The 115,343-nt window shown below is 39.6% G+C and carries 105 protein-coding genes, 1 pseudogene and 1 riboswitch (1 of these 107 only partly in view); of the genes and pseudogenes, 30 read left to right on the top strand and 76 right to left on the bottom strand.

Features of this window, described 5'->3' with window-relative positions:
* Nucleotides 1–11: 11 nt before the first annotated feature.
* Genes LRQ06_RS00940 through LRQ06_RS00925 form a run of 4 tightly spaced genes read right to left on the bottom strand, consistent with a single transcriptional unit; the run spans nucleotide 12 to nucleotide 4,592 of the window.
* Nucleotides 12–1,535: an apiosidase-like domain-containing protein gene (locus LRQ06_RS00940; protein WP_232764569.1), complete on the bottom strand. Its 1,524-nt coding sequence runs from the start codon at nucleotides 1,533–1,535 to the stop codon at nucleotides 12–14.
* Nucleotides 1,536–1,541: 6 nt separating this feature from the next.
* Complete coding sequence (locus tag LRQ06_RS00935) at nucleotides 1,542–2,411, bottom strand: carbohydrate ABC transporter permease (RefSeq protein ID WP_232764568.1); 870 nt, start codon at nucleotides 2,409–2,411, stop codon at nucleotides 1,542–1,544.
* Nucleotides 2,411–3,310 carry a carbohydrate ABC transporter permease gene (locus tag LRQ06_RS00930; protein WP_232764567.1) on the bottom strand — a complete coding sequence of 300 codons (900 nt, stop codon included), beginning with the start codon at nucleotides 3,308–3,310 and terminating at the stop codon, nucleotides 2,411–2,413. Before LRQ06_RS00930 ends, LRQ06_RS00935 begins: the two co-directional genes overlap by 1 nt.
* A 34-nt stretch (nucleotides 3,311–3,344) precedes the next feature.
* Nucleotides 3,345–4,592 (bottom strand): ABC transporter substrate-binding protein, encoded by a 1,248-nt coding sequence (locus LRQ06_RS00925; protein ID WP_232764566.1) that lies wholly within the window; start codon nucleotides 4,590–4,592, stop codon nucleotides 3,345–3,347.
* Nucleotides 4,593–5,034: 442 nt separating this feature from the next.
* On the opposite strand from LRQ06_RS00925, the gene LRQ06_RS00920 reads away from it, so the two are divergent.
* On the top strand, nucleotides 5,035–6,903 hold the full coding sequence (locus LRQ06_RS00920) for a methyl-accepting chemotaxis protein (protein ID WP_232764565.1): 1,869 nt from the start codon (nucleotides 5,035–5,037) through the stop codon (nucleotides 6,901–6,903).
* A gap of 225 nt (nucleotides 6,904–7,128) precedes the next feature.
* Here the strand turns inward: LRQ06_RS00920 and LRQ06_RS00915 are convergent, their stop codons facing one another.
* From LRQ06_RS00915 to LRQ06_RS00905, 3 genes are all read right to left on the bottom strand, one after another.
* On the bottom strand, nucleotides 7,129–8,862 hold the full coding sequence (locus LRQ06_RS00915) for a response regulator (protein WP_232764564.1): 1,734 nt from the start codon (nucleotides 8,860–8,862) through the stop codon (nucleotides 7,129–7,131).
* Between the two features lie 5 nt (nucleotides 8,863–8,867).
* Nucleotides 8,868–10,064 carry an FIST signal transduction protein gene (locus tag LRQ06_RS00910; RefSeq protein ID WP_232764563.1) on the bottom strand — a complete coding sequence of 399 codons (1,197 nt, stop codon included), beginning with the start codon at nucleotides 10,062–10,064 and terminating at the stop codon, nucleotides 8,868–8,870.
* An 85-nt stretch (nucleotides 10,065–10,149) separates the two neighbouring features.
* On the bottom strand, nucleotides 10,150–10,524 hold the full coding sequence (locus tag LRQ06_RS00905; protein WP_232764562.1) for a hypothetical protein: 375 nt from the start codon (nucleotides 10,522–10,524) through the stop codon (nucleotides 10,150–10,152).
* Nucleotides 10,525–10,775: 251 nt separating this feature from the next.
* Here LRQ06_RS00905 and fnr point away from each other — a divergent pair, with 251 nt between their 5' ends.
* Nucleotides 10,776–11,519, top strand: coding sequence for a fumarate/nitrate reduction transcriptional regulator Fnr (gene fnr / locus LRQ06_RS00900; RefSeq protein WP_232764561.1), 744 nt, complete (start codon nucleotides 10,776–10,778; stop codon nucleotides 11,517–11,519).
* 137 nt (nucleotides 11,520–11,656) lie between these two features.
* Nucleotides 11,657–12,604, top strand: coding sequence for a universal stress protein UspE (gene uspE / locus LRQ06_RS00895; protein WP_232764560.1), 948 nt, complete (start codon nucleotides 11,657–11,659; stop codon nucleotides 12,602–12,604).
* 70 nt (nucleotides 12,605–12,674) lie between these two features.
* On the opposite strand, the gene ttcA is transcribed toward uspE, so the two are convergent.
* From ttcA to LRQ06_RS00880, 3 genes are all read right to left on the bottom strand, one after another.
* Complete coding sequence (ttcA, locus tag LRQ06_RS00890; RefSeq protein ID WP_232764559.1) at nucleotides 12,675–13,571, bottom strand: tRNA 2-thiocytidine(32) synthetase TtcA; 897 nt, start codon at nucleotides 13,569–13,571, stop codon at nucleotides 12,675–12,677.
* A gap of 72 nt (nucleotides 13,572–13,643) precedes the next feature.
* On the bottom strand, nucleotides 13,644–14,456 hold the full coding sequence (locus tag LRQ06_RS00885) for a glucosaminidase domain-containing protein (protein ID WP_232764558.1): 813 nt from the start codon (nucleotides 14,454–14,456) through the stop codon (nucleotides 13,644–13,646).
* Nucleotides 14,449–15,234, bottom strand: coding sequence for a hypothetical protein (locus LRQ06_RS00880; protein ID WP_232764557.1), 786 nt, complete (start codon nucleotides 15,232–15,234; stop codon nucleotides 14,449–14,451). Before LRQ06_RS00880 ends, LRQ06_RS00885 begins: the two co-directional genes overlap by 8 nt.
* Before the next feature lie 310 nt (nucleotides 15,235–15,544).
* Here LRQ06_RS00880 and potA point away from each other — a divergent pair, with 310 nt between their 5' ends.
* The 4 genes from potA to LRQ06_RS00860 all read left to right on the top strand — a co-directional run bounded on the left by potA (nucleotide 15,545) and on the right by LRQ06_RS00860 (nucleotide 19,532).
* A complete protein-coding gene (gene potA / locus LRQ06_RS00875) occupies nucleotides 15,545–16,627 on the top strand; it encodes a spermidine/putrescine ABC transporter ATP-binding protein PotA (RefSeq protein WP_232764556.1) in 1,083 nt (360 codons plus the stop codon).
* The gene (gene potB / locus LRQ06_RS00870; protein ID WP_232764555.1) at nucleotides 16,614–17,480 is read left to right on the top strand and encodes a spermidine/putrescine ABC transporter permease PotB; all 867 of its coding nucleotides are present in this window, start codon (nucleotides 16,614–16,616) and stop codon (nucleotides 17,478–17,480) included. Before potA ends, potB begins: the two co-directional genes overlap by 14 nt.
* Nucleotides 17,480–18,250 (top strand): spermidine/putrescine ABC transporter permease PotC, encoded by a 771-nt coding sequence (gene potC / locus LRQ06_RS00865; RefSeq protein WP_232764554.1) that lies wholly within the window; start codon nucleotides 17,480–17,482, stop codon nucleotides 18,248–18,250. The genes potB and potC overlap by 1 nt, the downstream gene beginning before the upstream one ends.
* Nucleotides 18,251–18,491: 241 nt before the next feature.
* A complete protein-coding gene (locus LRQ06_RS00860; protein WP_232764553.1) occupies nucleotides 18,492–19,532 on the top strand; it encodes an extracellular solute-binding protein in 1,041 nt (346 codons plus the stop codon).
* Between the two features lie 47 nt (nucleotides 19,533–19,579).
* On the opposite strand, the gene cobB is transcribed toward LRQ06_RS00860, so the two are convergent.
* The 5 genes from cobB to LRQ06_RS00835 all read right to left on the bottom strand — a co-directional run bounded on the left by cobB (nucleotide 19,580) and on the right by LRQ06_RS00835 (nucleotide 25,934).
* Nucleotides 19,580–20,299 (bottom strand): Sir2 family NAD+-dependent deacetylase, encoded by a 720-nt coding sequence (gene cobB, locus LRQ06_RS00855; protein WP_232764552.1) that lies wholly within the window; start codon nucleotides 20,297–20,299, stop codon nucleotides 19,580–19,582.
* A 119-nt stretch (nucleotides 20,300–20,418) separates the two neighbouring features.
* Complete coding sequence (locus LRQ06_RS00850) at nucleotides 20,419–21,642, bottom strand: ammonium transporter (RefSeq protein ID WP_232764551.1); 1,224 nt, start codon at nucleotides 21,640–21,642, stop codon at nucleotides 20,419–20,421.
* A 331-nt stretch (nucleotides 21,643–21,973) separates the two neighbouring features.
* Complete coding sequence (locus LRQ06_RS00845; protein ID WP_232764550.1) at nucleotides 21,974–22,369, bottom strand: DUF3305 domain-containing protein; 396 nt, start codon at nucleotides 22,367–22,369, stop codon at nucleotides 21,974–21,976.
* Between the two features lie 141 nt (nucleotides 22,370–22,510).
* On the bottom strand, nucleotides 22,511–24,607 hold the full coding sequence (locus tag LRQ06_RS00840) for a sensor histidine kinase (RefSeq protein ID WP_232764549.1): 2,097 nt from the start codon (nucleotides 24,605–24,607) through the stop codon (nucleotides 22,511–22,513).
* Nucleotides 24,510–25,934 (bottom strand): sigma-54-dependent transcriptional regulator, encoded by a 1,425-nt coding sequence (locus LRQ06_RS00835; protein ID WP_232764548.1) that lies wholly within the window; start codon nucleotides 25,932–25,934, stop codon nucleotides 24,510–24,512. Before LRQ06_RS00835 ends, LRQ06_RS00840 begins: the two co-directional genes overlap by 98 nt.
* A 225-nt stretch (nucleotides 25,935–26,159) precedes the next feature.
* Between LRQ06_RS00835 and LRQ06_RS00830 the strand changes: the two genes are divergently transcribed.
* Entirely contained in the window at nucleotides 26,160–26,417 is a 258-nt protein-coding gene (locus LRQ06_RS00830) for a DUF2960 family protein (protein ID WP_232764547.1), read from the top strand.
* Nucleotides 26,418–26,460: 43 nt separating this feature from the next.
* On the opposite strand, the gene nagK is transcribed toward LRQ06_RS00830, so the two are convergent.
* The 4 genes from nagK to LRQ06_RS00810 form a co-directional block, all read right to left on the bottom strand.
* Nucleotides 26,461–27,369 carry an N-acetylglucosamine kinase gene (nagK, locus tag LRQ06_RS00825; RefSeq protein WP_232764546.1) on the bottom strand — a complete coding sequence of 303 codons (909 nt, stop codon included), beginning with the start codon at nucleotides 27,367–27,369 and terminating at the stop codon, nucleotides 26,461–26,463.
* 89 nt (nucleotides 27,370–27,458) lie between these two features.
* A complete protein-coding gene (locus LRQ06_RS00820; RefSeq protein ID WP_232764545.1) occupies nucleotides 27,459–28,196 on the bottom strand; it encodes a tRNA-uridine aminocarboxypropyltransferase in 738 nt (245 codons plus the stop codon).
* Between the two features lie 152 nt (nucleotides 28,197–28,348).
* On the bottom strand, nucleotides 28,349–30,388 hold the full coding sequence (locus tag LRQ06_RS00815) for a methyl-accepting chemotaxis protein (protein WP_232764544.1): 2,040 nt from the start codon (nucleotides 30,386–30,388) through the stop codon (nucleotides 28,349–28,351).
* A gap of 96 nt (nucleotides 30,389–30,484) precedes the next feature.
* The gene (locus LRQ06_RS00810; RefSeq protein WP_232764543.1) at nucleotides 30,485–30,826 is read right to left on the bottom strand and encodes a DUF3802 family protein; all 342 of its coding nucleotides are present in this window, start codon (nucleotides 30,824–30,826) and stop codon (nucleotides 30,485–30,487) included.
* A gap of 268 nt (nucleotides 30,827–31,094) precedes the next feature.
* Between LRQ06_RS00810 and LRQ06_RS00805 the strand changes: the two genes are divergently transcribed.
* Nucleotides 31,095–31,955: a fructosamine kinase family protein gene (locus tag LRQ06_RS00805; protein WP_232764542.1), complete on the top strand. Its 861-nt coding sequence runs from the start codon at nucleotides 31,095–31,097 to the stop codon at nucleotides 31,953–31,955.
* Here LRQ06_RS00805 and LRQ06_RS00800 read toward each other — a convergent pair whose 3' ends face one another.
* A complete protein-coding gene (locus tag LRQ06_RS00800) occupies nucleotides 31,956–32,570 on the bottom strand; it encodes a riboflavin synthase subunit alpha (protein WP_232764541.1) in 615 nt (204 codons plus the stop codon).
* Between the two features lie 106 nt (nucleotides 32,571–32,676).
* Here LRQ06_RS00800 and LRQ06_RS00795 point away from each other — a divergent pair, with 106 nt between their 5' ends.
* Nucleotides 32,677–34,047: an MATE family efflux transporter gene (locus tag LRQ06_RS00795; RefSeq protein ID WP_232764540.1), complete on the top strand. Its 1,371-nt coding sequence runs from the start codon at nucleotides 32,677–32,679 to the stop codon at nucleotides 34,045–34,047.
* A 69-nt stretch (nucleotides 34,048–34,116) separates the two neighbouring features.
* Here LRQ06_RS00795 and LRQ06_RS00790 read toward each other — a convergent pair whose 3' ends face one another.
* The 9 genes from LRQ06_RS00790 to LRQ06_RS00750 all read right to left on the bottom strand — a co-directional run bounded on the left by LRQ06_RS00790 (nucleotide 34,117) and on the right by LRQ06_RS00750 (nucleotide 41,103).
* The gene (locus tag LRQ06_RS00790) at nucleotides 34,117–35,334 is read right to left on the bottom strand and encodes a tetratricopeptide repeat protein (protein ID WP_232764539.1); all 1,218 of its coding nucleotides are present in this window, start codon (nucleotides 35,332–35,334) and stop codon (nucleotides 34,117–34,119) included.
* Nucleotides 35,331–35,957, bottom strand: a complete 627-nt coding sequence (locus tag LRQ06_RS00785; RefSeq protein ID WP_232764538.1) for an energy transducer TonB — start codon at nucleotides 35,955–35,957, stop codon at nucleotides 35,331–35,333. The genes LRQ06_RS00790 and LRQ06_RS00785 overlap by 4 nt, the downstream gene beginning before the upstream one ends.
* Nucleotides 35,957–36,361 (bottom strand): ExbD/TolR family protein, encoded by a 405-nt coding sequence (locus LRQ06_RS00780; protein ID WP_232764537.1) that lies wholly within the window; start codon nucleotides 36,359–36,361, stop codon nucleotides 35,957–35,959. The genes LRQ06_RS00785 and LRQ06_RS00780 overlap by 1 nt, the downstream gene beginning before the upstream one ends.
* On the bottom strand, nucleotides 36,358–36,894 hold the full coding sequence (locus tag LRQ06_RS00775) for a MotA/TolQ/ExbB proton channel family protein (RefSeq protein ID WP_232764536.1): 537 nt from the start codon (nucleotides 36,892–36,894) through the stop codon (nucleotides 36,358–36,360). The genes LRQ06_RS00780 and LRQ06_RS00775 overlap by 4 nt, the downstream gene beginning before the upstream one ends.
* Nucleotides 36,894–38,243, bottom strand: a complete 1,350-nt coding sequence (locus LRQ06_RS00770) for a MotA/TolQ/ExbB proton channel family protein (RefSeq protein ID WP_232764535.1) — start codon at nucleotides 38,241–38,243, stop codon at nucleotides 36,894–36,896. Before LRQ06_RS00770 ends, LRQ06_RS00775 begins: the two co-directional genes overlap by 1 nt.
* Nucleotides 38,243–39,007 (bottom strand): DUF3450 domain-containing protein, encoded by a 765-nt coding sequence (locus LRQ06_RS00765; protein WP_232764534.1) that lies wholly within the window; start codon nucleotides 39,005–39,007, stop codon nucleotides 38,243–38,245. The genes LRQ06_RS00770 and LRQ06_RS00765 overlap by 1 nt, the downstream gene beginning before the upstream one ends.
* A gap of 176 nt (nucleotides 39,008–39,183) precedes the next feature.
* The gene (locus tag LRQ06_RS00760) at nucleotides 39,184–40,137 is read right to left on the bottom strand and encodes a lactate/malate family dehydrogenase (RefSeq protein ID WP_232764533.1); all 954 of its coding nucleotides are present in this window, start codon (nucleotides 40,135–40,137) and stop codon (nucleotides 39,184–39,186) included.
* Between the two features lie 36 nt (nucleotides 40,138–40,173).
* Nucleotides 40,174–40,929 (bottom strand): chromosome partitioning protein ParA, encoded by a 756-nt coding sequence (locus LRQ06_RS00755; RefSeq protein WP_232764532.1) that lies wholly within the window; start codon nucleotides 40,927–40,929, stop codon nucleotides 40,174–40,176.
* Between the two features lie 15 nt (nucleotides 40,930–40,944).
* On the bottom strand, nucleotides 40,945–41,103 hold the full coding sequence (locus LRQ06_RS00750; RefSeq protein WP_232764531.1) for a hypothetical protein: 159 nt from the start codon (nucleotides 41,101–41,103) through the stop codon (nucleotides 40,945–40,947).
* 272 nt (nucleotides 41,104–41,375) lie between these two features.
* Nucleotides 41,376–41,470, top strand: a riboswitch (glycine riboswitch).
* A gap of 114 nt (nucleotides 41,471–41,584) precedes the next feature.
* On the opposite strand from LRQ06_RS00750, the gene LRQ06_RS00745 reads away from it, so the two are divergent.
* On the top strand, nucleotides 41,585–42,955 hold the full coding sequence (locus tag LRQ06_RS00745; protein ID WP_232764530.1) for an alanine/glycine:cation symporter family protein: 1,371 nt from the start codon (nucleotides 41,585–41,587) through the stop codon (nucleotides 42,953–42,955).
* 72 nt (nucleotides 42,956–43,027) lie between these two features.
* On the opposite strand, the gene LRQ06_RS00740 is transcribed toward LRQ06_RS00745, so the two are convergent.
* From LRQ06_RS00740 to LRQ06_RS00725, 4 genes are all read right to left on the bottom strand, one after another.
* Nucleotides 43,028–44,173, bottom strand: coding sequence for an iron-containing alcohol dehydrogenase (locus tag LRQ06_RS00740; RefSeq protein ID WP_232764529.1), 1,146 nt, complete (start codon nucleotides 44,171–44,173; stop codon nucleotides 43,028–43,030).
* A 168-nt stretch (nucleotides 44,174–44,341) separates the two neighbouring features.
* The gene (locus LRQ06_RS00735) at nucleotides 44,342–44,971 is read right to left on the bottom strand and encodes a LysE family translocator (RefSeq protein ID WP_232764528.1); all 630 of its coding nucleotides are present in this window, start codon (nucleotides 44,969–44,971) and stop codon (nucleotides 44,342–44,344) included.
* A gap of 44 nt (nucleotides 44,972–45,015) precedes the next feature.
* A complete protein-coding gene (locus LRQ06_RS00730; RefSeq protein WP_232764527.1) occupies nucleotides 45,016–45,969 on the bottom strand; it encodes a zinc dependent phospholipase C family protein in 954 nt (317 codons plus the stop codon).
* A 119-nt stretch (nucleotides 45,970–46,088) separates the two neighbouring features.
* Nucleotides 46,089–46,514, bottom strand: a complete 426-nt coding sequence (locus tag LRQ06_RS00725; protein ID WP_232764526.1) for an HIT family protein — start codon at nucleotides 46,512–46,514, stop codon at nucleotides 46,089–46,091.
* Between the two features lie 242 nt (nucleotides 46,515–46,756).
* On the opposite strand from LRQ06_RS00725, the gene LRQ06_RS00720 reads away from it, so the two are divergent.
* A complete protein-coding gene (locus LRQ06_RS00720) occupies nucleotides 46,757–48,544 on the top strand; it encodes a cation:proton antiporter (RefSeq protein WP_232764525.1) in 1,788 nt (595 codons plus the stop codon).
* Here the strand turns inward: LRQ06_RS00720 and LRQ06_RS00715 are convergent.
* The 4 genes from LRQ06_RS00715 to LRQ06_RS00700 all read right to left on the bottom strand — a co-directional run bounded on the left by LRQ06_RS00715 (nucleotide 48,541) and on the right by LRQ06_RS00700 (nucleotide 51,196).
* Complete coding sequence (locus tag LRQ06_RS00715; protein ID WP_232764524.1) at nucleotides 48,541–49,083, bottom strand: OmpW family outer membrane protein; 543 nt, start codon at nucleotides 49,081–49,083, stop codon at nucleotides 48,541–48,543. The two genes, LRQ06_RS00720 and LRQ06_RS00715, sit on opposite strands and share 4 nt — an antisense overlap.
* Before the next feature lie 119 nt (nucleotides 49,084–49,202).
* A complete protein-coding gene (locus LRQ06_RS00710; RefSeq protein ID WP_232764523.1) occupies nucleotides 49,203–49,370 on the bottom strand; it encodes an entericidin EcnAB in 168 nt (55 codons plus the stop codon).
* A gap of 136 nt (nucleotides 49,371–49,506) precedes the next feature.
* Nucleotides 49,507–50,910: an ATP-dependent RNA helicase DbpA gene (dbpA, locus tag LRQ06_RS00705; RefSeq protein WP_373054800.1), complete on the bottom strand. Its 1,404-nt coding sequence runs from the start codon at nucleotides 50,908–50,910 to the stop codon at nucleotides 49,507–49,509.
* Between the two features lie 67 nt (nucleotides 50,911–50,977).
* Nucleotides 50,978–51,196 (bottom strand): VF530 family protein, encoded by a 219-nt coding sequence (locus tag LRQ06_RS00700; RefSeq protein ID WP_232764521.1) that lies wholly within the window; start codon nucleotides 51,194–51,196, stop codon nucleotides 50,978–50,980.
* A 172-nt stretch (nucleotides 51,197–51,368) separates the two neighbouring features.
* Between LRQ06_RS00700 and LRQ06_RS00695 the strand changes: the two genes are divergently transcribed.
* Nucleotides 51,369–52,262: an HD-GYP domain-containing protein gene (locus tag LRQ06_RS00695; protein ID WP_232764520.1), complete on the top strand. Its 894-nt coding sequence runs from the start codon at nucleotides 51,369–51,371 to the stop codon at nucleotides 52,260–52,262.
* A gap of 112 nt (nucleotides 52,263–52,374) precedes the next feature.
* Here the strand turns inward: LRQ06_RS00695 and LRQ06_RS00690 are convergent, their stop codons facing one another.
* The gene (locus LRQ06_RS00690; RefSeq protein WP_232764519.1) at nucleotides 52,375–54,081 is read right to left on the bottom strand and encodes a purine-cytosine permease family protein; all 1,707 of its coding nucleotides are present in this window, start codon (nucleotides 54,079–54,081) and stop codon (nucleotides 52,375–52,377) included.
* A 607-nt stretch (nucleotides 54,082–54,688) separates the two neighbouring features.
* On the opposite strand from LRQ06_RS00690, the gene LRQ06_RS00685 reads away from it, so the two are divergent.
* Nucleotides 54,689–55,081: a hypothetical protein gene (locus LRQ06_RS00685; protein WP_232764518.1), complete on the top strand. Its 393-nt coding sequence runs from the start codon at nucleotides 54,689–54,691 to the stop codon at nucleotides 55,079–55,081.
* A gap of 121 nt (nucleotides 55,082–55,202) precedes the next feature.
* Here LRQ06_RS00685 and LRQ06_RS00680 read toward each other — a convergent pair whose 3' ends face one another.
* The 6 genes from LRQ06_RS00680 to LRQ06_RS00655 form a co-directional block, all read right to left on the bottom strand.
* Entirely contained in the window at nucleotides 55,203–55,661 is a 459-nt protein-coding gene (locus LRQ06_RS00680; RefSeq protein ID WP_232764517.1) for a hypothetical protein, read from the bottom strand.
* 90 nt (nucleotides 55,662–55,751) lie between these two features.
* On the bottom strand, nucleotides 55,752–56,522 hold the full coding sequence (locus tag LRQ06_RS00675; protein WP_232764516.1) for a DUF2931 family protein: 771 nt from the start codon (nucleotides 56,520–56,522) through the stop codon (nucleotides 55,752–55,754).
* Nucleotides 56,506–58,611, bottom strand: a complete 2,106-nt coding sequence (locus tag LRQ06_RS00670; protein WP_232764515.1) for a phospholipase effector Tle1 domain-containing protein — start codon at nucleotides 58,609–58,611, stop codon at nucleotides 56,506–56,508. Before LRQ06_RS00670 ends, LRQ06_RS00675 begins: the two co-directional genes overlap by 17 nt.
* A gap of 1 nt (nucleotide 58,612) precedes the next feature.
* Nucleotides 58,613–59,401, bottom strand: a complete 789-nt coding sequence (locus LRQ06_RS00665; RefSeq protein WP_232764514.1) for a DUF4123 domain-containing protein — start codon at nucleotides 59,399–59,401, stop codon at nucleotides 58,613–58,615.
* Nucleotides 59,401–61,452: a type VI secretion system Vgr family protein gene (locus LRQ06_RS00660; RefSeq protein ID WP_232764513.1), complete on the bottom strand. Its 2,052-nt coding sequence runs from the start codon at nucleotides 61,450–61,452 to the stop codon at nucleotides 59,401–59,403. Before LRQ06_RS00660 ends, LRQ06_RS00665 begins: the two co-directional genes overlap by 1 nt.
* Before the next feature lie 135 nt (nucleotides 61,453–61,587).
* Entirely contained in the window at nucleotides 61,588–62,106 is a 519-nt protein-coding gene (locus tag LRQ06_RS00655; RefSeq protein WP_232764512.1) for an Hcp family type VI secretion system effector, read from the bottom strand.
* A 261-nt stretch (nucleotides 62,107–62,367) separates the two neighbouring features.
* Here LRQ06_RS00655 and LRQ06_RS00650 point away from each other — a divergent pair, with 261 nt between their 5' ends.
* From LRQ06_RS00650 to LRQ06_RS00640, 3 genes are all read left to right on the top strand, one after another.
* On the top strand, nucleotides 62,368–63,849 hold the full coding sequence (locus tag LRQ06_RS00650; RefSeq protein WP_232764511.1) for a carboxypeptidase M32: 1,482 nt from the start codon (nucleotides 62,368–62,370) through the stop codon (nucleotides 63,847–63,849).
* A gap of 144 nt (nucleotides 63,850–63,993) precedes the next feature.
* Nucleotides 63,994–64,788, top strand: a complete 795-nt coding sequence (locus LRQ06_RS00645; protein WP_232764510.1) for a substrate-binding periplasmic protein — start codon at nucleotides 63,994–63,996, stop codon at nucleotides 64,786–64,788.
* A gap of 158 nt (nucleotides 64,789–64,946) precedes the next feature.
* On the top strand, nucleotides 64,947–66,119 hold the full coding sequence (locus LRQ06_RS00640; protein ID WP_232764509.1) for a cation:proton antiporter: 1,173 nt from the start codon (nucleotides 64,947–64,949) through the stop codon (nucleotides 66,117–66,119).
* 73 nt (nucleotides 66,120–66,192) lie between these two features.
* Here LRQ06_RS00640 and LRQ06_RS00635 read toward each other — a convergent pair whose 3' ends face one another.
* The 3 genes from LRQ06_RS00635 to hrpA form a co-directional block, all read right to left on the bottom strand.
* Nucleotides 66,193–67,707, bottom strand: a complete 1,515-nt coding sequence (locus tag LRQ06_RS00635) for a CoA-acylating methylmalonate-semialdehyde dehydrogenase (protein WP_232764508.1) — start codon at nucleotides 67,705–67,707, stop codon at nucleotides 66,193–66,195.
* A gap of 550 nt (nucleotides 67,708–68,257) precedes the next feature.
* Nucleotides 68,258–68,740 carry a porin family protein gene (locus LRQ06_RS00630; RefSeq protein ID WP_232764507.1) on the bottom strand — a complete coding sequence of 161 codons (483 nt, stop codon included), beginning with the start codon at nucleotides 68,738–68,740 and terminating at the stop codon, nucleotides 68,258–68,260.
* Between the two features lie 111 nt (nucleotides 68,741–68,851).
* Nucleotides 68,852–72,754, bottom strand: a complete 3,903-nt coding sequence (gene hrpA / locus LRQ06_RS00625; RefSeq protein WP_232765444.1) for an ATP-dependent RNA helicase HrpA — start codon at nucleotides 72,752–72,754, stop codon at nucleotides 68,852–68,854.
* A gap of 219 nt (nucleotides 72,755–72,973) precedes the next feature.
* Between hrpA and LRQ06_RS00620 the strand changes: the two genes are divergently transcribed.
* From LRQ06_RS00620 to LRQ06_RS00610, 3 genes are all read left to right on the top strand, one after another.
* The gene (locus tag LRQ06_RS00620) at nucleotides 72,974–73,558 is read left to right on the top strand and encodes an FMN-dependent NADH-azoreductase (protein ID WP_232764506.1); all 585 of its coding nucleotides are present in this window, start codon (nucleotides 72,974–72,976) and stop codon (nucleotides 73,556–73,558) included.
* A 229-nt stretch (nucleotides 73,559–73,787) separates the two neighbouring features.
* Complete coding sequence (locus tag LRQ06_RS00615) at nucleotides 73,788–74,159, top strand: VC1380 family protein (protein ID WP_232764505.1); 372 nt, start codon at nucleotides 73,788–73,790, stop codon at nucleotides 74,157–74,159.
* A gap of 57 nt (nucleotides 74,160–74,216) precedes the next feature.
* Nucleotides 74,217–74,666 carry a tellurite resistance TerB family protein gene (locus LRQ06_RS00610; protein ID WP_232764504.1) on the top strand — a complete coding sequence of 150 codons (450 nt, stop codon included), beginning with the start codon at nucleotides 74,217–74,219 and terminating at the stop codon, nucleotides 74,664–74,666.
* Between the two features lie 64 nt (nucleotides 74,667–74,730).
* Here LRQ06_RS00610 and LRQ06_RS00605 read toward each other — a convergent pair whose 3' ends face one another.
* Nucleotides 74,731–75,261 carry a 3'-5' exonuclease gene (locus LRQ06_RS00605; protein ID WP_232764503.1) on the bottom strand — a complete coding sequence of 177 codons (531 nt, stop codon included), beginning with the start codon at nucleotides 75,259–75,261 and terminating at the stop codon, nucleotides 74,731–74,733.
* A 366-nt stretch (nucleotides 75,262–75,627) separates the two neighbouring features.
* On the opposite strand from LRQ06_RS00605, the gene LRQ06_RS00600 reads away from it, so the two are divergent.
* The 4 genes from LRQ06_RS00600 (at nucleotide 75,628) to LRQ06_RS00585 (ending at nucleotide 83,022) form a co-directional block, all read left to right on the top strand.
* Nucleotides 75,628–76,260: a DUF2760 domain-containing protein gene (locus LRQ06_RS00600; protein ID WP_232764502.1), complete on the top strand. Its 633-nt coding sequence runs from the start codon at nucleotides 75,628–75,630 to the stop codon at nucleotides 76,258–76,260.
* Entirely contained in the window at nucleotides 76,260–78,125 is a 1,866-nt protein-coding gene (locus LRQ06_RS00595; RefSeq protein ID WP_232764501.1) for an Hsp70 family protein, read from the top strand. Before LRQ06_RS00600 ends, LRQ06_RS00595 begins: the two co-directional genes overlap by 1 nt.
* 72 nt (nucleotides 78,126–78,197) lie before the next feature.
* Complete coding sequence (locus tag LRQ06_RS00590; RefSeq protein ID WP_232764500.1) at nucleotides 78,198–80,996, top strand: Hsp70 family protein; 2,799 nt, start codon at nucleotides 78,198–78,200, stop codon at nucleotides 80,994–80,996.
* 28 nt (nucleotides 80,997–81,024) lie between these two features.
* Nucleotides 81,025–83,022 (top strand): peptidase U32 family protein, encoded by a 1,998-nt coding sequence (locus tag LRQ06_RS00585; RefSeq protein WP_232764499.1) that lies wholly within the window; start codon nucleotides 81,025–81,027, stop codon nucleotides 83,020–83,022.
* 77 nt (nucleotides 83,023–83,099) lie between these two features.
* Here LRQ06_RS00585 and LRQ06_RS00580 read toward each other — a convergent pair whose 3' ends face one another.
* The 4 genes from LRQ06_RS00580 to queE form a co-directional block, all read right to left on the bottom strand.
* The gene (locus LRQ06_RS00580; RefSeq protein ID WP_232764498.1) at nucleotides 83,100–84,791 is read right to left on the bottom strand and encodes an FAD-dependent oxidoreductase; all 1,692 of its coding nucleotides are present in this window, start codon (nucleotides 84,789–84,791) and stop codon (nucleotides 83,100–83,102) included.
* 247 nt (nucleotides 84,792–85,038) lie between these two features.
* The gene (locus LRQ06_RS00575; RefSeq protein WP_232764497.1) at nucleotides 85,039–86,232 is read right to left on the bottom strand and encodes a sensor domain-containing diguanylate cyclase; all 1,194 of its coding nucleotides are present in this window, start codon (nucleotides 86,230–86,232) and stop codon (nucleotides 85,039–85,041) included.
* A gap of 109 nt (nucleotides 86,233–86,341) precedes the next feature.
* Nucleotides 86,342–87,028 (bottom strand): 7-cyano-7-deazaguanine synthase QueC, encoded by a 687-nt coding sequence (gene queC, locus LRQ06_RS00570; protein ID WP_232764496.1) that lies wholly within the window; start codon nucleotides 87,026–87,028, stop codon nucleotides 86,342–86,344.
* 9 nt (nucleotides 87,029–87,037) lie between these two features.
* Nucleotides 87,038–87,688 (bottom strand): 7-carboxy-7-deazaguanine synthase QueE, encoded by a 651-nt coding sequence (queE, locus tag LRQ06_RS00565; RefSeq protein WP_232765443.1) that lies wholly within the window; start codon nucleotides 87,686–87,688, stop codon nucleotides 87,038–87,040.
* Nucleotides 87,689–87,870: 182 nt separating this feature from the next.
* Here queE and LRQ06_RS00560 point away from each other — a divergent pair, with 182 nt between their 5' ends.
* Nucleotides 87,871–88,677, top strand: a complete 807-nt coding sequence (locus LRQ06_RS00560; protein WP_232764495.1) for a Cof-type HAD-IIB family hydrolase — start codon at nucleotides 87,871–87,873, stop codon at nucleotides 88,675–88,677.
* A 118-nt stretch (nucleotides 88,678–88,795) separates the two neighbouring features.
* Here LRQ06_RS00560 and LRQ06_RS00555 read toward each other — a convergent pair whose 3' ends face one another.
* Nucleotides 88,796–89,917, bottom strand: coding sequence for a Gfo/Idh/MocA family protein (locus LRQ06_RS00555; protein ID WP_232764494.1), 1,122 nt, complete (start codon nucleotides 89,915–89,917; stop codon nucleotides 88,796–88,798).
* A 123-nt stretch (nucleotides 89,918–90,040) separates the two neighbouring features.
* On the opposite strand from LRQ06_RS00555, the gene LRQ06_RS00550 reads away from it, so the two are divergent.
* Nucleotides 90,041–90,853 carry an AraC family transcriptional regulator gene (locus tag LRQ06_RS00550; protein ID WP_232764493.1) on the top strand — a complete coding sequence of 271 codons (813 nt, stop codon included), beginning with the start codon at nucleotides 90,041–90,043 and terminating at the stop codon, nucleotides 90,851–90,853.
* Between the two features lie 87 nt (nucleotides 90,854–90,940).
* On the opposite strand, the gene LRQ06_RS00545 is transcribed toward LRQ06_RS00550, so the two are convergent.
* Nucleotides 90,941–91,414, bottom strand: coding sequence for a GNAT family N-acetyltransferase (locus tag LRQ06_RS00545; RefSeq protein WP_232764491.1), 474 nt, complete (start codon nucleotides 91,412–91,414; stop codon nucleotides 90,941–90,943).
* A gap of 221 nt (nucleotides 91,415–91,635) precedes the next feature.
* Here LRQ06_RS00545 and nqrM point away from each other — a divergent pair, with 221 nt between their 5' ends.
* The gene (nqrM, locus tag LRQ06_RS00540) at nucleotides 91,636–91,851 is read left to right on the top strand and encodes a (Na+)-NQR maturation NqrM (protein ID WP_232765442.1); all 216 of its coding nucleotides are present in this window, start codon (nucleotides 91,636–91,638) and stop codon (nucleotides 91,849–91,851) included.
* Between the two features lie 43 nt (nucleotides 91,852–91,894).
* Here the strand turns inward: nqrM and LRQ06_RS00535 are convergent, their stop codons facing one another.
* The 14 genes from LRQ06_RS00535 to LRQ06_RS00470 all read right to left on the bottom strand — a co-directional run bounded on the left by LRQ06_RS00535 (nucleotide 91,895) and on the right by LRQ06_RS00470 (nucleotide 102,990).
* Entirely contained in the window at nucleotides 91,895–92,368 is a 474-nt protein-coding gene (locus LRQ06_RS00535; protein ID WP_232764489.1) for a DUF2947 domain-containing protein, read from the bottom strand.
* 10 nt (nucleotides 92,369–92,378) lie between these two features.
* Nucleotides 92,379–92,966 carry an HD domain-containing protein gene (locus LRQ06_RS00530; protein WP_232764487.1) on the bottom strand — a complete coding sequence of 196 codons (588 nt, stop codon included), beginning with the start codon at nucleotides 92,964–92,966 and terminating at the stop codon, nucleotides 92,379–92,381.
* Entirely contained in the window at nucleotides 92,959–93,558 is a 600-nt protein-coding gene (rimJ, locus tag LRQ06_RS00525; RefSeq protein WP_232764486.1) for a ribosomal protein S5-alanine N-acetyltransferase, read from the bottom strand. The genes LRQ06_RS00530 and rimJ overlap by 8 nt, the downstream gene beginning before the upstream one ends.
* Entirely contained in the window at nucleotides 93,539–95,083 is a 1,545-nt protein-coding gene (gene tyrR / locus LRQ06_RS00520; RefSeq protein ID WP_232764485.1) for a transcriptional regulator TyrR, read from the bottom strand. Before tyrR ends, rimJ begins: the two co-directional genes overlap by 20 nt.
* Before the next feature lie 204 nt (nucleotides 95,084–95,287).
* Nucleotides 95,288–95,806, bottom strand: coding sequence for a GNAT family N-acetyltransferase (locus LRQ06_RS00515; RefSeq protein WP_232764484.1), 519 nt, complete (start codon nucleotides 95,804–95,806; stop codon nucleotides 95,288–95,290).
* 41 nt (nucleotides 95,807–95,847) lie between these two features.
* On the bottom strand, nucleotides 95,848–96,273 hold the full coding sequence (locus tag LRQ06_RS00510) for an N-acetyltransferase (RefSeq protein WP_232764483.1): 426 nt from the start codon (nucleotides 96,271–96,273) through the stop codon (nucleotides 95,848–95,850).
* 8 nt (nucleotides 96,274–96,281) lie between these two features.
* A complete protein-coding gene (locus LRQ06_RS00505; protein WP_232764482.1) occupies nucleotides 96,282–96,680 on the bottom strand; it encodes a MerR family transcriptional regulator in 399 nt (132 codons plus the stop codon).
* Nucleotides 96,681–96,751: 71 nt separating this feature from the next.
* Complete coding sequence (locus LRQ06_RS00500; RefSeq protein ID WP_232764481.1) at nucleotides 96,752–97,486, bottom strand: helix-turn-helix domain-containing protein; 735 nt, start codon at nucleotides 97,484–97,486, stop codon at nucleotides 96,752–96,754.
* Between the two features lie 28 nt (nucleotides 97,487–97,514).
* A complete protein-coding gene (locus LRQ06_RS00495) occupies nucleotides 97,515–97,973 on the bottom strand; it encodes a carboxymuconolactone decarboxylase family protein (RefSeq protein WP_232764480.1) in 459 nt (152 codons plus the stop codon).
* Between the two features lie 87 nt (nucleotides 97,974–98,060).
* Nucleotides 98,061–98,708 carry an alanine--tRNA ligase-related protein gene (locus tag LRQ06_RS00490; protein WP_232764479.1) on the bottom strand — a complete coding sequence of 216 codons (648 nt, stop codon included), beginning with the start codon at nucleotides 98,706–98,708 and terminating at the stop codon, nucleotides 98,061–98,063.
* Between the two features lie 39 nt (nucleotides 98,709–98,747).
* Nucleotides 98,748–99,788 (bottom strand): YcjF family protein, encoded by a 1,041-nt coding sequence (locus LRQ06_RS00485; RefSeq protein WP_232764478.1) that lies wholly within the window; start codon nucleotides 99,786–99,788, stop codon nucleotides 98,748–98,750.
* Nucleotides 99,785–101,158 carry a YcjX family GTP-binding protein gene (locus LRQ06_RS00480; RefSeq protein WP_232764477.1) on the bottom strand — a complete coding sequence of 458 codons (1,374 nt, stop codon included), beginning with the start codon at nucleotides 101,156–101,158 and terminating at the stop codon, nucleotides 99,785–99,787. The genes LRQ06_RS00485 and LRQ06_RS00480 overlap by 4 nt, the downstream gene beginning before the upstream one ends.
* A 23-nt stretch (nucleotides 101,159–101,181) precedes the next feature.
* Complete coding sequence (locus LRQ06_RS00475; protein WP_232764476.1) at nucleotides 101,182–101,367, bottom strand: hypothetical protein; 186 nt, start codon at nucleotides 101,365–101,367, stop codon at nucleotides 101,182–101,184.
* A 102-nt stretch (nucleotides 101,368–101,469) separates the two neighbouring features.
* Nucleotides 101,470–102,990 carry a fumarate hydratase gene (locus LRQ06_RS00470; protein WP_232764475.1) on the bottom strand — a complete coding sequence of 507 codons (1,521 nt, stop codon included), beginning with the start codon at nucleotides 102,988–102,990 and terminating at the stop codon, nucleotides 101,470–101,472.
* A gap of 185 nt (nucleotides 102,991–103,175) precedes the next feature.
* Between LRQ06_RS00470 and pabB the strand changes: the two genes are divergently transcribed.
* Nucleotides 103,176–104,561: an aminodeoxychorismate synthase component I gene (pabB, locus tag LRQ06_RS00465; RefSeq protein WP_232764474.1), complete on the top strand. Its 1,386-nt coding sequence runs from the start codon at nucleotides 103,176–103,178 to the stop codon at nucleotides 104,559–104,561.
* Nucleotides 104,562–104,572: 11 nt separating this feature from the next.
* A complete protein-coding gene (locus LRQ06_RS00460) occupies nucleotides 104,573–105,196 on the top strand; it encodes a CoA pyrophosphatase (protein ID WP_232765441.1) in 624 nt (207 codons plus the stop codon).
* On the opposite strand, the gene LRQ06_RS00455 is transcribed toward LRQ06_RS00460, so the two are convergent.
* The 8 genes and pseudogenes from LRQ06_RS00455 to LRQ06_RS21175 all read right to left on the bottom strand — a co-directional run.
* Nucleotides 105,193–106,245: a protein-glutamate methylesterase/protein-glutamine glutaminase gene (locus tag LRQ06_RS00455; protein WP_232764473.1), complete on the bottom strand. Its 1,053-nt coding sequence runs from the start codon at nucleotides 106,243–106,245 to the stop codon at nucleotides 105,193–105,195. The two genes, LRQ06_RS00460 and LRQ06_RS00455, sit on opposite strands and share 4 nt — an antisense overlap.
* Nucleotides 106,246–106,312: 67 nt before the next feature.
* Nucleotides 106,313–107,188, bottom strand: a complete 876-nt coding sequence (locus tag LRQ06_RS00450) for a CheR family methyltransferase (protein ID WP_232764471.1) — start codon at nucleotides 107,186–107,188, stop codon at nucleotides 106,313–106,315.
* A gap of 73 nt (nucleotides 107,189–107,261) precedes the next feature.
* Nucleotides 107,262–109,205, bottom strand: coding sequence for a methyl-accepting chemotaxis protein (locus LRQ06_RS00445; protein ID WP_232764469.1), 1,944 nt, complete (start codon nucleotides 109,203–109,205; stop codon nucleotides 107,262–107,264).
* A 76-nt stretch (nucleotides 109,206–109,281) separates the two neighbouring features.
* Nucleotides 109,282–109,848, bottom strand: coding sequence for a chemotaxis protein CheW (locus LRQ06_RS00440; RefSeq protein WP_232764468.1), 567 nt, complete (start codon nucleotides 109,846–109,848; stop codon nucleotides 109,282–109,284).
* An 18-nt stretch (nucleotides 109,849–109,866) separates the two neighbouring features.
* Nucleotides 109,867–112,077: a chemotaxis protein CheA gene (locus LRQ06_RS00435; RefSeq protein WP_232764467.1), complete on the bottom strand. Its 2,211-nt coding sequence runs from the start codon at nucleotides 112,075–112,077 to the stop codon at nucleotides 109,867–109,869.
* A gap of 14 nt (nucleotides 112,078–112,091) precedes the next feature.
* Nucleotides 112,092–112,412: an STAS domain-containing protein gene (locus tag LRQ06_RS00430; RefSeq protein WP_232764466.1), complete on the bottom strand. Its 321-nt coding sequence runs from the start codon at nucleotides 112,410–112,412 to the stop codon at nucleotides 112,092–112,094.
* Between the two features lie 18 nt (nucleotides 112,413–112,430).
* Nucleotides 112,431–112,799 (bottom strand): response regulator, encoded by a 369-nt coding sequence (locus LRQ06_RS00425; RefSeq protein ID WP_232764465.1) that lies wholly within the window; start codon nucleotides 112,797–112,799, stop codon nucleotides 112,431–112,433.
* Between the two features lie 372 nt (nucleotides 112,800–113,171).
* Nucleotides 113,172–113,459, bottom strand: a pseudogene (locus LRQ06_RS21175) (methyl-accepting chemotaxis protein); the annotation flags it as partial.
* Nucleotides 113,460–114,632: 1,173 nt separating this feature from the next.
* On the opposite strand from LRQ06_RS21175, the gene LRQ06_RS00415 reads away from it, so the two are divergent.
* Nucleotides 114,633–115,343: the 5' portion of an L-serine ammonia-lyase gene (locus LRQ06_RS00415; RefSeq protein ID WP_232764462.1), read on the top strand. 645 nt of this gene lie beyond the right edge of the window; 711 of the gene's 1,356 nt are visible here — the first part of the coding sequence; the start codon lies at nucleotides 114,633–114,635; its stop codon lies off the right edge, out of view.

Below are 115,343 nucleotides of genomic sequence, written 5' to 3'. Positions count from 1 at the left end.
GTGGAACCTCCTTAGTTCTCTTTATTGACAGGACGAATTCTGAGGGCCATGTAGGGTTTACCAGGCATTTTTACGGCAAAAGCCGCTTCGGCTTTGCCGCCACGGGTAATCTTACCGTGGCGAATGGGATGCGGTACAAAAGAGGCTATTTTCTGTGCTGGTGTTATGGTCATTTCCCAGGTATCAATCAAATCAACGTCATAGTTGTCATTGTCAATTGGTAAACCAGTCATCCACTGCGTTGGCTGGTGCTCGCCAAAATAGATAAAGCGAACTTTTTCATCAAGGTCTATAGCGCCAGAGATCCTGTCCCATGGGAACGTGAATTCCGGGTTGATTGGTTTTAATCCCTGAATTCCTTCTTGTTTGAGAAGGTTATGTAAGAATCCAATCCGTGGCCAACTATCACCATGTAACTTGCCCCCTTTCGCCCACCAGATCTGATCGTCAGGATCGGTATAAGTTTCACCGTGTCCTCCGTATCCTCCGCGTAAAACTGTGATCCAAAAACGGTGCACGTGTTCCTGCCCTGTTATATTGCCCCAACATGGCCAGATATTACCCTCATATTCCATTTCATCATTGATGACGGGTTTACCGTACAGGTTAAGCCATTCCTGCGTACGTTTGACATCCCAGTTCTGAATGCACACATGACTGATCCATGGTTTACGGTGATCAAAATTCATACTTTGTTCACCATTATGGATCGAGCGTAAGTGCTGATTTGGGTCATTTTCTTCGAGAAGATGACAAAATTGATCCCAAGTTCGCATAGGTATGGTATCTAGCATAAAGTCATACTCATTAGCCAGTGCCCACCAGACGTTATGAAATGCCGAAAAACGAGCTGCTACATAGGTGACGTAGGCAAGGTTCTGTTCTTCTGTCATTGTGGCATAGCCCCAACGATCATAAGGATGAAATAGAATCAAATCAGCTTGGATACCTAGTTCTCCGAGTCGTATAATCTGTTTTTCCAGGTGGCGGAAAGCCTCTGAATTTGGCCGGTTAAAATCCATGCTACCATCTGTCTTTGGCATAAACATCGGGAAAAGAGCTTCATTGGTATTAAACGGATAGTCTTTGGGGAAAATAGACATACGGATTTTATTGAAGTCAGTTTTTGCCAATGTTTCCAGAGTTTGTTCTTGGATTTCTTCTGGTTGGTGAGCCCAGGCATAACAGGTGGTACCGAAAGGATAGTAGGGGGTTCCGTCATCGTGTGCAAAATGAAAACGTTGATTCACTCTTACCGGACCATGAATACCATCACGAGCGTTTATTACGTCAAATTCTCCCTGATGACCATCCAGTTGATTGTTATTAGACATAGTGATATAGGACCATTGACCAATAGAGGGAGCCATAAAGCGGATCACATACTCGTCGGCACCATCGTAAAATCCGGTTATGCGGCGGGTTTGGTTGCCCAGTCTAAATATTGCGTGAAGCGTCACATCTCTATAGGGATTACCTGATTGAGGTCCCTGTAAACGCAGTTCGAATACGTCGTAGCAGTGAATAGTTGTCATGATGAATTATTCCTTTACCGCTCCAGAGGTCATTCCGGAGACAAAATAGCGTTGAAACATGAGAAATACGATGATGGCAGGTAGTACTGTCATAATAATTGCGGCGTTGAGCTGTCCGTAGTCACTTTGGAATTGTCCCTGAAAATTCATTAGTCCTAGTGGTAAGGTCCACATTTTCGGGTCTTGAAGAATTACCAATCCCATCGCAAATTCGTTCCAGGTTGCGACAAAATCGATAATCAGCAGAGCAGAAAGAACCGGAACAGAAGTAGGGAGAAAGATGCGCCAAAAGATAGTGAAATGCGATGCTCCGTCAATTCTTGCTGCTTCCGATAATTCTTTCGGAATAGCAGAAAAGAAACCGTACAGAATGAAAACCTGATAAGGAACTCCAAATGCCAGATAGGGGAGAATAATACCAGGATAGGTATTGATTAGACCGAACGCATTAACCTGCTGGAAGATCGGAGCCAGCATGACCTGAAAAGGTAGCATAGTTCCGAAGAGGATTAACAAATAGAAAAATTTTTCGAATTTCATATGGATACGAGATAGAGCATAGGCTGCCATGGCAGAAATAAATAGTCCCAGAGGTACTTTAATGATAGTAATCAGGGCGCTATTAAAAGCGGTTGTGGCAAAGTTTCCCCGTTCCCATGCATTGGTGAAATTACTAATTTCCAGTGGGTAGGGTAATGAGAAAGCACTTGAACCCATGACAATGCTGTTCGATTTCAGTGAAGTGAAGACAATGAATACAAAAGGGGCGATCCAGACTATGGCGAAAACAACAAGGAACAGCCAGAGAATGATCAGTAATGGATCTGCTTTAGCAGAGCCAATAGGGCGAAAAGCCTGTTGAAGTGTGTTAATCATTATTTTACCTCCCTGGAGTTTTTTGCCATCCACTTCATGTAGGGAACAATGATAGCAATGGTAAAAATCAGCAAAATTACAGAGATCGCGGCACCCCGTCCAAAGTTACCTAATTGCATTGATTGCGTATAAGCCCACATTGCGAGCATTTGAGTTGACTGAGCCGGGCCTCCTCCTGTCATGCCGTATACGATATCGAAAGCCCGTAATGAATTGATCAGCGATAATATAAAGACGATGGTTATAGATGGTTTCAGTGCCGGAAGTGTCACATAGCGGAATAGGGCCCAGCGTCCGGCTCCGTCAATCCGTCCTGCTTCCAGTAGGGTTTTTGAGACATTTTGCAGTCCGGCAAGGAACAATACCATCGAAAAGCCTATTTGTTCCCATGAATAAGCTGTGAACACTGACCAAAGTGCAATGTTTTGGTCACCAAGCCAGTCGACGATCCAGTTTTGTCGTCCTAAGTTTGTTAGTATTTGGTTAAATAGACCAAAAAAAGGGTCATACATCCATTTCCAAATAGTGGCAACAGCGATGGGAGCAATAATATACGGTAGATAATATAACGCTCGTATGACTGACCGGCCCGGAATAAGCTGATTAAGCCCTAAAGCCAGGACGAAGCTAAACAGGTTGGGGATCGTTACGGCAAAGAGTGTCCACCAGATGGTATTAAAAAATGCAGTCCAGAATACAGGATCTGAGCTGAATATCGCCCGGTAATTTTCTAGTCCAACGAATGTACTATGTGCTTCAAGACCGTCCCAGGATGAAAATGACATATGTACGACATCGACCATCGGATAGACTGCAAACAAAAGGTACGCGATCATGGCTGGGGCTATCATAAGATAGCCCTGTTTTGACGGGCTTAAAGAGAGTTTAAGTTTGGACATAATCTTTCCAGCCTTGTTAGTTATAAACGTGTTGTCACTGGATCTCGTTGATGAATTTCTGCATTTCTTCAGCTGCAGATTTAGGCGTTAGGTTTTTTGCTGCAACCTGATTGATCACTCTCCAGTACTCCGTGGTGACATCTAAAGGAAGAGCCTGATCACCATTGAGATACATCTGCTGATATTGCTCAAAGGTGGCCATCCATTTTTTCGTAAGTGGCCCTGGATTGTTGTATTTAACATGACGGTTAACCGAGGTTGTATTGAAAATCCCAAGGTTTTCCTGCTGTACTTTGGTGGATATTAAGTAGTTGAGGAACTTTGCTGCCGCATCCTGGTGTTTGCTCTTAGATGAAATATAGAAATACTCCGCAAAACCGTAGAGCCGGTTCGTATCGGTTGGAAATAGAAATGTATCAAAATTCTTTTCACGTTTAGTACTATTTAACTGTCCGACCAGCCAGTCACCTTCTAACATCATGGCTGCACGGTTTGCAAGAAACAGATTGAAGCTTTGGGCTTGATCAATACCCATAAAGGGGGAAAGAATGTAATTTTGTGCCCAGTCAGACAGCTCTGCAAAACTTTGGGTGACACATGGTGTTGCTGCCCAGCTTATTTTCAGATTAGTTAGTGAGTCGTGTGTTTTAGCTCCACATTGGGTTTCTAAAATGACATCCATTAGTCGCATTAAGTGCCAGTTTACAGAGCCACCAAAGGTGAACGCGGGAATACCAGCTTGCTTGAGTTTTTCAGCATCAGCTTTTAATTCAGTATAAGTGCTAGGTGGGGTGGTAATACCTGCTTTTTTAAATAAGGCTTTATTAAAATAAAGTCCTTCAGCATGGAACGTGTAAGGAATCCCATATCTGTGATTTTTATAGATCTTAGAAAAGGCGGTTGCTGCACTTAATAGCTCTTGATCCCAGTGGTATTGCTCGTAATATTTGTCCATTGGCAGTGCAAGTCCTGCGTGGATAAACTCCCCTCCGAGCCCTGGACCAGCCCACATGAAATAGATGTCCGGTCCCTGTGAGGATTTAGCCGCAATCCTCAATGCCGCTTTATGCTGGTCTATAGAACGGCTTTCAAGAGAGATAGTAGTCCCTGGGTTTTCTGCTTCGTAATCTTTAATCAGTTTTTTCCACGCAACATTGATGTCATTGTTGTCGAATGTCAGTGTCCATATCTTTAATGTAGCCGAATTTGCAGTGGTAGTGACACTGCTAAGAAGGATTAGCAGCGACCACATAGTAGCCTTTAGCATATGTTCCCATTTCATAGTCGTCTCCAAACATTTTTAGGTAGCTTGTGTCCCAACGAGTTGGCATAAATGACTTATTTTTTGGTTATATCTATGAATATATATTCGATAATAACTTTTTATTCAAAATACTCGTAATAAGCTTGATGCTCTACTTAGTTGTTCACCAAATGTGATTAATTTCGCATCGTATTTTCGAGTTTACTATATAGATCACATTTTATTAACAAACTGCTTATTAATAGAACCACATTTATTTGTTGAATAAAATCAAAGACAGATTCAGAAAAATTAAGTCTTTAGAGAGATGCATAACTGTATATTTCGTATATGTAATATTATTAAACTATTTAAGTTGATTATATGTAAAAACAAAGTAATCAAAAATATTATATAATGCCTATATTCAAATAATAAATTTAGAAAATATGTGCTCTTAATCTCCATATGAGGATATGACATGAAGTTTAAGCAAAAAGTAGTTGCTGCATCATCCTTAATTCTGGTTTTGTCACTTTCGAGCCTTTCTTTTCATCAACTTGGTGTGACGGAGGAGAATATTGAATCATTTGTCAACAAAACTATCAAAGAATCAGTCAGTAGCGTGAACAAAATGGTTCATAACGAACTATCAGCCAAAGAGAGTATGGCTAAAATGTTCGCCGAAACTATCAGTTTGAACCCACTGAACAAAGATTACGTTTATGCAGTTGCCAGTCAGCCTGAACTAAAATCGAAGTTTATCGGAAGCGGAATCGGCTATCAAAGAGATGGAAGTATTGTCAAAAACGGAACGAACAAACTGCCAAAAGGGTATGATCCCCGTAAGCGTCCTTGGTATAAGCAAGCCGTTCAGGAAAAAAAACTCATTGTAACTAAGCCGTTTGCTAGTGCCGCAACCAAAGAGATGATCATTTCAATTGCAGTGCCCATCTACCAATCCGGGCAACTTGTCGGAAGTACTTTCTTTAATCTGAGCCTGTCAGACTTATCAACACTCGTCAATTCAGTCAATTTATTTGATGCGGGCCATCTATTTCTTGTGAGTAATACAGGGATCACAATTACCTATCCAGATAAGGCTTATGTAGGTAGACCGTTAACAGATTTTCTGCCAAACGTCCAACTAAAAGCTGGCATGCAGAATTTTGAATTAGATGGTAAAAATTTTCTCATTAATTTCACCAGACTTCCAGGAAAAGATTGGTATGTCGGTGCAATTGTTAATAAAGACATTGCCTTCAAGGCTCTGACAAAATTAAGGAATGATGCCGTTATTTATACCTTACTGGGTGTCATCGTAAGCATTATTATTTTAACCATTCTAATGAACTATCTGATGAGGCCACTGAGCACATTGAACATTGCCATTCAGGATATTGCATCTGGAAGAGGTGACTTAACTCGGCGCCTGAATACAAATTTAGATCAGGAGTTTTCGGAGCTTTCATTTGGATTTAATCAATTTACCAGCACACTACAGCAGCAGATTCAACAATCTAAAGCCATTAGCCAGGATATTCTGAGCGGTATTACTAATATTGTGAAAAGTACGGATCAATCATCAGATGATATGCACTCTCAAATGCAGGAAGTTGACCAATTAGCTACCGCAATGAATGAAATGGCCGCTACTGCTTCTGATGTTTCCAATAATGCCCAGGGAGCGGCAAGTGCTGCCAAAGAAGCTGATGAGGCTTCGGTTGAAGGAACTGAGGTTGTCACATATACGACCACTTCAATTTATGAATTATCTGAACGTATTAGTGACGCCGTCGAGAAAGTAAGAATCCTCGAAAACGCATCAAACAATATTGAAACCATTTTGAAAGTTATCAATGATATTGCTGACCAAACTAACTTGTTGGCCTTGAATGCTGCTATTGAAGCGGCAAGGGCGGGTGATTCTGGTCGCGGCTTTGCTGTTGTCGCTGATGAAGTCAGGACATTAGCTCAACGTACTCAGAAATCGACCACCGAAATCAGAACCATGATCGAACAGCTTCAGTCAGGTACCGCTTCTGTTTCCCGTTCAATGGAAGAAAGTATGAACAAAGCTACTGAATCAGTTGAGCAATCTCAAGTAGCACAGACTGCGTTGGGGAAAATCCGGACCAGTATTCAACACATTAACGACATGAATGTACAGATTGCATCTGCCGCAGAAGAACAAAGTTTGGTTGCTGAAGAGATTAACGCCAATATGCTCAAAATCAAAGAGATTAGTGAAAACGTGCTTAAATCAGCTGATGATGTGAAAGTCGCGACACAATCTCAGGCTGACAAGACCAATAAACAGGAGGAAATTCTCGGTCAATTCATTGTCTGAGAGATGCCTAAACAATAGGCCGGAGTTCAACTGGACATTACTAAATGGTTCTAACACCATTAGTACGTATTATCTATCTTATGTTAAATGGAATGTTTGATGTGAATTGTGTCTGTTCCTTATCTGTTACCTACTATCTCGTATATGGCACTCATTAAACATAACCATATTTACCATAAAATAGCTAATAATCATCTGTATAATCATAGATTTACGTTCAGATTATTAGCTCTGCTTTTCCAGGAAATGAGATATGATTGCGCCCAGTTTCTTTTTCCTTGTTGGTTTCATTATGACATCATCAAAACCCGAAGATAAATATTTAACTTTTTCATTTGTGATGCTGTGTGCTGTCAGCGCAATAATTGGGGTTTTTATTTCCAGTTCCCGGATTCTTTTTGTTGTTTCGAAACCGTCCATCTTCGGCATCGATATATCCATAAGTATGAGATCAAAACACCGGCTTTCCAATATCTGTAAGGCTTCTATTCCATTGGATGCCAGTGCGACATCAAAACCAAGTTGATTTAATAACAACTTAATTACCATCTGATTCGTTTTCGTATCCTCTACAACCAGGATGGTCGATGTGTTCTCTGTAATTTTATTGTTTTCTGAAAGACTGTTGTTTGTTTTTTCAGCCAACATTTCTTTTTTGCATTTTTTGCTGACTAAAGGAATTGAAACTTCGAACTCAGTCCCGACTCCTGGATTAGAGTTAATACTGATTTTTCCGTACATCAAATCAATGAGTTTTTTTGTAATTGTTAATCCTAACCCAGTTCCGCCAAACTGGCGTCTTTTCCCATTTTCAACCTGATAAAACGGATTAAATAGATTTGAGATTCTGGTTTTACTAATTCCGATGCCGGTATCTTTAACTTTGACCAGCAATTGATCTGAAGATGAATAGACGCAGAGCGTGACGGATCCATTCTCAGTAAATTTAACTGCATTGCCAACCAGATTAGAAATTATCTGAACAATTCTGACAGGATCAACATAGTGCATATAATCGTTTTGAATATTGACTCTTTGTTTAAATGTCAGCCCTTTTGTTTCAGCCAATGTCCGGTAATATTCGAAAGCTGAGGACAGCTTGCTGTTTAAACAAACCCATTCGCAATGCAGCTGAAACTGACCAGATTCTATTTTGCTTAAATCAAGAATATCACTGATGATGGTATGAAGAAGTTCAGCAGAACCTTCCATTTTTTCCAGTAAAACGCTTTGCTCAGAGTTTGTATTCTCTCTCATCACATCAATGATACCGAGAACTGCGCTTAAGGGGGTACGGATCTCGTGGCTCATCATGGCAAGAAACTCAGATTTAGTATGATTCGCTTTTTCAGCTGTTATTCTTGCTTCCTGTAATTCTTTCGTTCTTAGTTCAACCAGATTTTGCAATTCTTCTTTTAATTCAATATCGATGATTGCTCTTTCTAATAATGGTCTGAAACGTGAAAGAGTTTGTTTGTTCTGAACACTGAATTTTCCAGATGTGTTTCCGATTAATAATAAAACTAAATCATTTACCTGCCCTTTTATCCCGGTTATTAATGCTGATTTTATGGTGCATTTCAGGGTTTGATGAATTAGTGTAAATTCCGGTAATGAAGATGGGTCGTACAGAAGAATGCTTTCGCCGGATAGTACTCTTTTGAATTTGTCTCCATGAGTCCAGGTTTTATCTTCAAAGGTAGAATTAGAGCTGAGGAATGTTTTGTAAAAATCACTGCTTTTAGGCTTTGAAATGACAAGGAATTCATCAAACGGAATGTATTTAGCAATAACTTTGTTGAGTTCATCAAAAATCTGGTATTTGTTTTCTGCTGTACTTAATGACGACAAAGTCGCCAGGATAACCCGGTTTTCTTCTGCTAACCGTGCTTCTCGCTCCTTGCTTTGTTTTAACTCCAGCAAGGTTTCTGTTAATGCTTCAACATCATCTACATGCATAATACTTACTCGGACTCATAGAAAATAACTGTTGAAATCATAAGATTTCCATGAGCATTTTGACCCCCGGTGAATCGTCCTTGCTCTCCATATGTAAAAGGGCAAATAAAAGGTTGATTGTGTAATTGTTCACATATTCGTTCCTGAACTTTGTGAATGTCATCTCCCAATCTAAGCATTGCACCTGCACATATGATCAGTATAGCGCCTAAAGGTACAGATTCCGCATAATTTTTAGCATTTGCTTCTTTTATTACTCTTGATGCCCGGTTAACAAGTTGTTCCTTATGCCCCGTCATTAATGTTATTTCTTCGCCTTCTTCGACGTTGGCGAAAACCGCCATCGGCCCTTCACTATCCAAGCTCAGAGGATGAGTCAACTTATAATATGGCTGCTCGTAAAGTTTGCCAACAACTCTACCTAACGGAAAACTAGTGATGTATTCAAGTGAAATGTTATCTTCAAGTTTTATATTGGAATGATCACTGATCCACTCCAAATAAATGCTATTTGCCGGTTCTCCATCAATTTCGTAAATAACTCTTCCATCTGATTTTGTTATGGTGCCGACAAACTCCGTTGGTGAGTATCCGGCACTGAATCCTGATGAGACAGATTTGGAGGGAAAAAGTAAAGAGAGTGCTATCCCGCTTTTTGAAAACGCTTTATCAGAAATGACAGCCCAGCTTTTATTGAGGGTACTGTCTGCGGAACTACCTCCAATGATGGGAACTAATGTGCCAAAAAAACTGTCCATTCTTCGAATAATTTGCTCTTCATTTCCAGGAGTTGAATGCAAAATAATAAGGCTTGGGACCTCTCCTACTCTGTTCGCTGTTTTCAAGGCTTGCTTTATTGCTGATTCTGTTGCGAGTTCTATATCATTTGAGAAATGGTTTAAGTCAGAAAATCCCGTGCCATAAGCACTAATGCCATCGTCGTAAATTCCCAGTAAAGCAATGGCTGGTTCTTCGAAATATCCTTTTTCCGTCATAACACCTTTACAGGATGTGCATCCTATAAATGGTATGTCAGGTAACGATTCAGATAGTGCTTCGTATAAATCCTCTGCATGGTAGTTATCAGTGAAGTAAATAACGTACGTTGATAACGATTTATTATGAGTAGCAATATCACGAGTTAGCTCTTTGACTGCTTTCTTTGCGTTGTTTGCTTGAGAAGTTATTGAAATCAGATTCATAGGTTTTTGTACAAATCAAATAGTTAATTTGATTTGTACAGTATAGATTCATTTATGGTGCTTATTGTAAATCATAAGCATACCATTAACCATCTTTTGGCAAATGAATGATTAAAGACGACTTATCACTTTTGAAAACTATGGTGTTTTTTACAGGTTTTTTGTTAACAAATGTCATTTCGTATTTTAGTGATGATATTTTTTCAAATGCGGGGTCGATCACGAAAGATACGCTATTCTGAGGAGATTCTCTGGAAATAGAAATTGTGAATGTATTGTTTTGTGATGAGATGTGAATTTTTTCTCCCTCAAAGCTGGTAGCACAATTATCACGATTTTTACATTTAAAATGATGAACGTCGGGAGTGGTTAGTGTCCGCCAGATAAATGCAGTAATCAGGACAATAAATAGAATGATTATGTGAATAAATCTTGATAAAGTTAATTTTTCAGCTGGCATAGTTTTCTCTTGCTGTTTAGTTCAAATTTTTATAAAAAAAGTGAAACATTCAACGTTATTTTGAGATAGTCTACGCGCTTTTATCGCGCCGTACCTTAATTAAATGAAATTGAGGTGGTAGTTCTATTTAATTGATTGAATTAGATACAGCAGTATTTTATCTCTTTGATCTTTATATTGATTTTTTCTCTATGCATAAGTATTAAGGAATGGTAAAATATTGATGTATATCAATATAGTGAAAGGTTATTATGATTTCTGATAAGCCAGCCGGGAAACGTGTTCAATCAGGTGGATGTGCAATCCATTGCCAGGATTGCAGTATTAGCCAGTTGTGTATTCCTTTTACCCTCAATGAGTCAGAATTAGATCAATTAGACCAAATCATTGAAAGGAAGAAACCAATACAGAAAGGTCAGGAGCTGTTTAAAGCAGGCGATGAACTTCGTTCTTTGTATGCGATTCGCTCTGGTACAATCAAAAGTTATACAATAACTGAACAAGGTGATGAACAAATTACGGCTTTTCATTTGGCAGGAGACCTTGTTGGGTTTGATGCTATAAATGGTGAATTACACCCAAGTTTTGCTCAGGCTCTCGAAACATCTATGGTTTGTGAGATCCCATATGAAATTCTTGATGATTTATCCGGAAAAATGCCAAAACTGCGTCAGCAAATTATGCGCTTAATGAGTAATGAAATTAAGGGCGATCAGGAAATGATACTGTTGCTTTCTAAGAAAAATGCAGAAGAAAGACTGGCGGCCTTCCTTTATAATCTTTCTACTCGCTTTTCACAGCGTGGTTTCAGTCCGAGAGAGTTCCGTCTAACCATGACTCGCGGTGATATTGGTAACTATCTTGGATTAACCGTTGAAACTATCAGCCGTTTATTGGGTCGCTTCCAAAAATCAGAAATTTTAAGCGTTAAAGGTAAGTATATTACTATTCTTGACCATCACGCTTTAATGGGGCTGGCTGGCGTAACTCAATAATTTCTAAAATAATTTATGAAGTAGACTTTTTATGTTCTACTTCATAATTTTCATATCATTTTTAATTCTTATCTCATTTTCTTCATCAATATAAGCTACAGTTGTAGGTGTCCCCTCTGGAAAAACGGGAGTTCAGAATGAGCATATACAATAGTATTCTTGTTGTCGCAGATATTAACCGGGATGAGCAGCCAGCTCTTGCCAGAGCCATGCAATTGGCTGCAAAAAGCAAAAGTAAAAGCCATGTCACTTTGTTTATGTCTATCTATGATTTTTCATATGATATGACGTCTATGCTTTCTTCTGAAGAACGCGAGTCAATGAGAAAAGGTGTCATTTATCAGAGAACACTCTGGCTGGAGAAAATTTCTCAACCTTACCTGTTTAGTGCTGTTGATTTCGACATTAAAGTTGTTTGGCATCATCGCCCTTATGAAGCAATTATTTCTGAAGTGTTTAAGGGGAATTATGATATTTTGGTCAAAGCGACCAGAAAGCATGATAGTTTAGAGTCTGCAATCTTTACTCCGACAGACTGGCATTTACTGCGTAAGTGCCCGTCTCCGGTTTTATTGGTGAAAAATGCTACCTGGCCTGAAGGCAGTAATATGATCGCATCTGTTCATGTCGGCTCTGAAGAACCCTCTCATCACCAATTAAATAACAGAATGGTTGAGCAATTACAGGAACTATGCCGTAGGTTTGATGCTACCCCTTATCTGGTTAGTGCTTCGCCATATACCCCTGCTAATATCGCTGTAGAAGTTCCGGAATTTGATGCGCTTTCTTATGCTGAAGCGGTTCGGGGCCATTATTTGTCACAGATGAAAATTTTGCGTCAGAATTATGGTATTGACAGTGAAAATACTATCGTTGATGAGGGATTGCCTGAAGATGTGATCCCGGCTACAGCAGAAAAACTGGAAGCATCATTAGTGATTTTAGGAACAACCGGAAGAACCGGACTATCGGCTGTGTTCATTGGTAATACCGCGGAGAGTGTGTTGGATAAACTTACTTGTGATGTTCTTGCTATCAAGCCGGAAGGATATGTTAGTCCTTTAGATCCCAATAAGCCTGAGTAAAATCAAAACCTTTCGGAACTCGTGTTTTCAGCGATCTTTCCGGAAGGTTTTTGCACTACTCTATCTGACGCTATATTACGTTAGTAACATCGATAAACTGGGATTCATCAATGTTGGTTGATGCTACGGTTGCTTCACTGAACGAATACTTTTCTCTTTGTCCGTTTCTGTCTAGAGGTAGATTAATAAAATCAAAGATTTCCTTGTCGGCTAACTGGCTTGGGCTCACATTTTGTAGCGATTTAAATATAGCTTCAATTCTTCCCGGAGTTTTTTTATCCCATTCGATAAGCATAGATTTAATAGCCTGACGTTGTAAGTTTTCCTGTGAACCACAAAGATTACACGGAATAATTGGAAATTCTTTATGGTCAGCATAGCGGATCAGATCTTTTTCCCGGCAGTATGCCAGTGGTCTGATGACGACATTTCGTTTGTCATCGGAGCGCAATTTCGGTGGCATGGCTTTCATTCTTGAGCCGTGAAACATATTCAGGAACAGCGTTTCGACAATATCATCCATATGGTGACCAAGCGCTATTTTGGTCGCGCCAATTTTTTCTGCGAAGGAATAAAGAGTGCCCCGCCGAAGTCTTGAGCATAAACCGCACGTTGTTTTTCCCTCTTCTATTTTATCCTTAACGATAGAATAGGTGTCTTTATCTACAACGTAATAAGGGACACCAATACTCTCGAAGTATTCTGGAAGGATGTGTTCAGGAAATCCCGGTTGTTTCTGATCCAGGTTGACGGCGACCAGATCAAAATGAATCGGAGCGGCTTTTTGCAGATTGAGCAAAATATCAAGCATGGCAAATGAATCTTTCCCACCACTAATACAGACCATAACAAGATCGTCTTGTTCAATCATGTTGTAATCAATAATTGCATTCCCCATATTACGGCGGAGACGCTTTTGCAGTTTGTTGTATTCCAAAGTTTCTTTTCGGGTATCTTTTAGATTCATTACTACTTCTCATGCTGCTGGCTATTTAAAATCAGCATCCAATTAGGATCTTGCGAATCGGCAATTATATCGTCATTTCGGTAAGTTCCAATACTTACTGTTATGTTTCAGCATAGACTGTAAAATATCGACATAGAGTTGCCCTTTTTCAGAATAGTTAACAAGGCCATTGGTAACGTCAAAAGACGCGTCTTCTGACACCATCGATAAGCCCGCAGATCGCCTGTTTGCTCTTAACTTTCTGAGTTCAGCATAAGCTTTATTACGATTAACATTGAGGAAATAGTAATGAATAGACTGTTGAACTGAAGCGAATTTCGCAACTTCATGTATCATTCCTTCATTTCTGGCTAATGGTACTAAACCACAACCTTTCCGGTAACACCATTGTCCGAAGTAGTTGTTCCCTTCTCTGGCAAAACGGGAAGTTCCCCAGGCAGATTCATTCGCTGCCTGAATTAGCACCAGTGGTACAGGCAGGACATCCACTTTAACCAAAAGCTGTTCTAGCCATTGTTTGGTCAGCTCATCTGAATCAGGCGATTTGACCCGGTATTTCTTCGCAAGCTTCTTTAAGAATGTTAATTCTTTGGTGTTTAACTTGTTATGAGCCACCTTCTTTTGAAGGGCCAGTATTTTGTTGCGTTCTTGTTTTATTTCACTGTTTTCGAATTCAACACCGGGAATCAGATAGCGAAAAAACGCTTTTTTTCGTTCACTGATTTTTTTTATTTCTTTGAATTTCGGTGCTTCACCTATTTCATGACCGCTGGCAACATCCTGTTTAGGTTGATTCTTATTGTTCAGACTTAGCTGATATTGTGTAAAGGTACAACCAATAAGTGTTGCAGAAAAAATTGTATATATAATCCAGTACTTACGCATTAAAAACCTTTGTTTCATTATCTTTTGATGTGGTAACGATTGTCAGTTTAATTCCAAACATATTTCGATACAGGATACCTTTTACGTGCAGGAAAAAAGGCAAGACAAAAATAAGGCCAATTCCGTAGAACACAAAGCCAAGGATGAATAATGCTGAGCAGATAATGTAAATGCCAAATAGAGGCAGTAGTTTTCTGTTGGTTGCTTTTAGTGACACCATAAGTGACTGCAGAATTGACATTCTTTTTTCGCAAATAAGAAGAATAGAATGGCTAAATGCAATCGAGAAATAGATTGAGAGTAAGGAAATAAGATGGCTGGATATGGCCTGAATTAATAAATTAGCAATAGTTACCAAAATCAGGCTAGTGGTGAATTGTAATCCTTTAGTGATGAATCCTGTTCCGGTTGCTAAACCTGCTGCATGACTCATTGCCATCAGACTGACGCCTGCATAAATGGGAACGCTGATAACTTCATAGGTGAAATTAGCAATGAAAAAAGACCAGACAAGATTCGGGGTGAGCAAATTCGGATCTTTAAACGCATCAAGATAAACCGTTAGATCAGGTACCTGTAATTTGAGCGCAATGTAAAAAATGATAGCCTGAACAAAAACCATGATGACTATCGCAGGAGTGAATGAAAAGAAATGCTTAACTGTGATTTTGAATGCTTCATTAAAGATTTCTACAATGTTTAATTTGTAATCACCTTTTAGTGCCCTTTCAACTGAGCCACCTAAATTAAAGTCTTTTTCTAAGTTATTACTACTCATAACTACCTTATGCGTTGAGCAAAATAGATGTGTTTTCTTGACACAAATCCGCATTATAACTGATTTTTACTTAACTCTAAAACTAGACGATCTTACTGCTATCCGCCATGAGCTTTCTTTATTTCTAAAACGCAAGAATTTGGTATAAATCGGTACAAATTTCTTTTAAAGATCATTATGATTCGAAAATATCTTCCAATATGGATTTTTTCTTAGTTGTCTTATATCAGATATCAATACAGGCAACTTATTATGTGGAGAAAAACAGACATTGTACGCACCTGAACAACAATCTCAGCCAGTTGTGAGCATGAGTAATATCTCGAAACAATTTGACGGTAAAATTATTATCGATGATTTTAGCCTTGATGTTATAAATGGTGAATTTTTGACCATTCTTGGGCCGTCAGGTTGTGGAAAAACAACGGTTTTAAGGATTATTGCAGGTTTTGAAGATGCTGATAAAGGTTGTATTCGATTAGATGGTAGTCCTGTAACTCATATTCCGGCTGAATTGCGCCATGTTAATACTGTGTTTCAAAGTTATGCTCTTTTTCCTCATATGACGGTATATGACAATGTCGCATTTGGTCTGAGAATGCAAAAATTACCGGAGAATGAAATTGATGAGCGTGTATATGATGTATTAAAGATGGTTCGTCTGGAACCATTAGCTTCAAGGAAGCCACATCAACTTTCTGGTGGGCAACAACAGCGGATAGCTATTGCCCGGGCTGTGGTTAATAATCCTAAAGTTTTATTGCTGGACGAGTCTCTTTCTGCTCTTGATTATAAATTACGTAAGGAAATGCAGATTGAGCTAAAAGCTATCCAGAGAAAACTGGGTATTACTTTTATTTTTGTGACTCACGATCAGGAAGAAGCACTGTCCATGTCTGATCGTATTATCGTTATGAAAGATGGAAAAATTGAGCAAGACGGGACACCAAAAGAAATCTACGAAGATCCTAAAAATTTATTTGTTGCAAGCTTTATCGGTGAAATCAATGTTTTTGATGCCACAGTCATTAAGAGAATTGATCAGGATACTATTTGCGCTTCGATTGAAGGTTGTCATTCTGTACTTCATTACAAAGAGTCGGTGAAAGATGGTCATAAACTAAAAGTATTACTCAGACCAGAGGATCTGAGGTTAAAAGAAATCAACTCAGATGTAGCTGATGATGGAAAAAAACACATACTAGGTTCAGTAAAGGACCGAACTTATAAAGGGATGACGTTGGATTCAGTTGTCGAACTTGAGTCAGGCCTACGGGTTATGGTTAGTGAATTCTTTAATGAAGATGACCCGGATGTTGACCATTCTATCGGGCAGAAAGTATCAGTCTCCTGGGTTGAAAGCTGGGAGGTCATCCTTGATGAACAGCTTTAAAGATAAGCTTAATTTAAAAAATCTTATCATTACCGTCATTGTTAGCTGGATGGTTCTTTTTGTTCTGGTTCCTAACTTGATGATAGTCGTCACAAGCTTTTTGACCAGAGATGAATCTAACTTAATCAGTCCGGTATTTACACTTAATAATTACAGTCGGCTAATTGATCCTTTATATGCAAAAGTGGTCATGCATTCTTTTTATATGGCATTAGTTTCAACAATAATATGCTTATTTCTTGGCTATCCTTTTGCTTATTTTGTTGCCAAAATTCCGGTTAGATGGCGGCCGCTCATGCTTTTTTTGGTTATCGTCCCTTTCTGGACGAACTCTTTAATTAGAACGTATGGCTTAAAGATTGTTCTGGGAACGCAAGGTGTATTAAATAAAATCCTTATCAGTATTGGAATAATGGAAACGCCAATACGAATTATGTATAGCGAAACTGCGGTAATGATTGGACTGGTATACATATTATTGCCGTTTATGATTCTTCCCCTTTATTCATCAATTGAAAAGTTGGATAACGTATATATTGAAGCCGCCAGAGATTTAGGTGCCAATAAATGGCAAACGATTTGTCATGTTATTTTACCTCTGACGATGCCAGGTATTATTGGTGGATGCTTACTGGTTTTGTTACCAGCTTTGGGGATGTTTTATATTTCTGATTTATTAGGGGGAGCCAGAAATTTACTTATTGGAAATATTATAAAAAGTCAGGTTCTGAATGCCCGTGACTGGCCTTTTGGTTCTGCTACCAGTATTGCTCTTACTATTGCAATGGCTTTGATGCTTTATGTTTATTACCGGACAGGAAAGCTGCTTAATAAAAACGTGGAGTTAGAATAATGGGGAAAAGTGCCCGAATCAGTTTTATTGGTGTTATATATGCCTTCTTGTATCTTCCTATTATTGTGTTAATTGTAAACTCGTTCAATGAAAATAAGTTCGGTATGAAATGGGGAGGCTTTAGTACTAAATGGTATGACTCGCTATGGCATAACGCAGGCTTGATGCAGGCGGCATGGCATTCAATGACTATTGCTTTTTTCTCGGCTTCTGCCGCCGCTTTGATTGGTAGTCTTACTGCTGTCGCGTTGTTCCGGTATTCGTTTAAAGGAAAAAAATTAATTAACAGTATGTTGTTTATTGTCATGATGTCTCCTGATATTGTGATGGGTATTTCTTTACTGGCTTTATTTTTGTTTATCGGACTCCATCTGGGGTTTTTGACATTATTTGTTGCTCATATTACTTTTTGTCTGCCATTTGTTGTCATAACTGTATATAGCCGCCTCAATGGTTTTGATGTAAAAATGCTGGAAGCAGCCAAAGATCTTGGCGCGAAAGAATGGGTTATTTTAAAACAGATTATTTTCCCTCTTGCCAAGCCTGCGATTGCCTCCGGTTGGTTATTGAGTTTTACCTTGTCTTTAGACGATGTAATTATCAGTTCTTTCGTTACCGGCCCCACTTATGAAATTTTACCGTTGAAAATTTATTCTATGGTAAAGGTTGGAATCTCACCGGAAGTAAATGCTCTGGCTACGATTATGCTTATTCTTTCTCTTATATTAGTCGTAATAAGTCAGTTACTTGGTCGGGATAAAACAAAATAAATATTATGAATATTTTTTGTTCAGAAAACATAAGTTGTTGGGATATGCTTATAATATATTTACGTGATAATTGATGATTTAAGGCGTAATTGGAACTAATCCCGGTAATTTAGTCAACTGTCTGTATCAAAATTAATAAATTGTACTTATTTGGCGGAGTGTGTATTTAAAGTTGATATACTCTACTCTCTTATTTATTGCTTTATCATCAAAGTTTTAAGTGAACAAGAACGGAACGAATATGAAAAAAACACTCTTTGCTGGTGCTTTGTGTGCAGCGGCATCACTTTTTGCTAACAATTCAATGGCTGCAGATCAGGAACTTTATTTTTATAACTGGTCAGAATACATTCCAGATGAGGTTTTGCAGGAGTTTACTAAGGAAACAGGCATAAAAGTTATTTATTCAACTTACGAGTCGAATGAAACAATGTATGCCAAGTTAAAAACTCAGGGTTCTGGTTATGATTTAGTTGTACCTTCCACTTATTTTGTCTCTAAAATGCGTAAAGAAGGTATGTTGCAGAAAATTGATAAATCTAAACTATCTAATTTTGATGGCCTTGATCCAAATTATTTAAATAAACCTTTTGATCCGAACAATAATTATTCGATTCCTTATATTTGGGGTGCGACTGGGATTGGTGTTAACACCGATGTGATTGACAAAAGCAAGCTGCACAGTTGGGCCGATTTATGGGATCCAAAATGGAAAGGTCAGTTGCTTATGATGGATGATGCGCGTGAATTCTTTCATATTGCACTTTCTAAATTGGGATATTCACCAAATACAACAAATCCGGCTGAAATAAAAGCCGCTTATGAAGAGTTGAAAAAACTCATGCCAAATGTTTTGGTTTTTAATTCTGATTTTCCTGCTAACCCTTATATAGCTGGTGAAGTTTCATTAGGTATGCTTTGGAATGGTTCAGCTTATATGGCTCGCCAGGAAGGTGCTCCAATTGACATCGTGTGGCCGGAGAAAGGTGCAATTTTCTGGATGGATAGTTTGGCAATCCCTTCCGGCGCTAAGAATATTGAAGCGGCACATAAAATGATCAATTTCTTATTAAGGCCTGATAATGCAGCGAAAATTGCTTTAGAAATTGGATATCCAACTCCCGTTAAGGCGGCTTATCCATTATTGCCAAAAGCATTTATGAATGATCCTAATATTTTCCCTCCCCAATCAGTTCTTGATAACGGGGTTTGGCAGGATGAAGTAGGAAAAGCCAGTGCTCTTTACGAAGAATATTTCCAAAAGCTTCGTGTAGAAAATTAATTTACAACATTATAAAACGCGGCCTTTATCAGGCTGCGTTGTTGTATTTAATTTTCTAAGTTAATGAGTTCTTCAACAAGTTTAGGAACTTCGATACTGGCTTTACCATACCTTTTCTCCGCAAATTCACTTTCCACGGCGCTGGGTTCTAAATTTATTTCAATGGTATGTGCACCATGTAATTTTGCATCATGAACAAGTCCGGCCGCCGGATACACTATTCCGGATGTGCCTACAGAGACAAATAGGTCTGCGGATTCTAATACCTGATATATGCTGTCCATACCGATTGGCATCTCTCCAAACCAGACAATATCCGGTCTAAGTTGAGAGGGAGTCTTGCAGCATTGGCATAAATCGCCCTGGTGTAATTCACCCAATTGTTCGAATACTTTACCACTAGAGCAGCATCTTGCTTTTAAAAGTTCACCATGCATGTGAATAATATTACGGCTACCTCCTCTTTCATGAAGGTCGTCAATATTTTGAGTGATGATAATGACATTAGCTTTTGATTTACTTTCAAGCTGACCAAGAGCTATGTGAGCTTTATTTGGTTTTATCGATGGTGACAGTAATTGTTTTCGACGCTCGTTATAGAAATTTTGTACCAGATCCGGGTTGCGTTCATATCCTTCAGGCGTTGCAACATCTTCAATTCGATGATTTTCCCAAAGTCCATCGTTAGAACGAAATGTTTGAATACCTGATTCCGCTGAAATGCCTGCCCCTGTTAGTACGACGATATTATTATATGGAAACTTCATAAATATTCCTTCAGTTGCATTTATTTAGGTTAGCACCAATAAAAACATGAATACAGTCATACTAATAAAAATAAAAAGGGGTGGAAAACCACCCCTTTTTATTTAATAAAGATATTGAATTAATTTTCGTCGTTTGTTGCTGAAATTTTATGAATAGCCAGATCCGCGCCTTTATATTCATCTTCTTCAGATAACCTTAAACCGGTTAATTTATGCAATGAGCCATACACAACAAATGAACCAATGACGGCCACAGCAATTCCGGCTACGGTACCAATCAACTGAACAGTAAAACTGACACCTCCGATACCTCCTAAAGATGACTGGCCAAAAATACCGCAGGCAATACCCCCCCAGGCTCCACATAGTCCATGTAAAGGCCATACACCTAATACATCATCAAGTTTTGTTTTATTTTGTAAGAATGTGAATACCCAAACAAACAGCACACCAGCAATAATTCCTGTAACGAAAGCACCAAATGGGTGCATGAGATCTGATCCAGCGCAAACAGCAACTAAACCTGCCAGAGGTCCGTTATGGATGAATCCCGGGTCATTTTTCCCCGCGACCAATGTAGCAATAATTCCTCCAACCATAGCCAACAGTGAGTTCATTGCCACAAGCCCGCTGATGCCATTAATTGTTTGAGCTGACATTACATTAAAACCAAACCAGCCTACGCACAGGACCCATGCCCCTAAAGCAAGGAATGGAATATTTGAAGGTGCGAAGTTAGTGTGTTTACCCGCTCGTATTCTGCCCTTACGTATGCCCAGAAAAGACACTGCGACAAACGCTATCCATCCCCCTACACTGTGTACGACTACGGAGCCGGCAAAATCATGGAATGTTGCCCCGAAAGTATGTTCGAACCAGCTTTGGAGGCCAAAATTTCCATTCCAGATTATTCCTTCAAAGAAGGGATATATAAGGCCAACAGTAAAAAATGTTGCAATTAATATGGGATAGAACCGGGCCCGTTCGGCTATACCTCCGGAGACAATTGCGGGAATAGCAGCGGCAAAGGTTAGCAAGAAGAAAAACTTAACTAATTCATAACCATTGTGCTGTGCTAATGTTTGAGCGCTGGCAAAAAAATTGGCTCCGTATGCAACCCAATAGCCAATCAGCAAATACGCTATGGTTGATATACCAAAATCGGCAATGATCTTGACTAAAGCATTAACCTGATTTTTTTGTCTGACTGTGCCGACTTCCAGAAAAGCGAATCCTGCATGCATGAAAAAGACCATAATTGCGCCTAGCAACAAAAATAAAGTATCAGAGCTTTGAGCTAATGCCTCAACAGCACTCTGTACCTGGTTTACAGATTGGATCATTCTCGGTTCTCTCCATAGAGTTGCACAATATTTGTGCTAATTAAATCTAAATCCCCATTTTGGGGCTAATTTTTATCTTTAATTCGCTAAAGCAAGAAGTGATCCAATTTGGTGAAATTGTGAATTTAGGGGCAACTTTATAAAATAATTACTTATATAACAATGGGTTAGTTAATATCATAATGAGAAATATAAGCACGGACATTATGTTGGTTATCATTCGTTGCACCAAAATAGTTTAAAATGCTTAAAATTGGTGCTTTAAGGAAATTAGGTGTGGGTTATTATTGTGCATGAAAGGTAGCTGATACTACCTTTCATTGTTATACATCTAGTGAATATATCCTTTAACCCAGTTGGCAACTTCGTCGGGCATATCGCTCGATAAAACTAACTCTCCCCTTTCTGTATAGTGATCGGCTACCTTTCGAGAGGCTGTAATAGTTAGAAGTCGGTCCTGAACACTGGTTGAATTGTCTATAACGACAAATAGCTTCGGATGACCAGTCTTTAAATTTGCCAGATATTCTTTTTTTTCATTTGAATACAAATTTAGAATGACACTTTTATTAGAAAGTTTTTCAGGATATAAGTTAAAGCCAACCAACTGTTTTTGCCTAGTAACCCAAGCGCCAGTAATAATGCTGTGATCGACGAATTCACAGGCTATTGACCAAGCTTCTCTTGTTCTGAGCTTATCACTGATTTCATATATAGTTTGTGACATAACATACCTAGTGATTCTGTTTATTTACATTCGTGTATTAAAACCTTAAATCAATAATACATTATTCTATGAAATAAACTTGTCTCATAACTTAGATAACCATATTTTTATAATATTATAAATAAAGCATATGATTGAAATCTAAATTAAAGGTAACGGTAAAAAAACAGTAAATATTGTTTCATTTTGTTCATTTATTGATACATTTATTTTTCCATCCATTTGGTTAACTAAATCTTTACAGATAGCCAATCCTAAACCTGTTCCCTCCTTTTTTGTGGTAAAAAAAGGATCAAATATTTTATTTATATTTCTTCTATCAATTCCGCAACCTTTATCAGTCACTTTGACAACGACGCCAGTTGGCTCACCATTATCGTCGAATACATCATGAGTAGATACTAATATATCACCATGATGATTCATTGCATCAATAGCATTTAATTCTAAATTGATTAGGATTTGTAATAGTTGGTTTTTATCTATTAATACTTTTTTTGTTGCCCAACAATGGACCTTAAATTGAATATTTTTCTTGTTTGAACCTGTATTGGTTAACGTTATACTTTCAAATACAATTGGGTTAATATCTTGAATTACGGAGCTGTAGTTGGAGTTTGAAGAGGATTTACTATACTGAAGTAAACTATATATAATACTTTTTATTCTGTCTATTTGAGAGAATATAATCTGAATTTCGCTTTCAATATCAACATCTTTTTTTGATACAGATCGTTTAATTAATTCTACATTACCTAAAATAACAGCAATAGGATTGTTTATTTCATGAGCTATTCCTGCAGTTAAAATTCCTAGTGCTGCAAATTTTTCCTGAGAAACCAGTTTGTTTTTTGTTTGATTTAATAAATCTATATGCTGTTCAAGCAACTTCGCTTTTACTTTTAATCTTGCGGTTCTTTCTTCAACTTTTATTTCTAAATCCGAAACTAAAGAAGAAATCTGAGCGTTTCTTTCTTCCAGTTCATCAAGCATTTGGTTAAACTGGTTTGATAATAAAGATAGCTCGTGGTTATTATTAAGACCTAGCTCTCCAATTCTGGCATGTTCCCCGTTGCGGATTTTCAGAACAACATCCCTGATTTTTTCCAGTGGAGAAAATATAGCAAATGACTCTCTTATGACAAAATAGGTTGATATAAACAATAAAAGTACTGCGGTTATCAGGATGATACTGATACTAATAATATAATCCCGTAAAAATGACCAAACTGAGTATCCGGTGTATAACATCCCTATAACAGTGTTATCGGCTCCTCTTATGGGTTGATAGGCAGTGATGTATCTGTCGCCCACTACTTTGGCTATTCCAATCCATTCTTTTCCCAGTAAAAGAACTTCTTTAGTGACTTGTTCAGAAGCTTTGGTTCCAATGGCTCTTGACGTGTTGTCCATATTTGGGGAATTAGGTGTGGGGACATTTGTTGAAATTCTCAGGTCCCCTAAAAAGATGGTTACTGTTCCAACTGAGCTGTTACCAATAGAAGTCGGTGGATAAATTAGATCTCTTAGTTTATCAACCAAATTAATGGAATTGTTGATTACCAGTCCAGCTTCAATATAACCAATAAAGTCACCGTCATTACTGTTAACTTTTGCAATTGTTCTGAGAATCAGTGCTTTGGTTTCCACCTGATCTGAATTATATATATCTATCTTAGCTTTAGATACCAGTTTTGGATCGATTTCTTTAAGCTGCTGTAATGTGAATATATCAAAATGCGACCCTAAGCTTATTGAATCATTACTATTAGAAGAATAACTGAATTTAATATAATCAAAATTATAAGTAGACTGTAATTTTATTAGAGTCTTGTTAACTTTCGTTTCATCTGTTGAATGGTTTAACAGTTCTTGAAAATTGTAAGACTGAGTAATAGCAGATAGGCTCGACACTTGAGTTTTTTCTATTAACTGTAAACTTTTCTGCGCGATTTTTAGTCTTGTTGATACATCATGAAGTGTGTTTTTCCAGGTGTAAGTGAATGACCAGTACAGTGTAATAGCAATTAGTATTACCAATGTCGCTAATATTGGTGCTGAAGTTAATAACAGAATCCGGTATCTGGAAGAATTCGATAAATTTTTTATTTTACTCAGAGAATGCGTATTAGTGAATTTCCTACACATAATTACTCTCTTCTTCCCATTCCTTATATTTTCTTTCAATGGTTTTTCTGGATACACCCAACACTTTTGCTGCGGCAGATTTATTGCCATCAAAGTGCTCAACCACTTTTAGTATATGACTCTTTTCGATGTCTTTTAATGACCAGTCACTGGGATAGCCAGCTACCGTACTGGTCTCATTCATTGATGGAATATAACCACTATTAGAGACAGAAATGGTTACTTTTGTTGTATTTCCCAGAGCACTATCAAGTCTGCGATTCCAGTACTGTAACGGTGATATATTTAATAATAAACATCTTTCGACAAGGTTTCGTAGTTCTCTTGTATTTCCCGGCCACTCATAATCATACATATCCGTATGAATTTCTCCCAGCCATTGTGGAAGAGGTAATGCGAGATCTTTACAAATACACTTAGTAAAATAAATAATGATCTCTTTAATATCGCTTCTTCGCTCTCTTAGCGTTGGCATCTCAATTTTCAGAACTGCTAATTTATAATATAATTCTCCTCTAAACAGGCCGTTATCTATATATTCCAGAATATCTTTAACTGTTGAGGTGATGATTCTGACATCAATGGGAATTTCTTTGGATGAACCCAATGGTTTTATAGATCTTTTTTGAATAACACTAAGAAGGAGCCCCTGTTGTTCATAGTTAAGGTCAGTAATTTCATCAAAATATAGAGTGCCGCCATTTGCGATAGTAAACAGCCCTTCTTTATCTTTTGCATTAGAACCGAATAATTCCCTGTCTATGTCAACGAATGATAATGTTGAACAGTTGACCGAGACAAATGGCCCGGAGCGTCCACTTAATTTATGTATTCTTCGTGCTGCCCGTTCTTTCCCTGCCCCGGCTTCTCCATGAATAATAATGTTTGCTCTTGATGGCGCAAATTGTTGGATCACTTGTTTGAGCTGTTTTGTTTTTTCAGAAGTACCAACGATGTTTGTGTCGATGAGCTGAGATAAATCTCTCGATAATGCTTGTTCATGTCGGATCAAAATTCGCTTATCAAGACAACGGGTTACCGAAGAGAGTAAGTGGTCAAAGCTAAACGGTTTGAGAACAAAGTCTGAAGCACCAAGCTTTAATGCTTCGATTGTCATATCTATAGTGGCATAGCCTGTCATGAAAATAATATCGGACTCTGATGGCGTACCGAACAGTTCCTTCCATTCCAGACCAGAACGCCCTGGCAGATTGATATCCAATAAAAACACATCGTAATGATTTTGTTTTCTGAGTTCTTCTGCTTCTTCAATTGAACCGACACTATCGACGCGGTGAAAATAATCAGTCATTGCTTTTTTTAGGAACACTTGCATTCCTTCTTCGTCGTCAACAATCAGAATAGAAAAAATGGAATAATTTTTTTCTTGTACAGGGGGTTCAGAAAATTGAGTCATGAGTCAGTCACCCTCATTATTTGGACAATGCTAATATTCTCTCTTACCAAAGCTCTTATGTCATCTTTAATACGCAAACTATTTGATACAGAACATTTCAGGCTTCATCTTAAAGCTTAAAAAGTAATCAAAATTTAGTTTACTACGGTAATATATCTAAGCATCTTGAAGTTGCTTAGGTATAAAAGGTAGAATTCGCGAAATATTTTTATTTGGTAGATGTAAGTGACCAGAACAATTTTATACACATTTAAAAACGAAGATAAAACGCTTCTTTTCAGTTATGAGCGGTACAGAAATATCCATGAAGCGGTTGCTGATGCAGAAAAAATTGACATATCGGGATATTTGAAAATGGAAGCTCAGTTAGAGGCAATTGCGGACGCTAAAGCGGTGAAAAATTATTGTGATAATCATTTTAAAAAACTCGGATTTTCCCGTATTACATTGAAAGCAAAAGAAAATAAGGGTATTGGTAAATAATTGAAGAATTCAAATTAAAAAAGGAGCAGATGCTCCTTTTTTATTATTTGATATTAAGAAATGCAGCACCCCGGACACCACCTGAATCTCCGTGTTTTGCTTTTCTGATGACCGGACATGTTGCAACCGATAATAGGTATTTCGGAATTCTTTTAGGTAATTCTGAATAGATAAGGTCAAAATTTGACAGTCCGCCCCCCAGTACAACGGAATGTGGATCAAGTGCTGTTAATATATTAGCAAAGCAAATCGCCAGAAATTCCAGATAGAAATCAACAAACTCTTTCTCAGTTTGTTTGCCGTTATAATAATCACTAATAATATCTTTAGCCGATTTTTTAATACCGTATTTGCTATTGTATAGGTATTCAAATCCTCTTCCTGACAGATAATTATCCAGGCAACCTTTTTTCCCACATCCACAATCGTAGAGAGGGGCGCTATCACCCAGATGAAACCATGCATCAATAGGTAATCTCATATGACCTACTTCGCCAGCAACACCGTTCAGACCAGAAAAAACTTTCCCGCTATAGATTAGCCCACCTCCGAATCCGGTTCCCAGAATCAATCCTAATACTGAGTCATAATTTTTCAGCTCATCATCCCAGGCTTCTGAAAGAGCAAAGCAGTTTGCGTCATTTTCCAGTTTTACTTCCCGTCTAAGCCTCTGACTTAAATCTGCTCCCAGTTTTTTCCCGTTTGCACAAGGGATATTGACTGTCAGTACTGTACCGTCGATGCTGCTTTCCGTTCCTGGAAACCCGATACCGACATGACCCTGAGTATCAAATTGCTCATCATATTTTTCAACTAAAGATGCGATGTCGTTAACGAGCTGGTCATAATCATCTTTCGGAGTTGGAATGCGGACAGAAGCTTTCCTTTCCAATTGTTCATCAAATGCCCCAAACTCGATCTTTGTCCCACCGACATCAAAACCAAAATACATTCCACCCTCCAATATGACTTTTGTTTAATAGTCCAATATAACTCTAAATATCATTGAATGATAGATTTGATATATATGAAAGTGACTTTTTAAGCATACATTGATTTCAGTGCTAAATAATCGTTAAGTGCTGGCCTTTGAAGATTTTTTTTGGTTCTTGATTTGGACAGCAAATAGCTTTCTCTGAAGGCCCGAAACCAATATTCCAGTATTTTGCTTGTATTTTCGTATCCAGCTTGTTGTAGTACCAGCGAAGATACTTCTGCTGTAGAAAGATGTTTCGCATTGCCGGATTTTCTCATTATATATTCTGACAAATGCTCGGGATGGACAGACATAACGGGTAATGAATCGAGATATGGGGAACGCCTGAACATTCGTCGAGCTTCTCTCCAACTACCATCCAGTACTATAAAAAGCGGTTTTTTTTCAGTATGAATGATGTCATCTTTCAGATTGACGATTAAACGTTTTTTATCGTCAACGTATTCTTCAGGAAAAATTACTATTGGAAACAGATTGGGATCTGACAAGGTTTTTAACAGATAAGTATCCGGGTTAGTTCTGGACCAAAGGTAAACATCGGTTTCTTTTATCGTATCAGCGATTAACCGGCCTGTATTACTGGGTTTAAATATCTCAGTGTCTGAAACTAAAAGAATGAATTTTGCGGTACACTCAATATCAGGCTGGTAGCGGCAAAGACATAGGTGCTCTTCTATCTGGCAATATGGGCAGCGTTTAACTTTGGAGCCTCTGGCTGTAAATGGTTTTGTTGCTTTGTCTACACGGGCTTGGTAAACCGTGTGAAACTGATGAATCCTCATCTATTTTTGTGCCTGATAAAAATAAATGAGGATTTTACCGTTGAAGTCAGAAAATACAAATACCTTTCTGTCTTAGCTAGGGTCTGTTGACCTTTGATGGCTGATTTTTGTTCACTCTGAACGGGTTTTGAGCGCGGCGCAGGGCATATAGCTTAGTCTATCTTGTACCTTGATAGCATTTCTGACTGAGTCTGAGTAATCGTCGCAACGTCTTCAGCAACATTTACCAGCATTTCGATATGAGAAGCGGTACTATCTCCTTGTCTTGAGATATCAATGATTGACTCATTGACGCTTATTGTTGCCTGTTCCTGTTGTTGAGTCGCTATTACTACCTGCTCTATCTGATTTTCAATTGTTGAAATCGAATGGTTAATACTTCCAAAAACATCTTTGACCTGTTGTCCGGATGTTAAAACATGATTCATTTGTTCACGGGAGCTGGATATTGCACTCCTTGAATTGGCTGTTGACTCTAAAAGTTCGGTCATATTTTCCCTGATACTTTCTGTCTGAGCGGTTGTATCGCTGGCCAAACGTCTGACTTCATCTGCAACGACAGCGAACCCACGTCCAAATTCGCCGGCCCTTGCAGCTTCAATAGCCGCATTAAGAGCTAATAAATTTGTATTTTCGGCAATACCATTGATCAAATCGACCATTCCCTGAATGTTCATGACTTTTTTATCCAGTTCATCCATCGCAGAACTGTTGTCTTCCAGATTCTTATTCAGTTTTGTTAATGACCCGAGATTATCCTGAAGGAGGTTGACACCTCGTTGAGAATTTCCTGTTCCTTCTTTACTGATGCTGAGGATATGAGAAGTTGCAGATGAGATTTCTTTAACTGAGGCCTCTATTTGGGTCATTGTTGAGCTTACTTTTGACAATGCATCATTTTGTTTATCAAGTAATATCCGGCTTTCACGGGCCGCAGCATGACTTTTATGGGAAGCGAGGTCCAGTTGGTTTGAGTTGTCGATCACGTCACTTATTGAGGATCTGATGGTTCCTTCAACCCTAGAGAGATCTCTGGAAATATCCTGAAATTCGTAAGGTCCGGAAGTGGTAATCAGTTGCTCAGCAAAATTTTGTTGACTTAGCTGCGCCAGATGTGTGCGGATAATATTAAGGCTTTTACTAATCCAACGATGAATCAGAAATGCGGCCACAACAATAAACAAAACACATAGTATGGAACTCCAGAGCAGCGTTTGAGTTGAAAATGAAATTGCGGAATCAACCCGTGATTTTTTCGCATTCAGATTTGTTAGCATTACGTCTGAAAAAGATTCCAGTTCGTCCAGAATTATTCCTGAACTTAGTGTGCTCTTAGAGAGCAGAGCTTTCTGCTTCAGCCGGCTATCAATTAATTGTATAGCCTGGGATAATATCTGATTAGGTTTGAAACCATCAGAAATGATGTCATAACTTGAAGTGAAACTGGCAAAATCATTTATATCCGGGTACAGATCTTTAAAATTTTCATAGGCAAATTGTACTCCTGCCAGTCTGTTTTTTAATTCTTTGTATATTTTTGTCCCCTGCTCCTTATCTTTTTCCATCAATAAAGTTAGGAACAGGCTATCCATCTTCGAAACATTTGATATCAGCCGGTTAGCAGCATCCATGCCTTCCGGATTATCATAAGAAAGCGTATTAGCGATCCTGCTCATTTCAGGTCCCAGTGAACCCAAACCATACCTGAAACTGGCTTTGTTATTTTGAACTTGTTGAGATGTTTCGATAATTTTTTTTTGTTCTGATACCAGTTTTTGAGTCTTTTGCTTAAGCTGATTGGTTAATTGCAGAACATCCTTAATTTTTTCTTCTGGAATAATTGTATATCCATCCTCATTGGTATTTAAGACGCTGAGCTGCGTCAGATTTTTCCTTAATGATTGATGATTTTTTTCAAGTTGTCCGCTGATTTGTTTCACTTTTTTAGGTTGATTTGTGTTGATCAGCTTTGAAAGTAAATCATTTTGTGTCAGTACCAGCTGAATGATACGGGAATGCGTAACAGACAATGGAAAATCTTGATTTGATAGATGATGAAATTGCTTTGATGTTTGCTTTAAACCGGTAAAACCCTGGAAACTAATAAATAATAAAATTAATATCAGAAAGAAAAAAACAAGAATAAAAACTTTTATTAAAGAAATGTGGCGATTGGTATTAAAATTGAACATATTATCGTTATGAATTAAATCGAGTTGAAACGATAATATGTCTGTATGTTATCACTTATGAGACAGTTTTATGACAGTTCTGTGACAATTGATAATTTAGTCATAAGTTGCAACTGCTGTATCAAATAGGTTTTTGACTAATGCAATATACTCATCCAGAAAAATGATCTGTTCATTAGTTGCAGGCTTTGTCCAGCAACCGGCAAGTACTTCCCCCAAGTCTTCGACAACGATGTCTGTTTCTTTAAGCAATTTGAATCGCACACTGGAATGAAGCTCTGGATTTTGTTCAAACACGGCCATGATGTTGCTGGCCACCATGTCCATTACAACGTCTTCAACACTTTCTTGCCCCGTATCACCATCGTGAGTAAAAATATCCAGATTCAATGCCAGATGTTCGATCAAAGCTGTATAGCCTTCTTTATCCACAACCACGGCGGAACTCCAATCAATAAACGTTGTTTTAGTATCACATATTCTGTGAAATAAATTCAAAAGGTTCACAGAATTAATACACATAATAAGACATTTTTCCCAAAAGGAGTGATATTTATCTAATCAAGTGTACTAACAATTACCTTGAGTATGGCATAGGACGTTGAAAGCACAAGTTAACTTTGTTTGATAATAGAGAAAAAGATAAATAAAAAGTGCATTATTTGTCCTAAGCTTAAGTAGTGGTGTGGTTGTTTTTGAGGTGACTATGTGGGATAGCATTGCGAATCATATTTCTCATGAAACTAAGCAAAATTTTGTGATAACAAAGCATCATGCGATTTCAGGTGGTGATATCAATAAGTCTTATTTTATCAGCGACGGACTCGTAGATTATTTCGTGAAAGTAAATAATAAAAACGCTATCGATTTGTTTATTTCCGAAGCTGAGAATCTTAACCGGCTCAGGCAATCTGATACCATCTCGGTGCCTGAAGTCATTACCTATGGTACGACTAAGAGTCACTCGTTCCTTACCCTTAAATACTCTGAAATATCGGTTTTGACTAATGATGATACCTGTTATCTTGCCGGCAAGCAGCTGGCGAAGTTGCATCTTTGGGATGATCAGAAAGAATTCGGATTTGATCACGATAATTTTATCGGTTTGACCGAACAGCCTAATGCCTGGAATAAAAATTGGGCCCGGTTTTATTCAGAGCAAAGAATTGGCTGGCAATTACAGTTATTGAAAGATAAAGGGATTGTTCTGACAGATATTAGTGATTTTGTTCATCACATTTATCATATTTTGGCCGGACATAACCCAAAGCCTTCGTTATTGCACGGCGATCTCTGGTCAGGAAACCTCGGATCGACTAAAAGTGGCCCGTTATTCTATGACCCGGCGTGTTACTGGGGAGACCGGGAATGTGATATAGCCATGAGCCGGTTATTCGGACATTTTCCGCAATCGTTTTATAAGGGGTACAACGATATATATCCGTTGCCGGATAGTTATCAGAAAAGAGCCGATGTCTATAACCTATACCACATTCTCAACCATTGTAATTGCTTTGGGGGAAGCTACTTGTCTCAGGCAGAAAAAATGATTGAGGTAATGAAGTAGTTAACTATCCATTTTTTGTTTCATGACACGTTCAACGGTATCTACTATTGCCTGAGTGTTTGCATCAATTTCGAGATTGATTCGTTCTCCAATGACACTTTGCCCAAATGTGGTTCTATCCAGTGTTTCTGGGATTAAATGAACAGAGAAAGTATTACCGGAAACATCACCAATAGTCAGTGAGCAACCATTTAAGCCGACAAACCCTTTGGGGAGAATATATTTGATCAGTTTTTCTGGTACTTTTAACCAGAGTGTCTTGTTATTTTCTGATGAGATAATATCTGTGATTGTTGCTGTTTCAATAATATGGCCGGACATGATGTGTCCCCCTATTTCATCGCCATACTTTGCAGCTCTTTCGAAATTAATCATGTCACCTTCACTGAGATCGCCAAGATTTGTTAAGCGTAACGTCTCCTGCATGAGATCAAAAGTAACATGGTTCTTGTTTTTCTCAGTGACAGTTAAACAGCAGCCATTGTGTGCAATTGATGCTCCAACTTCTATTTGTTGAGAAAAATTTTCCGGTAAGACAATAGTGTGAGATTGTAATCCGGTTTTCTTTTTAATTTTAATGACGTTAGCAGTACCCTGAACAATCCCGGTAAACATTAGGATTCTCCTTATAAATTTGTTGGCGATATGATAAACAATTCATTATCATTGCAGCGATTATTTCATTGCGAGATAAAGCAATATTACTCTACTGGAGAATTTAGTGTCTGACTATAAAACAGAAGCCGGAAAATTAATTAATTTAGCTTCACCTGTCCTTGTTGCATCTATCGCTCAGACCGGAATGGGATTTGTTGATACAATAATGGCTGGAGGATACAGTGCATTAGACATGGCAGCAGTTTCTGTTGCTGCAAGCATTTGGCTACCAACCATTCTTTTTAGTATGGGAATTTTGATGGCTCTTGTTCCTGTTGTTGCTCAGTTAAATGGTGCCAATAAATCCGAAAAAATACCTTTTGAAATTCAGCAAGGAATTTATGCTGCTCTTATTCTTACTGTTCCGACAATATTTGTTTTGTTTCAGGCCCATTTTATTTTAGAGCTGATGAATGTTGATAAAGTACTTGAGACCAAGACAATACATTATTTATACACAATGATGTTTGCTGCTCCGGCTTTTCTTCTTTTTCAATCACTAAGAAGCTTTACAGACGGGATGTCAAAAACGAAACCAGCTATGGTTATTGGTTTTATCGGTTTGTTATTTAATATTCCACTTAACTGGCTGTTTGTTTACGGTAAGTTTGGAATGCCCGAATTAGGAGGGGTTGGGTGCGGTATTGCAACTGCAGCTGTGTATTGGATCATGGCCATTTTATTACTTCTGTATGTACTACAGTCTAAGTCACTGAAAAGAATTCCTCTGTTTGATGTCTGGTACTCGTTGAATGTTAAAGAGCTTTTGCGACTGTTCCGGCTTGGTTTACCCGTTGCATCGGCTCAGTTTTGTGAAGTGACACTATTTGCTGTTGTCGCTTTACTTGTTTCTCCTTTAGGGCCAACGGTTGTTGCTGCCCATCAAATTGCGATTAATTTTTCCAGTTTGATTTTTATGCTACCGATGAGCCTTGGCGTTGCTGTCAGTATCAGAGTCGGTCATTTTCTTGGAGAACAAGATTCGCATGGTGCAGAAATTGCCGCTAAAGTGGCTTTGTTAGTTGCTATTGTTACGTCTTTTATTACAGCAAGTATTACCATGTTGGGAAGTGGGTTTATTGCGAATATGTACAGTGATAACGCTGAAGTTCTGCATCTCGCTATCCCTTTACTTATTGTTGCCGGTGTCTATCAGTGTACAGATGCCATCCAGGCGGTAGCGTCCGGGGCTTTGCGTGGTTACAAAGATATGAAAGCTATTTTTGTCAGAACACTGGTGTCTTATTGGGGGTTGGGTTTGCCCTGTGGTTATATTCTTGGTATGACAGACTTGCTGATAGAACCAATGGGAGCAAAAGGATTCTGGATTGGTTTTATTATTGGTTTATCCTCTGCTGCAATACTATTGGGACAGCGTTTGTCCTGGATGTTCAGGCAGGATAACCAGATGATTTTGAAACTGGCAAGCCGGTAGCCGTTTTTTGTTCTATTGAAAGAGCCTCGCATGTGAATAAAATGCGAGGCTTTGTATTTAGTGCAGAATTTATGAGTTCTGCGAGTCCGTTACTTTTTCTTTATTGTTGCTGTTATTTTGTGTTTGATAATGTTTCAGCCGGGTTAGATATTTTATCCAGCTTCTGGTCTCCGTTGACGGGTGCAGCTTATGTGCTTTTTCCGCAAGTTTAAGCGCAGAATTTAATCGGTTAAGTCTATACAACACTCGAGCTTTTGCCAGAGCAAGCTTTATTTCCGGGTAATGTCCTTCCAGTTTTTGCAATGTGGTATATGCTTTTTTATAGTGATTCTGCTGAATGTCGATCTGAGCAACATTCCATAAATATTTTTTTTCCTTACCGGCCGCTATCAGCCATATCCGACGGGCTTTTTGCCATTCTTTTGCGTTTTGCCAGTAGCTTGCTAACTGAATCGTAAGCTTATGATTTGTTGTGACATCTCTTACTGTGGATAAAATTCGTGCAGCTTTCTCCGGAATTCCATTTTGGGCGTAAAGCTGAGAAAGTAGTCTCAAATCTTTATCTGTTAATGCAACATGATTCAAATGAGCCAATTCAAGACTGCTTAGCGCTAACTTCTGTTGATTGGTTTGCAAATACAGGCTAACCAATTGCATCCACCAGTTACGGCTATGGGATTCAAGAGGAATGATTCGTTTAACCGTTTTTATCGCAGTTTTCAATTGATGTAATTGCAGTTCAGCTCCCAATTTAATGGATAGTGGTGTGAGTGCATCAGGAAGCCCATAGGATTCGTAAGAATTCATTGATGAAATAACTGATTTCCATTTCTCCAGCTGATAATTTATTTGTGCAATTCTTAGCGTTAGAACTGGCTTATCTTTTGCCTCTTTACTTTGCAAAAGGTGGTGGTAGTGCACCAATGCTTTTTTGAACCGTTGTTCATTGAGTAATAATTCTGCCAGCATTTTTTCTGTATCCCAGGCATTTCTATCCTTCAATTGCCCTGAATTAACCGCAAGGGAAAGGTACTGGATGGCTTTATCCGAATTATCTGCCTGCCAGAAATACACACCGAGAATTCTGTTTATATATGCCTGATCGTAAGGACGATTTGTTGAGATACTTTTCAATATGGCAATCGCTTTATGAAATTTACCGTTTTCTGCCATTGCTTGTGCTGAGACAATCTTTTGAGTTGTATAACGGCTTAATTCACTAGCGCAAAGATTGGCTGAAAGCAGCGTGCATAATATCAGTAATGTTTTGCTTATCGACATCTTCATTTTGCAATCCTAAACTCAACTTTGGTCTGTTGCCCTTTGACGACAGAAGGCTGTCCGTTATCAATACTGGGTTGATATTTCCAACGTTTTACAGCTCTTAATGCTTCGCGGTTAAATATGTTTTTAGGCTTAGATTCAATAACACGGACATTGAAAGGCCTTCCTTCCTCATTTATGTCAAACTGAACGATGACATAGCCCTCGATGTTACGACGTAACGCTCTGGTGGGATAATTCGGCTCGACGCGATATACCGGCATTAGTTGTCGATTATCAGCCAATTTTCCTAAATTGGGTGCCTGTACCTTTATCCCTTTGATTTTTGACTGAAAATTTAGCTGAGAAACCGGAGAATCATATGAGATTGTATTCATTTCAGGCGTTGCGCTTAATGGCTTTGGCTGAAATTTTGACGGCGGAGGAGGTATTCTAGGCGGTTCAGGAACGGAACGCTGACGCCGATGGACTTGAGTTTCATTTTCCACCATGATCATATCAAACTGTAAAGCCGCCGAATCTTCCGGCTTTTGAGTTCTGCCGTTATCCACCATCCAGGACATAAAACTAAACAGTAACGCAGCAATAACCACACTGGCCGGAATAGAAAACAGATAGCGAACCATTATTGTTTCTCCGCTGCCAGCGCTATGTGTTTTATACCGGCGCCTTTGGCCGCATCCATGACATGAACCACGGTTCCGTTATAAGCATGCTCATCTGCCTGAATCACTAGTGATGCCTCAGGCTTATCCGTCATCATACGTTCTAATGTAGCCTGAACCCGTTCTTCATCCACGATTTTTTTATCGATATAGATATCATTGGCGGATGTAATGGCAACAAAGATTCCGGCGTCTTTCTGGCTGACCGCGTGACTTGCCTGGGGACGGTTTACTTCAACCCCCGACTCTCTGACAAATGAACTGGTCACAATGAAAAAGATCAGCATGATAAAAACAATATCCAGCATTGAGGTCAGATCAACCTGAGCTTCATCCTGATGATTTTGTCGGCGTCCTAATCTCATGAATAACTCCTAAGGGATTTTTCCAGTTTCATTTCTAATATCTGGCATCGTTTTAGTAACCGGGAATGCATAAATAACCCCGCCAAAGCGGCAACCATGCCGGCCATGGTTGGCAACGTGGCTAATGAGATTCCGGAAGCCATTAATTTCGGATCCGCCGTGCCTTTGGTCGCCATGACATCAAATACAGAGATCATGCCGGTTACCGTTCCTAATAAACCGATCATCGGACAAATGGTGACAAGTAACTTAATAAAGTTCAGGTTAGAAAATAACAATTCATGAGCTTCTGAGAGCCACCCATCTCTTATTGACAACGCAAACCAGGAATAATGTTCCTTTCTTGATTGCCAGCCATTAACCCATATCTTTCTTTTTTGTGGGAATACAACCAGCAAAAAAAGAAAGCGTTCAATGATGAAAAACCATGAAAGAACAACGACTACGGCCAGTCCCCACAGGACAGTTCCTCCCTGATTCATGAAGTTTTCAACAGAAAGCAATAAATTTTCAATAGGCAGATAACTAAACATTAGGCTGTTTTTCCTGACAGGCTTTGTCTTCCATCTTTTTCTGCCTGTGTTGCAACCAGGCTAATCCCTTGCTTCTCAAGAATATTTCGTATTGATTCCGATTGACTGCTCAGTATGTTGTGGGCAAGAAGTAATGGCATTGCTGCAACCAGTCCTAATACAGTAGTGACTAGTGCCATCGAGATTCCGCCAGCCATCACCTTCGGGTCACCATTACCAAACATGGTAATTACCTGAAAAGTTTCGATCATACCGGTTACCGTACCAAGCAATCCCAGCATTGGTGCCAGTGCGGCTAATAACTTCAGCATAGACAGCCCTTTATCAAGATTACTTTGTTCGTCAACAACGGCTTCAAGCAAACGTAATTCCAAGGCTTCAACGGTTTGGGGCTCATCTTTTTTATAGACGCTCAAAACCCTGCCCAAAGGATTATTACCAATGATATCTGGTGTTTTAAGTTGTTTTCTTATCTTTTGTTTATTTATTGATAGAGAGATGCCACGGGTGATGGCAATAATCAGACCAATGATGAGCAGTCCGATAATGATTTTTCCTATTACTCCACCCGCTTTAAGACGATCGGCCAGCGTCGGTTCATTGGCGAGCTGGCTAATGATAACACCACGGGATGGATCCACCGGTAAATACTGTGTATTACCTGCTAATAAGGGAGATAATGTTGCAACCGTTGGTGACATGTCAGGTTGAACCAGATAAGAAACAGCTTCGTGTTGATTACTGTCCCAATTCAAATACCCGTTTTTTCCTATCAGGGCCAGATTACCAAGGCGGATTACTGACTGAGTTTGTTTTTGCCCCTGATGATTAATAAAGGGTACTTTAATTTCTTTTATCTCATTGCTGGCGTATATCTGTTCAGCAAAGGCTTTTGATAAGTCGGTGAGCTGTTTGAGTGATGGCAAGGATTTTGCTGATACAATTTGCTTGATGACACTATTAAACTGAGCATGATCGGCTGTGGTTACCGAATTCGACAGACCAGACTGAAATTCCTTGGCGTTTTGACGAACGACACCAAAAATTTCACCAAGACTGCCACTTTCCAGACTGAGTTTTTTTTCTAACCGGGCAAGCTTATCTTCATTTTGGCTGAATTTTTTTGTTAACTGATCGATTTCTTTTTGTAATGCCCTTTTCTTTTTCTGAAGATTTTGTTTTTTCAGGCGTAGATTTGCTTCGGATTGTTTAAAAGTGGCTTCTCTATGTTCGTTGTGAATCTGTTCCTGTCTCTTATGATCCTGCGCTAAATGCGTCAGAGATTCAGCACTGACCGGACCAATGCTAAAAATACAGCTAATCAGGGTTATTATAGTGAGCAGGCGCATTATTTTACCTCCGCTGTATTTAATGAGACCGGAAGTAAAAGCATAGTTGGTGCAATTTTTTGATTGGCAAGTTCGTATGCCTGATTAATTTTCTCTAAGTACTTACTGTTACCATCAATCCATTGTTGCTGATGTTGATCCCATGTCCAAAATTTTGATTTATCGATGCTTCTTGCAACGAAAACCGCCCTGCCCAGATAAAAGATATCAGCGAGTAGTTTATGGGGATGATTACCTTTAAGAGAAATTTCGGAACGGTAGGTCGCCATCTTATTGCCGTATTGAAATTCTATTTGGTACGCTTCCAGTATCTGGCGGTATTTTTCTGCTTCGCTGACATCGGCCTGAGTCATCAGAGAACGAAGCTCCTGTATGCGCTTAATTCGTTGTTTATACTTTATTGGTTTATCGTTTTCAATCAGTGTTTGAAGCTCATCCAACATGTTGTACATCAATGGAACAATGCCCTGTCTGGTCTCTTTAATCGATGATATCTGATGATCTAAACTTTCGATCTCATCGGCCTGATTTGTAATTAATCCTTTAAGATGTTTTTTGTAAATGGTCAGATTTCGGAGTTCTTCATTTAGCTGGCGTATATCTTCATTAAACTCTTCTGATTTCTGAACACTGGAGTTGATAACTTTTTGGCTGTGAATGGACGATTGATTGGTTTTATTTTGTATGGCTGATGCGCTACCGAGATCGGTCGCATAAGCAGAAAAACTGAACATCGTAATAACAAGAGCTAAACTGGTTTTCATTAATCTAATCACTAAAATCACATATCATATTTTTGGTAATACTAATGAGAAACGATATCATTATCAATATATGATTATTCTTTTCTCATATTTATATTCACTTTGATTATTTGATCTGGGAACTCATAGGGAACATAATCGGTATGTATTATCTGCCTGACAGATAATACATATAACTAAACGCTGAGCCCTGTCGAATCAGCTACTATAGAAATCTGTTTTTTCATCTCGATGGCAATGTGATGTAAGGTGTTTAGTTCTTCATCTGTAAAAGGATGAATAAGAATTGATTCAGCCCCCATTCTGCCGACTACGGTTGGTAAACTAAGTGCAACATCTTGAAGTCCATATTCTCCTCTCAGTAATGTCCCTACCGGAAGGATTGATCGTTCATTAACGGCGACAGCCTGAATAATCCGAAAAACACTGGCAGAAATACCATGTGTCGTATTTTGTTTTCTTCTGAATATTTCAAAGCCAGCCTGTTTTACGGCATCCAGTAATTCATCTGAATCGATACGGGGAAGATTATTTGTTTCACAATAATAATCTATGGGTTGTCCACCAATACTAATCAGGCTTTTAGGCGTAAAGCAATGACTCCCGTGTTCACCTAACACATAGCCAAATATATTTTTGGGGTCGAGGTTTACCCGATGCGCGACAATAGACATTAGTCTTGCTGTATCGATGACACATCCGGCACTAATTATCTGGGATGGTGAATATCCAGTGTTTGCGACCATAAAATGTGTGACAATGTCACAAGGGTTGGTGACAACGATGATCACGGCATTTGGAGCAACTTTTTCAAGCTCTTTTGCAACAGAAACGCCTATCTGACTGTTTATTTCAGCCAGTTCAAGTCGGTTCTGATCTTTTTTTATCTGTGCTCCTGCTGTCATGACAATAATGTCGGAGCACGCAAGTTCCATAAAATTATCTGTCGGGATTACTTTTGTATTTTTTGAAAAAGTAAGTGAAGCAGTATGACGAAAGTCAAAGGCTTCTCCTTCAGCTCTGGATAGTGTTCTATCATACAATACCAGCTCTCTGATGCTTCCCAGCATTAAAAGATAATTACAAACGCCAACGCCGACAGCTCCGGCACCAATAACAGAAATTTTCATGATTTTCTCCCCTTCCATAGGAGCGCAATTATTTGTTTAATTTAATCCTAAATTATCAGTAAGTGCCTTGATTTCTTTTAAATCCATCTGATGCACTTTAAGTAACTGGTCAATCTGACTGATTCTTGAATTTGCTTCATCCTGCTTTGAACAGGCATCTGAATGGGCATCCCAGGACGTTCCTTCTAGATATGCATTACATTCTTTTCTCAGTCCCTGTATCTTTTCTTTCAAATCAAGTTTCTCTTTTTTCAGGCTTTCCACTTCTTGTTTTATTTTTAATTCTTTCTGAAATAGCTCGCGCGAACGTTCAAAAACAGAAGCCTGAATATTAGTTTGTTGATTTAAACGTTTGTTTTTGTTCTCTACAGATTTTAATGTGGTTTCCTGAGAAGAAAGCTGAGCCTGAAGTGTTTGTTTTTCTGCCTCCAGTGATTTCACTTTTTTATTTAATTCGGTTAGCTCTGCAGCATGATCTTCTTTTATGGTCTTTATTTGCTCTTCATATTCATTCTGAATCTTTTCTATCTCAGATTTATTTTTCTCGTTCGCTTTAGCGACAACTGCCGAGGCATCATTATTTATCTTATCTATACTGCTTTCCAGTTGAGTATATGATGTTTCCCAGTGGTTACTTGCAAGTGCTCCTCCGATCAGGCCTCCAAGTGCGATGCCCAGTACTGCGGCAATAAGAATGTATAAGTAGGATTTTTTATCGCGTTGTTCAATAAAAACCACATCCTCATCATGATGTTCCTGTTTACTGCTTTTTGTCTTTTCTGCTTCTTTCACAATTTCTCCTGATAGCTAGTGCGATAGTTCAGTTATAACCACAATGACGATATATACAGAAAGAGCGCCTAATATACCAGTCACAACACCTTTACGCAGACGTTCGTTGGAATCATACCGGATGAGAACGTAGGCTACTGCTATTAATACCAAAATGGCTAGTATTCTAATCATTTTACAGCCTCATATTCTTAATGTAATAAAAGTATATGGTGTTTTAGTCAGGAATTGGTATGAATTGAAAAAATGTCATGATTTTTTATTGCTATCAATCGTCTGATCCCTTAACATTTGCCCGCAGATTATCTTTGTATAAGATAATTGTTCCAGTGAAGACTGCAGGAGAGAGGTTATTAACCTACTTTTTACAAGTTGGTTAATATTACCCGCCGAAGAAGTAAATCTTTCAGGTGTATAACTCTATTGAGTTTGCAAGGACTGTAGTTGGAGGAACCTCTGGAGAGAATCGTTTAATCGATCGCCGAAGGAGCAAGTCCCTCACAGGGGTGAAACTCTCAGGCAAAAGGACAGAGGAGTGAAAGGCGACATTTTTTAACCTACCATTTGCTGTTTTAAGCTTCTGTTTGCTTACAATAAGTTTATATCAGCCACCTTTCCTCTTCTCCCTATTAGTTTTGTTTTTTAAGGGGAGTATATGAATCAAATACATGATGCTTTAAGTGCCATTGATAGCTTTATCTGGGGACCACCCCTTCTGATTTTGCTGGTGGGTACCGGTGTGTTTTTTACTTTTAAGCTTGGATTGCTACAGTTTCGCCATTTACCGACGGCATTAAAACTGGTTTTTGGCCGTTCATCTGATGATAAATCCGATGGTGATGTTTCGAGCTTTGCAGCACTTTGCACTGCCTTATCTGCCACTATTGGTACCGGTAATATTGTTGGTGTGGCTACCGCTATTAAATTAGGCGGCCCGGGCGCTTTATTCTGGATGTGGATGGCGGCTTTATTCGGCATGGCTACGAAGTATGCTGAATGTTTACTTGCGGTTAAATACCGTCAGGTAGATGAGAAAGGACAAATGGTTGGCGGACCTATGTTCTTTTTATTAAATGGTGTTGGTTCTAAATTTTTAGCTACGGCATTCGCCATTTTTGCCATTGGTGTAGCCTTCTTTGGTATCGGTACATTTCCACAGGTAAATGCAATTGTTGATGCGGCTAACATTTCATTTGGTGTTCCGCGAGGGCTTGCTGCACTGATTATTACAGTACTTGTGGCAACCGTCACTATCGGTGGTATTAAGTCTATCAGCCGCGTGGCTTCGAAAGTGGTACCTTCAATGGCGGTATTTTATGTAGTCGCATGTTTATCAGTGCTGATCAGTCAGTCTGAACATCTGATGGCTGCTGTTAGCCTTGTTATTACTTCTGCTTTTTCTAATTCAGCAGCAACCGGTGGTTTTGCCGGTGCATCCATCATGCTGGCTATACAATCTGGTGTTGCCCGAGGCGTATTTTCTAATGAATCTGGTTTAGGTAGCGCGCCAATGGCTGCCGCGGCAGCAAAAACAAACTCTTGTGTAAGACAAGGGTTGATTTCAATGACCGGTACATTTTTTGATACTATTTTAATTTGTACGATGACAGGATTGGCATTGATACTAACCGGAGCATGGAAAAGTGATTTTGCCGGTGCAGCAATGACGACTCATGCATTTGCGACAGGTTTAAATTCAGCGTCGTTTGGACCAATGCTCGTGACCATTGGTCTGATGTTCTTTGCTTTTACGACGATTCTTGGCTGGAATTATTATGGAGAGCGATGCGTTGTTTTTCTAATGGGTACAAAAGCTGTGCTGCCTTATAAAATTATTTTTATCGCTTTGGTTGCATCCGGTGCCTTTCTTCACCTTGAATTGATATGGATTATTGCTGATATTGTGAATGGACTGATGGCCATACCGAATTTGATTGGTTTATTGCTATTAAGAAATGTTGTTGTTGAAGAAACAAAAGCTTATTTTTCTGCAAGTGTAGGAGTGGCTGAGCCAGCAAACTCGTGATCTGAACGAAAATATAATTATACTAAAAAGGCCGGACTGAGTCAGGCCTTTTTAATTGTACTTACCGATTAATTAAGCACCATAGTATGCCTGACGATAGATTTCTTTAACGTCATCAACTGTTGGGTTGCCTGGGTTTGTAAGAGTACATGGGTCTGCATGCGCTCTTGTACTCATTCTATCTAGTACTTCTTTAAATTTGTCTTCGTTGAAATCAACTTCATCACAATCTTTAAAGCAAGATGGAATGCCAAGATCTTTATTTAGCTTTCTTACTGATTCTGCTAAATCATCCAAACCAATAAGGGACTCTGCAACTTTATATTTATCCGTAAATTGTTTATTGAAGTTGATAATATAAGGAAGCAGGATGGCATTGGCTAAGCCATGAGTTACACCAAATTCGCCACCAATTTTATGCGCCAGAGAATGAACAATACCAAGTGACGCATTTGTAAAGGCCATACCAGCCAGAGCGGAAGCATTATGCATATTGTAGCGTGCTTCTTTGTCATGACCATTATTAAAGGCTGTGCTGATGTTTTCAACAACAAGACGAATGGCTTCGATAGCATATGGATCAGTGAACGATGTTGCTGCTTTTGAAACTAATGCTTCAACCGCATGAGTCAGAACGTCCATACCGGTATTTGCTGTGATGTGGCCAGGCATTGTCTCTGGTAGTTTAGGATCCAGAATTGCGATATCAGGAACCATATCAGCCGCAACAATTGGGTATTTAATGTGATTTTCTGTATCGGTAATTACAGAAAATGCAGTAATTTCTGATGCTGTACCACTGGTAGAAGGTATAGCAATAAATTTTGCTTTATTACGAAGCGGTGGCATAGAACCGACTTCAATAATATCTTCAAATTTCAAATGTGGATGCTCATAAAAACACCACATTACTTTTGCAGCATCTAATGCAGAACCACCACCAATAGCAACAATCCAGTCAGGTTCGAACTGAATCATTGCCTCTGCACCACGCCATACAGTAGCAACTGATGGGTTTGGTTCTACACCTTCGATGATAATACTTTCAATTCCTGCTTTGGATAAGTGGCTCTGACATTGATCCAGAAAACCAAAACGTTTCATTGAACTACCGCCGGTAACAATTGCTGCTTTCTTACCTTTTAGGTTTGCCAGTTCTGCCAGAGCATCTTCGCCATAGATAATATCTCTAGGAACTGAGAATCGCATAATACCCATAGTAATCTCCATTTTTTTAAAATATAAGAGCTTCTGAGCACACAATATTCCTGTGAGTGAGATGAAATTCTGATATAAATCAGGAAAAATCAACTATTATGCTGTACAAGCCGAGTAAGATTTAAATTTGATGTCTCTATCACATCAGAATTGACTATACTGAACATGCTATCTGTCAAAAAATAGCTTGGTTCCCAGACCAAGTAATATCACCCCGGTTATACCTTCCATCCATTTTGTGAATTTTTGATTTTTGAGTAGCTTTTTCGCAGAGTTAAGCAGAACTGATAAACTGCATTGCCAGAACATAGCAATAGTAAAATGTATGCCGGCCATCATCCATGACTGTATTAATGGTGAATGGTCAGGAGACATAAACTGAGGAAGGAATGCGAGATAAAAAACAGCGGTTTTGGGGTTAAGAACATTCGAAAGGAAGCCCTCTCGCGCTGAACGAAGTGGTTGGCATTTCTGTAAGGTAGCGCCTGTAATCTGAATACTTTGTTCATTTTTTAAGAGTGATTTTATACTGGAAATGCCCAGCCAGATTAGATAAACCGCACCCAGCATTTTGATGGTGTGAAAAAGACTGGCTGACTGAGCAAGTATTGCAGAAATACCAATCGCAGAAAAAGTCGCATGAATAAATAATCCGCAGCAGATACCGAAACTGGTAATGCTTCCATCGGTTACACCTCCCCGGGAGGTATTACGAATGACTAACGCCGTATCGAGTCCGGGAGTTAATGTTAAGATAGTGATCGCAATAATGAATGCATGTAAGTTTTGAATATACATCAGACGCAGTACCTGTATTGAATAACTTGTTTGTTATACCTCAACTAAAATTTCTTGTCCTGTATCAGTTCATTCCAGATGGTCATTTCTCCATTTTCGCTATAACCGGTGTCGAGATTCCAGTTTTTTACCCAGTCGACAGGATGATTTTCTTTGATACTTTTCCATAGCAGATCAATATAAATGATGACTTGTTTTACACATAAATGAAAAATCTCATCGTAATCCAGTGTTCCAATGGGTGTGGGTAGCCGGGCGACAAACTGTTTATCTATTTCGTTGGCTGAAGGATATTTCAACCCCAGAAAAGCAGCAACATGTCTTGAAAATGGAAATAATTTATATTCATCTTCTACTAAGGCAATTACCCTTTTAAAAGATTGGTACCAAAGATTTAAATCCGGTTTTTCAGTCAAATTTTCCGGAGTTTGTTTAAGCAGGCCAGTGCGCCATATATTGCTAATGGTTTTGTTTAGTTCAAATGACGTAGTATCACTACAATACGTTAAACTTCTTGATACTCTTTCCTTAAATCCAATTTCCCCTATTCCCATGTATTTCCAAATATATGCATCCTGATGCATTTCACATATTCTGTGCTGCTGTTTATTTTTGGCATACGGTCCGACTTTTAACTCTATAACCGGATGAATGGTTATATCTGCAATAATATGAGCTAAATAACCACTGAGCCATGAATATGCCAGATTGAACTCCTGACCGGAAAGCGTTTTAACGTATTCAATCATATCTTTAAGCGATTCACCGACACTGCAGGTATGCATACAATCTGCCCATTGTGACTGAGCTTTATTTCTTAATACCATGTAGGGAAAATCCGGTGCAATTGAACCAAATTCAAAAATCTGTTGATTCATACTGAGTATTCGGCGTTGATGACTTGGCAACTGAAAGTGAAAGGACGATTCAGAAAGTACTTTATTTACGGCTGTAATGTGAGTAAAGGCTCCGGGCATAACAATGCTCTGATTTGTCATTTTATATTGAGGATACAAATATTCTGTGACAAATAAATTGCTAAAAAAATCGCACCAGCCAGAGAGTACAAGTGCGATTAAATATTACTAACAGAGCATTAATTGTAATTTAAATTGTTCTAAGCGTTTAAAGCTGCTCTTAGTTCAGAAATGTATTGTTGATATTCTTCTTCTGTAAGATGAACTTTAGGATCAGGAGTGATAGCAAATACATCACCCCAGCTTGGGCCATTTTCATATTTCGGTACCAGATGGAAATGCAGGTGCGGCAGTTTATCTCCGAATGCGCCATAGTTAATTTTGTCTGGATTAAAGACTGTCTCCATCGCTTTTACTGCTTTTGCAAGATCTTCTGCAAATAGAGGTAAATCTTCTGCAGGAATATTGCTAATCTCTTTTGCATGTCCTTTATAGGCAACGACACAACGACCTTTATATGTTTGATCTTTGAAAAAGAAAAATGTTGAAACATTCAAATCAGCGACTTCATACATCAAATTACTCAGTCTTTCATCTCTAGCGCAATATAAGCAGCTATTATCCATTTTAAATCCTCTGATTGTCAGTTCTAATAACGATGAAACAAACCATATCATTTAACATTTACGAAATATATGTTTCATGTCAAACTTTTAATAAAACAAAAAATTCATTAATCAGGTGCCACAAAGAATTAATAGAGCTATTTTTTCTATGAGATTTTAAATCTCATCTGGAACTGCCAGTAAAAAAAGTTCAACATTATAATGAGTTAATACTGCGAAGAATGAATAAAAGGATCCTAAAAATGAATCAGGAACTTGTCGCATTTAGTCTTGCATTGATCGGTATCATCGGATTGTGTTGCCAGTGGCTGGCCTGGCAGTTAAAGCTACCTGCTATTCTGTTTTTATTAGTCGCCGGGATTGTTGTAGGGCCTGTTTTGGGAGTACTGAATCCTCAGCAAATTTTGGGTGATCTTTTATTCCCGTTAGTATCTCTTGCTGTTGCGGTTATCCTTTTTGAAGGCAGTTTAACTTTGAATTTAAAAGAGATTCGCGGAGTCAGTAACACCGTATGGAGCATTATTTCGATAGGCTCGGTTATCTCCTGGACAATAACAAGTTTCGCCACGCATTTTTTGCTTGATTTTAACTGGGAACTATCGCTCTTGTTTGGCAGCTTAACAGTTGTTACCGGCCCTACTGTTATTGTTCCTCTTCTTCGTACTGTCCGACCTAATATCAATCTTTCCAATATTCTTCGGTGGGAAGGTATTTTAATCGATCCTTTAGGGGCACTACTTGTTGTTATCGTTTATGAATTTATCATCTCGAGTAGTGAAGCACATAGCCTTCATGTTTTTGTTTTGATTCTTATTGTTGGTTTTTCTTTTGGGATTTTATCGGGTTTTTGTGTCGGTATTGCCCTTAGAAAAGGTTGGATACCTGATTATTTACAGCCCATTGCCGTTTTAACGATTGTTTTGGGTGTTTTTGCTGCTTCCAATGTTCTGGAACCGGAGTCAGGGTTGTTATCCGTAACAATAATGGGGATGTGGCTGGCGAATACCAAGGGTGTTGATATCCGGAACATTCTTCATTTCAAAGAGCATCTGACCATTCTGTTCATTACCGGTTTATTCATATTACTTGCTGCCCGTATCAAATTAACTGATTTTCAGGCCCTGGGATGGAATGCGTTGTTTCTTTTTGTTGTTATACAGTTTCTTTCCAGACCCCTATCTATTGCGATTGCTACCTGCCGAAGTAAACTCAGCCGAAAAGAAAAAAGTTTTTTATCCTGGGTGGCCCCAAGAGGTATTGTTGCCGCATCCATTTCATCATTATTCGCGATTAAACTGAATTCAATAGGAATTGCAGAATCTAACTTACTGGTTCCACTCACATTCATGGTAATTATTGGGACAGTTGTACTTCAAAGTGCAACTGCCCGTCCTCTTGCTGTCTTTCTGGACGTTGCCGAACCGGCTCCCAGAGGTTTTCTCATCATTGGCGCCAATTCGGTTGCCCGGAAAATAGCAAAAGCAATTCAAAAGTACGATTGTCGGGTTTTGCTTTCAGATTCTAACTGGGATTATATTCGTAAAGCACGGATGGATGGTCTTGAATGTTATTTCGGGAATGCTATTTCCAATCATGCAGAAGAATATTTGAATCTTATTGGTTTGGGACATGTTCTGGCCGTTACTCCTGATAAACATTTTAATATTATGGCTTGTATGCGGTTAGTCAGAGATTTTGATAACAAAAGCGTTTTTTGCCTTCATGACAACGCCAATGTCAAAAATGCAGATAAGCACCGGGCGGCAGAAGAGTATCATGGTTTGTCTTTTCTTGGTGGACAGGTCAGTTATAAAAAGCTTGCCAGTTTATTTAATCAGGGCGCCGAAATTCGTCATACAAAAATTAATGAAACATTTAGCTATGATGATTATTTATCCGAATATCAGGATGATTTTGTGTTACCGCTTTTTATTGTTGATAAAAAAAATCGAATTCACATTTGTTATGAAATTGGCGGCAGAAAGCCAAAAGATGGGGAAACGTTTATCTCTTTAGTGAAAGAAGCTTAAAAACGGGCATGAATAGAGATGCCATATTCAATTAAATTTCCGGCATCAGGCAAGTCATCGATATTATCAAATTGTTGATACTGATAATAAGGGGTAATTGCCACCTGACTGAAAGGTCCCCAAACAGGAGTATGGATGAAACTTAGTGCAAGCTGAGTTCTGTTTCCGTCTGATGGCCCCGATGAAGCGTATATAGCACTGCTTGTCAGTAAGTTATATTCATATTTTAAGTTAATCTTCCACGCAGAATTGTGTATGTATTTTTCAATTTCTATTCCGACCGGGATGTATGTGCTAAAAAACAGATCCTGATCCAGATCTTCTTCTTCATAATGGTTTTCGGCATTACTGCTGTAGCCGACCCCTGTATAAGGGGTAATAGAATAGCTATAATGTTGAAAGTGATATTGAGCTACGACTGAGTTGTGGTTGACATGACTTGTTACAGTGTAATGATCAATGCGATTGATACCCGCTGATCCAAAAGCATATTTGGATGTCACGAATACCAAAGAAATCATATATGGAATTTTTTTCATGCAACACCCCAAGAATAATACTTAATTATTCCACTAAGTATAGTTGTAAAACCGGAGTATTGTCTGAAGAAACGCTAATTCAACTTTATCGGTCTATCTGTTACTCAACTGGTGCCGGTTTACTCTGTTGCATCATGAATGGCTTCTTTTGTTCCCTGAACCACATCATTTGTCGTTTGTTTGGTGTCATTCCAGATCTCTGAAGAATCCTTTTTCATTCCTTTCCAGGTTTCTGAACATCCGCTTAATAGCAGAGTGAAAGTAATAACAGTGATAACACTTTTCATCAGTTTTTCCTGACCGATTGTTTGACTGAATAATAATGTGAAGACACATGATAAAAATGAGTCGTCCAGATTCACTTTTATCATTGTATTCGTTTTGGGTGTTTAATCTTGTGTCAACTCTGAGTAATAATAACACTCACGACATAATTCTGGCATGAAAACTTTTTCCTTTCATTTTGCCATTATTAATTTTTTCTAACGCAAGTTTGGCTAAAGCCCTTTCAACAGCGACATAGGCCCAGATGTCATGTATCTGTATTTTTCCAACATTCTTACCCGAGATATCTTTTCCGGCAGTTAAAGCGCCTAAAATGTCCCCTGGCCTAAGTTTTTGTTTTTTCCCTGCTTCAATTCGAATACAACTCATAGAGGCTTGGCAAACTGAGTGATTAGGCAAATTGTCTTTAGGAATTGGACATAATGTTTGAATCCCTATTCTCTCTTCAAGTAACGCTAATTTGGTTTCGTCTTTAGGGCCGACAAGGCTCAGAGCCGCCCCTTTTTCTCCAGCTCTGCCGGTTCGCCCTATTCGATGTATATGGGTATCCGGATCATGGGCTAACTGATAGTTGACGACTAGATCAAGGGAATCAATATCCAACCCGCGAGCGGCAACATCAGTAGCTACTAAGATGGTAATACATTTTAATGAAAATAATGCTAGTGCCTGGTCTCGTTGTCGTTGATCCAGGTCCCCATGCAGGGCTTTAACATTAAATCCGACCACCTCAAGATAGTCTGCCATTTCCTGTGTTTCTCTTTTCGTGTTACAAAATACAACGGCACTTTCAGGTTGTTCTTGTAGTAACAATGTTTTTACTGCTGTTTGCCGGGTTTCAGAATCAGTTACCGAATAGAAAGTTTGCTCTATGCTTAACGAGTTTTGTTGATCTTCTATTTTTACACTGACCGGGTTGTTCATTGAATCTCTTGCTATCTGGGCAACAGATTCAGGAAAAGTAGCACTGAATAGTAAGGTTTGCTTTACTGAAGGCATGAATCTGTTTATGTCATCTAAGGCATCTGTAAAGCCCATTTCCAGCATACGGTCTGCTTCATCAAGTACAAATTGTTTTACATTATCAAGGTTTAACCTGCCTTTGTTCAGGTGATCCAGAATCCTTCCGGGAGTTCCGACAATAATATGAGCACCATGTTCCAGTGAGCCAATTTGTGGTCCGATAGCGACACCACCACAAAGTGTCAGAATTTTTATATTATGAATACCACGGGCAAATCTACGTAGTTCCTTTGCTACCTGATCGGCCAGTTCACGGGTTGGGCATAATATCAATGACTGAACACGAAAACGTTTCACATCAAGATGATCCAAAATTCCCAGACCAAATGCAGCTGTTTTTCCTGAACCTGTTTTTGCCTGCGCAAGGATGTCCTTTCCGTCGAGAATCAGCGGTAATGCCTCTTTCTGTATGGGTGTCATTTTGTTAAAGCCCAGTTCGGATAACGTACGGACCAGTAATGGGTTTAATTTTAGTGCGCAGAATTCAGTGTTCGATTTCAAGGTGTTTCCTACTGTCATTATGAGGAGAAAATACTGAGGCGCAGATTGTAGCAGTTGTCTTAATGACAAGATATGAATAATGAACTCAAGAAAAGGTATTCAGGTACAAAGTTTCGACTTTATCCCTCGCCCACTGTGTTCTACGTAAAAACTTAAGAGAGGACTTGATAGAAGGATCATTGTGAAAGCAATTTATTTTGATGTGCTGATGTAAGCCATTCCAGCCATAATGTTCAACCAGTCGGGTTAATATTTTTTCTAGTGTTAAACCGTGTAATGGGTTATTGGGTTGCTGAGTGCTCATTGTTTGTTCCCGGGGATGGAGTCTTTATCATTCTGAATATTTCGAATCACTATAGCAAAATTTTCTGGTATAGGGTGGCTTACAAAGTAGTTTAATTCCTCTCTGAGCGAAATTAACTATCCTGACCTATAGTAATATTTATTGATATAAGAATAATAAGGCAGAACGTGATATGTTTGGGATAAAGCGTCTTTTCTCTTCTTCGTCATCTTTTTCAAGCACACAGAGTGAACTGGTTAAAACATTACTGACAATGGCATGGTTCGTTGAGGCTCGGGATCCCTATACCGGCGGTCATTTATGGCGGGTCTCCAGATTTGCTTATGAGGTTTCCAATGAACTCGAACTGAATGAAAAGACGTCTGTTATCATTAGTTTAGGTGGTTTTTTGCACGATCTGGGGAAAATAAGCATTCCAGATGAAATTTTAAATAAAACCGGACGTTTAACGGATGAGGAATATGACATTATTAAAACTCATCCTGCCATGGGTCATAAATTATTAAGTACACACCCCCTTTCTCATTTAGTAGAAGATGCCGTTCTTTCACACCATGAAAGGCCCGACGGAAAAGGCTATCCTCATGGTTTGAAAGAAAAAGATATTTCTCAAATGGCCAGGATCATCGGTGTTTGTGATGCTTTTGATGCTATGACCAGTTCAAGACCATATCGTGCAGGTATGCCCAAGAAAAAAGCAATGTCTATTCTTGTGGAAGAACAAACCAAACAGTTTGATAAAGATGTGGTGCAGGCCTTTATTTCATTGGATGAGAAAGGAGTTTTGGATCATATTATCGGTCATTCCGATGAAGGAATTCCTCTTGAAGTTTGCCCTATGTGTGGTCCTGTTCTCGTTGTTCAGAAAGAAAATAAGGAAGGAGATAAAATTTATTGTCGCAACTGTACTGGTGAATTTTCTCTTGCAATGAAAAACGGAAAGCTTTTACCTGTTCCTACTGGTGGACAAGGTAAACCGGAGGATCTGATTGCTCAGGAAGATCTGCATATTCTTGGCGCAATGTTAAACCAGACCAGCCAATATTTAACAGATATAGGGATTTAGAAGCCTTTTATACTTAAATACTGTGGATGGGAATAAAAAACTGGCTTCTTACATTGATAAAACCAATAAGAAGCCAGCGATAAATTTAGTTACTACTTTTTAACTAATGTGATTATTCTTCTTCGCCTTTATTTGATTTAGTTACATAATAAAAAGCTGAAGCAAAATAAATGATAGTTGGAATAATTGCCATTGATTTAAAGCTTTCTAACTTAGTCAGGAAATTGCCATGGAAGTTAAATGTATTAATACACATAATAGCAAGAACAACCAGTGACAAAATAGTAATCCATTTGGCTACTTTTATATCAAATGGAGTCTGTTTAGCTTCTTGTTCAGATTCATCTAAATCAGATTCTTTAAATGGAGGTGCAATATAAAGAGTCTCTTTATCAGCGGTAATATTTCCCGCTTCCATTTTCACCAGTACCACATAAAGAACCAAAGCGAAAACAAATGCTGGAATGAAGGCGAAGAATAAATCAATATATCCACCAAGTACAGCAGCGTATGCTAATACAACAGTTAACCCCCAGGTAATAGCGGCCGGTTTATTTAATGATTGACCTTTAATTTCATTCCAACAGCGAGCTACACCAAGCTTAGGAAGAATAAAGAACTCACCAACTAAGATTGCACCGATAGGCAAACTTAACAGGTTTACATAGTTAGTAATTGGCATCCAGTATTGGAATACAAATGGAAAACATCCTATAACCATGCCGATACCACCGGCAACAATAGTAGTTTTTGTTCTGGACGGACTGTTAGTTAATGCCTGAAATGCAACACCGGCGCGGTAGAAACTTGGGTTAGAAGTTGTCCAGCCAGCCAGGAGTACTGCCAAAATACCAATTAAGCCTAATGACTGATAAGCAACATCACCGGAGTCAATAGCAACAATATTTTCTTTCAGTGCAGTTGCGGCAAGTGCTCCCATTAAACCTGCCATACACCATGCAAGAGTGTGACCGATAAACATACCAAATGCAGAGAAGAAACCGTACCAGCTTTTTCTGGCAAAACGTAGAGTACTCATATCGCCCATTGCTAAATGGTGCGGAATATTACAACACCATGCAAATGCAGCAATTTCCCATAGTGTTATTGAAGGTCGGCCATCAGGCGTTACTCCCGTCCATACAAACTCCTTGGCAATGTGAGGAATCTGTGACAAAGAGACAGAATCCTGTCCTAAAGTGACATAAGCAAGGTATGGGAAAGCCAGCATTCCTCCCATAGCAAAGCATAAAGTTATCCACGGAGCACAAATACTGGCAAATTGAGATAGACGTCTAAAGCCTGCTACGGCCAATAAAACCACTATAGCGCCAATACAACATGCCAGAAAGGCAAAACCAAACGTCTCCGGATACCAGGCGGCATTAAACTTCATACCAAACAATACCCGCATAGCGGAGGTGGAAACGGTGACCATCGCTGCGCCTACAAGCAAAAAAGTCAAACCATTTATTAAATTAAATAAAGCACAGAATTTTGATCCCGCAACTTTTTCAAGAAAAGCATAAAGGCTTAGACGTGTTTTGGTGGCAACTGGTGCACATAATAACGCCCAGCATAATACAGCGATCATGTTTCCTAGTAATAAACCTGCCACAACGTCAAATGCTCTCGCGCCCCACATTACAAAGGTTACACCAAATACAAATTCGGTTCCGGCGACATGTTCACCGGAAAATGCCCCAATAAAATGGCCTGCCCCGAGAAGATTTTTATTTTCTATGGGCTTATCTCTTGCCTCTTCTGCTGGTGAAGCCGAGGTGTCAGTAAGAGCGGTATCAATAGTTGTTTCCGTCATAATCAGACTCTCTTAATAATGTTATTAGATGGAAAATCATTCATTTATTTAAATGATATAAATATTAGTTTCCCTATCAATGCAGAATATTAAAGCATTTAAAATAAACATATATCTTTTGTTGTTTTATTTATAATAATTTGTTTCGTATTGTTTTATTGTTTTGTCCATAAAAAGGACTGCTTGTATTTTGGGTTAAAAATACAAATTATTTTGTGATCAATAGCTTGTCTTTTATTATTGAATTTATTTTTTATATTTATAAAAGAAATACAATAAAAAACTCAATTTAACTTTTATATTAAATTGATATTGGAAATATCATCAAATTATACTATTTTTATAACTTATGACATAATGGTTCAATATTTTAAAGCAATACATAAAATGGATTTTTATTTTAATTTAGTTTTCTATTTACCAGTATCTTTAGGGTGCGAGCATACTTAACCCAAAGAGGACTCGAGATAGATAATCGCCGTCCTACCCAGCCTTATTCAAGTTCATTGGTGCTTTGCAATCCATAATGTTGTCCTAACTTTGGCCAAATCATCATGATTACCGGCATTATCTACCATGGTATAACACTTAGAAACGTAAGGCGGGATTGTCACGGGAGTTTCATCTTAAAGACTGTTGGTTGTTCCATTCAAGCATTGTTGATTCGGCAGGTATGCCCAAGAAAAAAGCAATGCCTATTCTTGTGGAAGAACAAACCAAACAGTTTGATAAAGATGTGGTACAGGTCTTTATTTCATTGGATGAGAAAGGAATTTTGGATCATATTATCGGTCATTCCGATGAAGGAATTCTTTTTGAAGTTTGCCCTATGTGTGGGTCTGTTCTCGTTGTACAGAAAGAAAACAAGGAGGGAAATAAAATTTATTGTCGTAATTGTACCGGTGAATTTTCTCTTGCTATGCAAAACGGAAAGCTTTACCTGTTCCTACCGGTGGACAAGGTAAACCGGAAAATCTGCATGTTCTTGGTGCAATGTTAAACCTGATCAGCTAGTATTTAACGGATATGGGGATTTAGATTGTTTGTTTAAAAGTTAATCCCCAGAGTTGAAATTAAGGAAAATGGCTTCTTATAGTCAAAATATAAATAAGAATCTAGTATTAATTATAAATACTGCTTAGTTTTACACATCTCTCAACCCAGAGATTATATCTTTTATCATTGTTTGAAATTTTTTCTAATTTATCAGGATAAAATAGAGTGATGTTTTGATCTGAAAATGCACAGTTAAATTTTTTACTCAACCTTATATCATCATACAGATTTGGTTTTTTACTAAACAGTATCCCTGATTTATTAAAGACAATTGATGTATTATTCGGCTCATTGATTTCAATAATAATAAGATCTAATTGATGATCTTTATTTAAGTCTACGAATCTGTATTTATATTTCAAAAATTCAGGTTCAACATCGTATTGTAATGCTTGATTTATATTATGATGATGAACTAAAATTCCCCCCTTTTTTATTACTACCTCATCATTTAATGCATAAGTACCAAAACTAATAAAACTAATAAAACTAATAAAACTAATAAAGCTAATCATCTTTTTCATTTACTTATCCCAAGACTTTTTTTCGCTCGATTCAAAGCAATCGCGTAAAGTAAAAATGAGCCAGTTACGGCTCGTTGAATATGATTTTAATTAATGAAATAGTGTCTTATCGATATCTGAAAAATTTTCAAGTCGATAATTTATAGGTGGGATGGTTACCTTGTCCACTTTATCCCATGGAACAGGAATAATACTTGACCCCTCTTTCTTTGCATTTTTTATTAAAGGATCAATATAAAAAGTATAATCGTTGGGATCATATTCATTAGGCACTTTTGTTTTGATAGTTTTATCCGGCTCTTGATCACTAATGTACGTATATCTACCACAACCATACAACCAAGTTTTTACATGGCCATTAGGTAAAAAACCTAACACTATTGTGTTATGGTAACAGTCAGAATGAGTCAAATCGTCATGTTCCCGATAATTCATAAACTTCATAATATCATTAGAAAAATGGATTTTAGTGTAATATAGCGTATTATCAAATAAAGAAACCCACTTGATATACATACTGTCTGGCGGCACTGAATTTCTCATTGGTTGATCTAATGTACTATTAAGATACGGAGTGAGTACTATTCCATATCCATCATAATAATTCTTATCGTAGTATCTTCTGACACTTTTTAGAGAGCTGCTGTTACCTGCCCTAACTAGCCCTATTAGTGGTACAGTCCAATCTTCTTGATTATTTATGCCATAAATTTCGATAGCTTTAATAGGATAATATGATGGCCTTGCTACTTTCACACGCCACGATGGAGTATCACTTCTTTGAGCCAATGAATAATTATTTGTACAGCCAAAACAAATAAGCCCAATACTTAAAGTAAAAAATTTAACTATTTTTTTCACAATCATGCCTTGTACGTTGATATATTCCATGTTGAACGAATGGGTGACCAGAAATATTATCTCCTGAAGAGTGGTGAATTAAGTTAGATAACATCAGCTCTTTTAATAAATCTGTTGAGCCAAGCTTAGATTTTAACCTGCCAATTTCCCCTATTTGTGCTAGTGAGAGAACTTCATCACATAATGACTGAAAATTCATTAATCCACCTCCGCGTTTTGTTAGTTTATCAGGAACACGGAAATATTGGTTATTACCCCAAACACGAATATCAGTATCTTTTTCGTCAATATCACTTATCGGTAATTGATGATATTCAGCCAAACCATACATTAACCTCAGATACAGCCTTGATAAATCCCCTTCTACAACCCTGTCAACGTATAATGAACCAATCATTTCTTTATGTTCACTATTGATACGGCGAGTTTCTATTTCTATCTCTCCAAAATCATCAGCATGCCATCCGGCTTGGATTTCCATGTTTTTGTATTTTTCTAATTTGCTGCGAATTTTTCTTTCTAGATATGTAGTACTTAGGCTATCTAATCGATAACGAATACGTTTTACGAGTTTTTTCTCTAAACGTGGCAATAAATAATTATCGTCTGTATAAGACATCTTTGAATGGTAGCCGCCACCAATATCTGAATGCGCCCCTGGTAAGATAAATTCATGGAAATGGCCGGAGGAGTTCAGTTTATTGACACTGAAGCATTTTCGACATTCGATATTATCATTGGCTGTTAAATGGATGGCACGAGATACCCGGTTAGGATCTAACCATAATTTCACATCGCCATTGTCATCGTTATGTGGGCTAAAGTCTAAATCGGTAAAATCTACAATCGCTGCGACGGTATCAAATAGTCCGGCAAAGGTCACTTCAACATACGAATTATCATTCCAGTCAAAGCCAGAAATCATACCCAAATCAGGTTGCTTCTTACCTACCTTTTCAAAAATCTGGTCTCTTAAAGGGTTTTCCTTTGACATGAGAATCCGGTTGATAAAATGTCTCGCAGCAGCAGAGCCGCGGCTAAAACCAAACACATCAAACTCTAGTTTATTAATTCCGTCATAAATACCCTCACGAATAATGGTATCCAAAGCTGTGTCACACTGCTCTGAAATTTGTTTAATCCCTTCAGTGGTTTTGGCAATTACACCATAATCACCGGTACCAAATCCTTTACCAAGAAGAGATTCATCAGCGGGCTTAATTTCCGTCTCATTCCCCGTACCAATCCCAGTAATATACTGGGATATGACGTAAGCGGTTGAGTTTGAATTAAATTCATTTTTAACATACAACTGATACAGTTTCTGCACATTCGTTAATTCATTTGAGGCACTGCCTTCGACCCGCTCATCATCCTGCCAGAACCACATTTTGTCTTCATGTGGCAGTGTGTAGCATGCTTTCGATAAACTTTTAATTTTAAATTTATTTTTATCCACCTGACTATAAGTGCATGGGTGCTTTTTATCTTGAGTATACAACGCCCGCCATCGGCTTTTATAGGCGTCGAACTGTTTCTTACCCCATTCCGCGCTGTAAGTATTGTTTGCCGTACCATCGAAAAAAGCCCCAATTCTTAGCGTGATATAATTAAATGCTCTGACTTCCAGCACATAGCTTTTATCTGTGACTAATTTTAACGTTTCTGCCTGACCAGCCAGATGTCGCTGCGGTAAATTTTGCTCTGGATGTTCATCAGAATTTTTAATTTCTGTTAAATCTCCTGCCGTAATTTTTACGAATTTAGGAGACGTTTTTTTATACCCGACATAACCTTGTGCATATTCTGCCGTTGGTTCTTCATCTGGGTTCGGTTTTCTTTTTTTGTCCTGAGCATCCGTAATCCATTTATCGTAATCCAGTGTTAACGTTACTATTCCGGCAGCAAGACGGGTTAACAAGATTGGAGAGCTATTTAATGTGATTTTATGTTGATTACCAACTGCATCGGTTAAAATACCGGGAATGTTGTTAAATGGTTTGTTATGTTCGTCTCTGACAAGGATTTCAATCCAATGAGATAGTTTTTCACAACGGACGCAATGTTGATCTGATACTCCTGAACTCATTTTAGTTAGTCTGCCCTTTTATCTCGTTCATAAAATCAATTTCGTCTTCATCAAGTAGCAGATTGCCTGTTACTTCATTCAACGGAATATTGGTCAAGTGTGTCATTTGTTTTAATGTAAATAATTCGGCTTTTTCTTTTGACGGGTATCTTTCTACCCCTTGCTTTAAAAACTGAGTAATTACATTCAAAGAATCATCAAGTTCCGCCATCACAACGGGTATTTTTTCCCACCAGAAGCGTTCTAATAATCTTGCATGATTTTCAACATTATAAAGATGTTCTAAATGACGAGGTTTTATAATCCACCAAGGCCTGTTTTGGTACCTGTACTGGCTCTCATTGTTGTTTGAATAGGTTTCAAGGCCATTTTCTGCAAAGACGGCTAATGATTTAATATTGCCAAGAAATTGTTCAAGTTCTCCCTGCTCCATCTCTCGTAATATAGGAGAAATAACATTAATATCATAAAACCGGAAAAGAACCTCTTCTCCATCTAAAGCGGCAAGCAGTAATGATTGAAGATGTTCCAGTAACTGAGTTTTAGGCGCCTCTGTTTTTAACCCAATTCCATGATTTAAAATTTCTTTTGGTAAATTTTTTACCTCCTCGGAGACTGGAATAAGCTTAGGTGTAAAATCCATGACATCTTCGAAAGGGGTATTATCGAACAGGATAAAAGTATCTTTAAAATTTTGATAGTTATTCGCTTCCAGTGCCATTTCGAATGTTTGCGAATCAACCAACCAGTAACAGGAATATAAACTCTCATTAAACCACTCATTCAACATTATGCGTTCTCCGCATAGGGACAGGTTTTAACAGCGACATAATTATATTTCTCAGCTACTTTCAATGCCTGGATATTGACTTTATTGATTTCTTCTGGCGGTTCCATCGCTTCCAACCCTCCCGGCAATGTCGGCGATTTCGCATTCACACCACTGCCGCTTCCGGCGCCTCCGCCAGAATTCAGATTGACCATTGGACCACCGAGAGACACACCAGATGGGTCTACTTTGACAAAACTGCCGCTCCCTACCACGGTGATTTCAGAACCGGCTTCTATTGTCACTTTTTGTCCGGCTTTGATATGAATCTCAGTGCCAGCATCGTTAACCCAGACTTTACCGGTTTTAATGTGTAGCTCTCCGTTAATTGTCAGGCTTTGAGTACCGCTGATTTTCTGACGAGCTTCACCGTCGATGGTTAAATGATCATTCGTTTTTATGCTTGAATAACGGTCATTTTCTACAGTGAAATGTTGGTCATGCTTAATGTGTATGATGTGATCATTTTCCGTTAAGGATTCAAAATCCTTTTGCGCATGAATATTGATTTTTTCACTGCCGGACTGATCCTCAAAACTAAGCTCGTTATAGCCTTTCCCCTGATGACTTTCCGTTCTCAGTACGGTTTTGGTTTTGTTATCAGGAAGCGCGTACGGTGGTGTATTTGATGTGTTATAAGTCCGGCCTGTGACGATAGGCTGATCCGGATCACCGTTTAGAAATGAGACAATCACTTCACTGTTAATTCTGGGAATGGCCATCATTCCGTACTGGGCACCAGCCCAGCCCTGAGATACCCGTACCCAGCAGGAACTTTGATCATCCCCATCACTGTAACGGTCCCAGTGAAATTGCAATTTCACACGACCATATTCATCACAATATATTTCTTCTCCATCGGGCCCTATAACCAGCGCACTCATTGGCCCGTCAACCTGAGGTTTAGGTTGTGGTGTTGCCTGCCAGGTGGCGTCAGAAGGAATTACCGTAAACTGGTTAGTATAAGTGGTTTCACCGTGTCCGCCCATTTCCTCCAGTGCCTGAGGCTGTGTACCCTGATGATCCACTTCAACCAATAACCATTCCCGGTTCATGTTTTCAGCGAGGTGTTCACTTAAGGAGAATTTGATACCCGCCTGCAGATAAGGATGATTGCTTTTCCCGGTTGCTGTATGTGCATTCCGGCGTAGATATTCCAGCCGGACCTGATTAATCAGCTTGCCTTGTGCATCATCTTTAAAACGGCCCGGCGCATCAAAATATTCATAAGTCTGCAACTGATATTCCATATCAGAGCCCTGCGCCGACTGAGAAAAGTGATAATCTGGTTTTTTAAAACTGTAATCTTGCAGAGCCGTGTGGCTCACCTCTGCCTGACAATGTTCACTTATACGGGAAACATAAGGTGTGTCCGATGTACCGCCTGAAAGTACGTTATATGGAATACTATCAGTAATGTTCGGTAGGCTGTCACTATCATCGGTAAATAAAAGGATGTGTTTGTCTTCTTCATGAACAAAACTGTAGACTAATCCTTCTTCTGCTGCCAAACGGTGGAAAAAGTCCAGATCCGATTCCCGGTACTGCACGCAAAATTCCCGTTTAGCGTACTCATTTTTCAGCGCATAGGTGTAATCCGTAATGTTCATTTCCTGCAGCAGGACTGACAAAATCTCCGGTACACTCTGCTGCTGGAAAATACGGCTGTTATGACGCAATGACAAACGTTCTAGAGAAGGCACCACTGTGATCGAGTAAAACGTATGATGGTGTCCGGTATCACCTTTGGAAAAAGAACGTACAATACCATGAACTTTCTGGACTACTTCCCCATTACGCACAGTCTGAAGCAATGCTTTTCTGTCCACGATATCATCCGCCGCTAAGTCCATCCGGCGGCTGGCCAGTTCAATCTGATACCGGTAACCAAAACAAGGTTGCCCGGCCCAGTCAACGGAATCCGAAATGGATTCATGTCCCTGATATTCCCGCACCACTAACGTATCATCATCTAAACCATCGATGGTTATCTGAAAGCCTAACGTTGCCATGTGTATCCTTTTCTTTTTATAGGTTTGTTTTATACGGCGAAAACCTTAAGCGCCATGCACTCATTAAAATGCATTGCGCTTAAGGCTTGAAAAGTCACCTGCCGGAGCAGGCGACTATAAATTCGAGACGTAAAATTACGCTTCGATTGGTTTACGCCAGTCATCAGCACCCGAAGTACCAGAATTAACGTGATCCCAGGTAATTTTACGGTAAGACATAGACACAGTTAGGTTCTGAGTGAAATCTGCATCTTTAGGATCCTGACAGTGTGGCATTTCACAACGAACGTCAACGATGGTGGCGTTTTCCAGCGTGGTTGTGAAGAAGTTTTCCTGTTTACCTTCGATTGAAGTGCGGTACCATTTCAGTTTCACCGATGTCATTTTTTCACCGGAAGACAGCGCATTGTAAAGTAGCGGCACTGCTTTGTTCAGGTTCACAGTAAATTTGAATGGTTTGTGAACACGCTGACCGGCAGGCTGACCAGATTGAGGATCAGTCGGAACCGTCACCACGTGATCAAACTGCTGAACCATCATTTCATCTTCATGACCTTCAACGTAAGCGTCACCGATAGAGTCAGAAGTACATGCACCGGAAGTGATAAGGCCCTGAGTTTCCCCTTCAATAGAGATATAACATGGAGTTGGCATTGCGAATTCCTTTTTAATTTTAATGAATGTGGTATACGTTATTAACGCTGCTTTTTTCTTTCCCTGTATAGAGCAAAGGCAATGCCATCTTTTGGATTGTTTAAAATCAACACCTTATAAAAATAAAAAAATCAATTAAGCAAGAAGTTGCCTGATGTTAAGCAAAAATCTGCTCATAAGAGTAATAACTTGCTTGTTGTTTGGGAGCAAGTGATTGGTAAACTACATAAAAAGGCAATAATTCTGGACAGAAGGATTACTATGAAGGCGTATGAAAAATTAATTGCACATTTTAAAAGAATATCCCGGTTTGAGCATTTGTCTGCGATATGTGGTTGGGATCAAGCTGCAATGATGCCGTCGGGTGGTTCGGATGCTCGTGCCGAAGCAATGGCTGAACTACATGTACATATTCACAAACTTCTTACTCAACCTCAAATTTTTGATTGGCTGGAAGAGGCATCTGATTTGGATCTTTCTGTTGACCAGCAGGCTGAACTAAGAGAAATCCGTCGTCAGTGGGAATTATCAAATATTCTTCCGGAATCCCTTGTTGAAGCAAAATCGCTGGCCGGCGCAAAATGTGAGCATGCCTGGCGAACGCAACGGTCTGAAAATGACTGGTCGGGATTTGCAAAAAACTGGAAAGAAGTCGTTGCTCTTTCTCAGGAAGAAGCACAGGTTCGCTCGGAGATTACAGGATTATCAAAATACGATGCCATGATGCAATTGTATGAACCCGGTCAAAGTTCAATGGTTTTAGACACGATGTTCGATGATATTAAATCCTGGCTTCCTTCACTGATCAGTGATGTGATGGATAAACAGGCATCCGAAAATATGATTGCTCCTAAGGGACAATACTCTCCCCAAACACAAAAGAAATTAGGGGTAGATGTAATGCAATTGTTAGGGTTTGATTTTAACCATGGACGGCTCGATGAAAGTATACATCCATTTTGCGGAGGGGTTCCTTCAGATGTCCGCATCACAACCCGGTATAATCCGGATGAATTTGTTCAGTCCTTAATGGGCATTGTTCATGAAACGGGTCATGCCAGATACGAACAAGGGTTGCCAAAAGCTTTTTCAGGTACACCCGCCGGTCAGGCTCGTTCAATGGGAATTCATGAATCGCAATCCCTGTTTTTTGAAATGCAAATTGGACGAAACCCGCTGTTCCTATCCCACTTGTCCCGTATGGCACAACGGCATTTTTCCGCAGAAAACGACCCGGTATTTCAAGCAGGCAATTTCACTAAAATTTATACCCGAGTAAACAGAGGGCTCATTCGGGTTGATGCGGATGAAGTCACCTATCCGGCCCATATTATTTTACGATATGAAATTGAGCGCGATTTGATAAATGGTGATATTCATTATCAGGATGTTCCCGAGCTATGGGACCTGAAAATGACAGAATACTTAGGGCTGTCCACGAAAAATAATTTCAGAGATGGTTGTATGCAGGATATACACTGGACTGATGGTAGTTTCGGGTACTTCCCGAGTTACACCCTGGGAGCCATATATGCGGCCCAGTTTATGGCGGCAATGTGTAAGACGGTTAATGTGAATAATGTAATTCAAAATGGTAACCTCTCTCCTATTTTCAACTGGCTATCCGACAATATATGGAGTAAAGGTAGCCTGTTAAAGACAAATGAACTGATTTCGTCTGCAACGGGAGAGAATATAAACATAACATATTTTAAAAGACATCTGCAAAATCGTTATCTTTAGTCAAACAATAACAATTATCAGGTGAGTGATTTAATAGCTCACCTATAAGCCTCATTTTTATCCGAGCATTTGTGCTCTTATTAAGGGCCTTACAAAACACTGAGCTATACTGATATCAATCACCATTGAGTCGCAAGTATATAAATGAATGCATTCCGTCCTCTTGTTTTACTCATTTGCTGTTTTGCTATTTCGGATATGGTGTCAGCAAAAAAGACCATAAATGAACCTTTTGTCTTGGCTTCTATTCAACCGGAAGGTTCAAAACAAAGGCAATTACTGGTCAAAATTTATACTGAGTTATTTGAAAGAATGGAGGTTCCCCTTGAGATAGTAAACATGCCATTAAAGAGAGCATCTGAGGATGCCAATTCCGGAAAAGTGGATGGTCAATTCGGACGCATATTTGAGTACGGTGAGCGATATACAAATCAGCAACGGGTTGATTTCCCTATCATTCAGAGTACCTTACTTGCTTTCGCTCATATCAATTCAAAGATAAATATCAATAATGGATGGGACAGCTTGGAAGGAACCCGTTATTCGGTTGAATATCAGCGAGGCATGCTTTCCAGCCGGATGAATCTTGAAAACAGAGTAAAATCCTCGAATCTGAGTTCAGTCACTAATGCAGAACAAGGGCTGCTCAAACTTAAATACAGAAGAACTGACATATTCATTCATACAAACGGTGTTGCGTTGGAAAATGTATTAAAAAATCCTGAATTTCGTGGGTATATTAAGCCAATTGCAATGATGCAAACGGTGTTTCTATATCCATATGTCCATAAAAAACATAAGAAAATGGTTCCTGCGATGGAAAATACACTTCAGGAAATGAAAAAAGACGGGACTATAATGCATTATTGTAAAGAGGTTTATACCTCTGATTCGAATAATTTTTGCTCAAACTGGCCAGCAGTAAAATTTCAATTCTGATACGTCAATTTTTAGCTACTCATTAATATCTCTCGACGTTTATTGACCTATTCGAGTACAAATTTCTGCAAAAGTGTACGCAAAAGGCCAATAGTCCCTATACATATACAACATATGTCTTAAGCTTAAATTATATCTGCTAAAAGAATTATGATGATATGTTTCCTGAAAAAATACCTGAATTGCTTATATTGGGTCTTCTGTTTTTAACTGGCTGGACAGCTCATATTATCAGTTCGAAAGCACATATTCCCAGAGTTACTATTTTATTGTGTATAGGGGTTATTTCCGGCCCGGCCGGATTTAATTTGATACCTGAAGAATTTGCCCAATATTTTGGTACTGTTTCCCATCTGGCACTTGCTATGGTGGGGTTTTTATTGGGTGAAAGTTTTGCCGGAAGAGACATTGTTTCTCAGCGATGGCATATTTTGCTTATTTCTCTGGGCGTGTCTCTTGTACCCGCTATCTTTGTTTTTCTTTTCGTATTATTAATTTCATCTAATCCTATTCTTTCCTTGGTTTTAGCCGGGATCTCAACGGCAACAGATCCTGCTGCTACCATTGATGTTGTCCGGGAATTTAAAGCCAGAGGTCCATTGTCAAAAATGTTGAAAAGTGTTGTTGCAATTGATGATGCATGGGGAATTATTATATTCAGTTTACTCATTGTCATTGCAGGTAACATCAATAACGGTGGACACGACTTATCCTATATTATGGGAGCCGCCTGGGAAATATTAGGTGCGCTGTTATTAGGTTTTCTTATTGGCCTTCCTATGTCATATTTTATCGGGAGGAACCGGGCCGGTGAGCCAACTATCGTTGAAGCGATGGGATTTGTTTTTATATGTGGCGGTGCTGCGATTTATCTGCATGTTTCATATTTGCTTGCCTGTATGATGTTGGGAGCAACCGTATCTAAAAAAGCGAAGCATGTCGAAAGACCATTTTACGATATCGAAACCGTAAGTGAGCCATTCTTGGTGATTTTTTTCATTCTTTCTGGAATTTCTCTTGATTTATCGACGTTAAATCCTCTTATTTTGATCATTTTAGGTTATATCGTTGCCAGAACATTGGGGAAAATTCTCGGAGCAAGATTATTTTCGGTTTTGGTTAAATCCCAACCAATCATCATTCGACATTTAGGTGGGTGTTTGCTGCCTCAGGCTGGTGTTGCGATTGGAATGGCATTATTAGCTAGTGAACAGTTTCCTGAACTGGCTGATATTATTCTTTCTGTTGCAGTATCGACCACAGTTCTGTTTGAAGTATTTGGCCCGCCAATTACCCATTGGAATTTACATAAAGCAAACGAACTTCGATAACTTCTGAACATAAAAAAGCCTGATGAAAATCAGGCTTTTAGCAACATAAAGGTATTTACTAATCAGCGATTGATTAGATTGTACCATCCCATGTTGAAGTAGTATGTTTTTTACCTTCTTCTTCGTCAAACCAAGTTGAAGTAACTGATTTAAGCTCAGTGAAGAAACGAATACCATCAGTACCCATTGCGTGTAAATCACCGAAGAATGAGTTTTTATGACCAGTAAAGCCAAAGATACCATTTGGTACAGGAATACCAACGTTGATACCAACCTGACCACCATCTGTGTAACGAGCAAATTTACGAGCATAGTAGCCAGATTGAGTATAAATCACACTACCATTTGCAAATTCGTTTGCATTCATTTGAGCAAGGCCGTCGTCGAAGTCTTTAACTCGTTTGATACACAGAACAGGACCAAATACTTCTTTCTGACCAATTTCCATTTCTGGAGTAACGTTGTCAAACAGAGTAGGACCTACGTAAAAGCCGTTTTCATGACCTTCGACTTTAACATCACGTCCGTCAACAATAAGTTTAGCACCCTCTTCAACACCTTTCGTAATCCAGTTTGTTACGAATTCTTTATGGCCGGCATTAATGACAGGACCTAATTGGCTGGTTTTATCTGTTGCAGGGCCAACTTTCAGTTCTTTCATTTTAGCAACAAGCAACTCAATTAAATCGTCTGCAATTTCTTCTTCAACACAGATGACTGGAAGCGCCATACAACGTTCACCAGCACAACCGAATGAAGAGTTCATGATACCAGCAACGGTACGTGGCAGGTGAGCATCTTTAAGAACCAGTGCGTGGTTTTTCGCTTCAGTCAAAGCCTGAACACGCTTACCATTTGCAGCAGCTGTAGCATAGATATGCAAACCAACTTTAGTAGAACCGACGAAAGATACACCTTTAATATCAGGGTGTCTTAAAAGCAATTCAGATTCGTGTCTTGAACAAGTTACAAGGTTAAGAACACCTTTTGGAAGACCAGCTTCTTCCCATAATTCAAGAATACGGATAGCGGTTTGTGGTACGAAACTTGCTGCTTTAATAACTAAAGAGTTACCAGTTGCGATGGCCATTGGAGCCATCCATCCCATTGGGATCATTGCAGGAAAGTTCCATGGTGCGATACCAGCAAAAACACCCATAGGTTCTTTGAACTGAACAGTGTCGTAGCCACGACTTACCTGCATCAAAGAATCGCCTTTCATCAAATGAGGAACACCAGCGGCAAATTCAACTACTTCAGTAACTTTTAATACGTCACCTTTAGCTTCATTCCAACATTTACCGTTTTCAGTTGCAACAAGCTCAGTTAACTCATCTAAGTGAGCATCTAAAAGAGCTTTCATTTTAAATAAAACTTGAGCACGTTTGCTTGGTGGTACTTCCTTCCAACTTTCAAATGCTGTTTTAGCTGTAGAAATTGCTTCTTCAACTTCATCAACAGTACATTTTGGAGCTAGGGCAATCACTTCACCTGTTGAAGGGTTAAAGACATCCATATACTCAGTAGTTTTGGATTCTTTCCATCCTGCAGCGTAATATTTGAGCTTTTTAGGTGTGTTATCTGACATTCTTTATTCACCTTAATCTTTGAGACATTGTTATCAGATTGTTCATATAGGTAAGCGTATTGAGATTATCCGTTTACCCCAATTTAACTTCGCTTGCTTCTATGAAATATCCTCGAGCAACAACTTACCTTATTATTGATTTAGAACAATCGATGCAGGTCACATTTTTATTCAATTATTAATGATTTTTAGAATATTTATATCATTTTTTAGAAATTAATGGCCTCTATTGATGTATAACATTTCAAAAAATGGCCTTTTTCGCAAAATGTAGCAATTCATGATGGGTAAAATGAAACTTTTGTTTCATATGCCAGTTGATGTGTAAATGATTGATTATATCATATGTGTGGATTCAATAAATCATTAACATTCACCACAGTATTGTATTGTCGGTTGAAAATGATACTTTAAATACGAAATATCAGAGGAAGATATACAGCATAAGAAATAACCAAATTTAGGTTTTGTCTAAAATACAGAAGAGATTAGGTAGCGTGAGAATGGATGATTTCCTTTTTCACGCTGAAATGGATAGTTGCTAAATGAGTTATAAGAAGTGGAATGTACCATTGAGCATAAAAGTACCCATATTATCATCATCCATTTCATACAGCTGATAACTTGCTCCGATTGAAATTGGACCACTGATAAAATATTCGGCCCCTATCCCATACATAAGGTCAACGCCATCGTCGACTTTAGCACCATTCACTTTTTCATCCCATTTATGTAATCCACCTGTTGCGTATAACCTTAATGGACCTAAATCAATACTAGGAGTCAGCGCAAGATAGGCAGTATTTGCTTCCGTTCTTTGCCCTGGAGAGGTATCCAGTTCTTCAAAACGGGTAATCCCCCCTTCGATTCCGATAAAAGGTAAAAGTCCGGTCCCGACATGAACGGAATACGTCGTTCCATGGTCGCCTTTATAATTAGACTGACCGACAGATGCACCACCATAAATCAGTGAATCCGCGTTAGCCGATGTAGCAATAATTGCTAATGCAAGCCCTGCGAGTAATTTTTTCATCATTTGCCCCTATCTACTTATCTATTACCGACCGATGTAAGCAGGGACGGCAACAGTTTGCCACCAGAGAAAAGATTTCCCAGATTATTGCTTGTCCAGCAAAATTTATGCCTATAAAGCATCTATGGCATGAATCACACGTTTATCCGAAACCGGATATGGTGTTCCTAATTGCTGAGCAAAATAACTGACCCGAAGTTCTTCAATCATCCAGCGGATTTCTTTAATGTTTTCAGGTACGGAAACTCCAGCCGGTACTTTATTTAATAGTTCTTTATATTGATTAGTGACACTTTCTATCTTCAACATGTGAAGTCGGTCTTTATTTGGGTCAATCGGCAATTTTTCCAGACGTCGCTCCACGGCCTTCAGGTAGCGATTAATATCCGGCAACCGTTTCCAGCCACAATCCGTCGCGAATCCTTTGTATATCAGTCCTTCGACCTGAGCTTTAATATCGGATAACGCAAATGCCATTGTGAAATCAATTTTTCCTTTTAACTTTTTATTGATAGAAAAAGCCGTTGTCAGAATTTGCTCAACCTGACGGGCAACATCGACAACGGTATCGCCCAGTTCGGCACGGACAAACTCTTTAATCGATTCAAACTCATCCGGGTTCCAGACGACGCCTCCTTTTTCCTCAAGTAGTTTGTCTACTCCGCAGGCAATGCAATCGTCGATTAAATCCAATACTTTGCCATAGGGATTAAAATACAGCCCAAGTTTTGATTTATTCGGTAACTTTTCGTGAAGGTATTTAATCGGTGATGGGACGTTTAGCAAAATCAACCGTCTTTGCCCCTGTTTCATTACCGACAACTGTTCTTCTTCGGTTTCAAATAACTGGATAGAAACACTGCTTTTGGCATCAACAATCGCCGGATAGGCTTTGACATCAAACCCGCCTTTTTTCTGCTGATACACTTTAGGCAATTCTCCGAAACTCCAGGTATGCAAATCTTTTTGTTCGATATCGTCATCAGCCACCTGTGATAACGTTTCTTTCACTTTACTTTTCAGGCTTTCTTTTAATTCATAAAGGTTTTTATTCTCTTTGAGTTTTCTGTTCCGGTGATCCACCGCCCTGAATGATATTTTCAAATGCTCAGGAACCTGACTGATATTCCAGTCATCCCGACGAATCTCGACACCGGTCATGCGACGTAATTCTTTTTCTAACGCATCCAAAAGCGGAGCACTCATTGGTTTGACCCGGGCCAGAAAGGCATCAGCATAATTTGGTGCCGGAACAAAATTTTTCCGCAACGATTTAGGCAGACATTTAATCAGGCTGACCACTAATTCATGCCGCAGCCCGGGAATTTGCCAGTCAAAGCCATCCGGCTCCACCTGATTGAGAACCGGTAACGGAATGTGAGCCGTGACACCGTCACTATCATCGCCGGGTTCAAACTGATAACTCAATTTTAATTTAACGCCATTCTGGTGCCAGAAATTTGGATAATCCAGTTCAGTGACATGGCTGGCATCGCCTTTAAAGAGCTGTTCTTTTTCAAAGTTGAGTAAGTCAGGAGTCTTCTGGCTTGCTTTTTTCCACCACGTATCAAAATGCCGACCGGAAACGACGTCGGTTCCGACTCTTTGGTCATAAAACTGATAGAGATCCTCATCATCCACCAGAATATCCCGTCGGCGGCTTTTATTTTCGAGTTCTTCCACTTCCTGAAGCAACTTACGGTTCTTCCGGAAAAAGGCGTGCTTTGTTTCCCACTCCCCTTCGACCAGCGCACTTCTTATGAAAATTTCACGACACACTAAGGGGTCAATGGCTCCATAATTCACCAAACGCTTCGCTACGATCGGCATACCATATAGCGTGACTTTCTCGTATGCCATGACCGCTGCTCTTTTCTTAGACCAGTGGGGCTCGCTGTAACTGCGTTTTATTAAATGTCCGGCAATGGGTTCAATCCATTCCGGCTGAATTTTTGCCACCTCTCTGGCCCACAGTTTTGAGGTTTCGACCAGTTCGGCCGCCATCACCCATTTAGGTTGCTTTTTGAATTGACCAGACGCCGGGAAAATACTAAACCGGGCATTTCTGGCGCCCTGATATTCGCTTTTCTCCTGATCTTTTAATCCGACATGGGAAAGCAATCCGGCCAGAATCGAAACATGGACCCCATGATAACTGCCCGGTTCATCATTTAATTTGAATCCCAGCTCTCTCATTGATTGATGAAGCTGTAAGTAAATATCCTGCCATTCCCTGACCCGCATGTAATTCAGATATTCTTGTTTACACTGCTTACGGAATTGATTACCACTTAATGCTTTTTGTTGTTTCTTTAAGTAGTCCCATAGATTCACAAAGGTCATAAAATCGGAGTCATCATGGAAAAAACGCCGGTGCTTATCATCCGCCGATTGTTTTTTCTCAGAAGGTCTTTCTCTTGGGTCCTGAATGGATAACGCAGAAGCAATCACCATGATCTCTTTCAGACAGCCATACTTAGGGGCGTCAAGCACCATTCTGGCCAGCCGGGGATCAATCGGTAACCGTGATAACTGCCTGCCGGTTTCAGTTAACCGTTTTTTGGGGTTTGATATGTCAGGGTTAATCGCCCCTAACTCTTCAAGAAGTCGCACACCATCCTGAATGTTGCGCTTATCCGGCGCTTCAACAAAAGGAAACGCCGAAATATCGCCCAGCCCTAATGCTGTCATTTGCAAAATAACAGACGCCAGATTGGTTCGTAAAATTTCAGGATCAGTAAACTCAGGACGACCAAGAAAATCCTCTTCGGAATACAGCCGGATACAGATCCCCGCTTCCACACGTCCGCAACGCCCCTTTCTCTGATTGGCGCTGGCCTGAGAAATCGGCTCTATAGGAAGACGTTGAACTTTTGTACGGTAACTGTAGCGACTGATTCTGGCTGTTCCCGGGTCTATTACATATTTAATTCCAGGTACTGTCAGTGATGTTTCAGCTACGTTAGTCGAAAGAACAATACGACGTCCGGCATGAGGCTGAAAGATTTTATTTTGTTCTCCCGCTGATAAGCGTGCATATAAAGGGACAATTTCGGTATCCCTTAACTTTTGTTTATTCAAGGCATCTGCAGTATCACGAATTTCCCTCTCACCATTCATAAAAATGAGGATATCACCCAGCCCCTCATCGCACAGCTCATCAACTGCTTCGATAATTCCCTGAAGTTCATCTCTGTCGTGATCATTTTCTTGTGCAAGGGGTCTGTAGCGGGTATCAACTGGGTATGTTCTTCCTGATACTTCAATAATTGGAGCATTATTAAAATGTTTGGAAAAACGTTCAGGATCGATGGTAGCCGATGTGATAATAATCTTGAGATCCGGCCGACGCGGCAATAGCTGTTTGAGGTAGCCAAGAATAAAATCGATGTTCAGACTGCGTTCATGGGCTTCGTCAATAATAATCGTGTCATACTGAGACAGAAACCGATCATGCTGAATCTCTGCCAGCAGAATACCGTCTGTCATAAGTTTTATCCGGGTGTGTTCAGACACCTGATCGGAAAATCTGACTTTATAGCCGACCGCGGATCCCATTTGAGTCTGAGTTTCCTCGGCGATACGGGCGGCAACGGAACGGGCTGCCAGTCTCCTTGGCTGAGTATGACCTATTAAACCGTATTTACCCAATCCCAGTTCTAAACACATTTTTGGTAACTGGGTGGTTTTACCGGAACCCGTCTCACCGGCAATAATGACAACCTGATTATTAGCAATGGCATCTGAAATATCTTCTTTTTTCTGACTAACAGGCAGTATTTCGGGATAATCTATTTTTAAGCCGGTACTCAGACGATTCTGTACTATCGACATCGAACGGGCAATATCCAAGGCTATTTCATCAAATACAGCGTTCTTTGCATCGGTATTTTTAATTTTTGACGCTCCGGAAATCCGCTTTTCTATCCGGCGCCTGTCTTTTATGGCACATTCATTTACTGCAGATAAAAGTTGTTGTTTTGTATTTGATTTTGAATCTGGTGTTCCAGGCATAGTTGAGGAAGAAGAAGTCAAAGCCATTCCTAATCATTATCACTATTTTGTTATTGCCGCGGATTGTATCACAATCATGGAAGAACCACAGACCCCAGTCCTGTTCGAAATTTTTGAATAAGTCAAGCGATTTACCTGTCTTATTATGTGCTGTGAAACTCATTAAAATTTGTCGAAGCAATTTGCTCTACATTAATCACTCATTAAGGAATGAAGCTCATGTCTAAAGTATTAGCTCTGAAATCCAGTATTCTTGGCGAATATTCACAATCCTCTAAGCTCGTAGATGAATTTATTGAATCCATTGACGCCGAAGTGACAGTCAGAGATCTAACTGAAAATCCAATTCCTGTTTTGACTTTTGAAATTGCTAATGCACTCAGAGCCACGGAAGACTTATCTGACTCTCAACAGGCTTTTGTTGATTTATCAGATTCCCTCATCGAAGAGATCAAAAATGCAGATACGCTTGTTATCGCTGCTCCAATGTACAACTTTTCAATTCCGACTCAGTTGAAGAACTGGTTTGATTTCATTGCCCGTGCAGGTGTGACGTTTAAATACACAGAAAGTGGTGTAGAGGGATTAATTACAGGTAAAAAGGCAATTGTTGTAACAACAAGAGGGGGAATTCATAAAGATTCCGCAACGGATCTACTTACGCCATATGTCAAAACTTTCCTCGGATTTATTGGTATTACTGATGTCAATTTTGTATTCGCTGAAGCATTGAATATGGGTGATGACTACGCGGCGACGGCTATGAAATCGGCTAAAGAACAACTGGCTAGCATTACGTTGTAACTAAAACATCGGACTCCAATACTTACTGATGTGTTATGATGTGTTATTGCCAGTGTGAAATTCGCTGGCTTTTTTGTTATGTTACTTACAACTTTATTTTCTGAATTCGTCTTTTGTGTAATTTTGCATCAAACTAATCTAATAAAAATGAATTTTATTAAAGTTATGATAGGCTTGCCGTTACACTAAGTAAGCTAGGTCGTCGTTGTAACCATGATGTGAGAAGTGGATGAAAGCTTCAGATTTGTTGTATCAGTTACAATCTGTATTAAATAATTCCAATCCTGAGATTGTAACAGGAGAAGATTGGCTACCTGAAAGATTGATAGAAATTCATCAATTAGATGATCTTTTGTTTTTGGAGTTCGATACGGCACCGGAAGCTGATCAGGGCGATGAAGAAGGAAGAGGATTTGTTGAACATGAAATCGAGCTGATTCGGGAGCAGATTATGGAAGTCTTTCTTGAAAAAACATCATTAGAAAATAAAAGAGAAGCTTTATTAGCCCTTATACTACTGGCTCATGAACAAACTCCGTCAGAAGTTGTCCAAACTCTCAACGATCTAAAAAACTCACGTGATGATGAAGAGTCGTTTTAGTGAATAAAATCGGCAAAACTGATAAAAAGAGCAGAACCATTGTTTTAGAGGCAAACCATGTTAAACACACTAAAGTCATTATTTAGAGAGCTACTGGATGGCCAGGATCTGGGACGCCAGAGCGGATTGTCCTCAGATTTGGCCATAGCCTGCCTTTTGGTTGAAGTGGCTAACGCCGATCATAATCTGGACGAAAAAGAACAAGCTTCTAAAACCACACTTCTGAGTAAACTCTGTGCCATTGATAGTGACAGAGCTAACCAGTTAATTGCAGAAGCGGAACAAAAAACATCTGATGCTGCTTCTCTGTATGAGTTCACTTCACAGTTACGATCTCTGAATCAGGAACAACGCTTCACCCTCATTAAAGCAATGTGGGAAATGGCCTTCGCAGATGGACATATTGATCCACTTGAGGATTCCGTTATCAGAAAAACGGCTGAATTGATTTATGTTGACCACAGCGAATTTATCCGTGCAAAATTACAGGTGACGGCAGGAGAGTAATCTGACACCTTTACCCCGTTGTACAAATACTGTCCAATTAAGATCGGATTTGTTTCCCCATTTTCTAGAGCATTGTTAATGCCAGTTTTGCAAGATTGTAGGCATCAACAAATCCTGAGTGCTGACGGCCTTCCCATTCGATGTTTTTACTTTCCTGCGCCTGCTTATGGCCAATACGCTTATCTTTCATTCGGTTCTGTATTCTGAATAGGGTTGCCAGATTGACAAACTCTTTGATGGGAAAGTCGATTCCTTTTTGCTCACATTCTTCTTTCAGAATCAGATCATCCCGTCCCCAGGCCGCATAGATCTTATTCGCGCCACCAAAATTTTTTATCATGGTTTTGATAACCGCTTCTAAAGGCCTGCCCTGCTTTTCCACTATTCTGGGCGTAATTCCGGTGAGCTCTACACAAAATTTTGAAATGTCATCATTAACCGGTTTGACATAGTATTGCGCACGTTTAACCACTTCCTGCCTGCCCAAATCAATTTCGGCCAGCCCTATTTCAATGATTTCCCCTGTGGTACCGACACCATCTTCGTTCCAGCAACACATTTCCAAATCAAAACAGACCACCCGGTTATGGTTCATTACTTTCTACGCCCTATGGTTTTACTCAGAAAACTGCTAATCATAACTTATCTTGCTAAAAAATCGAGTCATTAACCTACCCGATATTTTTTCTGTCTATTTCCCCTTGATGTAATTTTTTGACAACATGACGATAAATTGACATCACCGGTGGAAAAATCCCGTGGAAAATGTCTAAAAGTTCGTCTGTTAAACGCTGACAGAGGGAAATATGCCTTTGTCAGCGTCTATGTTTAACTTGACTTATGGTAGAATCTTCTCCAGTTTATTTAATTGTATATTCCATGTGCTGCATATTTTGTGTTTGTGCAGTAACTGATCATATAAAACGGCAATCGTCTGTTTCTGTTTTAAAGAGACCTCGTTATGAATTTCGATTTACAACTTATTCCTACAACCTTTGACATGCTACATGCTGGTTTAAGTGCGTCCAGTTTGCTTTTTTTTATTATAGCCATTACCAAAAAGGGTAAAACAACCGTAAAAACCGTAGAAAAGCCAGTAGAGAAAATTGTTGAAGTTGAGAAACCGATTGAAAAAATTGTGGAAGTAGAGAAAGTCGTCGAAGTAGAGAAAGTCGTCGAGAAAGTCATTGAAGTTGAGTCCAATGTCGCGACCGCTCCGACGGATTCTGCTTTGCAGTTACTGGCGTTGTTTCAGAAAGAAGCAAGACTGGTCGATTTCTTTCATGAAGATGTTACCGTTTTCTCTGATGAGGAAGTTGGTGCTGCTGCCCGGGTGATACACTCAGGTGGCGTAAAAGTACTGAAAGAGTATATCACTCTCGCTCCTGTTATGGATCAGGAAGAAGAAAGCCCGGTAACGGTATCTGAAGGCTTTAACTCTCAACAGATTCGCCTTAGTGGAAATGTTGTCGGAAGTGCTCCGTTTAATGGCACACTCATCCATAAAGGATGGAAGGTTACTAATATAGAATTACCGAAAACATCTAAGGATTTTGATTCAACAATCATTGCACCTGCTGAGGTAGAACTGTAATGGAAGAAAACACACGTTTTAGTATTGGTATCGACTTAGGAACAACCCATTGTGTTTTATCATTTGTTGATAATGAAAAAGAACAGCCTTCTGTTGAAGTGATGCCCATTCCTCAAATGACCGCGCCGGGAACCATTCAATCTTTAAGCCAGTTAGGGTCTTTTGTGTATCAGCCTCATGAGCATGAAATGTCGCCTTCGGCGCGAACGCTTCCCTGGACACAAGAACCGGTCGCATTAGTGGGTGCGATCGCCAGAAATTTAGGCGGGAAAACGCCAATTCGCCTGATAAGCAGTGCAAAATCATGGCTTTGTCACGGTGGTGTTAACCGGAGAGAAGCGTTTCTTCCGGCTTCCGGTCCTGACGAAGTGGAAAAGCTATCGCCAATGCAGGCAACCGAACTGTATCTGGCCCATTTGCGTGATGCCTGGAATTATCAGCATCCGCAAGACAAAATCGAAAATCAGGATGTTACGGTTACCATTCCGGCTTCGTTTGATCCTGCCGCCCGTGAGCTTACTGCTGAAGCGGCAAAAAACGTGGGGTTCAACCGGTTAACATTGCTTGAAGAGCCGCAGTCTGCACTTTACAGCTGGATCGATAAAAGTCATGACAAATGGCGCGACACTCTGGAAGTCGGTGACACGGTTCTGGTTATTGATATTGGCGGCGGTACAACGGATTTATCATTGGTTGAAGTCTCCGAAGACGATGGCAATCTGGCATTAAAACGAATTGCGGTCGGCGAGCACATTCTTCTCGGTGGCGATAATATGGATTTGGCTCTGGCCTACCGTCTGAAAATGAAACTGGCTCAGGAAGGAAAAGAATTACAAAACTGGCAGGTTCAGGCGATGACTCACGCTTGCCGGGATGCAAAAGAAGCATTGCTGAGTGATAATGATGCTGAATCGGTGGCAATTGTGGTACCAAGCCGCGGGTCTAAATTATTTGGTTCGACATTAAAAACCGAACTGACGCGGGAAGAAGTATTGCAAACACTCGTTGACGGCTTCTTCCCGGTGATACCGGTATCCGAACAGCCAGTACAACGAAACCGGGGCGCTCTGACTCAGATTGGCCTACCTTATGCTCAGGATCCGGCGATTACAAAGCATATTGCTGCGTTTTTGACGAAACAGAGTCAAAGTCAGGACAGTGACATGCCGTTTGGGGTTCCCGGAATGGAAACCGCCACACCGGCCTTCATTAAACCGACCGCGTTACTGCTTAACGGTGGTGTTCTGAAATCAGAGTTACTCTCTACCCGTCTTATTGAAACAGTAAATTCCTGGTTGACGGAATCTTCGTCTCCGGAAGTTAAACTGTTACAAGGTAACGATCTCGATCTGGCTGTTGCAGAAGGAGCAGCGTATTACGGCAATGTTAAAAATGGCGAAGGTGTCCGCATACGGGGTGGCCTGGCCAGTATTTATTATGTTGGCGTGGAAAGTTCATTGCCTGCGATTCCGGGTTTTGCTCCTCCCGTGGAAGCCATTTGTGTTGCCCCATTTGGTATGGAAGAAAGTGCTTCTGTGAATATTGATTCGAGAGAGTTCGGCCTTGTGATTGGCCAGCCTGTGCATTTTCAGTTCTTTGGTTCCACTGTCCGAAAAGAGGATACCGCAGGTCTTCTGCTGGAACAGTGGGCCGACGATGAACTGGTGGAATTGCCGGAAATTCAGGTAACACTGACGGCGGAAGACGGACGCCGCGTTGGTGACGTTGTTCCTGTCACGCTTGCAAGTCGTGTCACTGAAATTGGGACTCTGTACCTCGAAGCGGTCGCCACCGACAATGGTCAGACTTGGCATGTCGAATTCGATGTCCGGGAGAACGGTTCAGAAAACGGCAACTTACACTAATAAAACGGCACCGTTCAGGGTGTCGTTATTTCTTATTTGTTCTTATAAAACCCAATCACGTTGAGGTTGAATATGGCTAAGCCACGCTATTTAGTCGGCATTGATTTGGGTACAACTAATACAGTTGTTTCCTACTGTGAAAACAGCAAAGCGTTAAAATCTGAACCCATTACGTTATTTGAAATTGACCAGCTTATTGGCCCCGGTGAGATTGCACGCCGTTCGTTGCTGCCTTCTTTTCGTTATCATCCTGCACATGGCCAGTTATCGGAAGCGGATCTTTGTCTCCCCTGGGATCATGCGCCGGTATCCGGGGATATTCAGAACGTCATTATCGGTGAATGGGCTCGTGCACTTGGCAGCCAGATAGAAGGCCGACAGGTATCCAGTGCCAAAAGTTGGCTATCCCATCATCAGGTTGACCGTGAAGAAGCCATACTCCCGTGGGCAGCCGCAGACGGTACTGAAAAAGTATCTCCGGTGGTTGCCAGTGCCAGTTATCTGAATCATATCCGTCAATCCTGGAACTATCATAATCCTCTGAACCGTCTGGAAGATCAGGAAATCGTGGTTACTGTCCCCGCTTCTTTTGACGAAACTGCTCGAAAACTCACCATTCAGGCCGCCAGACTGGCCGGATTGGAAGCGGTCTTTTTGTTAGAAGAGCCGCAAGCAGTATGTTATGACTGGTATTCAAGAAACGTCGATAATGTGGAAACGCAACTGCAACATATTCCTTTATTGTTGATTGCGGATGTCGGCGGCGGAACCACTGACCTGAGTTTAATCAAAATTTCCAGTCATTCTCAGGGGCTGCAACTTGACCGTATCGGCGTTGGTGATCATCTGATGCTGGGTGGCGACAATATCGATTTGGCTTTGGCTCACTTAGTTGAAAACCGGTTAAACAGCCGTAGCCGTCTTAACGCGGCAAAACTGACAAAATTGGTTCAGCAGACAAGGAAAGCCAAAGAATCCCTTCTGGCGGTTAATGCGCCTGAATCCGCTAAAATTACGTTGCTCGGGTCCGGCTCTAAATTGATTGGTGGCTCAAAAAGCATTCCTCTTTCCCGGGGTGAAGTTCAGTCAATGGTGTTCAATGGCTTTTTTCCGTTATCGGAACTGGATGAATTACCGGCTCAAAAACGGAGCGCCGTCGTCGAGTTTGGTCTCCCCTATGTCTCTGATGCTGCCGTTAGCCGGCACATCGCGGCTTTTCTCGGGCAACACCAGGACATATCCAGAAAAGCTTTAGGCGATCATGCCGGCAATGGTGTCCCTGTGGCGTTATTGTTAAATGGCGGTGTTTTTAACAGTGAATTGGTCCGGAACCAGATGGTCAATATTATGAACCACTGGGCGGAGAAGCCGGTAACCTTACTGGATAACCCTCACCCCGACTGGTCTGTTGCCTTAGGCGCTGTAGCGTATCTGAAAGCCCGTCGGGGAGCACAGTTAAAAATCGGTGGTGGTTCTGCCCGCTCCTATTTTCTTCATCTTCAGGAAAACAAAAAAAATAAAGCATTATGTCTGCTGGCGAAAGGAACTGAAGAAGGTCAGGAAGTCCGCCTGACAAGCCGGCGTTTTGCACTTACCTTAGACGAACCGGTGCGCTTTAATCTCTTGTCCACCACTTCCGATTCATTAAACCAGCAAGAGATACAAAATGGGCTTCTTGCTGATGTTGATACCGATAATCTCAAACCGCTGCCGCCGTATATTACGTCGTTAAATAGTGTTCATGAGAACAATTTGCAAGAGAATCAAAAAAACAGAATCGAAGTGTATCTTGCCTCACAACTTACACCGGTTGGCACTCTGCAACTGGAATGTGTCAGTGTGGATAATGCGGATCAGCGTTGGTTACTGGAATTTGAAGTTCGCAAAACCCAATCCGAAGAAGAAGCCAGTCAATCAACCCTCCCAAGACGTTTTCCGGAAGCTTCGGAACGTGTGTCTAAACTGTACAGTGGGAACAAACAGAGCGCCGATGACTACCCGGTTAAAACCTTAAGTAAAGATCTTGAGAAAATATTAGGGGAAAAAGAAAGCTGGGATTTAAATACATCACGCTGTTTATTCGACGTTTTTATTCAGGGTAGAAAACGGCGCCGTCGTTCTGAACACCATGAAAAGCATTGGCTACGTAATACCGGATATTGCTTAAGGCCTGGTTTTGGTGACGCCACAGACCCATGGCGAATTGACCAGATATGGCCTTTATATGCGCAGAAAATACAGTTTCAGTCGAATCAAACATGGAATGATTGGTGGAATTTCTGGCGACGCGTTTGCGGGGGATTAAGTCAGGAACAACAAGAAACCATTTTAGCGGATATCGCCAAATATCTTCATCCCGGTTCAACAAAAAATGGCAAATTGTCCGACGAAGCGAAAACCCGGGGATATGAATCCATGGTAAGACTGGCCGCTTCACTGGAACATCTGGAAACAGACGATAAAAGACTGCTTGCAACCTGGTTTTTAAACAAAGCGCTGAAGCAAACGTCTTTTACTCAGGCACATTGGTGGGCTGTTGGCCGGTTAAGCTCCCGGGATCCAATGTACGGCAGTCTTCACAAGCTGATTTCACGCGAACAAATTCAGCAATGGCTGCCAAAAATTTTAGAGGTAGACTGGAACCGTGAACCAATGGCGGCATTCGCTTGTGTCATGATGAGCCGGAAAACCGGAGACCGAATCCGGGACATTTCGGAAGATTTCCGTCAAAAAGTGCTGGAGAAACTTCAACTTTCTAAAGTACCGGAATCCTGGTCGGCATTGGTGCAGGACGTCATTGAACTCGATGCCAATGATTCGAAAAAAGCCTATGGTGAAAGTTTACCTAATGGCCTGATGTTAATTAAATAATTCCCACAAACGCAGTATAAATAACGCTATGACCAATCATAATACCTTTGAACTTCTGGCACCCGGTGGTGACATTGACTCTATCAAGGCTGCCATTGCCGCCGGTGCGGATGCCGTTTATTGTGGGTTAGATCGTTTTAATGCCCGTAACCGGGCAACCAACCTGTCTCTGGAAAGCCTGAAAACGATCCTTGAGCTGGCTCACCAGAATCACTGCAAAATATTCATCACTTTAAATATCATTATCTTAGAAAGTGAATTTCCTGCCCTCTTCCGGCTTGTCAACCAGCTGGTGAACACTTCTGTTGATGGCGTCATTATCCAGGATTTAGGGCTTGGCTATTTACTGAAACATCACTTTCCGATGCTGGAAGTTCATGCTTCAACGCAAATGAACACACACAACGAAGGTCAGATACTGTTTGCAAAAAAACTGGGGGTACACCGGATAAATTTATCCCGTGAGCTATCGATCAAAGAAATAAAGCCACTGACTGAATTTGGTCGTCAAAATGATGTATTGATGGAGGTTTTCATTCACGGCTCTTATTGTATTGGCTTCTCAGGACATTGTTATATGAGTTCAGCTCGTAACGGAGCATCCGGAAACCGTGGCAGGTGCAGCCAACCATGCCGGGACACTTATCAGCAAACAGCCGTTGGTATTTCCCACCCTCTTAATCTGAAAGATAACTGCGCGTACCATGAATTAGACTTACTAAAAGCAGCGGGGGTGTATTCATTAAAAATTGAAGGCCGGATGAAAAAGCCACACTATGTCTACACAACCGTAAAACAATGGCGTCAGCAGATCGATCATTTTGAGACTACTGGTAACTTATTAACAGATATATCCAGGTTTTACTCTGTATTTAACCGGGATTTTTCAACAGGTTTTCTTGACAGTCATGTTGGAAAAAATATGTTTATCGATAATTCGCGTGATCATTCTGCGGATTATCTGATGAAACAACAGTCCGTGGATCTGCAGGCTGCAAAACAAATTGTCTACGATAACCGAACAAGCATTATTCATGACATGGATAAGGATATTAAGCAGTTAGTCAATCTGGCAAATGAGTCAGAACCTCAAGTGACCGAAGCCAATGATTCAGGAAAGCGCAATAAAATTGCTCATCAGCCACTTCCCCAAATAGAGCCACCTCAAGATTCAGTGGAAAACCGGCACTTGTCGGTGCTGATATCAAACCCAGAAGATATCTCCGCATTGAAAGGGGGGGATGCCGATCTTTTGTACGAATTACCCGCGTCTTTCGCCAGACAACTGGACCATCTCGTGAGCTTATTTTGTGAAAATCGCTCTTTAGTTCCCTGGTTCCCTTCTATTTTAATTGGCGAAAACTACGCGGCAGCCGCTCAGTTTTTGCATGAAATTCCCCCACGCACCATTGTGACAAATAACTCAGGAATCGCCATTTTAGCTGAAAAAATGGGATTTCACTGGATAGCCGGCCCGGAAATGAATATCACAAACTCATATGCCCTCCTCTGCCTTAATAAGGAATTTGGGGCAAAAGGTGCGTTTATTTCAAATGAAATAAACGCGCTGCAGATGAGGAAGATTAAAAGGCCGGATAATTTTCGTTTGTATCACAGTATTTTTCATCCAATCACACTGATGACTAGCCGCCAGTGCCTTTTTCAGCAAACAACCGGGTGTCGGAAGTCTAGAATGAACAAAGGGTGCCTGCCGAACTGTGACAAACATACGTCCATTCTAAATTTAAAAAATGACTCTTTTGTAATTCATAAACAAAAAGGGCATTTCAATTGCGTATATGGTAATAAACATTTTTTAAACACCGATATTAGTACCGACTTACCGGATTTGTTTACTGATTATCTCATCGATTTACGCGATGTAAAAACGGACACAAAATCAGTATTGAATAAAAGAGAATTAGTTGCCAAATTCAAAAAATGGATGAATGGGGATGAGAAAAGTGAGGTTATTCATCAAGTTATTCAAAACACCGTAAATAATCAATATTTAAAAGGCTTGTAACCTGATAATACCCATATCCGGTACCCCTGTTAATAAGTAGTATCCGGGGGTACCGTAAGACATCTATTTGTCAGACATTATCTTTCCCGTGGATACGGCCACGACACAACACCTCCTTCCATCACTTTAACATTTGTCCAGCCATAAGCTTTTAAAATAAGTGATGCTTCATAACCTCGCAGAGAGATTTTGCAAAAGCAGATAATTTCTGCATTTTTGTCCTCTGGTAATTCATCGAGACGTTGTCTTAATACGCCGAGAGGTATTAACGTTTCTCCAATTCCCAGGCGCATTTCCTCAAATTCATCTGGCCCACGGACATCAAGAATAAAAGGTTTCTCATTGTCGGATAATTTTTTATATAATTTTTCGGGAGATATGCCAACCAAACGCTCCTTCAGTTTATTTTGCATCAGATGACCGGTGGCAATAAAGTGGTCGATGGCTAACGAAAAAGGTGGCGCATAAGGCATATCAAGATTAATCAAATCTTCAACGGTAAACTTACCCTTCAGCGCCATTGCGGCAGTGGCGATTTGTTTACTTACATCACCGGGCCCAATACACTGAAGTCCCAGAACTCTACCCGTTTTTTTATCGGCTAGCATTTTACTAATCAGTAAATTTGCACCCATAAACCCAGGTTTGTCCGGGCTGGCATTAATCACTGTTTCATAAGTATCATAGCCCAGTGTTTTAGCTACGGTTTCGGACAGTCCGGTCGAGCCTGCAGAAAAATCAAACACCTTACAGATCCCGGTCTGGTAAACACCATCAAAGGTCACTACGTTACCCGCAATAACATTTTCACCGGCTACCCTGCCTTGCAAATTGGCTAAATCCCCCATTGGCGCATGTACTTTTTGTTCCGTAATTAAATTAAATGATTCAACACAGTCTCCCGCGGCATAAATGTCAGGATCGGATGTCTGCATGTGCTTATCAACGACAATACCTCCGGTTTGTCCGATTTCTAATCCCGCTTCTTTAGCCAGATCGACATTCGGCCGGACTCCAATCGAGACCACGGCGAGCTCACACTCAAGCTCTGTACCATTTGCCAGTTTTACTCCCGTTAGTTGTCCATCTTCGCCTAAAAATGCAGATAAACCATTGCTGGTTAAAACATTGGCTCCTTTGCTACGAACGTGATTTTCAACCAATTTTGCCATATCCGAGTCCAAAAAGGTCAGTAACTGAGGGGCAAGTTCAACAATAGTAATATCAATACCAGCTAACTGAAGAGCCTCACAGGTTTCAATTCCTATCAATCCGCCACCAACAACAACGGCTTTTTTTACTTTCTTTTCATCGCGGATTTTTCGCAAAAAATCTGCATCTTTTAGTGACTGTAACGTTGTGATCCCATTCAGGTCAGTACCTGGTACAGGCGGAATTACAGGCTTAGCTCCCGTACATATAACAAGTTTATCGTAGCCTAGAGTATCTATCTGACCAGTCTGAATGTGTTTACAGGTGACCGTATGATTGTTTCTGTCTATCGAAACAACCTCGGTTTCCGTTCTGGCATCAATTCCTTTTGCATTCAGAAAAAATTTAGGGTCTCTGACGACGCCAGTTGGAGTGCTGATCAGTTCATTCCGGTTATCGAATACTCCGCCAACATAGTATGGATAGCCACAGGATGCCATTGAAAGATCTTTTTCTTTCTGTAGTAATATGATCTCTGCATGTTCATCCAAGCGCCGTGCTTTTGCCGCTGTTTTCGGCCCAGCGGCAGAGCCGCCAATGACAATAATTTTTTTCATTTATAGTTCCGTTGTTTAACTGGTTAATTTCCATAACATTAGAATTTAAGAATATACTAAATTAAAATCACGACAATGTGTTAAGAAATTTTATATTAAGATCACATTTTTAATATTATAAGCATATGCAAATAATTTTCTCTGTTAAACATCACGGATATTTATGGAAAAGACTAATGACAAACGAGCTGAAGAGTTTTATTGCGGGAAGCTACGAGTTGAATAAATAAGAATGAGAAAAAATAGGTTATTTAACACAATTTCGCCCGGATTCTTTGCCTTCATACAATGCTTTGTCAGCACGATTCATGATGTGTTTTACTTCCTTACATCCAGAATCAGTAGAAGCGACACCGATTGTAATAGTTATTGATACCGTCAATCCCTGATAATTGATATTGGTCTTTTCTACCAGAGAACGAATCTTTTCGGCAATTCTCAAGGCGGCTTTGGAATTGGTATTAGGTAGTATCAGACTGAACTCCTCCCCTCCGACACGTGCAAAACAGTCCGTCTTACGAATATTCTTCATAATGAGCTTTGAAATTGTCTGTAATACCATATCTCCCATATCGTGCCCGTACTTATCGTTTATATTTTTAAATAAATCAAAATCAATCGCGAGTAAACTTACGTGAAACTGGGGATTGTGATGATGCCGAATCAGTTCTTCGTTTAGCTCTTCGATAAAGTAACGTCTGTTATATGCCCCCGTCAGTGGATCAATGGTTGATTCTTTGATCAGTTTTAATTCCAGATATTTTTTTGCGGAAATGTCGATTAAAAAACCGATATAACGAGTACCGATATCCGAAACAACCGGAATGGCATGACCGTATACCCATTTGGTACTGTCTTCGTTATCAACCCGGAATTCACATTCCCATTCAGACTGTTTCCTTTCTGCATTCAAAATACTGATATGTACCTTTTCGCGGTCTGTGCTATGAATTAACTTAAAGAAATCTTTTATTTGCTTATTGAGGTCAACCGTATCTTTTCCAAACAACTGCATAAAATAGTCTGACATATATGAAAAATTAGGTAGCTCATTCTCATCATGTCTGAATTCGAATAATGCAGCTGGCATATTATCGTAAATGTTTTGTAATTGCTCACAGGGTGGTGCACTACCCTGGACAGAAAGGATAGCAACATAATGTGTATCGTTGGCTCGCTTTCCGGAGCATTTGTATAAGTGACCATGCCAAGGTTGATGAGATTTCGATTGAAGTGAAACCGGTAGCTCACGACAATTTAGCATATACTCGGGTATCTCTGGAAATGTCAGAATTTCATTCTGGCCGTTATCTAGGATAAATGAATGAAACTGAGACATATCAACCGATATGCCATAGGTAGAAACGCAATGGCCAACATTATCAAATGTAATAACAACTGTATTGCTATCCACCATAATTTTCACTAATCCGCTGATCATTATACCTTAAGTATATATCGTTGAGAGAAAATCGGCAGAGAGATTATTGATAGTTATAATAATAACGAGATGGGCATCGTCTCAATGTTCATCTCCTGATTCAGTAAAATTACCGCTGTTTTGACAAAAATGAGTTCATATATTGCTCTTTATCCGATAAGTAATGCTCCAGACCTGCACGTCTTAAATCACAAGAAGGGCAATCACCACATCCATCGCCCGGAATACCGTTATAACAAGTCAGAGTCCTTTCCCGAATTAGTTCCAGTGCGCCGAAATGATCCGCCATAGCCCAGGTTTCTGCTTTACTCAGCCACATTAGAGGCGTTAAAATTTCAACTTTCCGGTCCATACCAAGAACAAGAGATTGATTTAGGGATTTTATAAAATCGTCACGGCAATCCGGATAACCCGAAAAATCTGTTTCGCATACCCCGGTAATAATTGATTCAGCCCCTATCTGATAAGCATAAATTCCAGCAAGAGTCAGGAACAGAATATTTCTGCCAGGAACAAATGAATTAGGCAATCCATTATCTTGTAATTCATGAGATACTGCGATGTTATCACGTGTAAGAGAACTGATTGCTAACTCGTTCAGAAGCGAAACATCCATCACTTTGTGGGCTGTTACTCCTAACTCTTTCGCCAGTTGTTGAGCAATTTCGACTTCTAATTTGTGCCTCTGCCCATAATCAAATGTAATGGCATGAACTTCATCATACTCTTTTAAGGCTTTAACAAGACAGGTCGTCGAATCTTGCCCACCACTAAATACCACAACTGTTTTTTTCATATTATCTCCTTAAGCGATATTCAGATATTTGTGTGTTTGAATAGACAAACGCCAGTTACGTTTTCTACATGTTTCGATACACAATGTTGTTGCTCGAATTTTCTGGCTAATTGGCTGTAGTGAAATTTGCACTTCAGAACGCAATTCGACGGATGAAATAAGATCATCCAGTTGGTCAATGTCCTTTTGGGTTGCTACTGGGTGTTTTATTTCATTAGCTCTCATCAATGCTTGTCTGATAATCGGTAATTTACCCCGCATACCAATTTTAGGTGACAAGGTAACCCATGTTTCTGATGAAGCCAATACTTCAAAAGTTCCACTAGTTTCTACCTGACATTTACATCCTATGGCCTCAAAAGCCTCAGTCAATTCAGTGAGATTGAATATACAGGGTTCCCCACCGGTAATCACTATATGTTTTGCCGTGTACATTTGCTTTTGATAGACCTTAACCAACTCAGAAGCAGTGATTTCAGTCCAAAGTGGTGAATCCATCTGTTTCACAAGAATATCGCCTATAGAACACCGATCTTGTTCATCCGTATTCCAGGTTTGCTTAGTATCACACCAGGCACATCCAACCGGACACCCCTGAAGACGTATAAAAACTGACGGTACGCCAGTAAATGCCCCTTCCCCCTGAATGGTTTCAAACATTTCATTGAGTTTGTATCTAATCAAAACACATTACCGCTTTCTAAATTTACCGGGCGAACATTAATCCAAGAACACAATAAGATCAAACGAAAACCGTTATTCACAAATTAATTTAATGAATATTGATAGCGAGATAAGTTAAAATATTTCATTTACCTTTTTAAATATAAAACGGCTTTTCTATGTACAAACTTATTGCAATAGATATCGATGGAACGCTTTTAAATAGTAAACGAGAGCTCACTCAGGAAACAATAGACACTATATCTGAAGCACAAAGCCGGGGAGTGAAAGTTGTACTGGCATCAGGAAGACCTATAGAGGGAATGCGAAAACATCTTGATATGTTAAATATGACATCAGATGATGATTTCGTTATCCATTTTAACGGTTCTATCGTTGAATCTGCGGCTACAGGTCAAATAATACACTCTGAAATTTTGACAGGGGCAGATGCTAAGCTGATCGCCTCAACGGCCAGGGACCTGAAGGTGAATACTCATGCGTTCAGTAAAAATATCGGCTTAATTACGCCGAAAACAAGCAAATATACTAGTGTTGAATCAACGATCAATAATATAAAAATTCATGAGTTAGATTTTTCTCAACTTGATGATAATCACGCAATTATTAAAGCAATGATTGTCGATGAGCCAGAATTGCTCGATTTAGCAATTAATCAGTTACCAGACTCATTACACGATAAATTTACTATTGTCAGAAGTGCAGATTGCTTTCTGGAATTTTTAAATCCTAAGAGCAATAAGGGATTAGCGGTACAGACACTGGCAGAAACATTAAAAATTCCACAAGAAAGAGTAATGTGTATTGGGGATGCCGGTAATGATCGACATATGGTGGAATACGCGGGTCTTGGGGTGGCTATGGGCAATGCAATGGAAGAAACAAAAAATGTAGCCGATTATATAACAGATACAAATGATCAAAATGGTGTTGCCAAAGCAATCAGAAAGTTTGTTCTTTGCTAGATAGAGGCTATATCTCCGATTATTGAAATTGTTTCTAAATCTGAGTATTACGATAACGGTGTAACTACCTATCAACCTGGTAAGGACCTAAGATAGGTAGTTACAACTAAAAATGTTATTACTCTACTGTTATCCATGTTCCATTTTTATAAGAGACTTCTGCAGCATCGATTATTTTAGTGACTTCCCATGCAGAACGGAAGTCAGGCAACATTGGCGAACTGTCTGCAATCCCTTCAATAAGATCACGAACTTCGACTGCTTTCATGTCGTTATATCCAAGCCCATGACCGGCTGAAACGCAGAAGTTTTTATAATCCGGATGCTCTGGCCCGGTTAAAATGGTTCTGAATCCTTGTCTGGAATCTCTGTCCTCAACAGTAAATAGTTTTAGTTCAGACAAACGTTCCTGATCATAAATGATGGTTCCTTTGGTTCCGGTTACTTCAAACCAAAGCCCGTTTTTGCGCCCCCATGCAATTCTTGAAGATTCTATTGTACCGATAGCACCATTTACAAAACGTACCATCATATGGACCTGATCGTCATTTTCTACTTCTTTTAGGGCTTCATTATCTGGTTCATATCTGGTGTGATGAACTGTATTCATATCAGCACACAAAGAAGAAATAGGGGAAACTAAGAACTGAGCCATATTAATAATATGTGATCCCATATCACCCAAAGCTCCAGTTCCGGAAAACTCCCTTTTCAGACGCCAACTAAATGGAGTCTTTTCATCAGCCAAATAGTCTTCATTAAATGTTCCTCTGAAATGTACCACTTCTCCGATTTCCCCATTGGCAATGATCTGTTTCGCCAACTTTACAGTTGGATTTTTAATATAGTTAAACCCAACCAGTGTTTTTACCCCAGCTTCTTCTGCCGCTAATGTCATAATTTTTGCGTCTTGAGAATTCAGTGCCAGAGGTTTTTCTGAATAAACATGCTTTCCATTTTTAATTGCAGAAAGCGCAATATCTTTGTGTAGAAAATTTGGAGCGCAAATATCTACAATATCGATGTTAGGATCACTAACCAGTCGTTGCCAGCTATCTGTATAGCGATTAAAACCAAATTCTTCTGCTTTTTGTTTTGCCAAATCAAGATTGATATCAGCGATCATTTCACACTCAATGGAAGCAGACAGCGGGAATACGGCGCTGGCAGTTCTGTAAGCAATAGCATGTGCTTTACCCATATAACCAGTACCTATCATACCAATACGTAGATTTTTCATAGTTCAATCCTTCTTATTTTTTATGTTATATTTTTGTGTGGAATAGATTCATAAACTTACTTTTGTTTCACGTTATTCTTTGCCTACAGGATTAATAATAGAATTTGAGAAGGCTGTAAGTACATGTCTGAAATATTCGATAATATATCTGAAATTAACTTTGATGGTTTAACGGAAGTGTATTTTGGCCGTGTAAAGTACCCACCAGGAGGTTATCACGGTCCAAGAGTTCAGCGCGGACTTCAGTTATTTCATTTATTATCTGGTGAAGTTACTTTTTATGTTGAAGAAGCTGAAGTTAGCCTAAAACCAGGTGATTTTTGTCTGTTACTGCCGGGGCAACATGAATTTCATCAGTTTAGTAAACATCAGGAGAGCCATCATACCTGGTGTCAATTGGACTTTCAGGAACGTCCTGATTACTACAATGATATTATCAAGAATGCACCCTTGGTTACGGAGCAGAATATGGATTTACTTCGCTTTATGGAGTTAGGTCTGTCTTTAACCAGAAATCCTGTTATTCCTACAGCTGAATCGCTGATGTTACTGGGGCCTGCCTTAATTCGATATTACATTAATTATGCAAATGGTTTTACATTTATTTCTTCTGAAACCAAATTACCCCGAGCAATTACAAAAGCTTGCGATTACATGAGTGAACACCTTGCTGAATCGATTACTTTATCTCAAATTGCTGAAAATTCCAACGTAACAGCAAATCATCTGATCGTCACTTTTAACAGATACCTGTCTATCACGCCAATAAAATATTTATGGAGACTACGTTGTCAGCAGTCGGCAGTACTTCTCAAAGGAACCAGTATTCCTATTGGGAATATTGCAGATCAATTTGGTTTCAGTACTCAATACCATTTTTCCCGATTATTCAAACAGTATTACGGTGTGGCCCCCTCTGTATACCGAAAGAGTTGAGCCATTAGAATTCTTAAAAGAATGAAGGTTGTTTAGCTAGCTTTACACAAAAAAAGAAAGAGACAAAGATAAAATAATTTAGCCATTTTAAATGTCTTTGTGCAGCCAATGAATATGATGCTTAAATCCAACACTATGATATATATCTAATGCTGTTTTGTTGAATGCCCATACTTCGACAAATATATGTTTGACTCCATAATCTTTAAGTTCAGTTTCAATTCTTTTCAATAGTGCCTGCCCTATCCCCATTCCACGGAATTGAGGTTTAACATATAATTCATCGATACTTCCCATGAAAACAGTCTGACTAACCGTTGAAGTTAATTCAGAAAAATGTCCGGTGATAAATCCAACGATTTTATCTTCTTGTTTTGCACAAAAAACCAGTCCATCCGGTTCATCCAGATAAAGCCCAATGTTCTTTTCTTCAGCAATCTCATCAGCTGTTTTAAAAAACTCTGGCTGAGCTGAATGGTGCTCATCATGCAAAGCATGCATTAAGTCGTCCAATATCTTTATATCGCGCCTTGATGCGGAATGTATTATAAAATCAGTCATATTGAATTGAAGTAATTTTTTTATAATAGTAAATAATATCCCTGTTAAAAGAAATTAATTTTATTACTTAAATTTAGTTATAGTGCTTTATAATTTTCTCTCATTTTTTTGATAAACCACTTAACAGATTGCGATAGTCAGGTAGAATGTCAGAAATCGATGCAAGATATATTAAAAATTGATACTATCCTGCATATGCAATATAAAGGACAACAGCTATGATGACTCTTCTTATTTGTTTTTTAATCTTTTTATGCCTGATTGTGATGATGGCAATTGGTGTAATGATGAAAAGAAATGCAATACAAGGCAGTTGCGGTGGTTTGAGTTCCATTGATATTGAACGAGTGTGTAACTGTGAAGAAGTGTGTGATGAACATGCGCAACAGCAGCAGCTATATCAAATTGCTGAACCCGGACAAAGCCAGCAACAATAATATTATTTCTGAACCCTTCCATGTAAGAAGGGTTCAACTCATTTTAACCTTTCGTTCCTATTTTTACTTTCCCATTATCCTGAAACCACAGCGCCTCTTTTCTCCTTCGGCCAATCAGAATCGGTCCATCATCATAAAACAAAAAGTTTTTCCAGTAACGACGGAAAATATACCATTTAGTCTCAACAACATTGTATTTTTCATAACAAAAATAAACAGTAACATCATCCTGCCACCCAATGTGTTCTGCGACATCAAACGGCAAACTTTCATCATCAGATTCCCAACTGCTCATCCAATCAATCGAATCCAGCCAGTTTGATGTTTTCATCGGCCAGTCATCTGACGAAAATCGATCTGCATCGGGACTTGAACTACTAATATTCTCTTTCCAGAATTGAGCCGACCGGACTTGTGTCATCGGCTTGATTAGTGCCTGAACTTCTTTAGGTACCGGCATTGAAGAATGGTTAAATATCCACTTTCTTGGATATTCTTCAACAGATAAATACGACATATATATCCTTTTATTTTAACCAGCCTTTTTGCACGGCATCTTCTATCATAGATTGAGCATACGTCCACAAAGTTTGGGATCCTTTATCGATTTGGCGGTTAATCTCAACAACCTGCTCTTTATTAATGTTATTTTCCTGCCAGCTTTTACCCTGATTATGATAGTTCAGCATTAAAGGAGCAAGACGGTCTAAGGACTTTGCAAATTTTGCTTCCGCAGACTCTGCGGCTTCAAATTCAAACCACAACGATTTGAACTCCTGACCTTCTTTTCCGGGTAATGAACCGAACAAACGTTCTGCTGCCTGCTTTTCTTTAATCTCCTGTTGCCTGCGGGCTTCATGATCATAAATAATCACATCGCCGGCATCAATTTCAACAATATCATGAATCAGAAGCATTTTTACCACTTTTAAAATATCAATCGGTTCATTGGCATGTTCCTTCAGAACCAAAGCCATCAATGCAACGTGCCAACTATGTTCAGCACTATTTTCCGCCCGGTTTCCCGCAGACTTTACAGCGCTTTTTCTCAAAACAGATTTTAATTTATCGATTTCCAGAACAAACGAAAGTTGTTCTTCTAAATATTTACTCATTCTCTTTCCAGTCGGGATTATGCAGCGCCATAAGAATGTGGTCCTCCCATTTTCCATCAATTAATAAATAATTGTCGGCTTTACCTTCATTTTTGAAACCGACACGTCTCAACACTTGCTCACTTTTGTGATTACGAGGCATAAATGCTGCACAAATTCTATGCATGTTTTGTTTTTCAAACATATAGTTACAAGCCATAGTCAATGCCTTTGTCATTACACCTCTTCCCTGAGCCGTTTCAGCAAGAGAATATCCCACATTACATGAATACATTGGAAACCTGGCAACCTGGCTAAAAGAAATCGTGCCCAGCATTTCTTCTTTATCAACTGACAATATAATCAGATAGTAACCAAGTGCTATCTGATGAAGCTCATGCAATTTGATAAGCCTCTGCCGCCAGGTGTTGATACTAAAAAAAGCCTCATCACGAGAAGGTTCCCACGGTTTCAGAAAACGCCGGTTCTTTTCAAAATAATCAACAATAAGCGCTGCATCCCCTATACGAGCTGTCCGGACAATAATTTCTCCATTTTTTGTATAAACCTGATCTACCATTGGCTGTTCCTGATTACGACTTATTGATTCCATATTCCCTTAATTTATTTGCTATGGAGGTATGTGAAACATTTAATCTTTTCGCAAGCTTACGACTGGAGGGGAATGACTGATATAAACGATCAAGAACCTTAGCTTCATAATCTTTCATTATTTCATCCAGAGAACCATCCAATCTTACCATACCAGCCATATTAGAAACTTTGTCAACATGTGGAAGGTGAAAATGCTTCAACTGAAGGACATTACTTTCAACTTCTGTGAGAGCTCTCAACACAATATTTTCGAGTTGTCTCATGTTTCCAGGCCAAGGGTAATCAACCAACGATTCGATCACCTTATCCTCAATTTTAGGTCGGGGGATGGATAAGTTTTCACAATGTTTCGCAACAAATAACTCCAGCAATGGCTGGATATCACTGGTCCGCTCCCTAAGAGAAGGAATTGATAAGGTTAGAACATTTAGGCGATAGTATAAATCTTCCCTAAATTTTCCTGTTTCAGCCAGTTCGGCTAGGTTATGTTTTGTTGATGCAATCACTCTGACATCAACATGGATTTCGTTTTCTTCTCCTACCCGTCGGAATGTTCCATCCTGTAAAAACCGAAGCAATTTTATCTGAAGATGCGAACTCATCTCTCCAATTTCATCTAGAAAGACTGTCCCGCCGTTGGCCTGTTCAAAAATACCTTTATTGCCTTCTTCATGATTAAATGAACCAGGAGCATGGCCAAACAACTCAGTTTCAGCAACATCATCTGGCATAGAAGCACAACTTAGAACCAGGAATGGAAATGCACCACGATGTGAACGATTATGACAAGCTTTAGCCAGCATCTCCTTCCCTGTACCGGTTTCACCTTCAATAAAAAGTGGATGATCGAGCATGGCTAGTTTTTTTGCTTGAACAATTAGAGACTTATGTTTATTCGAAACCCCGACAAAATGTTCAAAGCCAAGATTATTATAAATGGATAATTCATCTTTTTCTGATTGCTGCTGAGAGTTAGACTTAAGAATCATCATTGTACTGGCAAGAGTCGATTCTTTTGATTCTCCCGTAATATAAACAGGATTCATTTCAAGTTGATAATCCAGACCATCTATGACAACGTTTTCTCTGACCCGTGCTTTATTCCCTTCCATCCACTTAGAAAAATTAAAATGAGGTATATAGTTTGATAAAGGTTGTCCGGTCATACCTTCTTCAGAAGATGAAAAAAGAGAAAGAGCCGCGCAATTTGCCATATCAATAAAACCACGAAGATTGATAGATAAAACGGCATCGGGAAGATTATTCAGTAGTGATATTAACTCGGTGTTATGCCTCTCTATTGGCATAAACTGAATACGACGAACATCTTTAACGCCTGAAATACGACGAATTTGAGCCAGTAATTCACTAAACACATCGAAATCAATGTCCGGGCAGTTGAGATAAATAATGCCACTAACGTCGATTTCAATACCCCTCAAATCAATATTTTTGGAAGCAAGAATGTCAAGCAGTTCCCGCGTTAAGCCGAGTCGATCCTCGCAAAAAACTTCTAACCTCACCCGGAGATCTCCACAATAAAGTGTAAGGAAATGTTGACAGTAGTTTCTACGAGATAAGCTCAGTCGTCAAGGTGATATCCATACAGATTTAAATCATGTAACACTATTTTAATTCTCATCGTGGCAAACTCTGGAAACGGGTACCCGCTTTTCACCTCAACCTGTTTTCAGTGATGAAAAATCTGAAAGCCATTATTAAATTCATCAGCCTCTGCAATGACGAAGATAAATGCGATCAGCATATCGTTTGCCAGCAATTTCATACGATTCCGGGATAACATCATGAAGATGAAACCCGCATTTGATTAATACACGCTCAGAAGCGACATTCCCCTCTGTTACGACGGCTTTATAATTCGTAATCCCATGCTCCATTGTGGCCCAGTCAATTAATCCAATAAGAGATTCGGTCGCATAATTTCGACCATAAAACTCCGGTAGTAATAAATAACCTACTTCTGCAATACCACCATCAACCATGCAAAAGCCAGTAAGTCCAATTTTCTTTCCTGAATTCCTATCGGAAATTATCAGACACAACCATGTATCTGAATCCGGCGTCCATGCCGCCAGACGTGATTCAAATTTCGATTTTAAAGCAAATTCATCCAATTCGTCGAAACAAAGATTAATGACCCGTGGGTCTGAATGCAATTGCTTAAAAAGCATCCAGTCTGATTCACTAATAGATGTCATACATAAACGGTTTGTTGTTATAACCATGCCTTGTGAAGTTCCTGAATCAGATGATATAAAGAAGACAATTACCGATGGAAAATCATAGTAAATTCTGAGTGTCCGGTATGCTGATCCGGTTGTTCTGATATAACCTTAAATCCTTGAGAAAAATAAAATTGATAGCTGCTGACGTTTTCTTTATAAACAGAAAGTGTTAGCTTTTTTGCTTGTTTTTTCGCATGATCCAATAGCTTTTTACCAATACCTTGTCTCTGATATTCCGGAGCCACAAACAAGGCCGCCAAATGATTTTCATATAATGAACAAAAACCAACAACTCCGTGCTCATTCTCAAAAATATAAGAATCTGAAGCCGGGAGATAAATAGTCCGCATCGCCTCTGTTTGGGATACCCAAAAATCGGGGGAAACAAAGTCATGAGCAATAGTTGATGTCTTTAACCAAATTTCCAGCACTATTTGAATATCATCGTCTCTACATTTTCTAATCATCTAAAAATTCATCCTGCAGCGTTATTTTTCTTAGCAATTCCACTGATTTTCTTAAGCCATCCAGCCTTCTTTACTGGTGAGGAATTAAGCACCGGACCGATATAAGTTGTAGAAATACTTTTAAAACCACAAAAATCAAAGATTGTTCGTTTTATTTGCTTAACAGCAGAATTCCCCTGAAACCAACGATAATAATAAAGTCGGCCAACAACAAGCGCTTTAAAATCAGATAAAGTAATCCCCAGAGACTGCGCTTCTTTAATCAATTTTATGAATTCAATATCACTTTGATCATAAATACGATAACGCCCCTGCCTTGGTATTTGAGTCAGTAAACCAAGTGTTTCATATAATCTTATTGCCTTAGGGGATGCGCCTGTACTTTTTGATACTTCACCAATAAACAAACCTGACCTCATTTTTTAATAATACCTATTAATAAAAATACTCTTTTAACTGCTTATACTACCGGAGGAAATCACCTGTTAACCTTTGCTGGAGTAATGGATGCAAGCTGTCGGAACTCTCGGGTCATATGAGCCTGATCACTAAATCCGCATATCTGAGCCACTTCAGCCAAGTGGACATCTTGATTTAATTTTAAAAAAAGAATGGCATTTTTTACTCTTAAAATTCTTTGGTAATATTTTGGAGTCATGCCCAGCCATAATTTGAATACACGCTCCATTTGACGTTGACTCAGTGTTCTGTTTTCACTTAATAATCCCGGACTATCCAATTCTTTTATAAAATTAATCGTTTTCGTAAGCGACTCAGGTACCTTATCTGCCTTATGTTGATGTGCTTCAGCCCACGCCGATATAGCAGAAAATTGATAGCTATAGTCATTTCTTTTTTTTAATTCAGAATAGAGTGCATATAGATGAAATTGCTGATCATTATCATGAGAATGTAATGTCGGTTTATCAAGATTTTTTCCTAATAAGCCATAGCTAACAGCATGCTGGAAGCGGATACCGACAAGTTGCCCCCCGGAAGATAAAGCAATTTTTTCGGCTTTTCTTTTAACCGGAAGCATAATCACACCTTCCGGAAAAGTGTGCTGATCAATGTTAATTTCACCGGCTAGGTTAAATAGAATTCCGCTTCTGGCATCCGGATAAAGATTCTTTTCAAATGAGATATTTTCAGGAAGAGATAGGGACCAGATAGCCTGAGCAAACGAGGAAAGCTGTCCCAACGGCTGAGACAACTTCAAGTTCACTGATGACGGAGGGTTATTACGGTTTATAACTGCCAACCTCTTGTTTAAATGTCTTCGCTATTCTATTCCAACTGTTAATAGCATTAATTGCAATCGTTAAATTCACTACTGTTTTTTCTCCGAACAACGAAACCGTATGTTGATAGATAGGATCATCAATTGGCTTGCCCAGTGTTAGGGATTCAGCCCATTCTAATGCAACATTTTCAATTTCAGAATACAAGGGCATATCTCGCCATGCATTTAACCCAAGAATTCTTTCCGTGTTTTCCCCGGCACTCAAGGCTTCTTTACTGTGCATATCAATACAAAAAGCACACTGATTAATTTGTGATACTCTTAATTTAACCAATTCCCAAACTTTCGTGGTTAAAATGTCCGATTCAGTAAATTGCTGACGAAGATAATTCTCCTGTGCCATCAACAGTTTCATTGCATCTGGTGCTAAACCAATATAATTTGCGCGTAACGTCATTTTAGTCTCTCCTCTTAATTGCTGAAGAAATAAAATAACTTATGCTTTGTTACCTGTATTGAATAATTTCGACAGATTCTGGCTTCTTTAAATTGAAGCCATCAGGGTTATTTCCACCCGTTCTTTTCCTTTCCCTATGTTTTTTCGCTTTAACTTAATCTTTCCGATTTCGGACGTTTTTCTTAAATGCGTACCACCACAGGATACCTGTGCAAAATGATCAATTTTCCAATATCTGCGTTCTTTCTCTTCATCTGAAAAACCACTGAAAATGGGAAGATCTGAATCAATCATCTTTTGAGAGTGTACTTGAATGTCTGTTAGAACCGGCCCGATACTTTCAGGCCATTCAAAATCAATCCGGCTTTTGTCTTCAGAAATGTGAGCGCCAATTTTTATTATTTTTTCAAAACGTTGTGTAAACAGTTCTAAGACAATTTCTGCAGCAAAATGCAATTTCATTAATGCATAACGTCTTTCCCAGTCAATTTGCGTTTCTACTTCATCACCCTCAGACCAATCAGGCTCTGAAGCAAGGGTATAGATAATTCTGGTTGCTTCTTTTTTTGCTTCCATAACCTGTATACCAGAAATGGTTCCTCTATCACTCTCCTGGCCACCAGATTCTGCATAGAAAATTGTGTGTGAAAGCTCAATTTGCTTTCCTTCAATTCGAACCACTTTTGAGCGTAAGTGAGTTTGATATGGATTACTCCAAAATATCTTTTCTGTCATATGGACTCCCTTCCATTTGATACAAGATCGGCAAAAAAATTACTGCATTTTATCCATAACTTTAAAAACATTATTGACGATATTTTTTCTGACCGAGGATAAAGACGTTTTTTGATCAGTTAACCATGGCAGCGGACGCATCAGCTTCATCGCCTGAATCCCCAACCGGGCAGTCATAAACCCGATACCAACACCCTGCCCGGCTCTTGCTGATAGTTTTTGTAACAGATTAGTTGTCAGGATATCCATTCCGGTATCAATCACCAGCTCTGTTGCGCCGGCAAACGCCATATTAACTAAAACCAGTTTCAATAATCTAAGCCTTGACCAATATCCCAACTCAATCTGATAGGTATTGGCAAGTTCCTCCAACATTTTCAGACTACGCCAGGCAACAAGAAACATATCGGCAATCGCTAAAGGACTTAAGGCTACCATAACCGCGGAATGGGCCGAATATTTAGAGATGATATTTATGGCCTGCTGATCCTGCTTTCTGATAACAATTGAATCGTATAATTCAAACACTTCTTTATCGTTATATACAGGATCCAGTTTCGAATTCCACGACTCAACAGCCAGGTTTAACTCTTCATTATCGTTTGAATTAATATTCAGGGAACGGCAAAAAGACTCCGCTTTACCTATTCCATCTTCTTTGAGAATAGTTTCGGCCATGACCTGAGTACTAAAATGCTTTTTCAGGCGGCGTAAAACGAATAATTCTCTGGCCAGTTTAAACCCACCAAGGCCAGCCAAACATCCAACAAAGCCTGACCACCCTAATGTCAGCCAGTCTTGTGACAAATAAGCACCGTAAAGGGTATCTATTGCCTGCCAGCCAATCAGTCCCATAAAGCCGGTAACTAATGTTACTCCTATCCATTTTTGCTTTTTGGGGCGTATCATTGGTTCAATATTTAACTTTTCATCTGATAGTTCCGAGTTTACTCCAGACTGGCTATCTGGATAAAAAGAACCTTCACCGGAAAACAACGTTTTTTGAGCTAGTTTTTCGGGTTCCGGTACACTGGTATCCAAATGTTGCTCAAATTTAATCTTTGTCTTGTAGTCGGTCACCTAAGCTTATCTCCCAATAAAAATTCCATGGCAGTATCAACACGAATATGTGGTAATGGGGCATCATGTTCATAAACATTGGGATTAAATGCGGTGAAATCAAATTTTGAGTGAGACCAGAAGTTCACATCAGGTAATTTTTTAGGTACCTCACCAGGATAAATGGTGAGATCGTTGCCCGCATTATCCAACCCTCTGATCGCACTATGTGATTTACCATTCATAGTCACATGTCCAGAAGTTGTCGCTCGAATCGAGGCCGTGCTCAGACATTTCATAGAAATGTTTTCATAGGCAACACTTTGCCAGACGGGGTTTATCATCTGGTTTAATAAATTCAGTAAATTACCATGTTGATCAGGAGTAATATGGTCTGCTTTCGTCGCGGCAAAAAGCACTTTATCTATTTTAGGAGAAAATAATCTGCCAAATAAATTATTTTTCCCATAGTGATAGCTATGAATTAATTCCTCAAGTGCCGAGCGCATATCCATAAACGACTCATATCCGGCATTTAGCGGACTCAGGCAATCCACTAACACAATCTGGCGATCAAACGTTGAAAAATAATGCTTGTAGAAACGTTTGACAATTTGTGTACGATATTCTTCATACCGGGAAGCAAGCATTTCATAGGCACTGTGCTTGTCTCCTTTACGTTTAGAGTCTGGTAGCGGGAAAAACTGCAGCACGGGCGCACCTTTAAGCTCACCCGGCAAAACGAACCTTCCCGGCTGAACCCAATGCAGTCCTTCTTTTTTACACCGGATTAAAAACTGAGTGTACAAATATGAAATTTCAGATATTTCTTTTTCATTTGCTTCATTACCCACCTCAAACAGATTTACTCTTTCGAGCCATTCATAGGCCAGTTTTTTCCGTATCCCATGCATTGAATTCATCTGTTTTTCAGACCATTCATCATAACTCAGCTTTAATAACGGCAAATCGAGAAGCCACTCCCCCGGGTAGTCAACAATATCAACATACAAGGTATGAGTTTTAGATATGAGTTTTTTGGTGCGACTCTCCGGCTTATATTTGATGGCCAGACGGATTTCACTGACATCCCGGGTCGGTTCAGGCCACCCAGCCGGAGTGGAATGAAGCATCGATAACGCCTGCTCATACGCAAAGCCCGGAACCAACAGATTGGATTGAGGAATCCGCTTTGCCCCAATAAGACGACTGTCTCTCGAAGCATGAAGAAAGGGAAGGTTATTATGGGTAGAAGAATAGAGAAGCTGATTAACAAATGAAGTAATAAAAGCGGTTTTCCCTGCTCTGGATAACCCCGTTACGGCTATTTTTATATGGCTATCCAAACCACGATGAACGATATCAGAAATTTCCTGGCTTAATCGACCCATTACTACCTCATTTTCTTTTTCAATTAATCATCTTCAATTAATTTATGTATAACAAATAAAGCTAATTCAAGAACTACCCACAAAACGGAAGTCAGAATGACATACTTCTGATTAAAAATTGTCACCCCATGCAAAACCACATCATAGGCAAGAACAGCAAGTACAACGACAGCGAATGCGATTTGTAAAAATTTAATAAATTTGTCCATAATAAAATTTTCTAGCTATAAATCAAAGATTATCAAGTGAATACAAATAGTGGCGGCAAGAGCCACCACTAGTGTCAAACCAAAGTTAAAGACCAAAAGAAATTAAGCTTTCGCTTCGGCTTCGGCAATTTTTACTTTCCAGGTATCCGGACCGATTTGGTGTACATTACCACCTGTTGAGTCAACGGCAACGGTTACCGGCATATCTTCTACTTCAAATTCGTAAATAGCTTCCATTCCGAGCTCTTCAAATGCCAGTACTTTTGCTTTCTTAATCGCTTTAGCGACAAGATAAGCTGCACCACCAACCGCCATCAGATAAACAGATTGGTGTTTTTTGATTGACTCAACCGTCGCTGCTCCGCGATCCGCTTTACCAATCATTCCCATGATACCCACTTCATCAAGCATCATATCGGTGAATTTATCCATACGAGTTGACGTTGTAGGACCAGCAGGACCAACAACCTCATCGCCAACTGCATCGACCGGACCAACGTAATAAATAAATTTGCCTTTGAAATCAACACCGTCAGGCAAACCTTCACCATTTTTCAGCATCGACTGAATACGAGCATGAGCGGCATCACGCCCTGTCAGAATTTTACCGTTCAGCAGTAATGTTTCACCCGTTTTCCAGGTGCGCATTTCTTCTTCCGTCACCGTATCCAAATTGACACGGCGGGTACCTTCACCCGCTTCCCAGGCAATTTCAGGCCAGTCTTCAAGTTTCGGTGGTGTTAGTTCAGCAGGACCTGACCCATCAAGAGTAAAATGCGCGTGACGGGTAGCGGCGCAGTTTGGAATCATGCACACTGGTTTAGAGGCTGCATGAGTCGGCGCAGACTTGATTTTAACGTCGACAACTGTCGTTAAGCCGCCAAGGCCCTGGGCACCAATACCCAGTTTGTTAACACGTTTGAAGATTTCAAGGCGAAGTTCTTCTTCCGCATTTTGAGGACCACGTTCCATAAGATCGTAGATATCAATATCATCCATCAACGCTTCTTTTGCCAACACTGCTGATTTTTCAGCAGTACCGCCAACACCGATACCCAACATACCTGGAGGACACCAGCCGGCCCCCATCACAGGGATCATTTTTTCTACCCACTCTGCAATATCGTCAGATGGATTTAGCATAGCCATTTTGGTTTTATTTTCAGAACCACCGCCTTTCGCTGCGATTTTGATTTCAACTTTATCGCCCGGAACCATATTAATGTGAACAACGGCAGGAGTGTTATCTTTTGAGTTTACACGTTTACCAGCCGGATCCATCAATACAGACTTACGAAGTGGGTTTTCAGAGTTGGTGTATGCCTGACGAACACCTTCATCAACCATTTCCTGAACAGTCATATCGCCTTCCCACTGGACATTCATACCAATGTTTACAAAACAGGTTACGATACCAGTATCCTGACAGATAGGACGATGCCCTTCTGCACACATACGTGAGTTAATAAGAATTTGAGCAATTGCATCTTTTGCTGCTTTGCTTTCTTCTTTGTGGTAAGCCTTTTCCAGAGCTTTAACAAAGTCTAATGGGTGATAGTACGAAATGTACTGAAGAGCATCAGCAACACTGCTGATGAGGTCCTCTTTACGAATTACCGTCATTGCTTGCCTCATTTCTGTTATATTAATTCGCTGCTACAGCTATGAATGTCATCATCTTACGGGAAAAAACATTCCGTACCATGATCTAACCCACTGATTAGCAGCTTTTCATTTGATTTTTATGATACTCTTGCTACCAACAACACGCTATACGGCATTCTAATTCTGTGTCACAAATTAAAGAGATGAGTAACAAAATAACGCAACAAATTAATGACATCTGCGTCACTTATGAGCCTGATTTATCGTTACATTGCTTTGAAAAGATAAAAAACCAACCCTGGGCAATGCTCTTACGTTCACCATCAGACAATCACCCGGACAGTCGGTATGATATTTTAGTCGCTAACCCTGTTGCTAAAATCATTACAACCGGAAATGAAACCGAGGTTATTACCAGGAATGAGCATTATACTTCCACTTCCGATCCATTTGAAATTCTATCAAAAACTCAGGAAGAACTGTTACCCACCCTGGATGAGAATTTGTGGTCAGAATACCCTTTTGTAGGTGGTGCTCTCGGTTATTTTTCTTACGATCTTGGCAGAAGAATAGAAAAAATACCCAACGAAGCTTTAAATGATATTTCGTTGCCGGATATGGCAATTGGATTATATTCGTGGGCATTGATTGTTGATCACCATAGAAAAACAGCCAACATCGTCGGTCTAGATGTTCAAACGGTATTTAGCTGGCTGATAACCGATTTACCGACGTTATCTGAAAAAGATTATTTTAAGACTACAGGACCATGGACAACCAACATGTCTAAAGCGTCTTATCAAAATAAATTCAACGCAATTCAGGAATATTTAAAATCTGGCGATTGCTATCAGATAAACCTTACTCAACGATTTAAGACCTCTTATGAAGGAAGTGAATGGTACGCTTATAAAAAGCTTGAGACTGATAATAAAGCCCCTTTTTCCGGTTTCCTCCGCTTTGATGATCATTCTATTTTAAGCATTTCTCCTGAACGATTCTTAAAGTTAGATAATCAGCATATTGAAACAAAACCGATTAAGGGAACCAAGCCTCGTTCGGAAAATAAAAAAGAAGATCAATGGCTAGCGCAACAACTTGAAAACTCAGATAAAGATCAATCTGAAAATCTTATGATTGTCGATTTACTCCGTAACGATATAGGAAGAGTTGCGCAACCGGGAAGTGTAAAGGTACCAAAATTATTTTCCATTGAAAGTTTTCCTGCAGTCCACCATATGGTTAGCACGATTATTGCCAGACTGGATAAACACAAAACAGTCACGGACCTTCTGCGGGCGACTTTTCCCGGAGGATCCATCACCGGGGCCCCTAAAGTCAGGGCAATGGAGATTATTGAAGAACTGGAACCAAACCGGCGAAGTGTTTATTGTGGTAGCATTGGGTATATCAGCAGAAATAGGAAAATGGACACAAACATAGCCATCAGAACCCTTATTGCAAAAAAACAGAATTTGTATGTTTGGGCAGGCGGTGCAATAGTAGCAGACAGTAAAGTAGATAGTGAATATCAGGAAACTTATGACAAACTGGCTAAAATTCTTCCATGTTTAGCCGAGAAGAATTAATAATAGTGAATATGAATACAGAACAGATAATTACTCACTTTCAACTGACAAAAACCCAGCCGTATGAACGGACTTCGCTCAGGTCTGGAAACAATGTCAGAAACAGAAAACTTTATAAAGCAGCTGTGCTCATCGGTTTCATTGACAGAAACAACCGCTCATACATACTTTTTACCAAGCGTGCCGATCATTTGCGGCATCACCCCGGGCAAGTCTGCTTTCCTGGAGGAAAATTTGAAGATGATGACCATGAGCTCTCAGCAACAGCCCTCAGAGAAACATATGAAGAAATTGGCATTACACCCGAAAACATCACCATTTTTGGCTTTCTTCCTGAACTGACAACAGGAAGTGGATTCAGTGTCACTCCTGTTCTCGCCAAATTATCGTCTTCTTTTCAGCTAAATATTGATCGGAACGAAGTAAGTGATGTATTTGAAGTACCCGTCGATTATGTTCTTAACCGTCACAACTTACAGATAAAAAAATTCAGAGTGAATAATAGTTTCAGGCATGTTTTCATGCTGCCCTATTATCATTATCTGATATGGGGAGCAACTGGACAAATAATCGATTCACTTCAGCGCCAGCTACTAAACCTGACAGGGACAACACCGACTAAATTTCAGAGTTAAAAGTCCGCAATCAAACAAGGAATCTGCTCAAGAGACAATTCATACATTGCGGCCCCCTGCCTGACGGCTTCTTTTGGCATGCCGTACACAACGCAGGATGCTTCATCCTGTGCATAAGTTTCTGCTCCCGATTTTTTCATCTCCATCATACCTTTTACACCATCATCACCCATACCAGTCATGATAATACCAATGGCATTTTTACCGGCGGCATTTGCGACAGAACGAAACAAGACATCGACAGAAGGCCTGTGACGACTCACTAAAGGACCGTCTTTTATTGAAACGGTATACTGCGCTCCGTTCCGGTTCAGCAACATATGTTTTCCACCATTTGCAATAAGCACCGTCCCGGAAATTACCCGGTCGCCATCCTGAGCTTCTTTTACAGTAACATCGCACAGTTGATTTAACCGGGTAGCAAAGGCTGAAGTAAACTGTTCTGGCATGTGTTGCACAACAACAATCCCCGGAACCGTTCTCGGAAGCTGTTTCAGAACTTTCTCCAGAGCCTGTGTACCACCTGTTGAGGTCCCGATTGCAATCACTTTATCTGTCGTCGTCAACACCTTGCGCTTGGTATGAACCGGTAATATTGCATCAGCAGATAATTTTTCGGTCGGCTCCTGAGTCTTACGAAATGAAGCAGAAACTTTTGCCTGAGCGGCTGCTCTTACTGACTGAATCAGCCGTTCTCTCGAACCTTCAACAAAAGCTCTGAGTTCTGTTTCAGGCTTAGTTATAATATCAACGGCACCGGCAGACATAGCCTGCATGGTTGTATCTGCCCCCTTTTCTGTTAACGTTGAACAGATAATGATAGGAGTCGGGCGTTCAGCCATGATTTTTTTCAGAAAAGTAATCCCATCCATACGGGGCATTTCTATATCCAGAATAATGACATCCGGCCACTGCTTTTCCATGTTTCTCATGGCAAATATTGGATCCCTTGCCGAACCGGACACACAGATGCCGGATACTTGCTCTAATTGTTCCTGAAGTAACTTTCTAACTAATGCAGAGTCATCAACTAGCTGAACCTTGATCATATAGAATTCCAATCTTATATAACAATTACTTATACAAATCACACAGAACTGAACTGAATACTGGGATTCAGGCCGATTTTCTGAAAATAGAAGGTCGGACCATTCGCAAATTTACATCAATTCCCTGAAGATTTTCCGTATGACTGATAAACAAATAACCTCCTGGGTTTAACTGCTCAGAAACCCGTTTCACAATATCTGCTTTCTTTTCTTTATTAAAATAAATTAAAACATTGCGCAGAAATACAATATCAAACATCCCCATGGTAGTAAGCTGAGCATTCAGGTTGACCTGACAAAAATGAACCCGGTCACGCAAAGGTTTCGTAATTAATAATGTCCCATTTTGAGTGCCCGTTCCCCTCAGACAATATTTTTTTAGATATGATAGAGGAATACCTTCATGCCGAAGCATCTGATAATGGCCAGCTTGCGCCTTTTTCAATACTCTCTGGCTAATGTCTGAACCAATTAATTCCCATTTGGCCCCCACATGAAAATCATCCAGAAGCATAGCCAGACTATACGTTTCTTCACCAGAAGAACATGCAGCACTCCAGACTCTGAGGGGAGAGTGATTATAATGGGGAATTATTTTTTCTTGTAAATAATTGAAATGAGCAGGTTCTCTGAAAAAGAAAGTCTCATTGGTTGTCAAAAGATCAATCAGGATCTGGGATTCTTTCTTCCCCTGTTCACCTAAAATATATTGGTAATAATCAAAAAAAGTACTAAACCCCAACTGAGCCAGTCGATTAACCAACCGGGTTTCTAACAGCGTTTTTTTGGTAGGCGTCAGATGAATGCCCACCCGTTTATAAAGAAGTTCTTTAAACAACAAAAACTCATGCCGGTTTATGGGACTAATCTTAGCAAGACGGCTATCCACAGACTCCAGCTTCCATTTATCTTTTTCGGAAGAGAACAAATTAAATTCAGGCATTTTCACTGTACACCATCATTTCAATTACCTCCTCTTCCTGCCAGATAAATAAACAGGCCGGAGCCTGAGAACACTAAAAGTTTATAAATTCAGAATCATCCAAATCTTCTGATGTTTTTTTCGCTGCTGTATTCGTTTGAATACCAGGCTGAGTGGTTAAATGAGTCACCTCACCTTTCATCAGTTCCTGTACTTTGAAGAAAGCAACGGCCTGAATAAGTTGGGTTGCCTGGCCACTTAATTCTTCAGCCGTTGCCGCTAATTCTTCAGATGCTGACGCATTCTGCTGTGTCGCTTTATCCAGCTGCACCATAGATTCGTTGATTTGAGCAATACCGGTCGCCTGTTCCTCAGACGAAGCGGTTATTTCTTCAACCAAATCAGCAGTTTTCTTAATACTTGGTACTATATCAGCAATAAGATTGCCAGCATTTTCTGCAATGCCGACACTGTGTGTAGCAAGCTCATTAATTTCCTGAGCGGTTGTTGAACTGTTTTCTGCCAGTTTACGGACCTCAGATGCAACAACCGTAAAGCCTTTACCATGTTCACCAGCTCTTGCTGCCTCAATGGCCGCGTTAAGTGAAAGCAAATTGGTTTTATAAGCAATATCTTCTATCAGACTAATTTTGTTAGCAATCTGCTTCATAGCTTCAACAGTCTGCACCACCGCTTTACCGCCTTCTTCAGCATGCTGAGCGGCCGTCGTTGCCATATTGTTGGTAACTCGCGCATTTTCCGTGTTTTGCTGAACCGATGCGTTTAGCTGCTCTACTGCCGCTGTCGTTTCCTCAACACCAGAAGCCTGTTCGGTTGCTGCCTGACTAATACCCTGAGCTGTTGCATTTACCTGCTGAGATGCCGTGCTCAGATTTCCAGATCCAGAGCGAACCTGTTGAATCACATCATTCAGACCATTTGTCATATCCATCATTGCGCCATAAACACCTGTTGCATTCTCTGGATGGCTGAATTTAATCGTCAAATCACCATCTGCAATTTTACGGGCAATCTCTTGCATTTCTTTAGGTTCACCACCCAGTGGACGGCGGATGATTCGTGTCAGCACATAAGCGAGGATAATACCGACAACAACTGCAATACCACTGACCCAAATGACTGCATTAATGGTTTGATGATTGACCATTGAAACATGTGAGCCAAGATTATCCTGCTCATCATGAATGGATTTCTCGAGAAATTCCGTACCGGCAGCAACAATAGGCCCAATCCTATCCAATTCTCCACGAACCAAATCATTTCGTTTAATCACTACCTGATTCAATTCTTCTGTTCTCTCTATGTAACTTTTTCGGGCTTTAGAGAAAACCGCCAGTTGTTTTCGTTCATCGGGGTTTGTAATTAAATTATCCAGCATTTTTTCTTTTTCAGACAATGCATTTTTTAGCTCACTAAATGCTCTGTCCAGATCCGATTGCTGATTGGCATCTAAGTATTTCATAACCTGGAGACGAGCACGTAATAAAGCTGTACTTGCCTGTAATGCCTGAACCGAAATATTGTTTTCTCCATTCAGATAAGCAGTATCAGAAATGCTTCCCAATGCGTTGGTCATATCCCATCCCAATGGTGTAAGCACGTCATATAGTAACTCATCATGACGATCATTTAACTGGCTAACCTTGATAAAAGCATTCTTATAAGTTTTAAACAGGCGGTTTACTTCTTTTACCTTTTCAGCCCTTTCTGGTTGTTGAATGTCCACCAACGCTTTTTTAATTAATGTTTCCAGACTTTTTAAATGATTTTCAAACGCGGTTTTGCTCGATTCAGAATGTGTTCTGAGATAGTTCACTGCATATAATCGAGCTTCAAGCATACTGGACTGCATATCCGATGAAAGGCTTGTAGCCTTTCCCAATGATTGGTAATCATTGAACCCTTTAACCGAAGAAGTTAATCCGAAATAAGAGGCTGAGGATACGACAATGAGTAAGATAATGAGTAATCCATACCCTAAGCCGATTTGGGTGCCAAGTCTGAGTTTATTAAGCATAGTTATTACTCCAGAGAGTTTTTGTTTCCGTTTTTATGACCTTTCTCATTTAATAGGTGCGACATCAAAGCGGTTCTTATGAATCTGAGATCTTATTCAGATCCGGTTGATAATTTATCGGGCTTGTATGGTTGGTTATGTTTTCCAGTGAAGACAGTTCTTCAACTGACAAAACCTTATCGATAGCAAGAAGAATGATAAACTCTCCATCAATATTTCCCATAGCCCGTATGAAGTCAGTTCGGATGTTGGCACCGAAACTTGGTGGTGGCTGAATGTGTTCCTCATCTATTTCCAGAATTTCACTTACTTCATCAACCAACATCCCCAAAACCTGAGTATGTTCCCCCTGTACAACTTCCACTAGCACGATAGAACTACGCTTTGTCAGTGTGCAGGGTTTACCAGCCAACCGGGCTGATAAATCGACAATAGGAACAACGCTTCCCCGTAAGTTCATCACACCACGAATAAATGGTGGAGTCATTGGAACACGAGTCATCGTCATCACTTCCAGCAGTTCTTTGACATCGAGAATTTCGACAGCGAGTCTTTCCCCGGCACAAAGAAATGTCAAATATTGTGTCACATTGTTAACAGACACTGTGGAAGATTGACGAGAATCAATAATTTCTTGAGTCACAATACAGAGTCCTTTTTGTTAATGCTGATACGATATGGGATCAGTGGCACTGATTCCTGATATATTTACCCGGGCTGATAACTGCTCGGCTTTCTCAATTAATTCCTGAATATTTAAAATAAGCGCAATATCACCTGATCCAAGAACCGTAGCTCCACTGATTCCTGAAAGGTTACGGAATACAGCGCCAAGCGGTTTAATAACCGTTTGTTGTTCTCCCATCAAAGAATCAACAACTAAAGCGGCTCTGGTCCGTCCAAAGCGAACCACCACCAACGATTCACGATATTTCTGAGCGGTACGAGGTAAACCGAAAAACTGACGCAAATGAATGAAAGGCATCACCTCCCCACGAAAGTTCACATAGTTCCCCTGTTGCTGAATTTGATCAACGCCGAACTCAATACATTCCTGAACCATACTCAGAGGAATTATGTAAGATTCATTCTCGACACCGACTAAAAAACCATCAATAATCGCCAGAGTCAGAGGCAGCCTGATTGTCGTTTTGGTTCCTTTCCCTCTTTCACTTTCAAGTTCTATAGAACCACGTAAGGCTTCAATATTACGTTTAACAACATCCATTCCGACCCCCCGGCCGGACAGATTTGAAGCTTTGGCTTTCGTACTTAATCCCGGTTCAAATATCAACTGAAGTAATTCTCTGTGGCTCAACACCTGCTCAGGGGAGATTAAACCAATCGCTTCAGCTTTCTCCCTGATTTTTTCTACATCCAAGCCAGCACCATCATCTTCTACTTCAACCACAATATGGCCGGAATCATGATAAGCATTCAAGTTCATTGTGCCTTTGGCTGATTTTCCTACGGCTAATCTTTCTTCCGGTATTTCTATTCCATGATCCAGAGAATTCCGAACCAGATGAGTTAATGGATCATTTAATTTTTCTACAACCGATTTATCCAGCTCACTTTCACCGCCACTGATAACCAACTCGATTTCTTTTCCTAACTCTTTACTAACATCCCGGACCACACGTTTGAAACGTGAAAAAGTGTCGCCAATCTGAACCATTCTTAGTTGAAGAGCTGTATCGCGAATTTCTTCCACTAACATTTCCATACTGGAGGCTGAATCATTCAGATCAGGCTGATTCAGTTTTCTTATCTGAGTTTGTATGGAAGCGCTGGATATAACCAATTCACCAACTAAATTAATTAATTGTCCGAGTTTCTGAGCATCGACACGAATAGAACTGGCCTCTTTTTTTACCTTATATTTTGCCGGGTCTTGCTTTTGTAGTGACGCCTTAGCAAGACCGACTTTAATTTCTCCGGTTTTAGTCTGCTCAGAAGAAACGCATTCTGCCTGTTTAATATTATTATCTTGCCGTGTATTGTTTACCGGGTGCTGAAAAAGTTCTGTTTCTGGCTGATGTGTTATTTCTGTAGGTTCGATATAATTTTCAATCTGCTCACGATTGTCATCCGGGATTTTCTGCAACAATTCTATAAATCTGGAATGCTCATCTTCCGGAGAGACAATATCAATGAGACAATCATCCTGAACAAATTCGAAAACATCGAGAATTTCTTTTTTAGCAGCTGAACTACTAAAAAGAATCCGGAATGATAAATAACAAGTTTCCGGATCCATTTCCTCTTCGGTTTCGTCCAGATGATACAGCGTAACGACTTTGACCAGCTCACCAAGATTTCCCAAATAGCGAAGAAAAGAAATAGGATCAAATCCATTTCTGAATGTGTCCGGTTTAAAGTCAAGGGAAAGGAGCCAGATTTTTCCAGAATCAGATTTTTGTTCTAATGTCTGACTAACCGAAGACTCACTATTAACATCACACAAAATACCATCATTTTGGTTTTCAGCGCCCGAAAGCTGGGCAATTAAATCGTATCCCACTCTCAACAGTTCTTCCGGAATAACAAACTCTTCAGACTGAGCTACACATTCGACTAATTTCGCTGTGTGGTCTTTGCAGTTAAGTAATAACGCAATCAACTCCTGATTGACAGAGCGCTCTCCACTTCTTACTTTATCCAGCTCTGTTTCAACAGGATGAGTAAATTCTACAATTGAGTTAAAGCCGAAAATGCCGCCAGACCCTTTAATTGTGTGCATAGCCCGGAATACACTATTCAGATGTTCAGAGTTATCCGGATCTTCTTCCATCATTAAAAGGGCATCTTCCATTTCCTGAAGTAGCTCTTCTGATTCTTGGACAAATATCTGTTTTGCTTCTTCGCTCATACAGATTCCTCCCTCTAATCTTCCGGATTGATAACCGGATCTGACAGGCGATCGATCAAATTAAGCATTTCGAACGTTTCCAGAACAAGGGAGCTATGATTGACAAAGCGAACAGATCGATTGTTCTGTTCGCTGTCATTCTTTATTTGCAACAACAGCTGAATCCCGGCACCGTCTAACTCATCCACTACAGATAAATCAACCAGGATTTCCCCTGCCAATTTTGACCAGTCGCTATAAAATTTTTCTTTTAATTCAGCAACAGTATAAATGGTTATTTCATTATCGAAGGAAAACCGGGGCCCCTCTTCCTGCTGTGTCACAACTGTTTCCATCTTTATCTCCGAGTATCGCTAAGGCATAATCAATTTTGATACCGCATTCAGCATTTGCTCTGGTTGAAATGGCTTCACGACCCAGGCTTTTGCACCCGCAGCTTTACCTTCGGCCATTTTGGCCTGTCCGGATTCTGTTGTAAGCATAATAACTGGTGTAAATTTATACTTAGGGTTTGCCCGGGCTGCTTTGAGGAATTCAATACCATCCATGTTAGGCATATTTACATCACTTATGATCAGATGAATTTTCTGCCCGTTCAGCTTGGTCAATGCATCTTTACCATCAACGGCTTCCAAAACGTTATAACCTGCACCACGCAAAGCAATACCTACAACATGACGTATAGACGCGGAGTCATCAACAACAAGAATATTCTTTGGCATTTAAATACCTCTGTCCGATTAAAACTAAAAAAATGAAACAGAAGACGGAGCAGCATTTTCACCGTCACGACCGCTGGTTCCATCATTACTATGGTTTACAAACTGTTCTGACGTTACATAATCCTGCTTCATTGATTCAAGCAGTTCCTCGATGTTAATAGGAGCCGGAATTTCACCTTTCCGGTATGATTCATGACGTTCGTCGGCAATAGCCAGCATCTGAGCCATACTGGAAACAACCTGTGCAATAATCTGAGTGATCCGATCCTGAAACTGAAATGACACCAGCATTTGCTCAATTTCAGCATGAACATGCCGGCTCAATTCAAGAAGCCGATCACTTTCTTCCTTAAGTTCATCACTGCGTCCTGTTAATCGTTCAATGACTTCATTTACCACATGCTGACTGGATGATATTGCATCGGTAATAGACACATTAGTTTGAGAAGAGACTTTACCAAGGTTCTCGACAATTTCAGCCACTTCCCCCATTTTCTCTATAATATGAGCACCAGTTTCCCCTGATTGCGAAGACAATTTCCTCACTTCATCGGCAACAACAGCGAACCCTCTTCCTGATTCACCTGCCCGGGCTGCTTCAATCGCTGCATTAAGAGCTAATAAACTTGTCTGATCGGCAATTTTTCCGACATCACTGGCCATCGATTCCAGCTCAGTTGTGTAATTAGTCAGATTATTAATACGGGAGGCTAGTTGATTATTGGAATTTTCAATTTCAATGAACTTGCTATCGACGCTTTTTAATTTTTCCTGATCGCTTTCATCTTCGCTTAAGGCGTTCCCTTCGTCACTAGCATAAGACACCTGAGTAACTTTGCTCATTTCAGTCGTTAGTATGGAAAACTTCTCCGTCAGACTTGAGATATTGTCTTCCATTTGAGTTGAACAGCTTCGGAGGTGACGTTGCCAAATGGGGGCTATTTGAGTGAAGATAGAGTAAGTATCATCTAATCGTTGTTTTAATAATTCGACCAGCTCAGCTTCTTCTTGCACTCTTTCATTAGTAAGGCTTTCTTCTGCATTGAAACTATTTCTTTTACTATCTCTATATGCAAATGCCAAACTGACGATTAAAAGCAAAAAGTTAATCGCCCACATAATCTTTGGATTTTCATACATGAGAGAAAGATTTAACAAAATTACTACTACAAGAGCAGAATGCACATAAGACGAGTAACTCTTATTCATAAATTACCTACAGAAGTCATATTGTTATTTCTATATTGATCAAAAGTAATACAATCTGTTTAAACATAGTCGACTATTTTTATATTCAGCAAATAATTTTTTTAACAGTTGCAGACAATGTGTAAAAAAATATAAATGACAGTAATAAGTCAAAAGGATATTTACAATAATGTTAATAATAGTCTTTTTCAAGCAAAGATTAACTACTTGTCCAGTATTTAAGCAACTTATTTCTCAGGATTTTTCAGCTCACATGTCTGATCCTATCTAGCTCACATTTCTAATGTTTTTAAATTAATCTCTTACTTTTTTTTATTTGTTCGATCACCTAATTTACAATTAGAAACAAATAAACTGCCTTATTTATACTTTACTCTATACTCACATCGTTCCAATGAAGCTCTAAAATCAATCTTTTGTATCTGCCTAGCTACTAAATGGTGAATTTATCTCAATACTCTATCATTTACATAGAACCAAATTAATTCACCAAAATTCATCGTACAATTTAAATAAATTACATATGGTGTCATAGCTTGATGTTCTGTATGCTACGCCAGATTCATGAGGATTATATTTTTACAAGTATTTTTCAAGCTTATTATTCCTTTATAGGTTATTGATATGATTAGCATTTTTGATATATTTAAAATTGGCATTGGCCCATCCAGCTCTCATACCGTCGGCCCGATGAAAGCGGGAAAATTATTCATTGATGACCTGAAAACCAAACAGTTACTAACTAAGACAACGCGTATTAATGTTGATATATATGGTTCGCTATCATTAACAGGAAAAGGGCATCATACTGATGTGGCAATTATTTTGGGGCTCTTAGGCTATTCACCTGAATCTGTTGATATTGACTCTATACCTTCAGTATTCGAGAACGTAACAAGTACTCAGCAATTGAAGATTGACAATCATACTATTGAATTTCCAGCTGATTCTGGACTTGTTTTCCACAACTCAAATCTCTCTCTCCACGAAAACGGAATGAAAATTACAGCCTGGAGTAGCGACAAAGTCCTATTCACCAATACCTATTTTTCTATTGGTGGTGGGTTTATTGTGGATGAAGCACATTTTGGTGAATCTATCGAAGCTTCCGGAACATTTCCATATCCTTTTGATAGCGCAGCAGATCTGGTCTCTCTATGTAAAGACAATGGTTTGTCGATAAGTCGGCTGATTCTGGAAAATGAAATCGCACTTCAAAGTGAAAGTGACGTCAGAAATCAGTGCTCTGATATATGGACAACAATGAAGAATTGTATTGAGAGGGGCATGAAAACTGAAGGTATACTGCCCGGGCCTCTTAGAGTTCCAAGACGT

This window comes from Vibrio salinus (assembly GCF_021272385.1).
Taxonomy (GTDB): Bacteria; Pseudomonadota; Gammaproteobacteria; order Enterobacterales; family Vibrionaceae; genus Vibrio; species Vibrio salinus.
This window is presented reverse-complemented; position numbering and strand designations above follow the sequence as displayed.

Excerpts from the sequence above, each read along its gene's own strand:
- LRQ06_RS00940 (WP_232764569.1), bottom strand. The coding sequence starts at position 1,535 with ATGACAACTATTCACTGCTACGACGTATTCGAACTGCGTTTACAGGGA.
- LRQ06_RS00935 (WP_232764568.1), bottom strand. The coding sequence starts at position 2,411 with ATGATTAACACACTTCAACAGGCTTTTCGCCCTATTGGCTCTGCTAAA.
- LRQ06_RS00930 (WP_232764567.1), bottom strand. The coding sequence starts at position 3,310 with ATGTCCAAACTTAAACTCTCTTTAAGCCCGTCAAAACAGGGCTATCTT.
- LRQ06_RS00925 (WP_232764566.1), bottom strand. The coding sequence starts at position 4,592 with ATGAAATGGGAACATATGCTAAAGGCTACTATGTGGTCGCTGCTAATC.
- LRQ06_RS00920 (WP_232764565.1), top strand. The coding sequence starts at position 5,035 with ATGAAGTTTAAGCAAAAAGTAGTTGCTGCATCATCCTTAATTCTGGTT.
- LRQ06_RS00915 (WP_232764564.1), bottom strand. The coding sequence starts at position 8,862 with ATGCATGTAGATGATGTTGAAGCATTAACAGAAACCTTGCTGGAGTTA.
- LRQ06_RS00910 (WP_232764563.1), bottom strand. The coding sequence starts at position 10,064 with ATGAATCTGATTTCAATAACTTCTCAAGCAAACAACGCAAAGAAAGCA.
- LRQ06_RS00905 (WP_232764562.1), bottom strand. The coding sequence starts at position 10,524 with ATGCCAGCTGAAAAATTAACTTTATCAAGATTTATTCACATAATCATT.
- fnr (WP_232764561.1), top strand. The coding sequence starts at position 10,776 with ATGATTTCTGATAAGCCAGCCGGGAAACGTGTTCAATCAGGTGGATGT.
- uspE (WP_232764560.1), top strand. The coding sequence starts at position 11,657 with ATGAGCATATACAATAGTATTCTTGTTGTCGCAGATATTAACCGGGAT.
- ttcA (WP_232764559.1), bottom strand. The coding sequence starts at position 13,571 with ATGAATCTAAAAGATACCCGAAAAGAAACTTTGGAATACAACAAACTG.
- LRQ06_RS00885 (WP_232764558.1), bottom strand. The coding sequence starts at position 14,456 with ATGCGTAAGTACTGGATTATATATACAATTTTTTCTGCAACACTTATT.
- LRQ06_RS00880 (WP_232764557.1), bottom strand. The coding sequence starts at position 15,234 with ATGAGTAGTAATAACTTAGAAAAAGACTTTAATTTAGGTGGCTCAGTT.
- potA (WP_232764556.1), top strand. The coding sequence starts at position 15,545 with ATGAGTAATATCTCGAAACAATTTGACGGTAAAATTATTATCGATGAT.
- potB (WP_232764555.1), top strand. The coding sequence starts at position 16,614 with ATGAACAGCTTTAAAGATAAGCTTAATTTAAAAAATCTTATCATTACC.
- potC (WP_232764554.1), top strand. The coding sequence starts at position 17,480 with ATGGGGAAAAGTGCCCGAATCAGTTTTATTGGTGTTATATATGCCTTC.
- LRQ06_RS00860 (WP_232764553.1), top strand. The coding sequence starts at position 18,492 with ATGAAAAAAACACTCTTTGCTGGTGCTTTGTGTGCAGCGGCATCACTT.
- cobB (WP_232764552.1), bottom strand. The coding sequence starts at position 20,299 with ATGAAGTTTCCATATAATAATATCGTCGTACTAACAGGGGCAGGCATT.
- LRQ06_RS00850 (WP_232764551.1), bottom strand. The coding sequence starts at position 21,642 with ATGATCCAATCTGTAAACCAGGTACAGAGTGCTGTTGAGGCATTAGCT.
- LRQ06_RS00845 (WP_232764550.1), bottom strand. The coding sequence starts at position 22,369 with ATGTCACAAACTATATATGAAATCAGTGATAAGCTCAGAACAAGAGAA.
- LRQ06_RS00840 (WP_232764549.1), bottom strand. The coding sequence starts at position 24,607 with ATGGCAATAAATCTGCCGCAGCAAAAGTGTTGGGTGTATCCAGAAAAA.
- LRQ06_RS00835 (WP_232764548.1), bottom strand. The coding sequence starts at position 25,934 with ATGACTCAATTTTCTGAACCCCCTGTACAAGAAAAAAATTATTCCATT.
- nagK (WP_232764546.1), bottom strand. The coding sequence starts at position 27,369 with ATGTATTTTGGTTTTGATGTCGGTGGGACAAAGATCGAGTTTGGGGCA.
- LRQ06_RS00820 (WP_232764545.1), bottom strand. The coding sequence starts at position 28,196 with ATGAGGATTCATCAGTTTCACACGGTTTACCAAGCCCGTGTAGACAAA.
- LRQ06_RS00815 (WP_232764544.1), bottom strand. The coding sequence starts at position 30,388 with ATGTTCAATTTTAATACCAATCGCCACATTTCTTTAATAAAAGTTTTT.
- LRQ06_RS00805 (WP_232764542.1), top strand. The coding sequence starts at position 31,095 with ATGTGGGATAGCATTGCGAATCATATTTCTCATGAAACTAAGCAAAAT.
- LRQ06_RS00800 (WP_232764541.1), bottom strand. The coding sequence starts at position 32,570 with ATGTTTACCGGGATTGTTCAGGGTACTGCTAACGTCATTAAAATTAAA.
- LRQ06_RS00790 (WP_232764539.1), bottom strand. The coding sequence starts at position 35,334 with ATGAAGATGTCGATAAGCAAAACATTACTGATATTATGCACGCTGCTT.
- LRQ06_RS00785 (WP_232764538.1), bottom strand. The coding sequence starts at position 35,957 with ATGGTTCGCTATCTGTTTTCTATTCCGGCCAGTGTGGTTATTGCTGCG.
- LRQ06_RS00780 (WP_232764537.1), bottom strand. The coding sequence starts at position 36,361 with ATGAGATTAGGACGCCGACAAAATCATCAGGATGAAGCTCAGGTTGAT.
- LRQ06_RS00775 (WP_232764536.1), bottom strand. The coding sequence starts at position 36,894 with ATGTTTAGTTATCTGCCTATTGAAAATTTATTGCTTTCTGTTGAAAAC.
- LRQ06_RS00770 (WP_232764535.1), bottom strand. The coding sequence starts at position 38,243 with ATGCGCCTGCTCACTATAATAACCCTGATTAGCTGTATTTTTAGCATT.
- LRQ06_RS00765 (WP_232764534.1), bottom strand. The coding sequence starts at position 39,007 with ATGAAAACCAGTTTAGCTCTTGTTATTACGATGTTCAGTTTTTCTGCT.
- LRQ06_RS00760 (WP_232764533.1), bottom strand. The coding sequence starts at position 40,137 with ATGAAAATTTCTGTTATTGGTGCCGGAGCTGTCGGCGTTGGCGTTTGT.
- LRQ06_RS00750 (WP_232764531.1), bottom strand. The coding sequence starts at position 41,103 with ATGATTAGAATACTAGCCATTTTGGTATTAATAGCAGTAGCCTACGTT.
- LRQ06_RS00745 (WP_232764530.1), top strand. The coding sequence starts at position 41,585 with ATGAATCAAATACATGATGCTTTAAGTGCCATTGATAGCTTTATCTGG.
- LRQ06_RS00740 (WP_232764529.1), bottom strand. The coding sequence starts at position 44,173 with ATGGGTATTATGCGATTCTCAGTTCCTAGAGATATTATCTATGGCGAA.
- LRQ06_RS00735 (WP_232764528.1), bottom strand. The coding sequence starts at position 44,971 with ATGTATATTCAAAACTTACATGCATTCATTATTGCGATCACTATCTTA.
- LRQ06_RS00730 (WP_232764527.1), bottom strand. The coding sequence starts at position 45,969 with ATGACAAATCAGAGCATTGTTATGCCCGGAGCCTTTACTCACATTACA.
- LRQ06_RS00725 (WP_232764526.1), bottom strand. The coding sequence starts at position 46,514 with ATGGATAATAGCTGCTTATATTGCGCTAGAGATGAAAGACTGAGTAAT.
- LRQ06_RS00720 (WP_232764525.1), top strand. The coding sequence starts at position 46,757 with ATGAATCAGGAACTTGTCGCATTTAGTCTTGCATTGATCGGTATCATC.
- LRQ06_RS00715 (WP_232764524.1), bottom strand. The coding sequence starts at position 49,083 with ATGAAAAAAATTCCATATATGATTTCTTTGGTATTCGTGACATCCAAA.
- LRQ06_RS00710 (WP_232764523.1), bottom strand. The coding sequence starts at position 49,370 with ATGAAAAGTGTTATCACTGTTATTACTTTCACTCTGCTATTAAGCGGA.
- dbpA (WP_373054800.1), bottom strand. The coding sequence starts at position 50,910 with ATGACAGTAGGAAACACCTTGAAATCGAACACTGAATTCTGCGCACTA.
- LRQ06_RS00700 (WP_232764521.1), bottom strand. The coding sequence starts at position 51,196 with ATGAGCACTCAGCAACCCAATAACCCATTACACGGTTTAACACTAGAA.
- LRQ06_RS00695 (WP_232764520.1), top strand. The coding sequence starts at position 51,369 with ATGTTTGGGATAAAGCGTCTTTTCTCTTCTTCGTCATCTTTTTCAAGC.
- LRQ06_RS00690 (WP_232764519.1), bottom strand. The coding sequence starts at position 54,081 with ATGACGGAAACAACTATTGATACCGCTCTTACTGACACCTCGGCTTCA.
- LRQ06_RS00680 (WP_232764517.1), bottom strand. The coding sequence starts at position 55,661 with ATGAAAAAGATGATTAGCTTTATTAGTTTTATTAGTTTTATTAGTTTT.
- LRQ06_RS00670 (WP_232764515.1), bottom strand. The coding sequence starts at position 58,611 with ATGAGTTCAGGAGTATCAGATCAACATTGCGTCCGTTGTGAAAAACTA.
- LRQ06_RS00665 (WP_232764514.1), bottom strand. The coding sequence starts at position 59,401 with ATGTTGAATGAGTGGTTTAATGAGAGTTTATATTCCTGTTACTGGTTG.
- LRQ06_RS00660 (WP_232764513.1), bottom strand. The coding sequence starts at position 61,452 with ATGGCAACGTTAGGCTTTCAGATAACCATCGATGGTTTAGATGATGAT.
- LRQ06_RS00655 (WP_232764512.1), bottom strand. The coding sequence starts at position 62,106 with ATGCCAACTCCATGTTATATCTCTATTGAAGGGGAAACTCAGGGCCTT.
- LRQ06_RS00650 (WP_232764511.1), top strand. The coding sequence starts at position 62,368 with ATGAAGGCGTATGAAAAATTAATTGCACATTTTAAAAGAATATCCCGG.
- LRQ06_RS00645 (WP_232764510.1), top strand. The coding sequence starts at position 63,994 with ATGAATGCATTCCGTCCTCTTGTTTTACTCATTTGCTGTTTTGCTATT.
- LRQ06_RS00640 (WP_232764509.1), top strand. The coding sequence starts at position 64,947 with ATGTTTCCTGAAAAAATACCTGAATTGCTTATATTGGGTCTTCTGTTT.
- LRQ06_RS00635 (WP_232764508.1), bottom strand. The coding sequence starts at position 67,707 with ATGTCAGATAACACACCTAAAAAGCTCAAATATTACGCTGCAGGATGG.
- LRQ06_RS00630 (WP_232764507.1), bottom strand. The coding sequence starts at position 68,740 with ATGAAAAAATTACTCGCAGGGCTTGCATTAGCAATTATTGCTACATCG.
- hrpA (WP_232765444.1), bottom strand. The coding sequence starts at position 72,754 with ATGCCTGGAACACCAGATTCAAAATCAAATACAAAACAACAACTTTTA.
- LRQ06_RS00620 (WP_232764506.1), top strand. The coding sequence starts at position 72,974 with ATGTCTAAAGTATTAGCTCTGAAATCCAGTATTCTTGGCGAATATTCA.
- LRQ06_RS00615 (WP_232764505.1), top strand. The coding sequence starts at position 73,788 with ATGAAAGCTTCAGATTTGTTGTATCAGTTACAATCTGTATTAAATAAT.
- LRQ06_RS00610 (WP_232764504.1), top strand. The coding sequence starts at position 74,217 with ATGTTAAACACACTAAAGTCATTATTTAGAGAGCTACTGGATGGCCAG.
- LRQ06_RS00605 (WP_232764503.1), bottom strand. The coding sequence starts at position 75,261 with ATGAACCATAACCGGGTGGTCTGTTTTGATTTGGAAATGTGTTGCTGG.
- LRQ06_RS00600 (WP_232764502.1), top strand. The coding sequence starts at position 75,628 with ATGAATTTCGATTTACAACTTATTCCTACAACCTTTGACATGCTACAT.
- LRQ06_RS00595 (WP_232764501.1), top strand. The coding sequence starts at position 76,260 with ATGGAAGAAAACACACGTTTTAGTATTGGTATCGACTTAGGAACAACC.
- LRQ06_RS00590 (WP_232764500.1), top strand. The coding sequence starts at position 78,198 with ATGGCTAAGCCACGCTATTTAGTCGGCATTGATTTGGGTACAACTAAT.
- LRQ06_RS00585 (WP_232764499.1), top strand. The coding sequence starts at position 81,025 with ATGACCAATCATAATACCTTTGAACTTCTGGCACCCGGTGGTGACATT.
- LRQ06_RS00580 (WP_232764498.1), bottom strand. The coding sequence starts at position 84,791 with ATGAAAAAAATTATTGTCATTGGCGGCTCTGCCGCTGGGCCGAAAACA.
- LRQ06_RS00575 (WP_232764497.1), bottom strand. The coding sequence starts at position 86,232 with ATGATCAGCGGATTAGTGAAAATTATGGTGGATAGCAATACAGTTGTT.
- queC (WP_232764496.1), bottom strand. The coding sequence starts at position 87,028 with ATGAAAAAAACAGTTGTGGTATTTAGTGGTGGGCAAGATTCGACGACC.
- queE (WP_232765443.1), bottom strand. The coding sequence starts at position 87,688 with ATGTTTGAAACCATTCAGGGGGAAGGGGCATTTACTGGCGTACCGTCA.
- LRQ06_RS00560 (WP_232764495.1), top strand. The coding sequence starts at position 87,871 with ATGTACAAACTTATTGCAATAGATATCGATGGAACGCTTTTAAATAGT.
- LRQ06_RS00555 (WP_232764494.1), bottom strand. The coding sequence starts at position 89,917 with ATGAAAAATCTACGTATTGGTATGATAGGTACTGGTTATATGGGTAAA.
- LRQ06_RS00550 (WP_232764493.1), top strand. The coding sequence starts at position 90,041 with ATGTCTGAAATATTCGATAATATATCTGAAATTAACTTTGATGGTTTA.
- LRQ06_RS00545 (WP_232764491.1), bottom strand. The coding sequence starts at position 91,414 with ATGACTGATTTTATAATACATTCCGCATCAAGGCGCGATATAAAGATA.
- nqrM (WP_232765442.1), top strand. The coding sequence starts at position 91,636 with ATGACTCTTCTTATTTGTTTTTTAATCTTTTTATGCCTGATTGTGATG.
- LRQ06_RS00535 (WP_232764489.1), bottom strand. The coding sequence starts at position 92,368 with ATGTCGTATTTATCTGTTGAAGAATATCCAAGAAAGTGGATATTTAAC.
- LRQ06_RS00530 (WP_232764487.1), bottom strand. The coding sequence starts at position 92,966 with ATGAGTAAATATTTAGAAGAACAACTTTCGTTTGTTCTGGAAATCGAT.
- rimJ (WP_232764486.1), bottom strand. The coding sequence starts at position 93,558 with ATGGAATCAATAAGTCGTAATCAGGAACAGCCAATGGTAGATCAGGTT.
- LRQ06_RS00515 (WP_232764484.1), bottom strand. The coding sequence starts at position 95,806 with ATGGTTATAACAACAAACCGTTTATGTATGACATCTATTAGTGAATCA.
- LRQ06_RS00510 (WP_232764483.1), bottom strand. The coding sequence starts at position 96,273 with ATGATTAGAAAATGTAGAGACGATGATATTCAAATAGTGCTGGAAATT.
- LRQ06_RS00495 (WP_232764480.1), bottom strand. The coding sequence starts at position 97,973 with ATGACGTTACGCGCAAATTATATTGGTTTAGCACCAGATGCAATGAAA.
- LRQ06_RS00490 (WP_232764479.1), bottom strand. The coding sequence starts at position 98,708 with ATGACAGAAAAGATATTTTGGAGTAATCCATATCAAACTCACTTACGC.
- LRQ06_RS00480 (WP_232764477.1), bottom strand. The coding sequence starts at position 101,158 with ATGGGTCGATTAAGCCAGGAAATTTCTGATATCGTTCATCGTGGTTTG.
- LRQ06_RS00475 (WP_232764476.1), bottom strand. The coding sequence starts at position 101,367 with ATGGACAAATTTATTAAATTTTTACAAATCGCATTCGCTGTCGTTGTA.
- LRQ06_RS00470 (WP_232764475.1), bottom strand. The coding sequence starts at position 102,990 with ATGACGGTAATTCGTAAAGAGGACCTCATCAGCAGTGTTGCTGATGCT.
- pabB (WP_232764474.1), top strand. The coding sequence starts at position 103,176 with ATGAGTAACAAAATAACGCAACAAATTAATGACATCTGCGTCACTTAT.
- LRQ06_RS00460 (WP_232765441.1), top strand. The coding sequence starts at position 104,573 with ATGAATACAGAACAGATAATTACTCACTTTCAACTGACAAAAACCCAG.
- LRQ06_RS00455 (WP_232764473.1), bottom strand. The coding sequence starts at position 106,245 with ATGATCAAGGTTCAGCTAGTTGATGACTCTGCATTAGTTAGAAAGTTA.
- LRQ06_RS00450 (WP_232764471.1), bottom strand. The coding sequence starts at position 107,188 with ATGCCTGAATTTAATTTGTTCTCTTCCGAAAAAGATAAATGGAAGCTG.
- LRQ06_RS00445 (WP_232764469.1), bottom strand. The coding sequence starts at position 109,205 with ATGCTTAATAAACTCAGACTTGGCACCCAAATCGGCTTAGGGTATGGA.
- LRQ06_RS00435 (WP_232764467.1), bottom strand. The coding sequence starts at position 112,077 with ATGAGCGAAGAAGCAAAACAGATATTTGTCCAAGAATCAGAAGAGCTA.
- LRQ06_RS00430 (WP_232764466.1), bottom strand. The coding sequence starts at position 112,412 with ATGGAAACAGTTGTGACACAGCAGGAAGAGGGGCCCCGGTTTTCCTTC.
- LRQ06_RS00425 (WP_232764465.1), bottom strand. The coding sequence starts at position 112,799 with ATGCCAAAGAATATTCTTGTTGTTGATGACTCCGCGTCTATACGTCAT.